Genomic DNA, 96,712 nt, shown 5'->3' with positions numbered 1-96,712 from the left:
CTTCGCGAACAAATCCTGCGGATCACGACCAGCCAGAAGCTGGTCCAGCATGGCCTTGTCGATCGCCATATCGATGGTCCTTCCTATCCATCTCTATGGCCTCGCGCACAAAATATCTGACAGTCCCGACGCCGGCCAAGAACTGCGGTCAATTTGACCAGAGTCTGAAAAAGGCGGGCAGCGTGTCTCTCGCTACCCGCCCTCATGGTTATGCCGCCTGTCGATCCCCCTCCTCATCGGGAGTGAGTTCTTCGTCCGTTGCGCACGCCGGGTCGTCATCCTGATCCGCAGCATCTGCCAGCAGCGGTGCAACCTTCTCCCATCGCTCGGCCGTGCCGACCCCTCCGCGATTGGTGTACGTCGATGGGGGGGAACTCATCCAGCGCGGCACCCAGCGCTCATGCTTGGCCCGCCCGTTGGCCCCGGTCAGGCAGTCTCGCACGATCTGCCGGTGAACCTTCGCGGTCGCATCGGCATTGCCCAACGCAACCTCGTCACCCGCCACGTCCATAAGCACATGGGCCATGACGTCCCGATCCCGGATGAGGTCGAGCAGAACATCGTCTGCTTCCCAGACCGACGCCATCTCGATCTCCATCTGCTTGCCCAGAAGTTCGATCAATGCCGATCCCGGTTCAAGCGTCTCGCCCATGACGATGGCGAGGATGCCCATCACGAGCGCGTCGTCGAGGTCGCGCAGGCGCAGATAGATGGCGACGATGTCGCGGTCATAGCTGTGCCCGGTGACGGTTGCGGTGTCTGGATCGAACCCGAGCAGGCCAAGCGCGATGCGCCGCTCCTTGTCGAACGCCGCCTCCGACATGCTGTTCTCGACGCTCTCCGTAATCGCATCGGTTGCGCCGCGCTGAGACGCGACATCGACCCGCCACAGCGAACTGCCGGCAATGGCGTGGGCGACCATGAGGCGCAGGGCGATGCTGGGTTCGGTCGCAATCTTCGCCCGCGCAGCAGCATGACGGTGAAGGTCGATATAGCTGGTCAGCGGTGCAGACAATTCGGGACGAACCGGCTTCTCGATGGCCTCGCCCTTGGCCAGCCTGCGCGCCTCCTTTGCGGTCACATAGCCCTCATGAAAGGTCACGTCGCCGCCATGGCCGGTCGCGATATAGACCCGGCCACCCTTGGCCTTGGAACAGCGCTCGTGCTCCCAATGATGGAACGTCTCGCCGCGCGGCAGGATCACAACTTCCTGCCACCCCGCCTCGCGATAGGCGTCGGCGCGGTCCTCGATGGCCTTGTCCTGCGCCAACCAGAACATGTCCGGGTCGGCGAAGTAGCTGTCCTCGCCAAACAGGTCCGCAACGACCAGACCGCTATAGTCGGCCATGTCGAACAGGGCCTTCCCGGTCGCAATGGTGTCGCCGCCCAGCAGCCAGGACTTGAGATGATGACCCATCGGCGGGCGGGCACTCTCGTCCTCGAACAGGGCCAGCCATTCGCGTTGCCGCTGCTTTGAGGCAAGGGTCAGGTGGCGCACGGTTGCGGCGTCGATGATCTCGCGGCGATAGAGGTCGCGGATGCGGGGCAGCAAGTTGCCGAGCGCCAGCGTGCGCTTCACTTGCAAGGCGGTGAGGCCGAAGGTCAGCGAGATGTCCTCGGGCGACCGGCCTTCCCTCACAAGCCGCGTGAACGTCTCCCAGCGCGTCACTTTATGGGGGTCGAGCCGCGCGATGTTCTCGATCAGAGAGGCTTCCAGTGCGGCTGAATCGTCTCCGGCTTCCATCACCGCGCAGGGCAAGGGATCGAAGCTGCCCTGTTCCTGTGCAACGGCCAGTGCGGCATGATAACGCCGCTTGCCCGCGACGATCTCATAGGTCTCGGGCGAGCCGTTCGGACGCACGATAAGTGGCACCAATATGCCCCGTGCCCTCACCGATGGCAGGATGTTGGTGAGGTCGGGGGCCTTCTTCACACCCCGCATGTTGGCGGGCGAGACCGAGAGGCAGGCAATGTCGATATGCTTGAGTTCCATCTTCCTTACTCCTCTTGCACAAACCGGCCCCGGACGGCGGGGTGGGCGGCAAGAGCGCACCGGCAGGCCTGGTGAAGCCGCAGGCTGTACCCGCAGGGCTGCAACGAAGTGGAAGAGCCGGACCGAAGGCCGGCTTGCTGCCTGAGGCGGCAGGCCTAGAGGGAAGCGACGCGCACCCCGCTGCCGGAGGCCACGGACGCCATCGCGCCCAGCGCGATGTCCGCAGAGCGATCCTTAAGGATCGCCACGTCAGTCGATCGTCGCCTGGAGGGACGAGACGCCGCAGGTGGCTCGGTGGAGCGAAGCGGAATAGAGCGCGGTCACCCGCAAGGTGAGACGGTAATCCCCTAAGTCCCGCTGTGCCCGAATTTGGGTCGAAGAACGGTCGCACCGTCACGGAGCTGATCCAGATGATCGGACCAATGCTGCATCATCCTCACGCGCTCATCCCAATATTGCCCGCGGGCATAGGCACGGCGGATGGAATTGCCATCCGCGTGCGCGAGCTGGCGCTCGATGGCATCGGGGTTCCAGATGCCCATTTCGTTTAGCAAAGTTGCGGCCAGGGCGCGAAAGCCATGGCCGGTCATCTGATCCTGGGCATAGCCGAGCCTGCGAAGAGCGGCGTTGATTGTATTATCGGACATGGGCCGGTCGAGCGCCCGCAGGGAAGGAAACAGGAAGCTGCTATAGGCTACGTCATGTTCGATCTCGCCAATGATCTCGATGGCCTGCCGCGAGAGCGGGACCGCATGGGGGAAGCGCATCTTCATTTTGTGGGCGGGAATCGTCCAGACGCGCTTCTCCAGATCAAGCTCGCTCCATTCCGCGCAGCGTAATTCGCCGGGACGCACGAAGACATGCGGAAGCAATCGCAGGGCCGTCCGGGTGAGCCCAAAGCCGTCATAGGTTTCGATGGCCCTCAGCAGCGCCCCGGCCTCCTTGGGCGTCGTGATCGCGGCACGATGATTCGTACGCGGGGTGACCAGCGCTCCTCGCAGATCGGTGGCGATATCGCGTTCGGCGCGCGCAGTGGCGATCGCATATCGAAAGACCTGGCTGCAGGTACTTCGGATGCGGTTGGCGGTATCATAGCGTTTTGTGGCTTCGACCTTCTTCAACACGGCCAGGAGCTCATGCGCCGAAATTTCCGTGATCGGTCGTCGTCCGAGTGCGGGCAAAGTCTTGCCCACCAACCATCGCGCCTTCTTCAGCGTCATCGGCGCGACGCCTTCGCGCTCGATCTTGTCCAGCCACTCATTGGCGATCGTCTGAAAGTCGTTCTTCGCTGCGAGCGATTTTGCGATTTTGTCGAGTTTGGCCTTTTCTATCGGGTCCGTTCCCTTGGCGAGCAGGCGTCGCGCTTCCAAGAGCTGCTCCCTTGCTTCAGGAAGGGTCAGCACGGGCCAGCGCCCAAACGTGATTGTTCGCTGAACGCCTTGAAATCGGTAGTTCATGCGCCATACTCGCGATCCGCTTGGTTCGATCAGCAGATAGAGGCCGTCGCGATCGGACAGCTTGTAGGGCTTCTCACGGGGTCTTGCGCGTTGCAAAGAGGAGGCTGTAAGCCCAGATTCCTGCCGGTTTGCGCTCGCCATGATGGTATCTCCGCGAAGCGAACTTGGACCATACCATCAAATTGACCATCAAATCGGTCGGATGAGGGTGGATCGGCTCGCACCAATGCGGAGAATATAGCAGAAAAATCGGCGGAAATCAGCCATTTTCTGGACGTTTGCGGACCGCTCTGGATGCCGCTCTGGAGGCCCGAGCCGGAATCGAACCGGCGTGCAAGGATTTGCAGTCCTCTGCGTAACCACTCCGCCATCGGGCCTCGGAGCGCGGTAGGAGAGGGCGGCTAGCCCAAATCGTCCGGCGACGCAATCCGCTTTGCCCGACCGCAACCGGCAGCGGCCGTGCGCCGCCGATCCGGCGCGGAAAAGGCTTTCACTGTGCAGTGCAAAAAGACTAGAGATGCAAGCAACGCTATTTGGTGTATTGTAAGAACAATACAGTTATGTCATCAGGGACTCCATGACCGAGCAGAATTTCAGGGCCATGCGCCGTGCGATGGTGGAAAGCCAGCTGCGCACCAATGACGTGAATGATCCCGAGATCATCGAAGCCATCCTTGCCGAGCCGCGCGAGAATTACCTGCCCGAGGCCCGGCGCGACGCCGCCTATATCGATCGCGCGGTGCCGCTCGGCGCGGGTCGCGCGCTCAATCCGCCGCTCGCGACCGCCCGCCTGCTGGTCGCCGCCGCGCCCCGGCCCGGCGAGCATGTCCTGCTGATCGGCGCAGCGACCGGCTATGCCGCGGCATTGCTCGCGCGCCTCGGCTGCGACGTTGTCGCGGTTGAAGATGCCCCGGCGCTCGCCGACCATGCCAGGGCGCAGCTCAAGGATTGGGCCGGCATCACCATCGAAACCGGCCCGCTTGCCGCAGGATCGAAGAAGAAGGCGCCGTTCGACCTGCTCTTCGTCGATGGTGCTGTCGAGGATCTCTCCGATGCGCTGATCGACCAGCTCAAGGTCGATGGCCGTGCCGTCTTTGCCCGCGCCGAGCGCGGCGTCACCCGGCTGTGCATCGGCACCCGCACGGCGGGCGGTTTCGGTGCACGCGTCCTGGTGGACAGCGAAGCGGCACCCCTCCCCGGCTTCGCCAAGCCCACATCCTTCACGTTTTGACCCGGAAGCGTCTCCTGCCCATGCCCCTTCGCTCCACGCCGCGCCTCGCGATCCTCGCCGCCCTGCTTGGCGGCGTCGCCCTGCCCGTCCAGGCCGAAACGCTGCAGGAGGCGCTGGCTGCGGCCTATCGCGACAATCCGACCTTGAGCGCCGCGCGCGCCGGCCAGCGGGCGACCGACGAGACCTACAATATCCAGAAGGCCAATGGCCTGCCGGACGTCAGCCTGGGCTCGACCTTCACCGAGTTCGCGCATGACCGCCCGCTCAACCCGCTGGCGCCGAACCGCTCGCTGTCGAGCAGCCTGTCGGTCAGCGTGCCGGTCTATTCCGGCGGGCGCGTGCGCAATGGCGTTACCGGTGCCAGGAACCGCATCGAGGCGGGGCAGTTCGATCTGCGCGGCACGGAACTCACTATCTTCAGCCAGGTGGTCGCCGCCTATATGGACGTGATCCGCGGCGAATCCCTCGTGTCGCTGAGCCGCAACAACGTGCAGGTGCTCGAAGTCAATCTGCGCGCCACCAACAATCGCTTCCAGGTCGGCGACCTTACCCGCACGGACGTCGCCCAGTCCGAATCGCGCCTCGCCATCTCGCGCGGCGATCTCAAGACGGCCGAAGCCTCGCTGATCGAGGCGCGCGAGCGCTACATCCAGCTTATCGGCCATGAGCCGGTCGATCTCCAGCCGCCACCCGCGCTGCCCGGCCTCCCCGCCAATGCGGACGATGCCGTCGATGTCGCGCTGGCCAACAATCCCGATCTCGCCGCCGCTCGCAAGGTGCGCGAAGCGAGCCTCTATGACGTGCGCGTCGCCAGGGGCCAGCGCCTGCCGACGCTCTCCGCCTTCGCGACCGGCCAGCACGACACCGATTTCGCCTCGCGGGCTGGTGCGACCAATGCCGCCGATGCGGCATCGGTCGTGGTCGGCGCACGCCTCACCATGCCGCTGTATCAGGGCGGCCGCCCGGGCGCGCAGGTGCGTCAGAGCCAAGCTTTCGAGCAGCAGGCCATGGAGCGCGAGACTGCCGTTGAGCGCGATCTCATTGCCCAGACTCGCTCGCTCTATTCGAGCTGGCAGGCGAGCAATGAGGTGATCGCCTCGAGCCGCACCGCCGTGGATGCGAGCGGCCTGTCCCTGCAAGGCGTTCGCGCCGAGAACAGCGTCGGCACGCGCACCATTCTCGACATCCTCAATGCCGAGCAGGAAAGCTTCATCGCGCGCGTCCAGCTCGTCACCGCCGAGCGCAATGCCTATGTCGCGGCCTTCTCGCTACTGGCTGCCATGGGCCGCATCTCGCCGACCGATTTCGGTATCCCGGCGAGCGACATCTACGATCCCCGCTCCAACTACGACCGCGTGAAGGGCAAGTGGTTCGACTGGGACGACGACGCGGCGCCCAAGCCGATTTCGTCGCGCACGGTTGACTCGACTGCTCAAACGGCCACAGTAAAGGCTTCAGAAACCAACTGATCGCCGGGAATCGCTATGGGGGCCATGCCGAACGAGCCGTCGATGGAAGAGATTCTCTCATCCATCAAACGGATCATCGCCGAGGAAGACACGGTCAGCCAGGCTCCCCGTGCGCCCCGCCGCGCCGCTCAGGCCGTCGCGATCGAAGACGCGGATGACGCAGCGTCGCACGATCAGGTTCTGGAGCTCACCGATGCCCTGCCCGGCGATAGCGACGCCGCGCCCGCGCAAGAGGAGCCGGTCATGACCGCGCCAGCCGCCAAGCCCGAGAGCAAGCCCGCCAAGTCCGCACCGCGCGCCAAGGCCGCCGCAGCACCCGCAGCCGATACGCCGGCCACGGTAATTTCCGACGCGAGCGCCCAGGCGGCCCGCGACTCCCTGGTCAATCTCTCCAGGCTGCTGGTCCGCCCCGAGGACGGCCAGTCCAACACGCTGGAGGGTCTGGTGCGCGAAATGCTGCGCCCCATGCTCAAGGATTGGCTGGACGCCAATCTGCCCGAGCTGGTCGAGGGCATGGTCAAGCGCGAGATCGACCGGATCACCGGACGAGTATGACGGCCGGGCTGCCGCCCGAGCACGCAGTCCGGCAGCATTGAGCTCCTCATCGCCCTGCGCGTGACCCGCGCGGCGGCTTCGCCAATTCGACACATATTCCGCAAGACCGCGCCGGTGCTTTGGCTGGCGCGCCTCATCGAGAATCACTAAGGGCCACCCCATGACAGACACGCCCATGACCGAGCTTGCCAAGACATTCGATCCGGCCACCATCGAGGCCAAATGGTACCAGCATTGGGAAACGAGCGGACAGTTCCGCCCGTCGCGCCCCGACGCGCAGCCGTTCACCATCGTCAATCCGCCGCCGAACGTGACGGGCTCGCTGCACATCGGCCATGCGCTCGACAACACGCTGCAGGATATCGTGATCCGCTACGAGCGGCTGCGCGGCAAGGATGCGCTCTGGGTGGTCGGCACCGATCATGCGGGCATCGCGACGCAGATGGTCGTCGAGCGGCAGATGGAGGACCGGCAGGACAAGCGCACCAACTACACGCGCGAGCAGTTCGTCGAGAAAGTCTGGGAGTGGAAGGCCGAGAGCGGCGGCACGATCACGGGCCAGCTGCGCCGTCTCGGCTGCTCGATGGACTGGAGCCGCGAGCAGTTCACCATGGACCCGCATTTCACCCGCGCGGTCGTGAAGGTGTTCGTCGATCTCTATAATGAGGGCCTCATCTATCGCGACAAGCGGCTGGTGAACTGGGATCCCAAGCTCAAGACCGCCATCTCGGACCTCGAAGTCGAGACGCGCGAGATCAAGGGCAGCTTCTGGCACTTCCGCTATCCGCTCGCCGACGGCGTGACCTTGGACGATGGCCGTGACCATATCGTCGTCGCCACGACCCGCCCGGAAACGATGCTGGCCGACATGGCCGTGGCGGTGAACGCGGAGGACGAGCGCTACAAGTCGGTCATCGGTAAGGACATCCTCCAGCCGATCACCGGCCGCCGCTTCAAGATCGTCGCAGATGAGCATGCCGATCCGGCGCTCGGCTCGGGCGCGGTGAAGATCACGCCCGGCCATGATTTCAACGACTTCGAGGTGGGCAAGCGCGCCGGCATCAAGCCGGCCGACATGCTCAACATGTTCGATGCCGAGGCGCTGGTCGTGCAGACGGCGGATGGTCTGATCCCCGACAAATATCTCGGCCAGGACCGCTTCGTCGTGCGCCAGTGGATCGTGGACGAGATGAAGGCGCAGGGCTTCCTCGTGCCGCATGTCACGAAGGACAAGGAAGGCAACGAAACCGAGCACGACGCCGAACCGCGCACGATCCAGACGCCTTATGGCGATCGCGGCGGCGTGGTCATCGAACCCTGGCTGACCGATCAATGGTATGTCGATGCGGCGACCCTCGCCCAGCCCGCGATCGAGGCGGTGCGCTCGGGCGCGATCGAGATCGTGCCCAAGACCTGGGAAAAGACCTGGTTCAACTGGATGGAGAATATCCAGCCATGGTGCGTCTCGCGCCAGCTCTGGTGGGGGCATCGCATTCCCGCGTGGTTCGACGAGGACGGCAATATCTTCGTCGCGGAGGCCGAGGAAGAAGCTCAGGCCAAGGCCGGCAACCGGAAGCTGACACGTGACGAAGACGTCCTCGACACATGGTTCTCCTCCGCGCTCTGGCCCTTCGCCACGCTCGGCTGGCCCGAGGATGAAGCAACCGCGCCGCTGCTGGCGAAGCACTATCCCAACGATCTGCTCGTCTCCGGCTTCGACATCCTGTTCTTCTGGGATGCGCGCATGGCGATGCAGGGCATCCACTTCATGAAGGACGTTCCCTGGAAGCGGCTCTATCTGCACGGCCTCGTGCGCGCCGCAGACGGGCAGAAAATGTCCAAGTCCAAGGGCAATGTGGTCGATCCGCTCGGCCTCATCGACCAGTTCGGCGCGGATGCACTGCGCTTCTTCATGTCCGCCATGGAGAGCCAGGGCCGCGACGTGAAGATGGATGAGAAGCGCGTCGAGGGTTATCGCAACTTCGCGACCAAGCTCTGGAACGCGGTCCGCTTCGCCCAGTCCAACGGCATCGGCGCGAGCCATTCGGTTGCAGCGCCCGCCGCCGCGCTCGCAGTTAACAAGTGGATCATCGGCGAAGTCGCCGCGACCCTCGCCGAGCTGGACAAGGCAATGGCCGAGCTGCGCTTCGACGCGGCCGCGAACGCGATCTACCACTTCGTCTGGGATCAGTTCTGCGACTGGTATCTGGAGCTGATCAAGCCGGTCCTCAATCCTCCCCGGGACGGGGAGGTGGCAGGCGACGCGCCAGCGGCGGCTGACGGAGGGGGCCCCCTCCACCATCCTGCGGATGGTCCCCCTCCCCGTACCGGGGAGGATCTGGGCGCGGCCGAAACCCGCGCCGTCGCCGGCTGGGTGATCGACCAGATCCTCGTCATGCTGCACCCGTTCATGCCCTTCATCACCGAGGAGCTGTGGCATGCGCAGGGCGAGCGCGCTTATGACCTGATCGTTGCCAAATGGCCCGAGCCCGCCGCGCAGACCGATGCGCAGGCAAGCGCCGAGATCGACTGGCTGATCCGGCTGGTGAGCGAAGTACGGGCCGCGCGCGCCGAGCTCGGCGTGCCGCCGGGCGCGAAGCTCAATGCCATTGCCAATGATGCCGGCCCTGAGACGCGCGCGCGCATCGACCGGCTCGGCCAGCAGCTCGGCCGCCTCGCCCGCATCGAAAGCTGGACCTTCGATGGTACGGCAAGTGGCGGCGCCGCGCAGATCGTGGTGGACGAGGCGACCTATGTCCTCCCCCTCGAAGGTGTCATCGACATCGAGGCCGAGCGCGCGAGGTTGACAAAGTCACTTCATGCCGCGCAGAAGGAAGCCCAGTCGCTCGAAGGACGCCTCGCCAATCCGGCTTTTGTCGAGAAGGCGAAGCCCGAGGCGGTCGATAAGGCCCGTGCCGACCATGCCGAAAAAGTCGCCGAAGCGGAGCGTCTGGAGGCTGCGCTGACACGGCTTGGATAGAGTTTTGAACGAGGCCGATGAGCGAAAATCTGTCCCCTGCCCGCGATGGCGACTCGCCAAGGCGCGAGGAGGAGGCCGGGGAGACGGGCTTTAGCCCCGGCCCGCGCCACATTCGCGGCGCGCGCGACCTGACGACCGGCCCGATTTTCAATACGCTGGTCGTCTTCGCCCTGCCCACGCTCGCGGCGAACATCCTCATGTCGATGAACGGCTCGATCAATTCGATCTGGGTCGCGCATTTTCTGGGCGATGCGGCGCTGGCCGCGACCGCGAACGCGAACATCATCATGTTCCTGATGTTCTCGGTCATCTTCGGCTTCGGCATGGCGGCCAATGTCGTGGTCGGCCAGGCCTTCGGTCGCGGTGACATAGAGAGCGCGCGCTACGCCTTTGGCACGGCAGTCGGCTTCTGCCTCGGGCTGACCTTCGTCATCGCGCTCGCCGGCTTCCTGTGGTCTGAGCATATCCTCGCGACGCTCTCGACACCGCCCGAGGTCTTCCGGCTCGCCAAGGCCTATCTGCACTATACCTTCCTCGGCCTGCCGGCGGGCATGATGTTCATCATGCTCATGTCGGGCCTGCGCGGCGGCGGCGATGCGATGACGCCGCTCTACTTCATCTTCCTGTCGATGCTGCTCGACGTTTCGCTCAATCCGGTCTTCATCATCGGCATCGGCCCCGCCCCCGCCATGGGCATTGCGGGCTCGGCCTTCGCGCATGCCATCTCCAATTATCTGAGCGTCGCCGCGATGATCGCCTATATCTACTGGCGCGATCTGCCGCTGCGCCTGCGCGGCGCGGAATGGCGCTATCTGCGGCCCGATCCGGCACTGTTGAAGGTCGTCGCCGCGCGCGGCGTGCCGATGGGCATCCAGATGGTCATCATGTCGCTCTCGACGCTCGTCATCGTCGGCTTCGTCAATCGCGAAGGTACGACGACGGCTGCGGCCTTCGCGGCGGCCCAGCAGATCTGGAACTATCTCCAGATGCCCGCCATGGCCATTGGCGGCGCGGTGTCGTCGATGGCCGCGCAGAATATCGGCGCCGGCAAGTGGGACCGGGTCGAGCAGACGACGCTTGTCGCCGTCGGTTTCAGCTTGCTGATCTCCGCCGTGCTGATCGCCCTCATCACCTTGTTCGAGCGGCCGATCCTGGCGCTGTTCCTCGAAGGGGGCGGCCATGCGATCGAGATCGGCGCGCATATGATGAACATCGTCAACTGGAGCTATCTGATTTTCGCCGCGGTCATGGTCATGTTCGGCACGATGCGCGCGAACGGCGTCGTTCTGGCGCCGCTGGTCATCCTCACCGTCTCGCTCTTCTTCGTGCGGATCGGCTTCTATTATCTGAGCTATCCGGTCATCGGCGTGGATGGCCTGTGGTGGAGCTTCACGATCAGCACGCTGGTGGCGCTGATCCTCGGCTGGCTCTATTATCGCTTCAGCAACTGGCGCGAGATACGCATCAAGGTCAACGCGCCGCCCCTCGCCAGCTGACCGGGCCGATCAATCCTCGCCAAGCACTTCGCGCAGCTTCCGCGCCAGCGCAGGGATGGTGAACGGCTTCTGGATGAAGGCCACGCCATAATCGACCACGCCATTGTGGACGATCGCGTTGCGCGTATAGCCGGTCGTGTACAGCACCTTGAGGTCGGGCTGCTGGGCAAGCGCGCGATCGGCCAGCGCACGGCCCGACATGCCGGGCATCATGATGTCGGTGAAGAGCAGCGCGATATCGGGATTGTCGGCCAGCAGCGCCAGCGCCTCATTGCCGTCCGTCGCCTCGATCACGCCGTAGCCGAGCTCGATCAACGCATCGACCGACATGCGACGCACGCGCGGCTCGTCCTCCACCACCAGCACGAGTTCGTCGGCGCGACCGAGCGGCATATCATCCTGGCGGCCTCGCCGCACGGGCGCGGCTTCTCCGGCATGGCGCGGGAGATAGAGTTTGACTGTCGTCCCCTCGCCGGGCTCGGAATAGATTTTCACATGGCCCGCCGACTGCTTCACGAAGCCGAAAACCTGGCTGAGCCCCAGCCCGGTGCCGCGCCCGACGTCTTTGGTCGTGAAGAAGGGCTCGAATGCCTGCGCGACGACCTCGGGCGTCATGCCCGTGCCTGTATCGGTCACGGAAATCATGACATATTGGCCCGGCGTCACTTCGTCATGTTCGGCAGCGTAACGCTCATCGAGCTCGCAATTTGCCGTCTCGATCGTGAGCCGGCCGCCATTCGGCATCGCGTCGCGGCCGTTGACGGCGAGATTGAGCAAAGCGCTTTCGAGCTGGTCCGGATCGGCATGGACGCGCCACAGCCCGCCCGCCAGCACCGTCTCGATCTGGATCGACTCGCCCAGCGTGCGACGCAGCAGCTCGGACATGCTGCTGACCATCTTGTTCGGCTCGATCGCGCGTGGCTCGAGCGGCTGGCGCCGCGCGAAGGCCAGCAATTGCGATGTGAGCGCGGCCGCACGATCGGCGCCTTCCAGCGCATGATCGATGCTCCGCTCGACGGCTTCCCTGTCACCGCTCATCAGCCGCCGCCGCGCGATATCGAGGCTGCCGACGATGATCGCCAGCATATTGTTGAAATCATGCGCGATCCCGCCGGTGAGCTGACCGACCGCTTCCATCTTCTGGAGCTGGCGCACCTGTCCCTGCGCCGCATCGCGCGCCTCGCTCTCGACATTGAGATCGTCGAGCGCGGCCTCCAGCGTGTCGATGCGCCGCTTTGCACCGCGAACGGCGATCACCGCCAGTAGCACCGCGCCGATAACGCTGAGCGCGAGGATCGCGCGGACCAGCACCGCGCGTCGCTCGGCAAGCTGCGTGCGATAGGCGAGCAAGCGCTCTTCCTCCTGCACCATTCTGCCGATGGTGAGGCTCAACTCGCTCTGCACGCGGGCACCCCGCCCCGATCGGACCGCGTTGATCGCTGCCTCGCCGTTGCCCTCCATCATGAGCTGGATGGCCTGCTCCAGGAGCGACAGCCGCAGCTTCGCCAATCCCTCGAGTTGGCGCAGCATCTTGGCCTGTACCGGATTGTCGGCGGTCGCCGCGGTGAGATCGGACAGGACGCCGGGCAGTTGCACCACCGCGCGCCGATAGGGCGCAAGATAGTTCTCATCGCCGGTGATAAGATAGCCGCGCTGCCCCGTCTCGGCCTGCGTCACAAGCCGCCCGACATTGAAGATGTGGACCTCTACCTCCAGCGTGTGCCGCACGCTGCGCGTCGCCTGTTCCTGCGAGACCATGCTGACGAAGGCGAGCAGGACGCTGGCCGTTAGCAGGGCGAAGCCCAGAGCCAGCAGAACAACCGGTCTGCGCGATTGCCTACCCTTCTTCATGCCGCTCCTTCCGTTGGCCCGGCGCAGAAAAGGCCCAGGCCGCCAGCGGCAAACAGATCGTGCCCGATCCGGCACGCCCGTGGCAAGCAACTGTCGACAAACCGAAAATCTATGTGCAACCGCTCCCCCTTGGGGAGCGAAACACCCGAAACGAAAAGCGGTTCCCAGCTTTCGGGACAATGCTAAGGGTCGGGCGCATCGACGATCGGAGCGGGGGACAGCATGAAGAAAGCACTGGTAACGGGCGGCGCTGGCGGCATCGGCCTGGCGATCGCCAGAAAGTTCGTCGAGGAGGGCTGGCAGGTACTTACCTGCGACATCGACCAGGCCGCGCTCGACAAGGCGCTGGCGAGCGTTCCAGGCCTGCTGGGCGTGCGCTGCGACTGCTCGAAGCCTGACGAGATCGACACGCTCTTCACCGTGCTGGACCGCGCGCTTGGCGGTCTCGATTGCCTCGTCAACAATGTCGGCATCGGCGGCCCGACGCTTCCGGCGGAAGAGCTTCCCGGCGAAGAATGGCGGCGCGTGCTCGACATCAACCTGACCGGCACGTTCGAAGTCACCCGCCGCGCCATCCTGCTCCTGAAGCAAAGCGCCGGCACGATCATCAACATGTCCTCGGCCGCGGGGCGCTATGGCTATCCCAACCGCATCGCCTACTCGACGACCAAATGGGGCCTGATCGGTTTCACGAAGACCCTCGCCATGGAGCTTGGCGCCTGCGATGTGACGGCCAATGCGATCCTCCCCGGCGCAGTCGGCGGCGAGCGCTTCGACCGGGTGATCGCGGGCCGCGCAGCGATCAGCGGCCGGACGCTCGAGGAGGAAGTCCAGATCGGCCTCTCGACGCAATCGCTCAAGAAGATCGTACCGCCCGAGCATATCGCCGACCTTGCTCTGTTTCTCACTACCCCGGCGGGCCGCAACATCTCCGGCGCGGCGCTGCCGATCGACAACGATCTGCAACACGGGTGAGGCCCTTGCGCCCCTCCCTTTCAAGGGAGGGGGAAGGGGGTGGGTGTCGCGAAGCGATCATCACAACGTCGCGTCCTTCGCTCCAACCCGTCCCCTGAAGGGCTTCCGTGCCCCTTGCGCCCCATCCCGCCCTCCCTACATTTCGCTCCTGTGCGTTTCTCAAGGAGTTGAGTGAGTTGAACGGGATGAAAACGGCCATGTTGCTGGCGGCGCTGACGGCGCTGTTCATGGCCCTCGGCTTCATGATCGGCGGACCGCGCGGCGCGATGCTCGCCTTCGTAGTCGCGGCCGGGATGAACTTGTTCACTTATTGGAATGCCGACAAGATCGTCCTGCGCATGCACAATGCGCGCGAAGTGGACGCGCAGAGCGCGCCGGATTTCTACACTATGGTGCGCGACCTCGCCCGCAACGCCGGTCTGCCAATGCCGCGCGTCTACATCGTCGAGGATGACAGCCCGAACGCCTTTGCCACCGGCCGCAATCCGCAGAATGCCGCCGTCGCCGCCACCACCGGCCTGCTCGCGATGCTCAGCCGCGACGAGATCGCCGCCGTCATGGCGCACGAGCTTGGCCATGTCCGCAATCGCGATACGCTCGTCATGACCATGGTCGCGACCATCGCCGGCGCCATTTCCATGATCGCCAATTTCGGCCTGTTCTTCGGCCATGGCGAGGATCGGCCGAATCCGATCGTCGCCATTCTCGCCGTCGTCATGGCGCCCTTCGCCGCGATGATCGTACAGATGGCGATCAGCCGCACGCGCGAGTTCGGCGCGGACCGTGCCGGTGCGGAGATCAGCGGCAATCCCGGCGCACTCGCCTCGGCCCTCGCGAAAATCGCCGGTGCCGCCCAGCGTCAGCCGACCCAGGCCGCTGCGCATAATCCCGCCGCCGCACAGCTCTATATCGTGCCGACGAGCGTGTCGGAGCTGTTCTCGACGCACCCCGCGACCGAGCGCCGCATCGCCGCGCTGCAGGCCATGCAGCCCGCCGCCCCGCCGGTGCGTCGCCACGCCCGATCCGCGCTCGATCCGCTCGGCCCGCGCTGAGCGCCCGATCGTCATGGTCCACGCGCCCGACACGGAAACGATCGAGCGGCTGGCGCGGCAAGCGATCGCCGCCATGCCGCTGCTCTTTCGCCAGCATCTCGACGGCATCGCCATCCAGATCGAGGATTTCGCCGACGAGCATGTCCTTGCCGATCTCGGCATTGAGGATGCGTGGGAGCTGAGCGGCGTCTATCATGGCCGCGCGCTCACCGAGCAGAGCGTCTGGTCCTCCGGCGACCTGCCGCCCGTGATCAAGCTCTATCGCCGCCCGCTGCTCGACGAATGGGTCGAAACCGGCGTCCCGCTCGATGCGCTTATCATGCACGTCATCGTCCATGAGGTGGGTCACCATTTCGGCTTCTCGGATGACGACATGCACGCCATCGAGGAAGAGATGGGCCGCCAGGGCTGACCGGTCCCGTCGCGCCGCAAGGCTGGAAATCCACTGCCCGGCTGGATAGAGCGGCCGCATGGAACTCACCTTCGTCAAGCGCAACGGCAAGACCGACGACCTGACGATCGTCCGCGGCGACGGTGTGCCGGAAACGATCGCTTGCCCCAAGCAGGGCATCATCCCGCACGACATGGTGCATTATGCGGTGGAAAGCGTGCTCGCCCATCGCGGCTTCCTGTCGCTCGTGGCGGATGGCGCGACGGCGACTTTCGCCGTTGCGGGCGGCGACAGCGAAGAAGCCATCGAGCGCCTCGTCGAGACATTTCAGGCCGAGATGTGGGGTGGCCGTGTAGCCACGGCGGACCTTCTCGCGACCTACGAGCATGCCTGTGCCGCCCGCAACCATGGCGTCGCGCCGATTTCGACAGACGATATCGACGCCATTCGCAGCCGCCTCGATGAGCTAACGGCCCAGTGGACGGCGCTGCCCCTGAACGAAGCGCTCAGCGTCCGCTTCTGAGCGGCGCCCGCCGTCGCCCGGTCGCGCGGAGAGTCCCGTATTTCTGCCAAAAAACTAGCCCGCGCGGCATGCCGGGCGGGCTAGAAAGTGGAAGATCTCCAGGTCATTCGACCAAGAGCCCTTCGGGTCGCGATGCGGCCTTAGCCGAAGCGCGGATTGATTTATTGGACATAAGCGACATTCATCGACGGCAAATGCCGATCGGTTCGGGCGGTACAGGCGACGTCATCCTGACCGGCGCCACGCGAAGCCCTATTTTGAAGCGGTGCATCGATAACTGTCCGCCTGCAATGGGTCACCGCCGGGCTTGAGCACAGCACGCTGAGGGTAGGCACATAGCAGTCCGGTGCGAAGAGCCTGGTCCTGCGGCTGGCCCGGCAGAGGCATTTGTCGCGCGACGACTTGCTCGGGCGCTCGCCCGTCCTCGACCCAGGCGTGCAGCGCTGCGGTGAGACTCGTCGCGGGATCGTCCTGACCTGGCTCCGGCCCGTTCTGGCCAAATTCGCTCGGCCCCGCCCCGGCGGCGCAATGATGCATGCCAGGCGCCAGGAAGGTCCGCACGAATGAGGCGGCGCGATCCGCGCCCATCTTGCTCGCGACGTCATCCTGATAAGCGATCGTCCCCTGCGCGGGAATGGCCGCGTCGGACCAGCCGTGCCAGAGGATCAATTTGCCGCCCCGCGCGGCGAAGCGGGAAAGATCGGGATCCGTCGCATTCAATGTGCCCGCAAGACCTGCGTGCAGCGCGTCGAAGTCCTTCCCGAAGTCAAAACCCGCCACATCGGACTGTGGGGCTCCCACCACATATTTGATGAAATTGCTGCCGAAGGCATTCTGGATGCTCGTGCCGGGAGACGGTCCGAAAATCCACAAATCCCATCCCGCCGAACCGGGGACGAACTCGCCTCCGGGGGGGAAGCCGAAATAGATCTGCTCACCCTTCGGGTTATGGGGTCCCCGATAGACGGCACGCAGCGCCTCGAGCTGCGGGTCCGTCAGGCAGGCATCCGTCTCCGCGCCCGTGCATCGCAGAACAACCGGATCGAAGCGGCACATGTTCGGGTTTGAAACGAGCCCATCGACAACACCATCGAGCTTGTCGCATTGCCCCAGAACGGCCTGAGCGAGCGCCGGCGCCTTGGCCGCGGAGATCGAGGCTCCTGCCCTCGACAGCCATTGGGCGTTCCAAACGAAGCCAGTGAAGAGCCTCGTCCAGTTATAAGCCGGCGCGCCGGCGATGATGCCGTCATAATCATCGGGAAAGCGCTGAGCTTCCATCAGTCCCTGGCGCCCGCCATTTGAGCACGAGACGAAGTAGGACTTCCTGGGAGCTGATCCATAATAGGCTTTTGCAAGCGCCTTTCCGGCGACAGCTGTGCCATGCACTGCTCGCCAGCCGAAATCGACGACCTTCTCCGGGTGGTCCAGCGCCCAGCTGGCATCCGTCACCCCGCCGCTATGGCCCGTGTCGCTCGCCGCGACGGCGAGCCCGCTCTGCAATGCCGACTCCATGCCGGAATATGGGATCGTGCCGGCATATCCGCCATTACCCACGCCGTGAAAGCGGCCGTTCCAATCTTCCGGCAACCAGACTTCGAACGCGATGTGGGAATCGGCGGAGGGACGCAGCACGCCCCGGACCCGGCAGAAGGCCGGCAAGTTCACCTTTCGCGCAGGTCCCATGTCCGGCGGAAGGTCGAAGGAGCCGGCCGCCTGCAATGTTGCTGACGTGATCTCGGCATCGGCCAGGGCTGTCGCCACCAAATCACTGCAACTGCGCGCCTGAGCCGGCGACGACATCAGCAAGCCAATCGCCAGCGCGCCGCCACAAGACGTCAGAACCCCTCCTCGCATCGATCAATCTCCACATTTTTCAGGCCAGGCATGAAAGTCGCCAACGCATAGCCGATCAATCAGACGCCGACTTGGACGGAAACGAGCAGGCGTTGACCTGTAACGTGAAGCCCGGTCAGCCTGGAGGCGGAATATGTCTGTTTCCCAATGCTCCGCCGGCCCGCCAAACATATTTGGTCGGCGCGATGACTTTCTGCAAAGTGGATCAACCCCGGCGAACCGGCCTGCTGTTCACGGCACGATCATGAGCCTTGCCCGACCGCTGGCATCGCGCTCGGCGACCATCCTCCGCCCAGCGCGCGGAAAGACGCGACAGCGCCTCGGCTCGCCGCAGCACGCGCCTCTATGGCGCTGTCGCGCGTTTCGAGCAGCCTCCGGTCGGCATCCAGGACCTCTATCAGGCTGACGGCGCCACCCTTATAGGCCGCGAGCGACGCTTGCTGGGCGCGAAGCAGGGACTCTTCGCCCTGCTTGAGCACCAATGCGCGAGCTTCTTGCTGGACCAATGTCGAAAAGGCGTTTTCCACATCCTGCGATGCGCGCAGAACAACCTGACGATAGGCGGCCAGAGCCTCCGCGGAGCGGCCACGCGCCGCCTTGATCTCCGCATCCACGCGCCCAAAATCGAAAAGCCTCCAGCGTAGCCCCAGGAAGCCGCTCGCCTGGGTCGCATTGCCCGAGAACAGGCTTCCTGCAGATGTGGTGGCCGTTCCGAGGAGGCCCGTGAGGGAAAATTTCGGATAATATTCCGACATGGTGACGCCGATCTGCGCGTTCGTGGCCGCCAGCTTACGCTCGGCGGCAATGATGTCGGGGCGCCTGCGCAGCAATTCGACCGGACCGCCCGCGGTCGAGATCGCCGGCGGTGCGGGAATGGCTGATCCCGCCGCGAGTTCAGGACGCATCGTTCCGGGTTGGGTGCCGATCAGCACATCGAGCGCGAACATCGCCATGTCGATCTGGTTCTGCAACGCGGGCAAGGCACTGCGCATCTGCGCCAACGCCCCCTCCGCCTGCCTGAGCTGCAATTCGGCGGCAACGCCCTTGCTGAATTGCAGCGCCACCAGGTCCCTCAGCTGCTGCTGGGTTTCGGTTTGTGCCTTGGCGATCTCGAATCGGGCCTGCAGCGTACGCAGCTGGATATAAGTGTCAGCGACCTGGGCCGCCACGGCCAGTCTGGCGGCCACAGCGCCTGCGGCCGAGGCCTGCCATTCCGCCCTTGCCGCGTCGCGGGCCGCGTCCCGCCCGCCGAATAGATCCAGTTCCCAGCTCGCCCCGAGGTCGAGCTGAAAAAGGTCGGTGGATCGCTCAAATTGTGGGAAAGCACTGCCGATCCGACCGATCGGCGTCTCAAGTGATTGATAGGCTTCTCCAGCTTGTCCGCTTAGCTGACCGGACGGCAGCAGGGCGGCATTGGCCCCCTTAAGGGCAGCACGAGCCTGGGACACCCTGGCGATGGCCTGCTGGAGATCAAGATTCTCGGCCAGCGCCCGCTCCACGAGGCTCGTGAGGAGCGGGTCATCGAAAGACCGCCACCAGTCAACGAGGTCGGCGCTCGGCATGTTCGGAGATCGCGCCTCGACCATAGCACCGGACACAAAGGTCGAAGGTGTTGTCAGCGCTGGCCTCGTGTAGCGAGGGCCCACCGAACAACCGGCCATCAACAATGCGAAAAGCGTAAGCGGTGCGGCGGTTTGCAGACGCATGGTCAAGGGTTCCGTTCATTCACATATTTGAGTGACCAATAATCATAACAGTCACTATTTGTCAATCCTGCGATAGGCCGCTATATGACCGATATGAAAGAACCAGTTCCCTCCACCACCGCTCGCGGCCCGGCCGAACACGCGGTTCGCGATCAGATCGTTGAAGCTGCAAACGAATGCTTCGCGCGCTACGGCTATGCAAAGACGACCGTTGCGGATCTCGCGCGCGAGATCGGTTTCTCCAAAGCCTATATTTACCGCTTTTTCGAATCCAAACAGGCAATAGGCGAAGCAATCTGTAGCTCACGTCTTGAAAAAATCATTGCGGAAACCCGGTTAGCCATCGACGAAGGGGGCAGTTCTGCCGAACAGTTTCGAAGGATGTTCAAGAGTTTAACGACATTGAGCGTCGAACTATTTTTCCAGGACCGGAAAATTTACGACATCGCCGCGCATTCGGCTTCGGAACAATGGAACTCTTCAACAGCTTACAAAGAAGCCCTCAAGGCGATGCTCCTGGAGATCGTCCGGAATGGGCGGGAAAGTGGCGAATTTGAGCGCAAAACTCCAATTGACGAGGCTTGCAGGGCCATCTTTTACGCAATGATGCCGTTTATCGATCCGCTTCATCTGGAACGGAATCTCGACCTTCTTCCAGACGCTCCGGTGGAGGTCGCGAACCTCATTCTGCGAAGCCTCGCCCCCTGATTTGCATGTGACGTATTGACAATTTGGTCACAAGGAAACAGATGATCCTTCAAAGTTGGAGGATCACACCGTGTCGAGTCGTCGTTACAAGTTCGGGCGTGCAGCCCTGGCGCTCTGCCTTCCCCTGGCCGCTTGCCAGAACCCAGACGTCGATCCGCGCACGAAGGCGCCGCTTGTCCGGGTGCTCACACCCGCAAGCCTGAGCCTGACCAACCGTGAGTTTACGGGAGTCATCGCGGCCCGGGTCCAAAGCGATCTCGGCTTCCGTGTGGGGGGCAAGATTCTGGAGCGGCTCGTTAGCGCCGGCGACAGCGTCCGTCGGGGGCAGCCGCTTATGCGGATTGATCAGACCGATTTGTCGCTGGCCACTCGCGCGACGGTCGGCACGGCCGAAGCCGCACGGGCACGAGCCCTGCAGACGGCTGCAGACGAAAGGCGGCTCCGCGACCTGGTCGGCGCGGGCGCCGTGTCAGCGTCCGCCTATGACCAGGCCAAGGCGGCGGCAGATGCAGCGCGCGCTCAACTGTCTGCGGCCGAAGCTCAGGCAAATGTGGCGCGCAATCAGCAGCATTATGCTCTGCTGATCGCGGATGCCGACGGTGTTGTCGTCGAGACCCTGGCCGAACCGGGTCAAGTCGTGAGCGCTGGTCAGATCGTCGTTCGCGTTGCCCGTTCGGGGCCGCGAGAAGCGCTGGTCCAGTTGCCGGAGAACCTGCGCCCCGCGCTCGGATCCGCCGCACATGCGCGGACCTATGGAGGTTCGACCGGCAGCGCCAAGCTCCGCCAGCTTTCGGACGCCGCCAACCCCGCTTCGCGGACCTTCGAAGCGCGCTACGTCCTGAGCGGCGCTGCCGCCCAAGCGCCTTTGGGATCCACGGTTACTCTTGCTCTGACCCTGCCAGGCGATCGTGCCGCAACGCAGGTGCCGCTCGGTGCAATCCGTGATGTCGGCAAGGGGCCAGGCGTTTGGGTGGTCGGGAGCGGCGCTCAACCGAAAGTCACGTGGCGCCCGGTTGGAATTTCAGCGCTGGGCGAGGAAACCGCGACGATCACCGGCGGGTTGAACCCTCGTGATCGTATCGTGGCGATGGGCGCGCATATGCTGCACGAAGGCCAGGCCGTCCGGGTGGCCGCGCCATGAGTGGCTCGTCGAAGGAAACCGGGCGCTTCAATCTATCCGCGCTCTCCGTTCGCGAGAGGTCCGTAACCCTGTTCTTCCTGATTGCGATCATCCTGGCCGGAACGTTCGCTTTCCTGAAACTTGGCCGGGCGGAAGACCCGAACTTCACCGTCAAGGTGATGACCATCGTCACAGCCTGGCCAGGCGCAACCGCGCAGGAGATGCAGGATCAGGTCGCGGAACCGCTTGAGAAGCGCCTTCAGGAGTTGCGCTGGTACGATCGCAGTGACACATTCACACGGCCGGGACTTGCCTTCACCACCCTGACATTGCGGGACCAGACGCCGCCGCCCGAAGTGCCGGAACAATTCTATCAGGCGCGCAAGAAGATGTCGGATGAAGCGCGCAATCTCCCCCGCGGCGTTGTCGGGCCGTTTCTGGACGACGAATATGGGGACGTCAGCTTCGCTCTTTTCGCGCTCAAGGCCAAGGGCGAGCCGCAGCGCAACCTCGCACGCGAAGCCGAGCGCCTGCGGCAACGGCTGCTGCATGTCCCCGGAGTGGACAAGATCAAGATTCTGGGCGAGCGGCCCGAGCGCATCTACGTTGAATTTGCGCAAGAACGGCTGACCACGCTCGGCGTTTCTCCGCGCGCGATCTTCGAGGCGCTTGCCAGGCAGAATCTCATCACGCCGGCAGGCTCGATCGAGACCAAGGCGCAGCAGGTCGTCGTGCGCCTCGACGGCGCATTCGACGACTTGTCGAAGATCCGTGACCTGCCGATCATCGTGAACGGCAATACCCAGCGCCTCTCGGAGATCGCGAAGGTGGATCGCGGCTATGAGGACCCCGCCTCGTTCCTGATCCGTAGCGAGGGCGAACCTGCACTGCTGCTCAACATCGTCATGCGTGAAGGCTGGAATGGCCTCGACCTGGGCAAAGCGATGAATGCCGAGATCGACAAGATCCGTGACGAACTCCCGCTGGGCATGACGCTGAGCGGCGTGACCGACCAGTCGGTCAACATCAGCGAGGCCGTCGACCAGTTCATGCACACGTTCCTGGAGGCGCTGGCGATCGTGATGATCGTCAGCCTCGTCAGCCTGGGCTGGCGTGTCGGGATCGTGGTCGCCGCCGCTGTGCCACTGACGCTTGCCGTCGTCCTGGTCATCATGTGGGCGACAGACCGCGTGTTCGATCGCATCACGCTCGGCGCCCTCATTCTCGCACTGGGGCTGCTGGTCGATGATGCGATCATCGCCATCGAGATGATGGTGGTGAAAATGGAGGAGGGCTACGACCGCATCCGCGCATCGGCCTATGCGTGGAGCCATACCGCGGCGCCTATGCTCGCGGGCACTCTCGTCACCGTCATAGGCCTGATGCCGGTCGGTTTCGCGCAATCGACGGCCGGTGAATATGCCGGCAACATCTTCTGGGTCGTCGGCTTCGCGCTGATCGCTTCCTGGTTCGTGGCGGTCATCTTCACGCCCTATATGGGCGTGAAGATGCTGCCGGCGATCAAGCCTGTCGAGGGCGGCCACGCGGCAATTTACCAGACCCCACGCTACGAACGGGTTCGCGCGTTCATCGCCTGGGCCGTGCGGCGCAAGAAGCTGGTGGCCTGGGCTACACTCGGCGCATTTCTGATCGCCGGGGTCGGCATGGGCCCGGTCAAGAAGCAATTCTTCCCGACATCCGACCGGCCTGAGCTCCTGGTCGAAGTACAGATGCCCAAAGGCACCGCGATAGGTCGTACGAGCGAGGCCGCGCGAGAAGTGGAAACCTGGCTGCGCAAGCAGGCTGAGTCCAGAATCGTCACGACCTATGTGGGTCAGGGCGCTCCGCGCTTCTATATGCCGCTCTCCCCTGAACTGCCCGATCCCTCCTTCGCCAAGATCGTCGTGCGGACTGATGAAGAAGCCGATCGCGACGCGCTGAAACTGCGTCTGCGGCAAGCCGTATCGGAAGGTCTCGCGCCTGCCGCGCGTGTTCGCGCGACCCAGCTCGTGTTCGGCCCGCCGTCACCTTTCCCCGTCGCCTTCCGCGTCAACGGTCCCGATCTCGCAGTCGTCCGCGGCATCGCCGACCGTGTCGAGAAGGTGATGCAGGCCGATCCCATGATGCGGACCGTCAACACCGATTGGGGCGAGCGCGCACCTGCGCTCCGCTTCGTTCTCGACCAGAACCGTTTGCGCGCAATGGGCCTCACCTCGAGCGACGTCGCCGAGCAGCTGCAGTTCCTTCTGAGCGGAGTCACGGTCAGTCAGGCACGGGAGGATATCCGGACCGTCGATATCGTCGTCCGGTCCGCCGGCACGAGCCGGCTCGATCCCGCTCGCATTGGAGACTACACGCTCACCGGGGGGAATGGCGAGCGTGTTCCCGTCAGTCAGATTGGCAGACTCGAGGTACGGATGGAGGAGCCGATCCTTCAGCGCCGCGACCGCGTGCCCACGATTACCGTACGCGGCGATATCGCCGATGGCCTGCAGCCGCCCGACGTCTCGACGGCCATGCTGGAGAAGCTGCAGCCGATCATCCAGAGCCTGCCGACCGGCTATCGCATCGATATGGGCGGCTCGATCGAGGAGGCAAGCAAGGCCAATGCGGCGCTTGCCCCGATCTTTCCCATCATGATCGTCCTGATGATGGTCGTCATCATCCTGCAGGTCCGCAGCCTGTCGGCCATGGCAATCGTCCTGCTGACCGCGCCGCTGGGCCTCATCGGCGTCGTTCCGACCCTGCTGCTGACCGGACAGCCCTTCGGCTTCAATGCGATCCTGGGCCTCATTGCGCTTGCGGGAATATTGATGCGCAACACGCTCATCCTCATCGGGCAGATCCACGACAATATAGCGGACGGGTTGGACCCATATACCGCGGTGGTGGAGGCGACAGTCCAGCGTTCGCGCCCCGTCATCCTGACGGCATTGGCCGCGGTGCTGGCATTCGTTCCTCTCATCAGTTCGGTCTTCTGGGGCTCGATGGCGATCACGCTCATCGGCGGCACGCTCGGCGGCACGATTTTGACGCTGGTGTTTCTCCCGGCGCTTTATGCTCTCTGGTTCCGCATCGTGCCGCCCGGTGGCGTCGAAGGGACTGGCGAGCAACGGGGCGAGCAACGGCCGGTCCCCGAGGCTTCCTCGTGATGACCGGAAATGATGCAGCGGCAGGCCCCGCTATCGACTCGCCGTCGTCGGCGACGCGCAGAATGTCGGTCGCAATCGAACAGGAGGCATTTTCATGCCTATGCTGACGAGCCTCTCCAGAGCGCGGGAAAAGGCCAGGACTTTCATGCGGATCCTCGCTTACATTGCCGACTGTGACCCGGCCGAAGAGCAGCGGCGCTGGCTCCTGGCGCTGGAGCAACGCCTGAGAACTCTTGAAGACGGCGTTCAGTCAGGTTCCGGCGGACGGCGCGACAGAGTGTCGGGCCGTTGAAGGAGCAAGAGCCTTCAAATGGCGCACTGGCTGTGGTCGAGGACATCCTCGCCGTTAAATGGACGCTTCCCGTCATGCGGGTTCTTGCCGATGGTCCCGTTCGCTTCAGCGGCATCCGGTTGGCACTCCCGGCGGTCTCGGCGAATGTTCTCACGGCGCGACTCCGGGCGCTCGAAGAGGCGGGGATTGTCCGACGGTGGATGCTGCCCCCGCCGGCGGCCTGTCAGGTCTATGGCCTTTCCGAGCGCGGCCAGGCTGCGCGTCCCATCCTTCGCGCCGTCGCGCGATGGGCATCGCTCCTTCAGGAAGACCGAGGGCTGCCCGGAACGTTCCCGGTCAAGGGGGCGTAATCGCGCGCATCGCCCTTCCCTCACAGTCGTTCCATTCGGTTTCCCGATCCCAGGAGGAAATGACCATGCAGAAGGCCGTCTCGATTACAGGTGCCTCGTCCGTCATCGGCGAGGCGCTCGCCTCGGTGTGCAGCCTCCCGATGCGATGCCGCCTTTGGGACATTATCGCTCGAAAATAAGATTTCGGCCGACGACTTGCGTTTCTGACATATAAGTGTACCGATCAGTCGTAAATTGCATTGAGGGAACTGCCATGATCTTCACGCTGAAGGTGAACGGCCTGGACCGGCAGGTCGATGTCGATGAGGACACGCCTCTGCTTTGGGTTCTCCGGGACGATCTTGAACTCACCGGCACGAAGTTCGGCTGCGGCGTGGCGATGTGCGGGGCATGCACCGTCCATGTGAACGATCAGCCGATGCGTTCCTGCGCCTTGCCCGTGAGTGCTGTTCAAGGCGACATTACGACCATCGAGGCAGTCGCCGGTCCGGAGGCCAAGGCCGTTCAGGCGGCCTGGGTCGCGCATGACGTGCCACAATGCGGCTATTGCCAGTCCGGCCAGATCATGACCGCGGTCGCCCTGCTGCGCGAGCAGCCCAAACCGAGCGACCGCGATATCGATCTCGCCATGAACGGCAATATTTGCCGTTGCGCGACGTATCTGCGCATCCGGTCCGCTATCCATGACGCGGCCAAGTCGCTGGAGAAAGGCGCATGAACGCGCCGCTCTCCCGCCGCGCGATCCTGCAGGGCGGCGGCGCGCTCGTCATCGGCTTCCTCATGCCGATGGGCATCGGCCGGCTCGCCGCGCAGGCGCCGGCGGCGAATGGGCCGCCTCCCGTTGATCCCAACGCCTTCATCCGCATCGCGCCGGACAGCACGGTGACGGTGTTGGTCAAGCACATCGAATTCGGCCAGGGCCCGTTCACCGGCCTCGCCACCCTGGTCGCCGACGAGATGGATGCCGACTGGGCGCAGATGCGCGCCGAACATGCGCCCGGCGACCAGAAGGTCTATGCTAATCTCTTCATGGGCATGCAGGGCACCGGCGGCTCGACCGCCATGGCCAACAGCTACCTCCAGATGCGCAAGGCCGGGGCGCTGGCCCGCTGGATGCTCGTTCAGGCGGCCGCGAAGAGCTGGGGCGTTAAGCCCGAGCAGATCACGATCAAGGCCGGCGTCATATCGGGGCCGGGCGGCAAGCAGGGCAAGTTCGGCGAGTTCATCGAGACTGCGAGGACGCTGACCCCGCCCCAGGATGTCCCGCTCAAGGATGCCGGCAAGTTCGAGTTCATCGGGAAAGATCGCTCGGTCGGCCGCGTGGACAGCCTCGACAAGACAACCGGCAAAGCGGATTTCTCCATCGACCAGTGGACCCCCGGTACGCTGACCGTCGTCGTCGCCCATTCGCCGCGCTTCGGCGGCGCCGTCGCGAGCTTCGACGCAAGCAAGGCGCTGGCTGTCAGCGGCGTCGTCGCCGTGAAGCAGATCCCGTCCGGCGTCGCGGTGTTCGCGACGGGCACATGGCCAGCGATCAAGGGGCGCAAGGCACTGACGATCAAATGGGATGACAGCAAGGCCGAGGCGCGCGGCACCGCCCAGATGGCGCAGGCCTATCTCGCCAAGGCGAAGGAGCCGGGCATCCAGGCCAAGGCGACCGGCGACATCGAGAAGGCGCTTGCGACACCCGGCGCGACGCTCGTCGAGGCGGACTATGTCTTCCCCTATCTCGCCCATGCGCCCATGGAGCCGCTCGGTGGCTATATAGAGTGGGACGGCAAGACCGCGTTGGCGCGCTTCGGCTCCCAGTTTCCGAGCTTCGACCAGCCGGCGATTGCCGGAGTGCTGGGGATCCCACCCGAGCAGGTAAAGGTCGAGCCGGTGCTCGCCGGCGGCAGCTTCGGCAGGCGCGCGACGGGCGACGCGCATCTTGCCGTCGAGCTTGCCGAATGTGTCAAGGCGATCGGCCCGGGCAAGAAGGTCCGCCTGACCTGGACCCGCGAGGATGATATCCATGGTGGCTATTACCGGCCGCTGATGGTCCATCGCATGCGCGGCGCGGTGAAGGACGGCAAGATCATCGCCTGGTCGGACACGATCGTAGGCCAGTCCTTCGCGGTCGGCGGGCCGATGGAGAAGATGATGATCAGGAACGGCGTCGATGCCACCATGGTCGAAGGGTCAAGCGAGCCGCCTTACAAGCTCCCGGCCTTCCGCTGCGCCGCGACGATCGAGCAATCGCCCGTGACGACGCTCTGGTGGCGCTCGGTGGGGCATACGCATACCGGCTATGCGGTCGAGACCTTTGTCGATCGATTGCTGGAGGCCGCCGGCAAGGATCCGGTCGCCGGGCGGCTGGAACTGATGACGGATCAACCCCGCGCGGCCGCCGTGCTCAAGGCGGTGGCGGAGCTTGCCAAATGGGGCGAGCCGGTTCCCGCCGGGCGGGGCCGGGGTGTTGCCGTCGTCGAGAGCTTCAACAGCTTCGTTGCCGAGATCGCCGAAGTGTCGATCGGCGAGGATGGCGAGCCGAAAGTGCATAAGGTCTGGGCAGCGGTCGATTGTGGTATCGCGGTCAATCCCGATATCGTGCGCGCACAGGTCGAAGGCGGTATCGGCTACGCGGTCGGCCATATTCTCTACGGCGAAGTGCCGCTGGAGGCGGGCAAGCCGACGGTTTCCAATTTCAACAATTACAGGTCGCTGCGAATCATGGAAATGCCCGAGGTCGAAGTGACGATCCTGCCGTCGAGCGCGCCGCCGACCGGGATCGGGGAGCCGGGCGTGCCGCCCTGCGGCCCGGCCATCGCCAACGCGCTGGCCAGGCTCGGCCGCGAGCGCCCCACGATCTTGCCGATGGTGAAGTCGGCATGAGCGCGCGCATCCTTGGCCCGCTCGCCGCTGCCGGTCTGGTCGCGGCCTTCGCCATGCACGGCGCGACCGCGCGGCAGGTGCCGGCACCAGTCGCTCCGGCTAAACCGGCGATGGCGACCTCGCTCAAAAAGGCGTCCGATTTCGCGGGGATCGCCGACCCCAAGGCACGCTCGCTGGCGCTCTTCTCCGAAGTCGGGAAAGTGCTCCAGCATCCGCGCTGCCTCAATTGCCACCCCGCGACGGAGCGCCCGACGCAGACGGACGCGATGACGCCGCATATGCCGCTCGTGGTGCGCGCCGAGGGGATGGGCGCGCCGGGGCTGCACTGCTTCACTTGCCATCATGAGAAGAATTACGACCCGGCCAATGTGCCCGGCAATTCCAAGTGGATGCTCGCACCGGCCGAGATGGCCTGGCAGGGCAGGACGCTCGGCCAGATCTGCGCGCAGCTCAAGGACAAGGAGCGCAATGGCGGCAAGACCATGGCCGAGATGGAAGAGCATATGGCGAAGGACGAGCTGGTCGGCTGGGGTTGGCACCCCGGCGGCAACCGCACGCCGGTTCCCGGGACGCAGATGCAGTTCGGCGAGCTGTTCACGGCCTGGGTACAAAGCGGGGCACATTGCCCCGCTTAACCTGTTGTCGCTCCAGCCACGCATCTGAGGGCGCGGCTTCAGGCTGAAGCGTTCCGCCTCACACCGCCGAGCCCCTCACTCGCCGAGCCAATGCCTCAGCATATGATTGGCGACGGCCACTGATGACGGCGGCAGGAAGGCCGCATTCTCATCCTCGGCCAGCGCCGCGCGCACCTCGTCGCGGCTCACCCAGATCGCCTCCGCAATCTCCTGCTCGTCGAGCGTGAGCGCGTCGCCCAGCGCTTGCGCGACGCAGGCGATCATGAGCTGCGAGGGGAACGGCCAGGGCTGGCTGAACAGATAATCGACGCGCCCGCAGCGCACGCCGCATTCCTCCCAGACTTCGCGCCGCACGGCTTCCTCGATCGTCTCGCCCGGCTCGACGAAGCCCGCCAGCGCCGAGAAGCGCCGGGGAGGGAAGCGCGCATTGCGGGCGATCAGCACCTTGCCCTCATATTCCGCCAGCATGATGACGACGGGATCGGTGCGCGGAAAATGCTCGGCGCTGCAGGTGCCGCACTGGCGCGACCAGCCCGCCTTGACCGGATGAGTCTGCGCGCCGCAGCGGGCGCAATATTGGTGCCGGTCATGCCAGTCGACCAGGCTGCGCGCACCGCCATAGAGCGCGGCTTCGTCCAGGTTCAGCTCCGCAATGACTTGCCAGACCTTGGGCGGAAAGGTCGGCGGTTCGTCGGTCTTGACGACAATCAGCGAGACGAACAGCGGCGATCCATCCTCGCGCAGTCCCAGCAGCGCATGATCGGAGAGCATGGCGCCGGGCGGGATCGGCGCGGTCGCGAGTATCCCGTCGCGCGGCGGCACGGGGTCCAGCCCTTCGAGCAGCAGGAGGCGCGCGCGCGAATCGGCCCAGGCAAGCGCCAGCCGGTCGGGATTGACGCGGAGCTGGTCGGCCCGATCGATCTTGTTGCCCGCGAAGGTGATCGCGCGCTCCTGCAGCACGGCAGTCTCACTCATTGATCCCGTCCTCTCCTCTTGGCGCCATCGCAGCCCGCGCGACCCGTGCGAAGACCGTCGGCAACCCGGCCTCGGCAATCCGCTCGCGAGGCCACCATTGGCCTGGCCCGAGCGCCTTGGCAATCTCGAGCGGATCGCCCGGTCTATCGAGCCGCATCCGCGCAATCGACAGCTCCAGCGCGAAATGCGTGAAGACGTGGCGCACCGGCTCGTTGAGCAGCAGCCAGTCGCCGGCCAGCGGCAGGCCCGTCTCTCCGCCCGTTTCCGTCCAGTCGCTGCCCGGCACCCCCAGCATGCCACCGAGCAATCCCTTGTCGGGCCGGCGCACGAGCCAGACCGCGCCATCGGCTTCCACCCACCAGGCGACGCCGCGCCGTGTCGGCTTCGCCTTTTTGGGGGCTTTCACGGGATAGCGCTCCGCCTCCCCGGCGATACGCGCGGCGCATCGCGCCGAGAGCGGACAAGTGAGACAGGCTGGCCGCGTCGGCGTGCAGATGGTCGCGCCCAGATCCATCATCGCCTGCGCGAAGTCGCCGGCATGCGCGTCCGGCGTGATGCTGTCGGTGAGTGCGCGCAGCTCCGGCTTGGCCGCCGGCATCGGCGTCTCGACCGCGAACAGGCGGCTCACGACCCGCTCGACATTGCCGTCCACCACCACCGCACGCTGGCCGAAGGCGATCGCCGCAATGGCGGCCGCGGTATAAGCCCCGATCCCCGGCAGCGCCCGCAGTGCCGCCTCGTCCGATGGGAAGAGCCCGCCAAGCTCGCCCGCCACCTTGCGCGCACAGGCCAGCAGGTTGCGCGCCCGTGCATAATAGCCAAGCCCTGCCCAGGCGGCCATGAGATCGCCATCCTGGGCAGCGGCCAGCGCCTCGACAGTCGGCCAGCGGGCCAGAAAGCGATGATAATAGGGAATGACCGCCGCGACCGTCGTCTGCTGCAGCATGATCTCGCTCAGCCACACGCGATAGGGATCAGGGAGCGCCGCGCCCGGCGGGCTGCGCCACGGCAAGGTGCGGGCACGCACCCGATAATGCGCCAGAAGGGCATCGGCGATGCTGCGTTCTGCTGCCATTAATCCATCGACGGGCATGGTGCCCTATGGCATGGACCGGGGCATGACAGAACCCACGCAGAGCGAGAAACCGCGCGCCCGGAAAAAGGCCGCCGCAGCGCCCGCGCCCGAGCGTCCGCGCGTCGGCTCCGCGCGCGCGATCGCGGATCTGATGCCCGATATCGGCCGCGCTGCGTTCCGCAAATTCGGCTTCATCCAGTCGAGCGTCGTGACGCGCTGGGCGGAGATTGTCGGCCAGCGTTATGCCGCCCTCACCGCGCCCGAGTCGATCCGCTTCCCGGCCGGCCGCCGCGCCGGTGGCACCTTGCAATTGACCGTCGCCAGCGGCCACGCACCGATGGTCCAGCACATCATCCCGGAGATCATCGAGCGGGTGAACCGCTTCTTCGGCTATGAGGCCGTGTCGCGCATCGCCATGAAGCAGGGCCAGGTCGTGCCGAGCGAGCCGGTCCGCCGTCCGCCCCCGGCCATGCTGCGCCCGATCCCCGAGGAACTGGGTCAGGGCCTGCGTGAAGTGAGCGATCCGGAACTGCGCACGGTCCTGGAGTCGATGGCGCGTGGCCTCGGCAATCCCCAGCGCCTGCCGAAGATCAGCTAGAAAGAAAGTCGAGAGCGATGCTGCCCCGCTTATTGTCCCTTCTCGCCGTTGGCGCGCTGGTCGTTGCGCCTGCGATCGCCCAGACGCCCAAGCCGCACCCGGCCGCCGCACGACCCGCCGCCGCGACCGACTGGACGCGCACCGTCACGCTCGGCGCGAACGGGGCCTATATTCTCGGCAATCCCAATGCTCGCACCAGGCTCGTCGAATATATGAGCTACACCTGCCCGCATTGCTCCCATTTCGCGGCGGAAGGCATGGCCAGCCTCAAGAAGGACTGGATCCGGCGCGGCCTCGTCAGCCTCGAGGTCCGCAATTTCGTCCGCGATCCGTTCGATCTTACTGCCGCCCTGCTCGCGCGCTGCGGCGGCGCCACCCGCTTCATCGCCAATCACGAAGCGTTGTTCGCGAATTTCGATCCGTGGATGAACGTCGCGCAGAGCTACAATGGCGCCGAGTCGGCCGACAAGGTCGCGCAGATGGCCGATATTGCCGACAAGACCGGCCTCTTCGCCCTGCTCGCCAAGCGCGGCCTCACGCCCGCTGCACAGCGCCAGTGCCTCGCCGACAAGCAGGCCATGAGCGATGTCCTCGGCCTCACAGCAAATGCCTGGGACATCAAGGAATTCAGCGGCACGCCCTTCTTCGTCATGAACGGCAAGGCGCTCGAACATGTGCATGATTGGGCGACGCTGCGCCCCCTCCTGCCGCCATTGCCCCGCTCCGGCAACTGAGCTAGACCTGCTCGTCCGGTTCCTTTCTTGCCCCATTTGATGAGGCCATCTGTCCCATGAAATCCATCGCCTTCGCCCCCCTCGCCGCTGCGTTGATCGCTCTGGCTGCCTGCGGCCAGCAGGAAAGCGCCGGCAATAGCGGCAGCGCGAGCGCGGTTGCCGCCAAGGCGCCGCCCGCCGGCACGACCTGGGCGCAGAAAGTCTCCCTGACACCGGACGGCGGCCTGCTCATGGGCAATCCCGACGCGCCCATCAAGGTCCTGGAATTTGGTTCCTACACCTGCTCGCACTGCAAGGATTTCTCGGCGGAAAGCCATGAGCCGATCGAAGCCAAATATGTGAACACGGGCAAGGTCAGCTTCGAATATCGCAACTTCATCCGCGATCCGCTGGATATGACCGTGGCCCTGCTCGCGCGCTGTGCCGGCCCCGAGGCGTTCTTCCCGCTGCACACCCAGCTGTTCGCGAACTTCGAGACCATGATCAAGACGATCCAGGGCGCCGGCGAAGGCGCGTATCAGGCAGCAATGACGGCGGCGCCGAACGAACGCTTCGTCAAGCTGGCGGAGATGGCCGGGCTGATCGAGTTCACCAAGCAGCGGGGACTCCCCGAGGCGAAGGCGCGCCAGTGCCTGGCGGATTCGGCCAATGCCGAAGCACTTGCCAAGGGTGTCGAAAAGGCCAACGCCGACTATCAGATCACCGGCACGCCGACCCTGATCCTTAATGGCTCGGTGCTGGAAAATGTCGCGAGCTGGCCGCTGCTGGAAGAGCGCCTAAAGGGCGCTGGCGCCTGATTGGCTGACGGGGGCGCGACACTCTCAGCAGATCGGTCGGGCCACGGCCCGCGCAAGGCGCGCGGCTGACTCATGTCCATGGAGATCCGCCGCCTCAAGCTGACCGGCTTCAAGAGCTTCGTCGAGCCGACCGAGCTGCGGATCGAGCCGGGCCTGACCGGCATCGTCGGCCCCAATGGCTGCGGCAAGTCCAACCTTCTGGAAGCGATCCGCTGGGTGATGGGCGAGTCCAGCCCCAAGTCGATGCGCGGCGGCGGCATGGACGACGTGATCTTCGCCGGCACCGCGACGCGGCCCGCGCGGGACTTCGCCGAGGTTAGCCTCCTCGCGCTGCAACCGGCAGGCGCCGTCATTCCGGCCATCGAGCTGGGTGCTGACGGCGAGATGGAAGTCGTCCGTCGCATCGAGCGGGGCGCGGGCAGCGCCTATCGCGCCAACGGGCGGGACGTGCGCGCCAAGGATGTCGCCCTCGTCTTCGCCGATGCCGCCACCGGCCCGCACAGCCCGGCGCTGGTGAGCCAGGGCAAGATCGCCGCCGTCATCGCCGCGAAGCCGGCCGAGCGCCGCGCCATGCTGGAAGAGGCTGCGGGCATTGCCGGCCTGCATGTCCGCCGCAAGGATGCCGAGCAGAAGCTCAAGGCGAGTTCGATGAACCTCGCCCGGCTCGACGACATCCTCGCCGAGATGGACGTGCGCGCCGGGGCACTGCGCCGCCAGGCCCGCGCCGCCGAGCGCTACACCGATCTGAGCGAGAAGATCGTGCTCGCCGAGGGCCGTGCCTTCTTCGCCCGCCATCGCGAAGCCGCCGAAGCCGCCGATCGCGCCGCCCGCGACGCCGAGGCGGCCGAGGCTTTGGTCCGCATCGCGCAGGAAGCCCAGCTCGGCGCCGCCGCTCATGCGCAGCAAGCCGTCGAGACGCTCGCCCGCACCCGATCCGCCGCCAACAGCGCGCGCGAGGCCGCTGCCGAAGCCCGGTTCAAGCTGGAGCGCCTCACCTCCGAGCGCGACGGACTGGTGCGCCGCATCGCCGAGCTCGAAAGCCAGCTCGCCCGCATGGCCGAGGATCAGGCCCGCGAAGGCGCGCTCGCGCTCGATGCGGTCAATGCGATCGAGAAGTTGCAGGACGAAGAAGCGACGCTTTCCGCGCGCGTCAAGGACGCGAAGGCCACCCTGCCCGCGCTCGTCACAAGGCTTGCCGAGGCCGAGCGTGCCAGCCGCGATACCGAGGTGTCGCTGGCGCAGGCCATGGCCCGCCTTGCCGGCGAACAAGCCGAGCGCCGGGTCGCCGAGGCCGGCCTCGCCAGCGCGAAGCAGAAGCTCGCCCGTGCCACCGCAGAGGTCGATCGCGTCACCCAGGCGCTGGCGCAATTGCCCGACCCCGCGCCGCTCGCCGAGCGTCAGCTTGCCGGAGAGGCTGCCAAGGCCGAGGCCATCGCCGCCCGCACCACCGCCGAAGCGCGCATCGCCGCCGCCGCGATCGCGCGCGACACGCAGACCGAAGCCGTTGCCGCCCAGCAACGCGCCCTCGCCGCCGCCAAAGCCACCGCCGCCGCGCTCGACAGCGAAGCCAGGGCGCTCGCCAGCGGCCTCGAAAGCCTCGGCGACGGCTATCGCGCGATCGATCAGATCCGCGTCGAGCCCGGCTATGAGCGCGCCCTCGCCGCCGCCCTTGGCGACGATCTTCACGCCGGTATCGGCGAAAAAGGCGCAGCCCGCTGGGTCGGCGCGCAAATCATGGCGCTCGATCCTCCGCTGCCCGACGGCTGCGGGCCACTCGCGGCCTATGTGAAAGCGCCGAAAGCCCTTGCGCGCCGCCTCGCCCAGATCTGTGTCGCGCAAACCGACGGCAAGCAGGCCCTCCATGTCGGCCAGCGCCTCGTCACGCTCGACGGGCGCATGCGCCGCTGGGACGGCTTCGTCGCCGAACAGGGCGGCGCAGCGGCTGCCGAGCGCCTGATTCGCCTCAACCGCCTGGAAGCCATCGCCAAGGAGCGCCCCGGCATACTCGCCGCCGTGAGCGAAGCCGGCGACGCGCTTGCTGTCGCCGAAAACGCTCTGCGCGACGCCAATGCCGAGGAGCGCGCCGCTCGCAGCGCCGCCGGCAATGCCGAGGATGCCCTTCGCGCCGCCGAGCGCACACTGGCCGAGGTCGCGACGGTGATCGAGCGTGCTGCCGGCCGCCGCGCCGATCTGGATCGCCGGGCCGCCGAGACCGCCGCCGATCTCGCCGCCGCGCAGCAGGAGCAGACGAGCGCGCAGGCCGCCTACGACGCGCTGCCCAAAAGCGACGAGACCGCCGCCGAAGTCGATCTGTTCAAGACCGCCGCCGAGCATTGCCGCGCCGCCATCGGCCAGGTGCAGACCGAACAGGCAATGATCAATCGCGCCGTCGCGTCCGATGAAGATCGCATCAAGGCCGTGCGCGCCGAGGTTTCGGGCTGGAAGGCGCGTGCCGGCGACGCCGCCCGCCGCATATCCGAGATGAAGGGCCGCAGCGAAGCGCTGACCGACGATCTCGCCGGCCTGCGCGAGCGGCCCGACCGGCTATCGGCCGAACTCGATACCCTCGCCGTCACCGCGCGCGAAGGCGCCGAGCGTGCCGAACAGGCGCGCACGGCCGAAGCCGCCGCCGAGACCGGCCTCGCGACTACCGAAAAGTCGCTCGCCACCGCCAACGAGGCGCTCTCCGTCGCACGCGAGGCGCGCGCAGGGGCCCTCGCTCATGCCGATCATGCCGTCGCCCGCCGAAAGGATATCGGCCAGGCCTGCGGCGAGCGCTTCTCCTGCCCGCCGCCCGTGCTGCCGATAAAGCTCGGCTTCCCGGTCGAGGAGGTGCGCGCCGCGGAGGAAGAGCAGGCCCAGCACGACAAGCTGGTGCTGGATCGCGAGCGGCTCGGCCCGGTCAATCTCGTCGCCGCCACCGAGCTCGCCGAGCTGGAAGAGACGCAGGCGAAGAGCCGCGCCGAAAGCGAAGAGCTCACCACCGCGATCAATCAGTTGCGCGGCTCGATCGGCCATCTGAACCGCGAAGGCCGCCAGCGCCTCCTCGCCGCGTTCGAGGCCGTGAACGGCCATTTCCAGCGCCTCTTCACGACGCTCTTCGAAGGCGGCCAGGCGCATCTCGAACTGATCGAGAGCGATGACCCGCTCGAGGCCGGCCTCGAGATCATGGCCCAGCCGCCGGGCAAGCGCCTGACCACGCTCACCCTGCTTTCGGGCGGTGAGCAGGCGCTGACCGCCGTCGCGCTCATCTTCGGGCTCTTCCTCACGAACCCCGCGCCGATCTGCGTGCTGGACGAGGTCGATGCCCCGCTCGACGATGCCAATATCGAGCGCTTCTGCGGCCTGCTCGATCGCATGGTGCAGGACACCGCGACGCGCTATCTGATCGTCACCCACAATGCGGTCACGATGAGCCGCATGCACCGCCTGTTCGGCGTCACCATGATCGAACAGGGCGTCAGCCGCCTTGTATCGGTGGATCTGCAGGCAGCGGAGGAACTGCTGGCAGCGGAGTGACGATCTTAAAGCCGCTCCCCTGAACGAGAGAGCCGGTTGCTGATCCTCACCTGAAGCCTCCGCTTCCGGCCCAACGAAAAAAGGCAGCGCTTGCGCGCTGCCCTTCTTCGCACACCCCCGTGAGAAGCTTCAGTTGGCGGCCTTGCTGATGTCGACCTTTTCCACCCATTCCGGATAGAAGGTCGGCTCGCGTGTCGACCAGCCGGCGGCGGTCGCCGCCGCTTCACTGATCGACTGGAGCAGCGCCCGGCGGCGCTCGGGATGCAGGTGCGGCAGGCTGGCGGCGGCGCAGAAGGCGCCGGGCAGCCAAGGCCGCGCGTGGGCACCGATCAGGCGCTCGTAGAGGAACCGGTAGGCCGAGAAGCTGCTGAGCCGGTTCTGGCCAAGATCGAAGGCGGAGACGGTGACGAGCGGCGCCATGAACGGCTCGATCTGGTCGAGACCGCTATCGTCCGGCACGCGCACCTTGATTTCGTCGAGGCGGCCATAGATGCGGGTCTGCGCGCGGATGCTCGCTTCTTCGACCACGTCGCGGCCCCAGGTTTCCATGGCATCGCCGCGATGGAAGGCGACATCGAGCGAACGGCGGATATAGCGCTGCGTCGCTGAGGGAAACGATGCGAATTCGCGCAATTCCGCGAGGGTTACTGCCCCGTCCGTCGGCTTGCTCTGCTGACCCATACCCGCCTCCATAAAATCTGTGGCAGTTCGGACTATGCGCCTAAGTTGGTTACCGACTGCTTAAGCGTCCGTTGTGCCGCATTCAGCATGGAATCAGATTATCTTGTGCGCCGCAACAGGAAAATTAACTTTTCTGCGTCGAGATGAAACAGCTCGACACACAGAGCATTGAAAACCGGCGATTTTAATGGGAGCCTGGCGCACTTCAGCCTCGCGACGCTCATGACGCACCGCGCAAAGACGAGAAAAATCAAGGCGCCGGAAACGATCGCCTGCCCTCGGAGAGAATGCGTGGAAGCACCCTGTCACGCAATATCAATGCGACGAAATAGTGAATCGCCCACAATATATTGTGGAGACTCGGAACAGCGTATGGCGCGGCACTCCTTGCGGAAGCGCCGCGCCTTCCTGTTCAGGCGAAGGCGACCGCCGTGCGGCGGCGGCGCAGCGCCGTGCCCGCGATACCGAAGCCGCCGAGCATCAGCGCCCAGGTCGCGGGCTCCGGCACGGCCCCGCGCACGGGCTCGACGACCACATTGTCGAGGCCGACGCCAAGATTGCTGGAACTTGTCAGCAGGCTGCTGAACAGGCCCACCGTCATCGGGCTGCCCGTGCCGAGAAAGTCCCAGGACACACGCTCCCAGTCCGAGCCGGCCGATTTCAGGCTCAGCGTGTTGGTGAAGCTCTGCGCGAAGACGCCGTTGATGAACAGATCGACCGTCACGTCGCCGAACGGACCACTGCCGCCGACGAAGAACGCACCGATATCGAAGCTCGCCCGATAGAGCGTGCCGGCACTGGTCGCGAAGCCATTGCTGACGAGGCCGCCGCCCCGCCCGACATTGCCGGTGAGATCGACAAACTGCGCACCATCTGAGGCGACGACGCCCAGGCCGCCGAATGCCGCATTGTCGGTGGGCTGCACCTGCGTGCCCGGCGCACTGCCGGCCTGTGCGGCGACGGTCCAGCCGGTGACGAATGTGCTGTCGGGATTGAGAAAGACCATGGAGGAAATATCCGGCGCCTCGAAGCTGCCGTTCGTCAGCAGATTGGCTGCCTGCCCCTGCACCGAAACCATCGCCAACGCGCCAGCACTCACCGCGCCGAGCCAATTCTTCCGAGACATCGCTATCTTTCCCCATCGCCCGGCGACATTGCCGGCCGAGGGGACCTAGCATGCGGCCCTGACGCCGCTCCAATGACAATATCCGTTAGGTTTGGCGGGCGTCGTCACCGGCGGTCCCGCGCCGGGACTCAGCCCGCCTCGACCGGCACGATCTTCGGCATGGTCTTGAACAGCTCGCCGAACGGATCGTCGCCTTCCGGCGGCGCCGGCAGTTCGCGGACGGTCGCGCGGCGCATGTCGCGGCGCTCGTCCCAGTTGAACTGGCCGCCGCGATGGAACACCGCGAGATTGTCCCAGATCACCATGTCGCCGACTGCATAGTCGACACTGATCTGATACTTCTCCTGCGTCGCATGCGCATTGAGATAGTCGATGAGCTCGCGGCTCTCTTCCCAGCCCCAGCCGACCACGCGATAGCAATGCGCGCCGGCATAGATCATGTTGCGGCCGGAGCCCTTGTGCGGGCTGACCAGCTTGTGGACCGGGCGGTGGCGCTCCTCGATCATCTCGCGGGTGATGTCCGCGCCGCCCTGCTTGCGCGACCAAAGCAGGCTATGCTCGCATTCCAGGTCGGCGATCTTGTCCTTCACGTCCTGCGGCAGGTCGTCATAGGCCGAGCGCGCATCGCAGAACTCGGTCGGCCCGCCCGAGGCCGGCACCTCGACCGCGCGCAGCATCGAATAGCTGGTGCGCAGGTCCATGAACGAGGAGTCCGTGTGCCAGATCTGGTCGCCCTTGCGATAGGTCATCGCCGAGGGGCTGCGGTTGATCTCGCCGTCTGCGGTCAGGTTGCCGGCGTTGAACAGGAAGATGCGCGGATGCCCGTCGCGCGGTGGCAGGCTCTCGAGATGGCCGAAATTGCGCGCGAAGGCGATCTGGCCCTCATCATCCAGCCCGGTGTTGCGGTAGACGGTGACGCCCCATTTGTCCTGCTGCGCGATCAGTTCCCTGATCGTCGCGTCATCGAGCGGCTTGCTGATGTCCACGCCCGAAATCTCCGCACCGAAGCGGGGTGTAATGGGGGTGGCGGTAATCGTCATCGGTCTCACTCTCCTATCAGGATAGGTAAATTGCAATGCATAGTTGAATTTGTCAAGTGAAGATGAAGGCCGCGTTGCCATGTTCCCCTCCGTGCAACGGACGCCGGCCGTCAGCCCGCGCGCCGGCCATTGCGCCGGATCGCGCCTCTATGTAATATTTATCATGTTTAGTATATAGGCAAGCAGGCGCATGCCCGTTCCGTCACGAAACGGTCCGGACGGGCGCCATCGCGCCCGTCACGCTCAATGATATTGCGTGTGGCCCTCGGCATCGACCGGATTGCGATCATTCTCCGAGCACTGGAACTCGATCAGCAATCCGTAGCGGTCGCGGCGATAGCGCACCGTGCGCGTGAACGGCTCCTCGAGCGCCTCGGGATCCTCCATCGTCATCTCGTTGATGAGCAGATCGGGATCGTCGGGCGAGAGGCGGATGCGCTCGGTGATGCGCAGCTTGGGCGAATGGGTCATGCCGTTCTGCAGCGGCAGCATGTCGTTCACGAACAGGGTCACGGCGACCAGCGTGTCGCCTTCCCAATGGCCGACGCTGTCGCCCATATAGCTGGGGTCTGGGTCGTCCAGATGCTTGCGCCCGTCGGTCCAGATCTTGCGCGTCTGCATCCAGGCTTCCTGGTTGATGGTGACGCGCCCCGGCGTGAACAGGAATTCGAAGGGATATTGGCCGATCTGCATGATGCCCGGCATGCCCGGTGGGCTGCAATTGGAGCGGTTGCGCTTCTCCACGCCGTTATTGGCCGCGATTTCCTTGCGCCACGCCTCATAGGCTTCCTTGTACTTGCCCTTGAGCTTGGGCAGCGCCGGCGGCGGGCCGGATGGCTGCGCGCCCGGTGGCCGATCGAACAGCGCGAACCAGATGCCGCCCCAGTCGGGCAGCGCGTCCAGCGCGGCATTGTTGCCCTTGGGGAAGGGCGCACCGGTTCCTTCGGCGAGCCCCTCGGGCGGCGGCGACGTGGTCGGCGCCCCGATTTGCGCCGACACCGGCATCGCGACGAGCACGGCAAGCCCGACCATTGACGTCCACGACCAACGAATTGCCACGTCCCCTCCCTGGATTGTTCTGCCGGGATGATGACGAACGATTGTTGACGAATCAAGATAATTGTCAGGTTTCGAAGCGTGGCCCCGGCCTGGTTCGGGCAATGATTTCACGCTGCGCGCGACAATGGCTTCGCGTCAGCCTGCGGTTTCGTCCGGCACGGTCGCGCCCAGCCGCGACAGCGCGGCGGCGATCTGGTTCGGCCCATAGGGCTTGGTGACGACCGGCACATCGTGGAACCGCGTCGTGCCGAGGCCGCTGCCATAGCCGGTGACGAACAGAAACGGTGTGCCCCTCTCTGCCAGCATCTCGGCGATGCTCTCGCTGTTCTCGATGCCGAGATTATAGTCGAGCAGGGCGAAGTCCGGATTTTCCCGCCGGATGATGTCGATCGCCGCCGGCACGTTGGACGCCATCAGCACGCGCTCGGCGCCCATGCTCATCAGCGCATCTTCGGCATCGAGCGCGATGATCATCGAATCCTCGACCAGCATCGCGGTCTTGCCCGCGAGCATCCTCGTCATCTTGTCGGTCGGCGTCAGATAGCTCTCCCGTCCCTCGTCCTCCTGCGCCACGCCCGCGACATGGCGCGAGGGAATGCAGAAATGCGCCTCGACGCCTCCCAGTCTGTAATGAACCTCCGCGTCGCCGCCCAGATCGTGCGGCAGCGTCCGCTCGATCACCGTCGAGCCGAAGCCGCGCCGCTCGGGCGGCGTGACCGGCGGCCCGCCGATCTCGCGCCAGTCGATCATCAGGCTGCCGTCTTCGTCCTGATGCCAGCCGATCACCACCCGGCCATTGTCCGACAAGGCGCCATATTTGAGCGCATTGGTCATCAACTCGTGCATGACGAGCGCGAGACAGGTGAAAGCCGGCGGGTGAAGCAGCACGTTCGGCCCCTCCATCGACAGGTTCGCCCGCTTGGCGCCGAGGAAGGCACCGGCCTCGACATCGATCAGGTCGCGCAGCTTCGCCGGTCCCCAGCGGTCGCGCGTCACCTGGTCGTGTGCCAGCGCCAGCGCCTGCACGCGGGTCTCCAGATTGCCGACGAAGCTCTCGATCGTCTGCGCGCCATCGCGCGTCTGCGAGATAAGGCCGCGGATCAGCGAGAGAATATTGCGCACCCGGTGGTTCAGCTCGGCGATCAGCAATTCCTGCCGCTCATGCGCTTTCTGGCGTTCCAGGCCCGCTTCGTCGGAGAGGCGGATCAGCACTTCCAGCATCGCCACGCGCAGCGCTTCGGCCACGCGCCGCTCGGATCGCGTGAACGGCGTGCTGCGGCCCTTCACGAGCTGCGACCAGATCTCGAAGCTCTTGCGCGGTGTCAGGCGGGCGCCATGCGGGCCGAGCTCGACTGCCTTCTCCGGATTGCCTGCCCAGCGCACCGCGCGCATCTGCTCACTGCGAAACAGCACCACATAGTCGCGCGGCCGGCGCGAAAGCGGAATGGCGATCATGCCCGCCGCCACATCGGCGAACTCGCCCGCCTCGGACACCAGGCTGGAAATCGAGTCCGTCGCAAACACCTGGCTCGCCGCGCCCCGATTCAGCGCCGAGACGATCGCGCGAAACTGGTCCGGCGCCGGGGTCAGCCCGTGGAAATGCGTGACGCCGCTTAGATAGACCGCCACGCCGTCAGCCGGGATCGTGTCGAAGATGATCTCGCCGATCCACTGCGCATTCTGCAGCAGGTCATTGTCGCGCGCGATCGTCGCCATCAGCCGGTCGGTCGTCGCGCGAGCACGGCCTTCATATTCCGCCGTCTCGCTGCGTTCGCGGCTCTCCAGCATCAGCGAGAACATCTGGCCGAACAGTTCGGACGCGGTGCGCGTCGCGAGGCTGGTCAGCCGCGGCGAATAATGATGGCATGCGAACAGGCCCCAGAGCTTCCCATCGACGATGATCGAGATGGAGAGCGAGGCCGAGACGCCCATGTTGCGCAGATATTCGATATGGATCGGCGAGACCGCGCGCAGCACGGAGAGCGACTGGTCGAGCGGCAGGCCCTTGGGATCGAGCTGCGGCACCAGCGGCACCGGGTTCGCGTTCACGTCCGCGATGATGCGGAAGATGTTGCGCACATAGAGCTGGCGCGCCTGTGCCGGAATGTCGGAGGCGGGATAATGCAGGCCCAGGAAGCTGTCGACGCCGGGCGTCAGTGCTTCCGCCACCACTTCGCCCGAGCCTTCATTGTCGAAGCGATAGACCATCACCCGGTCGAAGCCGGTGATCGCCTTCACCTGCCGCGCGCTCTCGCGGATGAAGGCGGCGAGCGTGTCGGCCTGGCCGAGCCGCGAGACAAGGGTGCGCACCAACCCTGCCGCCTCGATCGCGTCCTCGGTCGCATATTCGCACTCGATGATGATGGTCTCGGCGGAGAAATGCACGGCGACGTCGAACGGCGGCCGCCCTTCCATCAGCGTTTGCGCGAACAGCCTCTCGACCGCATCGGGTCCGCGCAGCATGACCAGGCGGTTGCGAATATTGTGCAGCGCCTGCGGCAGGAAAAGATCGGCAAGCGGCTCTCCCAGCAAATCGGCGGGCGTCTTTCCGGTGAACGTCTCGACATTGGCCGAGACGCGCGAGATCAGCCAGTCGCTGCCCACGGTCACCAGGAAACCGAATGGCTGGATGTTGCCGAGGATGTGGATCGGCTCGCGGTCGCAATTGTTGAGATCGACTTTGAAGTCGAGATCTTCCGGTGTCATCGGGCCGTCATAAGCTGCGCCGCATGGGCATAAAGCCCGAATGTGCGCTCGGCGCTCGCAAAGGCCTCAGCCTCCCAGCGTTCGCCGCCCTGCTCGGCCTTCTCTTCCATCGCCCGCAGCAGCGATTGCCAGCCGCCCGGGCCATGCCTGGCGGAAAGATAGGCGCGCGGCAGACCCTCGCCGATCGAGCGCGACAGCATGAGGCCGCCCAGCCGCGATCCCTCGATCACATAGGCCGCGCCCCAGCGCGCCGCCGGATCGCGCGGCCAGCTCAGCGGCTCGAACGGCGGGAAAGTCAGGCCGAGCGCCGCCAGATCCTCATACAGCGCAACCTTCCGCCCGCTCCAGCCGGGGATCAGCCGCCCGACGTCCGCCCAGTCCTCGACCGGCACCAGCGCCATGGCATGCGCCGTGAGGAACTTGCCGTACGAGGCAGCGTCGGCAAGATCGAACTGGCCGAACAGCGCATCGACCTTGTCATGACAGGCGCGCGTCGCCGCGCGAAGTCGAGCATGAAAGCCCTTGCGCCCGGTCGTTTCGCGGCCATCGGGTGTCAGAGCAGGAGCAACGAATGTCATGATGCGGCCCGTGCCGCAGAGGTCCGGAGGCTGAAGAAACCGTCAATCGACCCACAGGACGCTTTCGCCCTCGCATGCATTGCCATGACCATCCATTCACCCCCAGCCAGACGATAACGCGCGCTGCGGGAACTGGTTCCTGCCGCCCGCACCGCACGACCGACACCGGCCGCACCATGCTGCTGACACCATGCTGTCAGCATCTCCGGCCCCGAATTCGCTTCCCTCTACCGAATCGCACGCGCCGCTCCTATCTTCCCCTCTGGCACATCCTCCAGAACGAAGATAGAACACGCGGCATGAGTCTCAGTACCCTTTCCGTGCGCGGCGCGCGCGAGCATAACCTCAAGGGGATCGACGTCGATCTGCCGCGGGACAAGCTGATCGTCATCACCGGCCTGTCCGGCTCGGGCAAGTCGAGCCTCGCCTTCGACACCATCTATGCCGAGGGGCAGCGGCGCTATGTGGAGTCGCTCTCCGCTTATGCGCGCCAGTTTCTGGAGATGATGCAGAAGCCGGATGTCGAGCATATCGACGGCCTCTCGCCTGCCATCTCGATCGAGCAGAAGACGACCAGCCGCAACCCGCGCTCGACCGTCGCGACCGTCACCGAGATCTACGATTATATGCGCCTGCTCTGGGCGCGCGTCGGCATCCCCTATTCCCCCGCGACCGGCGAGCCGATCGCCGCGCAGACCGTCAGCCAGATGGTCGACCGCACGCTGGCCCTGCCCGAGGGCACGCGGCTCTATCTGCTCGCTCCGGTCGTGCGTGGCCGCAAGGGCGAGTATCGCAAGGAGCTCGCCGAGTGGCAGAAGGCCGGCTTCACGCGCGTGCGCATCGACGGCGAGTTCTACCCGATCGAGGAAGCCCCCGCGCTCGACAAGAAGTACAAGCATGACATCGAGGTGGTGGTCGACCGCATCGTGGTGCGTGCGGACATGCAGCAGCGCCTTGCCGAGAGCTTCGAGCAGGCGCTCAAGCTCGCCGAGGGCCTCGCTTATGTCGATCTCGCCGAGGGCACTGTCCCCGGCCGCGAAGATGAAGCCGCATCCGGCGGCGCGATGAAGAATGCCGGCATCCCCGCCAATCGCATCATCTTCTCGGAGAAATTCGCCTGCCCGGTCAGCGGCTTCACCATCCCCGAGATCGAGCCGCGCCTCTTCTCGTTCAACGCGCCCCAGGGCGCCTGCCCGGCCTGCGACGGCCTCGGCGAGAAGCTGGAGTTCGACGAGCAGCTGGTCGTCCCCAATGAGGCGCTCAGCCTCAAGAAGGGCGCGATCGTCCCCTGGGCCAAGTCCAATCCGCCCTCGCCTTATTACATGCAGGTGCTCGCCTCCCTCGCCAGGGAGTTCGGCTTCAGCCTCGAGACGCCGTGGAACGAGCTGCCCGGCGAGGTGCGCCTCATCATCCTGCACGGCACCGGCGGCAAGCCCGTCACGCTCACCTTCCAGGACGGCCGCAAGACCTACAGCGTCAACAAGGCGTTCGAGGGCGTCATCGGCAATCTCAATCGCCGCATGCTGCAGACCGACAGCGCCTGGATGCGCGAGGAGCTCAGCAAGTTCCAGACTGCCCAGCCCTGCGAGACCTGCCACGGCGCCCGCCTCAAGCCGGAGGCGCTGGCGGTCAAGGTCGCCATGGCGGACATCTCCACGCCCACCCGCATGTCGGTGGTGGATTGCCTCGCCTTCTTCACCGCGCTGCCGGATAAGCTGACCGACCAGCAGAACCTGATCGCCAAGGCCATCCTCAAGGAGATCGTCGAGCGGCTCGGCTTCCTCAACAATGTCGGCCTCGATTATCTCAATCTCGATCGCACCAGCGGCACCCTCTCGGGCGGCGAGTCCCAGCGCATCCGCCTCGCCAGCCAGATCGGCTCGGGCCTCTCCGGCGTGCTCTATGTGCTGGACGAGCCGAGCATCGGCCTCCACCAGCGCGACAACGACATGCTGCTCGTCACGCTGAAAAGGCTCCGCGATCTCGGCAACACCGTCATCGTCGTCGAGCATGACGAGGACGCGATCCGCGCCGCCGATCATATCGTGGACATGGGGCCGGGCGCCGGCGTCCATGGCGGCGAGATCGTCGCGCAGGGCAATCTCGACGATATCCTCGCCTCGCACGGCTCGCTCACCGCCGATTATCTGAACGGCACCCGCGAGATCGAGATCCGCGCCAAGCGCCGCAAGGGATCGGGCAAGAAGCTCACCGTCCACAATGCCCGCGCGAACAATCTGAAGGGCGTCACCGCGTCCATCCCGCTCGGCACCTTCACCTGCATCACCGGCGTCTCCGGCTCGGGCAAGTCGTCCTTCACGATCGACACGCTCTATGCCGCCTCCGCGCGCACCCTGAACGGCGCCCGCGTCATCGCCGGCGCGCATGACAAGGTCGAGGGGCTGCAGCATCTCGACAAGGTGATCGACATCGATCAGTCGCCGATCGGCCGCACGCCCCGCTCCAACCCCGCGACCTATACCGGCGCCTTCACCAACATCCGCGACTGGTTCGCCGGCCTGCCCGAGTCCGAGGCCCGCGGCTACAAGCCCGGCCGCTTCAGCTTCAATGTGAAGGGCGGCCGCTGCGAGGTCTGCTCGGGCGACGGCCTCATCAAGATCGAGATGCACTTCCTGCCGGACGTCTACGTCACCTGCGAGGAGTGCCACGGCAAGCGCTACAATCGCGAAACCCTCGAAGTGAAGTTCAAGGGCCACAGCATCGCGGACGTGCTGGACATGACCGTCGAGGACGCGGTCGAGTTCTTCAAGGCCGTGCCGCCCATCCGCGAGAAGATGGCCATGCTCGCCGAAGTGGGCCTGGGCTATGTCAAGGTCGGCCAGCAGGCGACGACGCTCTCCGGCGGCGAGGCCCAGCGCGTCAAGCTCGCCAAGGAACTCTCACGCCGCGCCACCGGCAACACGCTCTACATTCTCGACGAGCCCACCACCGGCCTCCATTTCGAGGATGTCCGCAAACTGCTCGAAGTGCTCCACGCGCTGGTCGAGCAGGGCAACAGCGTCGTGGTGATCGAGCATAATCTCGACGTCATCAAGACCGCGGACTGGATCATCGACCTCGGCCCCGAAGGCGGCGTCAAGGGCGGCGAGATCGTCGCGGTGGGAACGCCGGAAGAGGTGGTAAAGGAGAAGCGGAGCTACACCGGGCACTATCTGGCGCCGTTGCTGGCGAAGGGTAAGGCGGACAAGGTGGCGGCGGAGTGAACGCTGGAATCTGAAGGTCTAGACAACAAGTTTTCTAAATTTTCCTATGCGATTTTTGCGACTACTGGCATGTTTTCCGAGACCGTCGATGACATTGCATGTGCGGCTGATCTAGGTGGATATTTAATTCCACCATAGATCAGCGAACGAGTTCGGCGAACCTTTCAGTTATGCACAAGGTTTACTGGATGCGAGCGGCGGCGCATGACGGAACCAGCAGCAACGAGCCCTATAACCATAGTCAACCAACTTTCTGGCTCCGGAACAGGGCTGCCGACACTTGGCATTTCTACTCCACTAATGCGCACACCGAACTGTATCACGGAGGATGGCGTCCACGCCCAGCCACTATATATCGACTTGACAGCATAGGATTCTAGGGGGGCTGGAATTACGTCATTCAAGTAATTCATGCCGTCACTTGAAAACGCAATCCAATAGGTACCGGCGCTTAAATTCAAATTAATTCCATCGACACCTTGCCAAAATCCGGCAGGCTTGATCGGATCGTGGGGCAATGTTTCAAAGTTAAAACTGGATATTATTGTCGAATCGTCAAATATATTTCGATATATAGACACACTTGCATTACTACGAGTGCCGCCCATAAATGTTTCTAAGGAAGTTATTTTAGAATTATTATCTAAAACAAAACGTGCTGCAAGACTTTGCCACGTATTGAGACTCCAACCTTGGGGAGCGGGGCTTCCTGGTCCGGTATCTATCAAATAAGCCGCTTGGACCGGCATCGCGAACATGACCGATGAGGCCGCCAAGATACAACTTGTCCACTTCCAAAATTTCATAGAACCCCCGATGATCGCTAACCGCGTTTCTATTTCGCGGCAGGCGCTCGCAGCAAGAGACAATATTGCTGCGTCTCAAACTGAGACAGGGGCATGATCGAGCGGCGAGAACACAGCCACGAGAAATGATCGATGTATTAGGTCCGCGGCCCACCACTTTGCACGCATTGTTGCACTACCAGCCTAATCGAAAGCTGCGACCACAACATTGGTGTAGGCCCATCTCCACAAAAGGGGCAAAATCCCGATCGCTATGAATGCAGCGCGACCCTATCCATGATGCATCGCGTCGATCACTGTATTGATCGTTTTCCGCACCGTGATTCCTCGCGCCCGTGAGGCCCATCTCGACCGCCTCGCGCTTGGTCTGCGCGCCGCTGGCTTTTATGGCTTCGCTCATCAGAGCGTCATCGATCACGATATTGGTAGTGGCACCGATTGCCTTGCTCCGCCCGCCTCCTGCTCGCCCTTCACCCCGACGCCGATCTCGATTATCTTGAACGGCGCATCCGCGAAGAAAGCTTGGGCGACTATGGCGTCGAAGACCTCAAAAGCTGAGCCGTACCAGCCGGTCATCGACATGGCCGAACTCGGCGCGCGCATCGCCCTCCGCCGCGCCGAACTCGGCATCACCGACGCCGACATCCCACGCAATACCGAGAGCAAGGAGGCATTGCTCAAGGCTATCAAAGACGCCGGCGGGGACTGGTGAAGAGGCCGCGAAAAAGCGCTGTCCTACGTCCCGAAAAGCTTGGCATCTGGTGAGTCCCCCAAGCGCTACCGGAGGACGCCATGACGAACCGCACCACCCTTTCCGCCTCAAGCCATGTCGCCCCTGCACGCCCGCCCCGGAGAACGGAACGGCCGTCGCAAAACATGCGCGATAGTGTGACCCTGGTGTGACCTTCATGCAAACTTCGGTGTGAACTTCCGCGATGGCCGTTCAGGCGTGTACATCGGTGTAAACATCGCGATCATCCCCCGCTCCGGCGCGGATCGGAAGGCCGCCCTTCCCCTGCAACAATCCCGCCCCATATCGGGCATCCCTCAAGCGAACAGGAGTGTCCCCACATGACCACGCGCACTGCATCCGCCAAATATGAAGGCATGGGCAAGGACGGCAAAGGCCGCATCACCACCCAGTCCGGCGTGCTGTCCGAGCAGGGCTATGGCTTCGGCACCCGCTTCGGCGATGAGCCGGGCACCAATCCGGAAGAGCTGATCGCCGCCGCGCATGCCGCCTGTTTCACCATGGCGCTCTCTTTCGCGCTGGAGCGCGCGGGCTTCAAGGACGGCACGCTGGAGACCAAGGCCGCGGTCAAGCTGGAGCAGTCGGACGGCGGCTTCACGATCACCCGCTCGGACCTGACCCTGGAGGCCACTGTCCCCGGCATCAGCCCGGACCAGTTCGCCGAGATCGCCGCGGGCGCCAAGGCCAATTGCCCGGTCTCGAAGCTGCTCAATGCCGAGATCAGCCTGGAACACAAGCTGCACTGAAAAGGTCCTCCCCGAGCTTGCTCGGGGAGGGGGACCGCGCCGCCTGCGGCGTGGTGGAGGGGAATTCGGCGTCGCGCCATTGCCCCTCCACCGCTTCGCGGTCCCCCTCCCCAAGACGAGCTTGGGGAGGAACAAGCGGTCGCCCCGCACGTTTGGGAACAAGCAGGACAGGAAACCAGAAAGGCACGAGCCATGAAGACCCCCGCTTTCCCCCGAACCGCGCTGATCGCCGTCGCGGCCGCCTCGCTCCCTCTCGCCGCCTGCGTCGGCGGAGACGAGGGGCCGGGCTACGCCTCGGACCGCGGCGATTATGTGCTGACCAGCAACGACACCGTCTATCGCGACAATGACGGCCGCTATTACTGCCAGAAGCCGGACGGCACCAAGGGCCTCATCATCGGCGGCCTCGCGGGCGGCGTGCTGGGCAACATCATCGCGCCCAATGGCAGCAAGACGCTCGGCACGATCATCGGCGCAGCGGGCGGAGCGATCGCCGGCCGGGCCATCGAGCGCGGCGAGGTGCGCTGCCGCTGAGCGTCACGTCCGCCGGATGCGACAAACCGTTGCGATCCGGCGGAACCGCGCGCCTCGCCGCACGTTGGGAGAACGAACACTCGGCTGGATCGACATTTGGTTCAGGCCGAGGCGAAAATGGTGGTTTCGTGCGACCCGGAGCGCAGCGTACTTACGGTACGTGAGCACCGGAAGCACGCGGAACCACCATTTGCAGGCCGGCATGGGCCAAATGGCGGTCCAGCCGAAAGGAGGCAGAAATGCTCAGGACTTTTCTGGTCGGCGCCGTCGCCGCTTTCGTCGGCAACCGGCTCATCAAGGCGAATGCCGAAGGCAGGCTGGATGGCCTCAAGGCCCAGGTGAAGGATGGCGCGGACCGGCTCCGCAAGCGCCTCTCCGAGCATCAGGATGCGCTGATCACGCCCGCGCCTGCCGCGGCCCGATCGCTCCCTCCGCCGCCGCAGGCCAGCCGCCGCGCCCGCAAGAGCGCCGACCCGTTCGAGGTGTCGAAGCCGGCCAAGGCGCACCCCTGGCCGGTCGATCCCAAGGCCATGCCCAGCGAGGGCTGAGCGCGGCCGGCACGCGCGGCTCGCCCCTATCTGCGCTCGATCAGCTGCCCGAGGCCATGGCCCCGGCCGTTCTCCAATTCGTTCGCTTCCAGCGCGTCGCGGATCCGGCAGATCTCGTCGTCGGTCAGATGCTCGATCCCGATATACTCGTTGCGCGCATTCTCGACCGCGCGGATCAGCTCGTCGAGCTTCACCTGCATCGCGCTCGCGTCGCGGTTCTGCGCGTTCTGAATGAGGAAGACCATCAGGAACGTGACGATCGTCGTGCCCGTGTTGATGACCAGCTGCCAGGTGTCCGACCAGCCGAAGACCGGCCCGCTCACCACCCAGATGACGATGATCATCACCGCGAGGATGAACGTCAGCGGCTGCCCCGCCCATGTCGCCATGCAGCTCGAAATGCTGCTGAAGATGCGGTCCATATGTCTCCCTCGGCTCGTGGGCCCTGATCGCGCGGGGATGCGCCGCGCGGCGGGGCAGGTCAATCCGCACGGCCATTCTGGCGCCGTTCATCGAGCGGCGCTATAGCGCGCGCCATGCCCATCCTGCCCCGCGCCGCCCACGTTCTGAGCTTCGCGCTCGCCCTCGCCCTGCTCTCCGCCTGCGCCACGCCCGAGGCGCAGCTGCGCACCGGTCTCGTCAATGCCGGCCTCAGCAAGCCGATGGCGACCTGCATGGCTCGGCCCATGGCGCAGGAGCTGAGCCTCAACCAGCTGCTCAAGCTGCGCTCGCTCTCGAAGCTGCCCGAGACCGACCTGCGCAAGACCAGCTACGAGCAGTTCCTGCGCCGCATCCGCGCGCTGCAGGATCCCGAGATCATGAAGGTCACCGCCTCGGCCGCTCTGGGCTGCGCGCTCGGCTGATTTTGCAACTTCGCAGAACCGTTCCGCGCCGCGCTGCGCTATGGGCGCGGCCATCATAGTCATGCTCTCTGCTTGAAAGGCTCAGCCCAGCCATGAACATTCACGAATATCAGGCCAAGGAACTGCTCGCGAAGTTCGGCGCGCCCGTCCCTGCCGGCCACGCCGCGCTGACCGTCGCCGAGGCCGTCGAAGCCGCGAAGAAGCTGCCCGGGCCGCTCTATGTCGTGAAGGCGCAGATCCATGCCGGCGGCCGTGGCAAGGGCAAGTTCAAGGAGCTCGGCCCCGATGCGAAGGGCGGCGTCCGCCTCGCCAGGACGCTCGAGGAAGTCGAGGCTGCCGCGAAGGACATGCTCGGCAACACGCTGGTGACGATCCAGACCGGCCCCGCCGGCAAGCAGGTGAACCGCCTCTATGTGACCGATGGCGTTGACATCGAAAAAGAATTCTACCTCGCCCTCCTCGTCGATCGCGCCACCGGCCGCATCGCCATCGTCGCCTCGACCGAAGGCGGCATGGACATCGAGACGGTCGCGCATGACACGCCCGAGAAAATCCACACCATCACCGTCGATCCCGCGACCGGTATCCAGCCGCATCATGGCCGCCGTGTCGCTGCCGCGCTCGGCCTCTCGGGCGATCTCGCCAAGCAGGCCGCCAAGGTAACCGGCGCGCTCTACAAGGCGTTTCTCGGCACCGATGCCAGCCAGATCGAGATCAATCCGCTCGCCATCGCCGGCGGCCAGATCCAGGTGCTGGACGCCAAGGTCGGCTTCGACGGCAATGCCCTGTTCCGTCACCCGGACCTCATGGAACTGCGCGACGAGACCGAGGAAGACCCGGCCGAGCTGGAAGCGAGCAAGTATGACCTCGCCTACATCAAGCTCGACGGCGACATCGGCTGCATGGTCAACGGCGCCGGCCTCGCCATGGCGACGATGGACATCATCAAGCTCAATGGCATGTTCCCGGCCAACTTCCTCGACGTCGGTGGCGGCGCCTCGAAGGAGAAGGTGACGGCGGCGTTCAAGATCATCCTGTCGGATCCGGCAGTGAAGGGCATCCTCGTCAACATCTTCGGCGGCATCATGCGCTGTGACATCATTGCCGAGGGCATCGTCGCGGCCGCCAAGGAAGTGAACCTCGCGGTTCCCCTCGTCGTCCGTCTCGAAGGCACGAACGTCCAGCAGGGCAAGGACATCCTCGCCAGCTCCGGCCTCGCCATCGTACCGGCCGACGATCTCGGCGATGCCGCCAAGAAGATCGTGGCAGAGGTCAAGAAGGTCGGTTGATGACCGGCCCGGCAGAGGGCCGCTGTCGCTGCGGCAAGCTGCGTTTCCGGGTGACCGGAGCACCCTTGTTCACTGCAGCCTGCCACTGCCGGGGTTGCCAGCGCATGTCGGCGAGCGCTTTCTCGCTGACGAGTTGCTATCTCTCGGCCGCATTCGAGGTGATCGAGGGCGCGGCGGTGATCGGCGGCTTGCACGGCGCACCCAAGCATCATTTCTGCAGCTACTGCATGAGCTGGGTCTATACTCGCCCGGAAGGAATGGCGGAAATCGTCAATGTTCGCACTACGCTGCTGGACACCCCGCCATGCGAGCCGCCGTTTCTGGAAACCTACACGAGCGAAGCCTTGCCTTGGGCCAGGACCGGTGCCACCCACAGCTTCGAGACGTTTCCGCCGATGGAACGCTTCCAGCCATTGATGGCGGAATATGCCCAGCGGCATTTCAATTGACGTTGACGTGAACGTCAATTAGCAACGCGCCCGATCTAGAAGGAGAGCGCCATGAAAGTCCTGGTCCCCGTGAAGCGGGTGCTCGACTATAATCTCAAGCCGCGCGTGAAGGCGGACGGGTCGGGTGTCGACCTCGCCAACGTCAAGCTCAGCATGAACCCGTTCGACGAGATCGCGGTCGAGGAAGCCATTCGCCTCAAGGAAAAGGGCGTCGCGTCCGAAGTGATCGCCGTGTCCGTTGGCGAAGCCAAGTCGCAGGAGACGCTGCGCACCGCGCTCGCCATGGGCGCCGATCGCGCGATCCTGGTGACGCATGACGGCGTCGCAGAGCCGCTCGCGGTGGCCAAGCTGCTGAAGGCCATTGCCGACGAGGAACAGCCGGGGCTGGTGATCCTCGGCAAGCAGGCGATCGACGACGACAGCAACCAGACGGGCCAGATGCTCGCTGCCCTGCTCGGCTGGGCACAGGGCACGTTCGCGTCGAAGGTCGAAGTCGCCGGCGAGACCGTCAATGTGACGCGCGAAGTCGATGGCGGCTTGGAGACGGTCGCGCTGAAGCTCCCCGCGATCGTCACGACGGACTTGCGCCTCAACGAGCCCCGTTATGCCTCCCTGCCCAACATCATGAAGGCGAAGACCAAGCCGCTCGCGAACAAGACGCCCGGCGACTATGGCGTCGACATGACCCCGCGCCACACGACGCTCAACGTCACCGAGCCGCCCAAGCGGCAGGCGGGCATCAAGGTCGCCAGCGTCGATGAGCTGGTCGCGAAACTCAAGGCGCTGGGAGTGGCCGCATGAAGACGCTGGTTCTGGTCGAGCATGACAATGCGAGCGTCAAGGATGCGACACTCCACACCGTGACCGCCGCCGCCAGGCTGGGCGAAGTGCATCTCCTCGTCGCCGGCAAGGGCTGCGCGGGAGCCGCAGCCGAGGCTGCGAAAATCGCCGGCGTCGCCAAGGTGCATGTCGCGGACGATGCGAGCCTGGAGCATCAGCTGCCGGAGAATGTCGCACCGCTGATCGTTGGCCTTATGGCCGATCACGACGCCTTCCTCGCGCCCGCCACGACGAACGGCAAGAACATCGCGCCGCGCGTCGCCGCTTTGCTCGATGTCATGCAGATCTCGGACATCATCGGCGTCGAGGGGCCGGACAGCTTCATCCGACCGATCTATGCGGGCAATGCCATCGCCAAGGTGCAGACCAGCGACAAGAAGCTGGTCATCACCGTGCGCGGCACCGCGTTCGACAAGGCAGCGGCCGAGGGCGGCTCCGCAGCGGTCGAAGCCGTCGGCGGCAGCAATGACGCCGGCATCGCGAGCTTCGTCTCCGCTGAGATCGCGGCCTCCGAGCGTCCCGAGCTCACCAGCGCGCGCGTCATCGTCTCGGGCGGGCGCGGCGTGGGCAGCGGCGAGAATTACCACAAGATCATCGATCCGCTGGCCGACAAGCTCGGCGCCGCCACCGGCGCCAGCCGCGCGGCGGTCGACGCGGGTTTCGTCCCCAACGACTATCAGGTCGGCCAGACCGGCAAGATCGTCGCGCCGGACGTCTATATCGCGGTCGGCATCTCCGGCGCGATCCAGCATCTCGCCGGCATGAAGGACAGCAAGACCATCATCGCCATCAACAAGGACGAGGACGCGCCGATCTTCCAGGTCGCCGATATCGGCCTGGTCGGTGATCTGTTCAGCATCGTCCCGGAGCTGACCGAAAAGCTCTGACACGCACGATCTCTCGCCGGAGGGCAAGGCCCATGCAGTATACGCGACTTGGCAAGACCGGCCTTCAGGTCTCGCGCCTGTGCCTTGGCTGCATGACCTTCGGCGAGCCGCTGCGCGGGCCGCATGAGTGGACGCTCGACGAGGAGAAGACGCGGCCGATCCTCGTCAAGGCGATCGAGAGCGGCATCAATTTCTTCGACACGGCCAACATGTATTCGGACGGCTCGTCCGAGGAGATCGTCGGCAAGCTGCTGCAGGAGCTGGCGCCGCGCGACGAGCTGGTGATCGCCACCAAGGTCTATGGCCGCATGCGCCCCGGTCCCAATGGCGCCGGGCTCAGCCGCAAGGCGATCCTGCACGAGATCGACCAGAGCCTGAAGCGGCTCGGCACCGACTATGTGGACCTCTACCAGATCCACCGTCTGGACCGCGAAACGCCGATGGAGGAAATACTCGAGGCGCTGCACGATGTCGTGAAGGCCGGCAAGGCGCGCTACATCGGCGCGTCCTCGCTCTACGCGTGGGAATTCGCGACCATGCTGCACCTCGCCGACAAGCATGGCTGGACGCGCTTCGTCTCGATGCAGAATTATGTGAACCTCATCTACCGCGAGGAGGAACGCGAGATGCTGCCGCTCTGCGCGGCCGAGGGGATCGGCGTGATGCCCTGGAGCCCGCTGGCGCGCGGCAAGCTCACGCGCGACTGGGACGAGACGACCTTCCGCTCGGAGAACGATGCGTTCGGCAAGATGCTCTATGGCAATGCAGGCGAAGCCGACCGCGCCGTGGTCGAGGCGGTGGCCGCCGTCGCCGCCGAGCGCGGCGTGCCTCGCGCGCAGGTCGCCATGGCCTGGCTGCTCGGCAAGTCGGCGATCACGTCACCAATTATCGGCGCGTCCAAGGCGAGCCACCTCGACGATGCGGTGGCGGCGTTGGATCTCGAATTGACGGCCGACGAGATCGCGCGACTTGAGGCGCCTTATGTGCCGCACCCGGTGACGGGCATCAGCTAGCGCATAGTCGCCCCTCAATAGCCCAGCCGCACCGCACGCTCATAAGCCCGCCCGAACGGCTTCAGCGCCTGCCACACCAGCAGGATCGTGATCGGCCCGAGCAGTGCCGAGCAGAGCGCCAGCGAATATTTGAGATCCTGCGGGTCACCGAACAGATAGTCGGTAAACAAGGCCACGATCAGCGGGCCGACGGCCAGCGAGATGACGTGCGTGCTGAACTGGTAGATCGAGCTCACCGTCGCGCGCATGCGGTTGGGCGTGATGATCTGCATCGAACCGACGCCCGGCCCGGTGCCGATAGAGGACAGGAACATGCCGACCCCGCTGAACGCCAGCACCAGCCAGGGATTGGGCATCAGCGGCGTGATGATCGCGATCGGCACGGCGGCGATCAGCGCATAGAAGACGATGCGCAGATTGGCGTCGGGCGTGCCGCGATTCATCCACCATTCGGAGATCTTGCCGCCGGTAATGAGCGCAATGGGCGAGATGATCATCGTCATGGTGCCCACGATGATGCCGACTTCGGCCAGCGACCAGCCGAACTCGCGATAATAGAGCGTCGGCATCCACTGACTGGCGCCGATACCCATCAGCATCTTCATGCAGAGACCGCCGATGATGCCGAGATAGACGCGCCAATTGTCGCCCATGAAGCTCGCGACTTCGCGCACCGGCACGACCCTGGTCTCGCCCTTGATCGAACCGCGACGGCCCGGCTCCTTGGTGGTGAGCACGACCAGCGCCCAGATGAGACCTGGCGCGCCGACGATCACGAACGCCCATTGCCAGGGTCGCATATGCCCGCCACCCGGCAGCGAGACCTGCGGCAGATGCTCGACGAAGGCCAGCACGGTGCCGCCGAGGAACAAGGCAAGGCCGCTGCCGACAGTCGCGCCGATGGCGAGCGTACCCGTGCCGAAGGCGACCTTCTCGCGCGGGAAGCTGTCGGCCATGATCGACCAGGTCGCGGGGCCATAGCCCGACTCCCCCGCGCCGATGCCGAAGCGCGCGAGCATCATCTGGAAATAGCTCTGCGCGACACCGCACAGGCACGTCGCGATACTCCAGAAAGCGATGCACATCGCCACCAGATTGCGCCGGTTGCCACGATCGGCATAGCGCGCGAGCGGAATGCCCGCGAAGGCATAGGGCAGCGCGAAGGCGGCACCCAGCAGCAGCGCGGCCTGCGTGTCGTTGATTCCGAAATCCGCTTTCACCGGCTCGATCATCAGGCCGAGGATCTGGCGGTCGAGCACGGTGAACATCACGACGATCGTCAGCACGAACAGCGAATAATAAGCGGAGCGCCGGCTCGGCAGCACATAATCCTCGACCGGCGGCTTGCCGTCACACGTCATGTCGATCGTGCCCGCCATGTGTCTCCTTTCGGCGCCATCGGCGCGATCACAATTCGAGCATCTGCCGCGCCTCGGCTGGTGTGGCCGGTTCCGCGCCGAAAATATCCAGCTGCTTCACCGCCAGTTCCACGAGCTGGGCATTGTCGCGGACCAGCTCGCCGCGGCGAATATAGACATTGTCCTCCATGCCGACGCGCACCTGCCCACCCAGCAGATAGGAGGCAGCGAGGATCGGAAATTCCATGCGGCTGATGCCGAAGGCGGACCAGATCGCGTTCGAGGGCACCAGCGACTTCATATAGGCCAGCGTCTCGACCGAGGCGTCGCAGCCCCATTTGACCCCGCAGACGATCTGGAAGAACGGCTTGCCCGGCAGCACGCCTTCCTCGATCAGCGCTTTGGCGATGTGGATGTCGCCGCTGTCGAACACTTCCAGCTCCGGCTTCACGCCCGCCGCGACGATCACTTCCGCCATCTTACGGACATTGCCCGGCGTGTTGACGACGATCTGGCCGTTGCTGCTGTTCATCGTGTTGAAGTCGAGCGAGCAGATGTCGGGCTTGAGCGCCGCGATATGCTCGACGCGCTTGAGCGGATGCGCCAAGGTCGTGTTCGGCCCGGCGAGACGCGGCTCGTCCTCGGACGGCACGAACCGCCCGCCTTCGCCGGTCGTCAGGTTGATCAGCACGTCGCTGCCCGAATCCCGGATGCGGTCGACCACTTCCTTGTAGAGATCGAGCCGCATCGATCCGCGCGCCGTTTCCGGATCGCGCACATGGATATGCGCGATCGCCGCGCCCGCCTTTGCCGCGCCGATCGCCGCCTCGGCAATCTGCCGGGGAGTCACGGGAATTCCCGGATGCTGCTCGGGCCTGGTCTGATTGCCGGTTACCGCGCAGGATATGATCGTCTTGCCAGTCATAGCCAGTGGTCCTCCCCAATGTGCAAGCATGCCGACCACTGTCCGTCGAACTTATGGTCGATCCGTCCCGCCGGCTTGCTCATACCGGAAATATGACGGATGCTATTTGGTATTGTCGAATCAACTTTCGGTAGCTCGAAACTCATCAGAACGGCCGGCGCCCGGCCGCCCATTCGATGCCGCGCTGGATCAACGTCTTGTAGACCGGCATGTCCCATGGCCCGCGATGATCCGGCTGATCCGGATATTCCGGGCGCGGCTTGTCATAGGGCCGGTTGGCATGGCCGAGCGCGAGATAGAGAATGCCGCCATCGCCGACCTTGCGCTTGTACATCATCGGCCGGTCCTCGACCTCGAATGTCATGTTGCCGAAGGCCTCGCCGCCCCAGCGGGTGTGCAGCAGCGTCTCGATGTCGCCGGTCACATTCTCCATGCAATAGAGTTCGTCATCGACGTCGAAGCTCTCAATGTCTTCGAGCAACGGATCGGTCGGCTTCGTCACATTGACATGGAAGGTCTGATAGGGCGGGTGCGAGAGAAAGCGCGTGCCGAGGATCTTCGGCAGCACCTGGTTTCCCGCCACCGAATTGGTCGAGTGCAGCGCGAACCAGCGCCCGCCCCGCTCCAGATAGCGCCGCAGCGCAGCGCTCGCCCTATCCGAGACGAGGATCTGCGAGGTGTAGGTGACGAGCATGTCGCACCCCAGGATCGCCGCGCTGTCCTCATAGTCGTTGTAGCAATCCGCCTTGATCCCATAGGCATCGTACATCGCCTGGTTCAGCCGGATGCGGAAGAAATCATAGTCGTGATTGCGGTTCGGGCTGCCGGTGATGAGATTGGCGATCAGCGGTCTGGACATGCGGTCCCCTCCTGACTGAGCGAAACCCGGCATCGCACCGAGAGAGGCTGCGGCCGATACCAGCGAAAGGCAGGCATCCCGGCGATCGAGCGTGAACAGCCCGCGCCTCACTGCATCCCCGTGCTCCTGCGAAGGCAGGAGCCCAAGACTCAACGGCAGTACCTGGCCGCCCTGGGCTCCTGCCTTCGCAGGAGCACCAGGTCGTCGAGCCTCAGCCAACCCGCGCGAACTTCTGGATCTGGTGATTGGTGGTCTCCTCCATCGGCATGCGCTTGGTGCGACCGCCGAAGGTACCGGAAACCTCGCTCACATACAGGTTGCCGCGACTGTCGATCGCCACGCCATGCGGCGCGATGAAATTGCCCGGCGCCGAACGGTTCGCGCTGTCGTCGCCCCAGCGGGCGAGAACCTTGCCATCCGGGCGATAGACGCTGACGCGGCCCGGCTGGTCATTATCCTTGGGACCGTAGCGGAACGAGATCTGGCCCGGCTCGACCGGACGCCACAGCTCGGTCACGTAGATGAGGCCATCCTTGTCCACGGCGGCATGGGTTGGCCGCAGCACGTCGGTCCACTCGTAGAGGAACTTGCCGCTGCGGCTGAAGAACTGCAGGCGATCGTTCTCGCGGTCACAGACGATAACATTCTCGTCATTGTCGAGCGCGATGCCGTGCGGCAGATGAAACTGGCCGGGGCCCGTGCCGACGCCGCCCCAGCTGTTGAGCAGCTTCCCGTCCTTGTCGAAATGGTGGATGCGCGCATTGCCGTAACCGTCGCATACGAAGAGGTCGCCATTGGCCGCGACCGCCGTGTTGCAGACGCCGTTAAACGGGCCGGCATCGCGCACGACCGTCTCGTTATGGCCGAATTCATAGGGGCCGCGATGCGAGAGATAACCCGTGTCCGACTTGACGCCCGGCGTGCCGAGCATCTGCTTCTGGTTGCCCTCGAGGTCGAACACGCGGATCACGTGATCGGCATTGTCGGTGCAGTAGCAATTGTCATGGCGAATGGTGATGCCGTGGGCATTGTTGAAGACGCCATCGCCCCATTTGTCGATATATTTGCCGTCCTCATGATAGACCATGACGCGGTCGCCGCGGCGGGTGTGGAGATAGACGCGGTCCTGGGAATCGCAGGCGACGGCGGCCACGTCCTCGTGGGAAAATTCATCGCCGACCGGGCATTTTTCCCAGTCCGGAACCAGCTCGAAACGCACCGACTCGATCGCCATCACATCCTCCCGTTTCCATATTTGCCCCTGCCTCGGAAATCGCGAGGAGCGCGTCATCCAGGACAGTTGCATGCAGGGACGGAACGCGCAGTCCCGCACCGGCACTCTCTCATGCCTAGCGCGGCATGTCCTTTCTAGATGCGGTGCGGATCGAAAACCCGCCATCGCGGACGCGCTCAGAAGCTGTAGCTCACGAACATTCCGCACACCGATCCCGAACGTCCACGTGATCGTAAAGCGAATATTATATTAGCCTATAATTCTATTTGCCGCCGCCGATAAAAGGTGCAAGAGCCAAGCGGCACTGCGCGAAGACGCAAAGATGATGGGGAGGACAAACATGGCCGATCTCGAAACCCGCGCGGTGATTGAGGCGATCACCGGCGCATGGCGCACACGGGCCATCTATGAAGGCGTGCGCACCGGCCTGCTTGATGCGCTGGGCGACACGCCGGCCTCCTCCGCCGCGCTCGCCGCCCCGCTCGGCCTCGACGCGCCCACCGTGCTGCGCATCCTGCGCGCCCTCGCCGTGCTGAACCTGTGCGAACAGGTCGCCGCCGATGCCTTCGTGGCAACGCCCGCCGGCCGCGTGCTGCGTAGCGACGCGCCGAACGGCCTGCGCGGCATGGCCATGCTCTGGGGCGACCGCATCTGGCGCTCGCTCGAAACGCTGGGCGACACGCTGCGCACCGGCGAGCCGGGCTGGGGCAATGGCAATTTCGGCGCGATCCACGGTGATCCCGCCGCATCGGACGTGTTCAACCGCGCCATGGCCGAGCAGTCCGTGCCGATCGCGCGCGCCCTCGTCACGGCCTGCGACTTCACATCGTTCCGCACGGTCGCGGATATCGGCGGCGGCTATGGCGCCGTGCTGATCGAAGTGCTGCGCGCCTATCCGCATCTCACCGGATTCGTGCAGGATCTGGCCCTCATCAGTGCCGGGGCAGAGCGCTATCTGGCGGAGGGCGGCGTCGCCGATCGCGCGGAATTCCGCGGCGGCGACTTCTTCGGCGACGTCGCGCGCGGCGCCGATTGCTTGATACTCAAGTATATCCTCCACGACTGGCCAGACGACGACTGCCCCCGCATCCTCGCCCGTTGCCGCGAAGCGCTCGCGCCCGGCGCGACGCTCATCGTCCTCGAGCGCATCCTGCCCGAGCGCGTCGACGCCGGCGACGAACCGGTCGTGCGCACCGATCTCGTCATGATGCCGATCAGCGGCAAGGAACGCACCGAAGCCGAATTTCGCAGCATGCTCGCCGCCAGCGGCTTCACGGTCTGGGCGGTCAAGCCGCTGGTCGATGGCTGCTGGGCGATAGAGGCCAAGTCGGTTTGATCCCTGCCTTTCGTCATTTCCACGTTTGCGGGAATGACGGAGAACGAAACGGCGCAACAAGCACCCCCGCCCCAACACGAATGCGCATTTACATCCGCGCCCGCAGCAGCTTACTCTCCCCCACAAGGCCGGACGCCACAGAGCGGACCGGTTCCCTGTGGAGGGGCTGACATGCAGTACGCCGTCTGGTTCGTGCGTCTTGTCTTCGTGGCGTGGATGGTTCCCGCCGGCCTCAATCATTTCGTCCCGCTCTTCCCGCAGCCGCTCGGCAACCAGCCGCTCAGCCGCGAACTCTTCCTCGCCCTGATCGACAGTCGCCTGTTCACCCTGGTGAAGGCGGTCGAGTTGTTCGCCGGGCTGTGCGCACTCACCGGCTTCTATGTACCGCTCGCCCTGCTCATGTGCATGCCGGTCGCTGTCTGCGTCTGGTACTGGGACGTGCCGCTGCAAGGCTGGGACTCACTCTCGGCCATCTATGGCTGGGCGGTGCTCGGCTTCACCTGCCTCATGTGCCTCACCTACATCCGCAGCTATCTGCCGATGCTGGCCCCGCTCGCCAGGCCGCGTTCGCTCGGCTCCTCGCAGACGCCGCTCGTCGGCCATATCGTCCTCGCCGCGCGGATCATCTTCGGTGCCTGGCTGCTGGCCAACGGCATCAGCCATTTCGTGACGCCCTTGCTCGCCATGCCCGCCGGGCATATGCCGCTCGCCGTCCAGCTCATGACCGCGCTGCACAACAGTGACCTGATCGACGTCGTGATGGCGATCCAGCTCGTCACCGGCGCGTTGATCCTCGCCGGCCTGTTCCTGCCGCTCGCGCTGTGCGTGGTGATGCCGATCTCGGTCTGCGCCGCCTACTGGTCCGTGATCCTCGAGCGCGAGCCGCTCGGCGCGCTGCTCGGCCTTGCCGCCGTTGGTCTCAACGCGCTGCTGATGGTCGCCTGCCTCGAGCATTATCGCGGCGTGCTCGTGCGCCGCCCGCTGGCACTCGGCGAAACGGAGGCACGCGCATGAGATATGAGAGCCTGTTCGTCGACGCCGGCGGCCGCACCTCGCGCGGCCCGTTCATCGGCGCGCTGATCCCGCTGCTGCTGGCGGGCGCCTTCTATCATCTCTGGGTCTTCGGAAAGCCGGGCCAGTTCGCCGGGCTGGTGCTGTTCTTCCCGGCCTTCGTCCTGCATGCCCGCCGCCTGCACGACATGGGCCGCTCCGCCTGGCCGCTTGCCTTGCCCGTCGCCGCGGTCGCGGCGGCGGCGTGGTTCCATATCCTGAGGCCGGAAGAAGCCGCGGTAGGCCGTCCGGCCATCTATGCCGCGATCGCGCTCTGCGCAGTCTTCACGCTCTGGGGTCTGATCGGCGCGGGAGAGTCAGGGGCCAATCGCTACGGCGAGCCTGTGGGCTGACTGCCGTCAGCGACTTGCCCCGCCGCAATCAGGGAACGCTCGCGACCCCCTCGGCCTGCTCCGGATAAGTCCGTAATATCGCTTTGGCCAGATCGGCGGAGATCGCCCTGTCCTGTCCTGCCGCGCGGACCGTCAAAGCCGCGCCGTGCCAGATGACAGCATCCTCACCGCGCTTCTTGATGCGGATTTCAAGGCGGGTCTGCTGCAGCGGGACCGTCCGGACCTTGGCGGTGGGCAGCATGACGGTCACGCCACCACCGACCTGTGAGGAAGAGCCGCCGGGCGCAATCTCCGACCCCGCAACCGACACCTTGGCGGTCGTCGTGCCGACGTCCGTGCGTGTGAGGCTGAGTTCGGCGACGAAACGAGCGTGCCCGGGCCCCTTGATCGTCGTGAAGCCCTTCTCGGCGAGCGTGCTGTCAACGTCATCGACGAACGTCGACAGGGACGCGCGAAGCGAGGGATCGATCGGCATTGGGTCGACGGAGATGGTTCCAAGCGTCTGAGCGTCCGCCGCACGCGCAAGCCCGAGTGCGCCTGCAAACAGGAGCAAAGCCGCTGCCGCCGAATTGCCGAGCCATTTCCGCATGTCTTTTCCCATTCTCTCAGGAACTGCGCGCACCTCCCGAAACAGTCAGCCCCTAGTTCGCCGCCCCACCGCCCTGCTTAACCAGCCAAAGCTTGCCGGGCGCATCCACTTGGATGCTGGCGAGCGCTTCCGCATAGTTGGCCTGTTCGACTTCCGGCAGACCCGTGAGGTCTTGATTGACCACCGCCACGGAGATGTCACTGGCATAGAGCCGATTGAAGAGCAGGTCATAGAACCAATCCCACCCTGAAATGCCACTCTCCCCCAGAAATACCGTGTCGGTAAAACGCGCGAACAGTTGCTCCTTGGTACGCACGGATCCATCCACCACCACCGTATATTGCTCCACGGTGCAGCGCCCCTACTTCCCCGCCCCCTCAAACAACTTCCGCAAAAACACCGTCTCCACCTCGCGGCGCAGGTCGTTATTGTGCTTCTTCTGGAAGCCGTGACCTTCGTCGGCGAAGAGCACATACCAGGTCTCGTTGCCGCCGCTGCGCAGCTTCGCGACGACCTGATCGGACTCGGACTGCGGCACGCGCGGGTCGTTGGCACCCTGCATCACCAGCATCGGCTTGGTGATCTTGCCGATATTCGCCATCGGCGAGATCTTCGCGAACACCGCCTGCATCTTCGGATCGCGCTCGTCGCCATATTCGGCGCGGCGATTGTCGCGGCGATAGGCCTCGGTATTCTGCAGGAACGAGGTCCAGTCGCTGATGCCATAGCGCTCCACGCCGCCAACCAGCTTCGCCGAATAATGCGTCATGACCGCGAGGCTCATATAGCCGCCATAGGACTGGCCGTAGACCGCGACACGCTGCGCATCGAGGCCGGGCTGCGTGCCGATCCAGTCGATCAGCGCGCCGATGTCCTTCACCGAATCCTCGCGCTTCTCGGCATTGTCCAGGTTGAGGTAGCGCTTGCCATAGCCATCGCTTCCCCGAACATTCGGCAGGATCACGGTCGCCTTCAGCGTATCCGCGAAATATTGCGCGCCATAGTTCCAGATCGGCCGAGTCTGGGATTCCGGGCCGCCATGAATGTCTATGATCACCGGCGTGCGCACGTCAGCCGCCACACCCTTCGGCCGATAGACGAAGGCGGGCACGGAGAGGCCATCGAACGACTTGAAGCGGATCAGCTGCGGCTCGGCGAGATTGGCCGGGTCGAGCTCGCCCAGCTCGGACGTCGTCCAGCGCTTCAGCCCGCCCGCTGCCATGTCCCAGCTCCAGACGTCGCCGGCCGAGGTCGCGGAGGTGAGGCCGATCGCCAGCTTGCCGCCGTCGCGCGAGAATTTGAGGCCGGTCAGCACGCCCTTGGGCAGCTCGGGCTGCGGCAGCGCGCGGTGCGTCACACGATCCTGCACGACCACGCGCGAAAAGCCGTCCTCGTTGATCGCATAGGCCAGCAGCCGGCCGTCATCGCTGAGGTCGTAGGTCTCCACGTCCCAGGTGAGGCCGGGGGTCAGCACCGTCTGGGCACCGGTCGCGAGGTCGATCTCGACGAGCTGGCGCGTGTCGCTGCCACGATCCGAGATGGCGATGATCCGCTTGCCGTCGGGCAAGTAGCGCACGTCCTGATAGACCGCCATCTCCGCCTTGGGCGCGATGCGTGTCGCCTTGCCGCTCTTGAGATCGAGCTCGAAGAGCTGGTCTTCGCGATTGGAGAGGCCGCGCACGAAGATGAGCCGCGCCTTGTCCGCGGTGATGTCGGACGGGCTGATCGAGCCGTCCGACTGATAGATCGCCTTCGGCGCGCCGCCCGCCGCCATATCGAGCGAGAGTAGGCTGTAGGCAGCCGATCCCTTGGTCGCACGTGACCAGACCAGCATCGCGCCGTCGCTGCTGAACACGGGCGAGAGGTTGCGTGTGCCGGCCTCGGTGAGCTGCGTCGCCGTGCCGGTCAGTCCGCGCAGGTAGAGCTGGAACCACTCGTCGCCGCCATTGTCGCGGATCGCGAGGAAGCGACTCGTGCCCGGCACGACCAGCGCCCCGGCGATCGGCTCGGACCCGAACGTGATCTGCCGGCGCGCGGCGCCGGGCGCGGCGACATGATGCACCTGCTGCGTCGCGGCGAAGCGCGTCGTGATCAGCATTGACCCGTCGGGCAGCCAGCCCTCGAAATCGGCCGAGCGGCTGTTCTGATAACGCTGCACCGCCTCGCTCACCTCGGCCGGGATCGCCGGCACGTTCTGCAAGGTGGCTGTGCCGATCTGCCGGGTGGCGACGGTCTGGGCGGCGGTCTGGGCAGCGAGGGGAGCGCACAGCGCGGCGGCAAGTGTCGATGAGACGAGGAGAATTTTCAGCATGATGCTTGTTTGCCGAGCCGGGGTGGCCGGCGTCAAGGTCTAGCCTCTAGCCCTCTCCCGCTTTCGCGGGAGAGGGCTAGTGACCTAACCTGCCGTCCAACCCCCATCGACACTAATATTCGTCCCCGTAATCTGCGCTGCCGCATCCGAGCACAGGAACATCGCGATCTCCGCGACCTGCTCGGCCGTCACGAACTGCTTGGTCGGCTGCCCGGCGAGCAGCACGTCATTAATCACCTGCTCCCGCGTCATGCCGCGCGCCTTCATCGTGTCGGGGATCTGGTTCTCGACCAGAGGCGTCCAGACATAGCCCGGCGAGATACAATTGGCGGTGACGCCGAAGGTCGCCAGCTCCAGCGCGATCGTCTTGGTGAAGCCGGCGAGGCCATGCTTGGCCGTCACATAGGCGGTCTTGAACGGCGAGGCGACGAGACTGTGCGCGGACGCGGTCTGGATGATCCGGCCCCATTTCTTCTTCTTCATATAAGGCACGGCGAGCCGCGTCGTATGGAAGGCGGAGTTGAGGTTGAGCGCGATGATGAGGTTCCACTTGTCGACCGGAAATTCCTCGACCGGCGCGACATGCTGCATGCCCGCATTGTTGATGAGGATATCGACGCCACCGAACGTCGCGGCGGCTTCCGCCATCATCGCCTCGATCTGATCGACCTTGGTCAGATCATGCCCCGAATAGATCGTCTTGCCGCCGCTCGCGGCTTCCAGCGCCTGACGCTCGGTCTCGATCGCCACGGCATCACCAAAACCGTTGATGACCAGATTCACGCCCTGCGCCGCCAGCGCCTTGGCATAAGCCAGCCCGATGCCCGAGGTGGAGCCCGTCACCAACGCGGTCTTGCCTGTCAAACTCATGCCTGCTTCTCCTTGATCTGCCCGCCGGGCACGATGTCGAACGTCGCGCTCTTGCCGCTGACGATGTTTTGCGCAAGCAGCTGGTTGCCCCGCCCGATCACGGCCGAGACGGACTCGCGCCCCTGCCCCCAATGATCGAGCATCGTCGCACGCGAAAACTCGAAGTCGCGCGCGCCGCTTTCCCAGGCGCGGGTCCGGTAGATCAGATGGACGATGTTGACCGAGGACTCCTCGACCATCGCCGCCAACTCCATCGCCTCGGCCGTGGCGGCGAGATCGTCCGGCAGCTTGTCCAGCAGCGCGCGGATCGCATGATGCTCGCGCCGCTCGCGCAGATAGAGATCGGTCACCTGCCGCGTTCGGCTCGAATAGCGGATGTCTTTCTCGCGCGACCAGACTTCGGTCATCTCGCGCGGCAGCGGGCCTTCGGCGGGGAAGAGATCGACCTGGAAGATCAACAGGTCGCGGCTCTGATGATCGAGCACATGCGAGAGCGGCGTGTTGGAGACGAGGCCGCCGTCCCAATAATGCCGCCCGTCAATCTCCACCGGCGGCAGGCCCGGCGGCAGCGCGCCCGAGGCCATGACGTGCCGCGCGTCGATCCGCCCGCGCCATTTGGGGTCGTGATTGTCGAAATAGGCGAAATTGCCGTTCTCAATGTCGACCGCGCCGACCGAGAAGCGCGTCGGCCCGTAATTGACGCGCTCCCAGTCGACCAACTCGTCCAGTGTCGCGCGCAGCGGCGTCGTGTCATAATAGCCGAGCGCTGCCGGCGATCCGGCGGGTGCCAGCCAGCTGGGCAGCATGTTCGGCCGGAAGAAGCCCGGAATGCCCCAGAGTGTAACGGCGGACGCCGCCAGCAGATGCGCCGCCTCCCGAATATCGTGCTGGTCCGGCAGGCAATAATTGGGCAGGCCGCCGCTCACCGTGTTCCAGAACTGCGCGAGCCGCTCCGCCCAGAGCTCGGGCGGATTGCCGGCGATGAGCGCGGCGTTGATCGCGCCGATCGAAATCCCAGCGACCCAGTCGATCTCGATATCGAGCTCGGTCAGCCGCTCGATCACGCCCGCCTGATAGGAACCGAGCGCGCCGCCGCCCTGCAGGACCAGCGCGACCTCGTCCGGCAGCGGCATGGGCGCATTGCCCCTGCGCGCAGCTTTCGTCTGCTTGGGCATATCCATGGTGCGCTGCAATATCGCATTTGCGCGAGAGACGCCACTCCCGCACTTGTCGCAAATGGTCGCGAAGCCGCGCTGCCCCCGCCACCTTTCCCGGATCGAACACGGCCAGACGCCCCTTCCCATGCCGGGAACCAATGCTTAGGCTCCGCGTCCACGAGAGAGCGAAAAAGGACTAGCCCATGCGCCTCGACGACGAGCAGGAAAGCAGCAATTACGAGATCCAGCGCGGCGGCGGGGGCTTGCCCGGTTTCGGCGGCGGTGGCGGCGGCGGGATGATCGGCATGCTGCTGCCATTGATCGGCAGCAAATTCGGCTGCACCGGCGTCGTCATCGCGCTCGCGGTGCTCGCCTTCCTCAATTTCAGCGGCGGCGGCCTCATGACCGGCGGCTCGCCGGTCGCGCCGCCGGCCGAGCAGGGCCAGCCCGCCCCCGGCGCGCAGGGCGACCTGACCCAGGTGCAGAGCTTCTCTCTCAAGGTGCTGGGCACGACCGAGCGCGTCTGGGGCGAGGTTTTCCGCGAGCATGGCCAGCAATATCAGCCGACAGTACTTTCCTTCTATGCGCAGTCCGGCCGTTCCGGCTGCGGCGCGGCGCAATCGGCTATGGGCCCGTTCTACTGCCCGCTCGACAAGAAGATCTACCTCGACACCGACTTCTTCAACGAGCTGCGCCAGCGCTTCGGCGCGCCCGGCGACTTCGCCCAGGCCTATGTGATCGCGCACGAGGTCGGCCATCACATCCAGAATCTGGAAGGCACGCTGGGTCAGGTGAACCAGGCGCAGCGTTCGGCCGGTACGGCGGAGGCCAATGCGATGCAGGTGAAGGTCGAGCTGCAGGCGGATTGCTATGCCGGCGTCTGGGGCAAGCGCACCGGCCTCATGGAAGCAGGCGACATGGAGGAAGGGCTGAAGGCGGCCGAGGCGATCGGCGACGACACGCTCCAGCGCCAGGCGGGCCAGCGGCCGATGCCGGACAGCTTCACCCATGGCTCCAACGAGCAGCGCATGGCCTGGCTGCGGCGCGGGCTGCAGACCGGCGACCCGGCTTCCTGCGATACCTTCGCGCAGGGGCGCTGAGCCAAGGGCGAGTCGCGCGACGATCCGGCGCCCCAATTCTGACATCGTTGTCAATGCGCGATTCGCGCCCGGCACCCACAGTCCTTGCACGCCCTTTTTAGGGTGACGCTACGTCAAGGCTGGGCGTTTTGTGGCAGAAACGTCGCAATGCGAGCAAAATTCTACCTTGTTCGGTGAACGTCCGGGCGCAGGCACGATGCGTTCGCGCTCGCGAGAGAAAATCGATCCCAGCTGCTCAATTTGCATGCAAAAATGCGCATAGATATTTTTATCTCTTATTTTCAATAAGATAAGTCATGCATGTCATTTTTGCATGGCAAAATATCATTTTCGCACTTGCAGCAAAATAAGGCTGTGCTATTTAGAAACTGCCTTTCAGGCATCCTCTCCTAAGACTCAAAGGGCTGACCTCTCCGAGGTCGGCCCTTTTTTTTCGTCCCAAATTGCATTAGCAGGTCGCGTCCCGCACGCATTTACAAGAATTATCGGAGAGGAAGCCGCCGGAAAGACCGGCAAGCGTCGCGCGACATGCGGAGGATCGAGCGCCCGAGGGCTGCTCTCCTCCGCATTCGTTTTTGTGCTTCAGAAATTCGTCGCCCGGCTTGCAGGAGCGCAATCGGATTGCCCGAGTTTGCCCTGGAGCGCAGCACGTCAAATCGGAGCCGCCCCTCCCGTTCGGGCTGAGCCAAGTCGAAGCCTTCCTGCTGAGCGGAGGCGAAGCATGCCTCGACGTCGCGCAAGGCGAACGGGCCTGATCTGGAGCGCGATGCTCTAGCGGCTGAACTTCGCGACGCGCGGCAACTGCCGCAGATATTGCGGCAGCGCGGCGCTGTTGCCGCTGACCGGCTTGCGCGCCGCCTGCGGATCGATTTGCTGATCGAAGGCGAAGCCGATGCGATCACCGCGCACCCAGGTCACACGTCCCGAAACCTCGCCGACGCCGCGCAGATCGACGACCAGCCGGTCGCCGTCGCGAAAGCTGCTTTCGCAATCTGCCATCAGCCCGGTCTCGGAGAGATTGCGCACGCGCGCCTTTCCGAGCGGACGCCCGGACTCATCGGAAATCGTGGTCAGCAGGAACAGACTGTCTCGTTTGGCGCCGCGCTTCGCGGCGCCGTCGGAGGGGTCGTCGTGCAGGACCGGCGTGGGATCGGATTCTGCCATGCGTCATCGCATGCCATGGCTTTGGTAGAGAAATGTTTAACGGCGCGCCGAGCCGTTGAGACGTGGACGCGTTCCCCTTGTCGTCATCCCAGCGGAGTCGAACACGGGCGAAGCCCAACCTGAAATCTCCTCCGGCAGCAGCGCCACATCGCCCGAGACCCCGGCTTTCGCTGGGGCGACTTGGAATAGTGGGGGAGGGAAGCGCACGGTGCCGCCATTTGCAGCCCGGCATGCGCCAAATGGCTCAGTCGTCGCGGGAGACCTTTTCCTGCCGCTCATGCCGCTCCTGCGCCTCGACGGTCATCGTGGCGATCGGGCGGGCCTCCAGGCGACCCAGCGAGATCGGCTCGCCGGTAACTTCGCAATAGCCATATTCGCCATCGTCGATGCGGCGCAGGGCCGAGTCGATCTTGGAGATGAGCTTGCGCTGGCGGTCGCGGGTGCGCAGTTCGATCGACCAGTCGGTCTCGCTCGAGGCGCGATCGTTGAGATCCGGCTCGCGCAACGGCTCGCTTTGCAGCGTCGCCAGCGTGCCTTCCGCTTCCGCGAGAATCTGCTTCTTCCAGTCGAGCAGCCGGCGCCGGAAATATTCCAGCTGCAGCGGCCCCATGAATTCCTCGTCGGCGGACGGGCGATAGCCTTCCGGCAACTCTATGCCTGAGCGTTTCGAACCGGACCCGTTCTTCTCCGGCGAACCTGCAAGGGAGGCCATCAACTTCTCCGCATTCTTCAAGCGCACCCTGTGTCGGGTGTCTCTGGCGCGGGCCTATAAAGCGCTGCCAACTATCGGACAAGCTTTGTTTCCTCTGCCTTGAACCATTGCTGAACATCGGCCCGAGTCCCGACCTCGGAATGTCGATCAAAGTAAATAAATTAACCATCCCGATTAAGACTTCGTCCCTATGGGAAACATTAACTGTATATATTTGTAAATTCGATGGTTAAATTCAGACAACACATGTGAAAACGAAGTTAATCCTGTTGCAGTTAACGTTTTATTTTGCGTTGTAAGCAATAGCGATCACAGGCTGCCGGGGACTTCAGCCACGATCATAGTGTCGGAAGAGTGGGCAAACATGTCTGTAAGAATGGCCTTGGCAAAACTTTGCGCTTGCGCATGCGGCGGCGCGATCATTGGCGGTGGAGCGCTCCAGCTCGCCGATCAATCGCGCCCCCCTGTGGTCAATCAGGTCAAGCGCCAGCCGATCAAGATGGTCAAGACGGCCCACCGCAAGCCGGTGAAGACGACCCGCAAGGTCGTGAAGACCGTGACGACCAAGACGGCGCCGACCGTCGTCACCGTGCGCACGCAGGCAGCGCCGATCCCGATCGAGCGCCCGATGGGTGAGATGCCCAGCATGTCCGGCGGCAGCGGCGGCCCGATCCTCGTTGCCGGCGGCAGCGGCGGCTGGGGCGGCGGCGGCGGCTTCTTCGGCGGATTCTTCGGCGGTGGCGGCAGCGGCGGCGGCACGGTCGTCGTCTCCTCGACCAGCACCGGCGGCTCCACCTCGACCAGCGGCGGCTCGACCTCGACCGGCGGCAGTTCGACCTCGACGGGCGGCAGCTCCACTTCGACCAGTGGCGGCTCCACCTCCACGAGCGGCGGCTCCACCAGCACCTCGACCGGCGGCATCAGCTCGACATCGACCTCGTCGACGGGCGGCTCGTCCACCTCGTCGTCTTCGTCCTCCTCGTCGAGCAGCAGCTCCTCGTCGAGCTCCAGCTCGTCTTCCAGCGGCGGTTCCACGGGCGGCAAGCCGCACAAGCCGCCGCATCACAGCAGCAGCGGGTCTTCGGGTTCCAGCGGGTCGTCGGGCTCCTCTGGCTCCAGCGGTTCGTCCGGTTCCTCGGGATCGTCGAGCTCCTCGTCGAGCAGTTCCTCCTCATCGAGCTCGTCCAGCAGCTCGTCGTCGGGCTCCTCGGGTTCGAGCGGTTCGACGGGATCGACCGGCTCCACGGGGTCGAGCGGCTCCTCATCGACGTCCAGCTCGACCTCTTCCTCGACGTCCAGCTCGACATCGTCCTCGACCAGCTCTTCGACCAGCAGCGGCTCGTCCGGCTCCAGCGGCTGCAGCACCAGCGGCTGCACCGACGTTCCGGCCCCGCCCGTCATGCTGCTGTTCGGTGGTGCCGCGGCTGCGGTCTTCGCCGGCCGCCAGTGGATGATCCGCCGCCGTCGCGAAGACGAGACGCAGGACGACGATCAGAACAAGGCAGCCTGATTCCGCGGGGGATCGGCGCTACAAAGTGTGGGAGGCGCGGGGCGTCCGGAAACGGGCGCCCCGCCTGCTTATGCGGGCGCGGTCCCATCGCCTCTTTCGACGCCATCCCCAGCGCGCGCCCTCTTTCGTCATCCCAGCGGAGTCGAAGACGGGCGAAGCCCAACCTGGGATCTCTTCCGATGGCAGCGTACCGTCGCCCGAGACTCCGGCGTCGGCTGGGGTGACGAACATGTGCGCAGCCTCCACAAATCCCCCAACATCCCCCGTCCCGCACCTGCGCGCTTGATCGCGTCCCGGCGCCGGGGCATAGGCACCGCCATGCACGACATCCGCCTCATTCGCGACAATCCGGCCGGCTTCGATGCCGGTCTCGCCCGCCGCGGCCTGGAGCCGCTGAGCGCCGACATTGCTGCGCAGGATGCGCAGTGGCGCTCGGTCGCGACGGAGCTTCAGGAAGGCCTTGCCCGCCGCAACGAAGCGAGCAAGGCGATCGGCGCGGCCATGGGCAAGGGCGACACGGCCACAGCCGAAGCGCTGAAGGCCGAAGTCGCGGCGCTCAAGACCCGCATGCCGGAGCTTGAGGCACAGGAAAAGGCGCTGGCCGAGGCCGTGCAGACCCGCCTCGCTGCCATTCCCAATCTCCCCGCCGCCGACGTGCCCGAGGGGCCGGACGAGACCGCCAATGTCGAGGAGCATCGCTGGGGCACGCCGCGCCGGTTCAATTTCGAGCCGCAGGACCATGCCGATTTCGGCCCGTCGCTCGGCCTCGATTTCGAGGCCGCCGCCGCCATGTCCGGCGCACGCTTCGCCGCCCTGCGCGGCCAGATGGCCCGCCTGCACCGCGCCCTCGCGCAGTTCATGCTGGACACGCAGAGCGGCTCGAACGGCTATACCGAGGTCAATCCGCCGCTGCTGGTGCGCGATGATGCGGTCTACGGCACCGGCCAGCTCCCCAAGTTCGCCGAAGACCTGTTCCGCACGACGACCGGCCACTGGCTGATCCCGACTGCCGAAGTTAGCCTTACCAATCTGGTTCGCGAACAGATATTGACCGAAGCCGATCTGCCGATCCGCTTCACTGCACTGACGCCCTGCTTCCGCTCGGAAGCCGGAGCAGCAGGACGCGATACGCGCGGCTATATCCGCCAGCATCAGTTCGAGAAGGTGGAGCTCGTCGCCATCTGCACGCCCGAGCAGGCGATCGACGAACACGCCCATATGGTACAATCCGCGCAAGGCATCCTGGAAGCGCTGGAATTGCCCTATCGCCGCGTGCTGCTCTGCTCGGGCGACATGGGCTTTTCCGCGACCAAGACCTTCGATCTCGAAGTCTGGTTGCCGAGCCAGGGCGTCTATCGCGAGATCAGTTCCATCTCGACCTGCGGCGAGTTCCAGGCCCGCCGCATGAACGCGCGCTACCGCCCCGAGGGCGAGAAGGGCACGCGCTTCGTCCACACGCTCAACGGCTCCGGCCTCGCCGTCGGCCGCACGCTCGTCGCCGTGCTGGAGAATTACCAGAATGAAGATGGCAGCGTGACCGTACCCGCGGTGCTTGTCCCCTATATGGGCGGCATCACGAAGCTGGCGCCCCAAGCATGAAGACCTCCCCTCCTCTTCAGAGGAAGGGTTAGGGGGTGGTGGCGATGCGCAGCATCGCTCGCGAAGCGATCATTCGCACCGTTGCAACACCACCCCAACCCCTCCTCTGAAGAGGAGGGGCTAGCTAGAAACGGAGACAGGCCCGATGCGCATCCTCCTCACCAATGACGACGGCATCCACGCGCCCGGCCTTGTCGTGCTGGAGAATATCGCGCGCGCTTTCTCGGACGATATCTGGATCGTCGCGCCCATGGAGGAACAGTCGGGCGCCGGGCACAGCCTTACCCTCGCCCGCCCGCTGCGCCTGCGCCAGCATGGCGAGAAGCATTACAGCGTCTCGGGCACGCCGACCGACGCGGTGATGATGGCGATCGGCCATCTCATGCGCGACCAGCGGCCGGATCTCATTCTCTCCGGCGTCAATCGCGGCGCCAATCTCGGCGAGGACGTGACCTATTCCGGCACCGTCTCCGCCGCGATGGAAGGCGCCATTTCCGGCGTGCGCTCGATCGCGCTGAGCCAGGTCTATGCACAGGAGGGCCTTGGCGACGCGATCCCGTTCGAGGCGGCCGAGCAGTGGGGCGCGCGCGTCGTCCGCGCCCTGCTCGATCACCCCGAAACCGCCAGGACGCTCATCAACGTCAATTTCCCGGCGCTCCCGGCCAGCGCCGTCAAGGGCATGAAGGTCGCGCGCCAGGGCTTCCACGACGTCTATCGCACAAGCATCGTGGGCGGCACCGACCCGCGCGGCTACGATTATTTCTGGTTCGGCCTCAACCACACCGACTCCGTGCCCGCCGACACCGATCTCGCCGCCGTGGCGGATGGCTATATCTCGATCACGCCATTGCACTTCGATCTGACGCATGATGCTTCACTGGCAGCGCTGGAGCAGGCGTTTCCGCAAGGGTGACCGCTTGACCCTCTCACGCGGGCCAGAGAGGGCTATTCGCGCAGGCGCCCGCAATCCCTCTGTCCTACAGCCTCAGCGCCATGTCATATGAGTCGCTTCCCCTCGGTACAGGCCCGGCACGATGCACCGACAGTACTTCGTCAAATCACAAAATCCTGACATAGCGAGATTATCTGACGAAATCGTCGCAACCTCTCACGCGCTTGGCCGAATTTTAAAATTCGTCCGACCCCCGAACTTTCCGAACCTTCGGAACATAATTGCGCGCGCGCGATCCTATTCTCGCCGCCGCTTGCCCGCCCCGTCCGCCGCTGGCACAAGCGCCTGATGTTCGAGCGTGACGATCCCCGCGCGCCGCCCCACGCCTTCCTCCGGCGCCGCTCGGCCCTGCCGATGTGGGCGGACCTCGCCTGGCGCGTCGCGCTCATCCTCGCGCTCGTCGCGGCCGTCCTCATCGTCCACTGGATCGAGCGCGAGGGCCTCAAGGACAATCTCGACGGGCATATCAGCTTCATCGATGTCCTCTATTTCACCACCGTCACCGTCACGACCGTCGGCTATGGCGACATCGTGCCGGTCAGCGATGCGACGCGGCTGTTCGAGACTTTCTTCGTCACGCCGATCCGCATCTTCGTCTGGCTCGTGTTCCTCGGCACGGCCTATCATTTCGTGTTCCGCAATGTTTGGCACAGGTGGCGTATGTCCCGCATCCAGAAGAGTTTGACCGGCCATGTCGTCGTCGCCGGCTTCGGCACGAGCGGCGCGGAAGCCGTCCGCGAGCTGATCGCGCGCGACATCGATCCGGCCAGGATCGTCGTGATCGAACGCAGCGAAGAGGCGCTCCAGCTGGCCGAGGCGCAAGGCTGCAACGTGCTGAAGGGCGACGCGACCCGCGACCAGACCCTCACCGACGTCCGCATCGCGCAGGCCTGCGCGATCATCGTCTCGGCCGGGCGGGACGATACCTCGATCCTCATCACCCTGACCGCCCGCCATCTCGCGCCGGGCGTGCCGATCAGCGTCGTCGTGCGCGCCAGCGACAATGAGGACCTGGCGCGGCAGGCCGGCGCCACCACCGTCATCAATCCCGCGAGCTTCGCCGGCCTGCTGCTCGCCGGCTCCTGCCAGGGCGAGCATCTGGCCGACTATATGGCCGATCTCGCGGCGACCGGCGGCCGCGTGAAGCTGCACGAGCGCCCGGTGATGCCGGCCGAGGTCGGCAAGCCGCTCAGCGCCATCGAGCCGGGCCTTGCCCTGCGCATTTACCGCGACGGGCGGCCGATCGGCTATTGGGAGGAGGGCGCCCGGGCGCTGCAACCGGGCGACGTCCTCATCGAGATCGTGCCGGGCAACGCCTGACGCAGCCCCTTTCCTTCGGCCCCATTCCGGGGCAGGCTGTGCGCAAGCCGGAACCGACGAACGGGTGCGGGACGGTCAGGAGAGGGAGATCGGCCTTGCGCCTTCATCGCATGTTCGGCGGGCTGACGCTCGCCCTGCTGGCAGCCTGCACATCTAGCAGCGACAAGGACCACAGCGGCGACTGGACCAGCTACGGCCGCGATGCCGCCGAGGCTCGCTCGAGCCCTCTGACCCAGATCACCCCGGCCAATGTGGCGCAACTCAAGCCCGCCTGGTTCGCCGACCTCTCGCACATCGCCACCCGCGCATTCGAAGCGACGCCGCTGGTGATTGACGGCGTCTTGTACGTCTCGACCGGCTGGAGCCACGCCCTCGCCTATGACGCGCGCACCGGCAAGGAGCTGTGGCACTATGACCCGAAGGTCGACAAGGCGATGGGCGGCAAGGGCTGCTGCGGCCCGGCCAGTCGAGGCCTTGCTTATGCGGACGGCCGCGTCTTCCTCGCCGCCTTCGATGGCCGCCTGATCGCGCTCGACGCGAAGACCGGCCAGCCCGCCTGGTCCGTCCAGACGCTCGATCCCTCCGGCGACCATACCGTCACCGGCGCGCCGCGCGCTTTCGGCGGGCTGGTGCTGATCGGCAATGGCGGCGCCGAGCTCGGCGTGCGCGGCTATGTCTCGGCCTATGACCAGAAGACCGGCAAGCTCGTCTGGCGCTTCTACACCGTCCCGCCCAAGCCCGGCACGAAGGACGGCGCGGCGTCGGACGCGGTCCTCGCCAAGGTTGCGGATGGCTGGTCTGGCGAGTGGTGGCGCCTCGGCGGCGGCGGCACCGTGTGGGACAGCATCGCCTATGACCCCGCGCTCGATCTCGTCTATATCGGCGTCGGCAATGGCGGCCCGTGGAGCCGCAAGCTGCGCAGCGACGGCAAGGGCGACAATCTCTTCCTCTCGTCCATCGTCGCGCTGAAGGCGAAGACGGGCGAGCATGTCTGGCACTTCCAGACCACGCCCGGCGACGAATGGGACTATACAGCCACCCAGTCAATCATCCTCGCCGATCTCGAGATCGACGGGAAACCGCGCAAGGTGCTGATGCAGGCGCCCAAGAATGGCTTCTTCTACATGCTCGATCGCGCGACCGGCCAGTTCCTCTCGGGCACGCCCTATGTGACCGTCACCTGGGCCAAGGGGCTCGACCCCAAGACCGGCCGGCCGATCGAAAATCCCGGCATCCGCTGGAGCGAGAACGGCCAGACGTCCAATCAGCAGCCCGGTGCGCTCGGTGGCCATAACTGGCACTCGATGAGCTACAGCGCGAAGACCGGCCTTGCCTATATTCCGGGCATCGAGGCGGGCTTCGGCTATGTCCCCGCCGGGCCGGACTACAAGCTCCAACCCAGCACGCCCAATATGGGCATCGACCCGATCGCGACCTCCCTGCCTGACGATCTCGCGATCATCGAAGGGGCCAAGAAGGCGCTGCATGGCGAGTTGATCGCCTGGGACCCGATCAAGCGCAAGGCCGCCTGGCGCGTGCGCCTGCCGGTCGCGTGGAACGGCGGCACGTTGGTGACGGACGGCGGTCTCGTCTTCCAGGGCACGGCGAAGGGCGATCTCGTCGCTTACGACGCGGCCAGCGGCAAGGCGCTCTGGTCGCACCCGCTAGGCGCCGGCATCGTCGCCGCGCCGATGACCTACAGCGTGGGCGGCGAGCAATATGTCGCGGTCACCGTCGGCTGGGGCGGCGGCATGCCGCAAGTCGTGGGCGGGCTCACCTCGGATGCCGCTGCGACCGGGATCAACCGGCTCGTCGTGCTGAAGCTGGGCGGCAAGACTACCCTCCCCGCCCCGCCCGTCCGCAACGCCGCGCTCGCGCCGCCACCCGCCACGGGCAGCGCCGCGACCGTCGACGCCGGACGGCAGATCTACGCGCGACGCTGCTATTTCTGCCATGGCTCGGCCGCTGTCAGCGGCGGCGAAGTGCCCGATCTGCGCTACAGCGCCAGCCTCTCGGACGCAGCACCATTCCGCGCAATCGTCCGCGAAGGCGCGCTCGCCATGAACGGCATGCCGAGCTTCCAAAAGGTGCTGAGCGACGCCGATGTCGAGGCGATCCGCGCCTACATCGTCCTGCGCGCCAATCAGGACAAGGCGGGTGTAGGGCAGTGAGGAAAGCTCAAAACTGTCCCAACGGTGCTCCTGCGAAGGCCGGAGCCCAGGGCGGCAAGACACCTCGATTGGGCCCTGGGCTCCTGCCTTCGCAGGAACACACTCATCATCAGACCAGCCAAGGCCTCGCGGGATCGGACCGAGGCAGATGCGCGCGGACGGCCTCCTCATTGACCTCGCAGCCCCAGCCGGGCCGCTCATCGAGGATCAGGCTGCTGTCCTCCAGCACCAGCGAGGCATCCACCAGATCGCCATGCCAGCGCACGTCGTCCGGCTCCATCTCCATGATGCGCAAATTGGGCGCGAGCGCCGCAAATGCCGCCGCCTGGCGGTCCCCCAGCCGCCCGTAGCAATTGTGGACGGCCACGTTGAACCCGAAGGCATCGGCCAGCGCCGCGATCCGCAGCGAGGAATAGACGCCGTTCCACATCGGATCGATCAGCACCATGTCGCAGGCCCGCGCTTCCAGCCAAGGCCGATACTGGACCAGCCCGTGCAGCGATTCGAGCGAGGCGACCGGCGTCACCAGACCGCCGCGCACATCGGCAAGTGCCGCCGGCACATCGGTGTCGATCTCCATCCAGGCGAGCCCGAGATGATCGAGCGCGCCGGCCACGCGCCGCATGCCCTCGCCACGCAGCGAGAAATTGAGGTCGAGCATGATCTCCATGTCCGGCCCCGCGCCATCGCGCAGCGCCTCGAGCTGTGTGATGACGCTGTTGAGCGGATAGCCCCGCCCTGCCCCCGCCAGATCGAGATCGGGCGTCGCGCGGATGCCGGTATTGGCCATCGTCCCGCCCTTGGGGCCGAAGATCACCGGATTGGTCTTGAGCGCCTTGAAGCCCTTGGCGCGGATCTCTTCGCCCAGCGCCTTATAGTCGTCCAGCCCACGCACCGGCGGCGAACCCGCATCCCGCTCGAACGCATCGGGGATCGTCGCGCGGAACAGCCCGGCATGCGACCAGTAGACCGGGATGCGCTCGCGCACCGGCCCGCCCAGCAGCCGCCACGCCGGCACGCCCGCCGCCTTGGCCGCGACGTCGATACAGGCATTCTCGACCGCGGCGACGGCCTGACAGCCGACCCCGCCCGGCGCGAGCTTCAAGGTCGCGTGCAGCACGGCGGCGATGGATGCGAAAGCGCGCGGATCGCGGCCGACCGCCGCTACCGAGACCGCCTGAAGCACAGGCGTCAGGCCCGGATTCCAGACCGTCTCGTTGAACTCCGACCAGCCGGTCAGCCCTTCATCCGTGGAGAGCTTGAGGTAGGAGATCGTCCGCCAGCCGCCATCGGCATGCAGAAGCTCGATCCTGGTTATGCGCATGACTGTCTCCCTCTCCTTCCCCCAACTTTCGCTGGGATGACGCCGGACGGCAAGTTGCGACCGGCGCGCCTTTCACATTGCCTCTGTCCTACAGCCAATCGCGCAGGCATCGTCGCGGCATGATCGGTTCAAGCCTCTTCCCGTCACTCTCCGTGCCCGGAAAACCGGCCAACCGCCGCGGCTGCAGCCTGATCCTGCATCCAACCAAACATGCGCGACAGTGTGACCCTGGTGTAACCTTTGGCAGTTCTACGTCCCTCCTCAACCTGTCCCGCATCCGCCATCTGGCGTTTTCGCCGCAACGCTCCTATATGCGCGCGCAATCATGGCATTGAAGATTCCCGACGCCCCGAAGGTGGGCATGGTGTCGCTCGGCTGCCCGAAGGCGCTGGTCGATTCCGAACGTATCCTGACCAAGCTCAGGAGCGATGGCTATGCGCTGTCTCCGGACTATGAAGGCGCGGACGTCGTGCTGGTCAACACCTGCGGCTTCCTCGATAGCGCCAAGGAGGAAAGCCTCGAAGCCATCGGCGAGGCGATCGCCGAAAATGGCCGCGTCATCGTCACCGGCTGCATGGGCAATGAGGCCGAGCTGATCCGCGCCCGCTTCCCGCAGGTGCTCGCCGTCACCGGCGCGCATCAATATGAAGACGTGGTCCACGCCGTGCACGAGGCCGCGCCGCCCGTGCCCAATGCCTTTGTCGATCTCGTGCCGGAGGGCGGGCTCAAGCTGACGCCGCGCCATTATGGCTATGTGAAGATCAGCGAAGGCTGCAACCACAGCTGCTCCTTCTGCATCATTCCCTCATTGCGCGGGAAGCTTGCCAGCCGTCGCATCGACGCCGTGCTGCGCGAGGCGGAAAAGCTGGTCGCCGCCGGCACCAAGGAGCTGCTCATCATCAGCCAGGACACGTCGGCCTATGGCGTCGATGTGCGGCATGAGGAGCGCGTCTGGAAAGGCGAAACGATCCGCACGCATATGACGGATCTGGCGCGCGCGCTCGGCGGCCTGCGCACGCCGCAGGGCGAGACGCCGTGGGTGCGCCTGCATTATGTCTATCCCTATCCGCATGTCGATCAGGTCATCCCGCTGATGGCCGACGGGCTGCTGACGCCTTATCTCGACATCCCCTTCCAGCATGCCGCGCCGAATGTGCTGCGCAGCATGAAGCGCCCGGCCAACGAGGCCAAGGTGCTGGAAAGATTGGCAAGCTGGCGCAGCATTTGCCCGGACATCACGATCCGCTCGTCGTTCGTCGTCGGCTTCCCCGGCGAGACCGAGGCCGACTTCCAGTATCTGCTCGACTGGCTGGACGAAGCCCAGCTGGACCGCGTCGGCGCCTTCCGCTTCGAGCCGGTCGAAGGCGCGCAGGCCAATGACCTGCCCAACCCGGTGGCCCCTGAGGTGACGGAAGAGCGCTTCCAGCGGATCATGCAGAAATGCGCCGAGATCAGCGCCGCAAAGCTTGCTGCGAAGATCGGCCGGACCATGCCCGTCATCATCGACGAGGTCGGCGATCCGGACGAGGACGGCAGCGTCGGCGCGACCGCGCGCTCACAGGCCGACGCGCCCGAGATCGACGGCAATGTCTTCCTGCGCGACATCGATCCCGCGCTCGCGCCGGGCGCGATCATCGAAGCGGTGATCGAGGACGCGGACGAGCACGACCTGTTCGGCGTGCCGGCCTAGCCGCCGAACGCTCCCGCATAGGGCGGTTTCACCGCCTTGCGGATGGCCGAGTCAACTGGCAGGTCGATCTCGTAAATGCCCTCGGCATAAGGACCGGCCTCATGGGGCATGATGACGATGCGCAACGTATCGAGCGCCTTGCCCCTGAGCGAGACCGGCAGGATGGTCTGCTTCGCGATGTCGACGCATTGGACGAAATCGGGCAGCTCGTCCGGATCGTCCGCTTTCACTGGCGCGCCCCGGCGCTCACCGCGCTCCTCGTCCAGCGCCTCGCAGAAGCGGTCCTTGATGCCCGCCGTCAGCGCCGGCAGGTCGAAGATCGCGCCGGTCGCGAGCCGCTGCTTCTTCGCCTTGTCCCAGAACAGCGCCGTGACGATGGGCATGCCGTGCGCGCCGCCGGTGTAGCTGTATCCGTCGCTCTGCATGACAAGCAGGCTCGGCAGGTCCGCGGCGACATGCCAGTCCTCCGAATAGCTGTAGCCGTTGAAGACATAATCGTCCTTCTTGGCGCTCGCCTGTTCGTTGCGCCCGCCATCGACGGTCTTCTTCTTGAGGCTCTCCGCGTTGCCGGCGAGCCAGCCGTCCAGCTCCGGGATCGCGGCAGCCTGCGTGGGCCAGCTATAGCGGAACTCGATCTTGTCCTCTTCGTAGCTCACCACCTTGTTGCCCGCGGGCGCTCCGGTCGCTTCCGGCACGGGCGTCGCCATGTTCGCGACATTGGCGGCTGGCGCAACCGCATTCGGCGCGTCGGGCGCCTTGTCCGCCCCGCCTCCGCAGGCAGAGAGCAACAGCGTGGCGGACAGGCTGAGGCCGGCAACGGACAAAAGGCGCATGGTCTGTCTCCTCTCCACGCAGAACACCGCACCTTAGCGCATGCGCACCGGCTTGCCGAGCCGGGAACGGAGGACTAAGCCCGGTCGCATGACGGACCCAGCCGATCTCGTGCGCCCGGATGCGGGCCAAAGCGCCCATTCCATCCATCTCGTCGACGCAGCCGGCTATGACGACTGGCTCACCACCCAGCCCGAGCGCCACCGCGCCGCACTCGCCGCGCAAGGCTTCAAGCCGAGCGCGTCGGCCCATGCCATCCTTCCGGGCGAGAAGCCAGAGGACTGGGCGGTGCTGGCCGGCGTCGCCAAGGCGGACGCGCTCACCAACTGGTGCCTCGCGCGGCTGGCTGAGACCTTGCCCGAGGGCAGCTATCGCCTCGCGAACGGCGAGCCCGGCGCCGCCATCCTGGGCTGGATGACCGCGCAGTATCGCTTCGAGCGGTACAAGGAGAAGAAGAGCGAGAAAGGTCCGCGCATCCTTCTCACCAGCCAGCCTGGGGCGATCGACGGCGCGGCCGCGGTGGCCCGCGCGACGGCGCTGGTGCGCGACATGGTCAATGTGCCGACCGCCGATATGGGGCCGGACCAGATCGAGGCGCTTGCGAAGCAGAGCGCCGAGCGTCACGAGGCGGCAATGACGGTGACGCGCGGCGACGCGCTGGAAACCGGCTATCCAATGATCCACGCCGTGGGCCGCGCAGCCGACCGCGCCAATCAGCCGCGCCTGATCGAACTACTCTGGGGCCGTGAGGACAATCCGCGCATCGCCATCGTGGGCAAGGGCATCACCTTCGACACGGGCGGGCTCGACATCAAGCCGGGTTCGGCCATGCGCCTCATGAAGAAGGACATGGGCGGCTCGGCGCATGCGCTGGCGCTGGCCGATCTCGTGATGGGAGCCAACCTGCCGGTGCGGCTGCACCTGCTGCTGCCGGTCGCCGAGAATGCGATCAGCGGCAATGCCTTCCGCCCCGGCGACGTGCTGCGCAGCCGCAAGGGCCTGACCGTCGAGATCGGCAATACCGATGCGGAAGGCCGGCTGGTGCTGGGCGACGCGCTGACCAAGGCGGGCGAGGATGCGCCGGAGCTCATCATCGACTTCGCGACGCTGACCGGCGCCGCGCGCGTGGCGCTCGGCCCCGATCTGCCGGCCATGTTCACCAATGACGAGGCACTGGCGGCCGACCTGCTCGCCAGCGGCGTCCAGGTCGACGACCAGATGTGGCGCCTGCCGCTCTGGGAGCCTTATAACGACCTCTTCAAGAGCGACATCGCCGATCTCTCGAACAGCGGCGAGAGCGCCTATGCCGGGTCGATCACGGCCGCTCTGTTCCTCCAGCGCTTCGTCCCGAACAAGACGCCCTGGGCGCATTTCGATACCTTCGCCTGGCGCCCGACCGCCAAGCCCGGCCGCGCCAAGGGCGGCGAGGCCTATGGACTGCGCGCGGCCTTTGCGATGCTGCAGGGACGCTATGGGCGCTAGGAAGATCATCCTAGCTGTCCTCATCGCAATCTCCAGCGCGCAGAGCGGTCTTGCCCAAACCCCACCACCTGCCCCTGCCGAGTCGGTCGAGACCAAAGACCGCTTGTCGCCGGATATAATGGAAGATCTCGTCCGCGCGCCAGTAACGCTGGCGAGCGACGGCAAGTTCGCACAGGCTAGGGCAGCACTCGAGCGACAACTTGAGGCGACAGATGATGGTCTCGCGCGTGCCGATTTGCTCACATCTTTCGGTGTAGAGCTTTACAATGCTCATCTCGCAATGGCTCACTTCGAAGATCAGGGGTCTCTTGCAAACGCCCTAGCCCAAGAATCCCTCGTTTATCTCCACCGCAGCATCGCGGGCTATGAGAAGGTCTTTGGTCGGCGTCACCCGCTGGTCGCGCTCGCGCTTCACAGTTATGCCGATGCGCTTGAAGAACTATCCAAAGAGCCTCCCCCTGAAGTCGTCGAGTATCTGAAACAAGCCTATCAGATACGGCTGGAAACGCTTGGGCCGAACAATGACGAGACCGTAGCAAACGGATTCTCGCTTCTGCGGCGTGGTGTACCGGCTGCATCGACAGACCCGAAAGAATTCGATGCTCTTCTGGCACGCGCCGCGCAGGATTTCGAAGTTGCCAAGGGGCCAAAGCGTTCAGAATTCCTTCCGCGCTTCCTCTCGGCCTATACAAGCGCGGCCGTGCGCTACCTCCTCGCAGGGCAACGCAAGGAAGCATTCCGGCTACGAATATTCGCACTCGAAAGCATCGCAGGACAGCTGGATGAGAGTCCGGAACTCTGTTTGTCCGTGGTAGTCGATAATAGCGAGTGGGCAGACGCCGCTCGCCAAGTTGGCTTGAGCGCCCGAGAGACCGAAACCAACCTCGATCCCATAACGGCGGCGCTGTTGTCGCAATGCGCCATCCCTTGACCTCTTAACCCCTTTTGGCGCAGGGGCCTTCGATGCACGGAACAGCGGCATCTCCCACCGCGCGCAGGCGCGTCACGCTGGACGGGGTTTCCCGCGGCTATGACGCGCGCGTGCGCGCGATCCGGGCGGACCTCGCCGACGTCGCGCTCGCCGACTACTATTTCGCCCCGCATTATGCGGCGCCGGTGCCGCGCCAGTGTATCGCAGCCTCGACCATGGTGCGCAGCGCGCCCGGCGCGGACGCGGGCGCGGTCAGCGAATTGCTGCATGGCGAGGCCTTCCACATGCTCGACGCGCGCAGCGGCTGGGCCTGGGGCTATTGCGGGCATGATCATTATGTCGGCTATGTGCCGATGGACGCGCTCGGCGAGCCGGGCAAGGCAAGCCATATCACGACCGTGCCGGCGCCGGTCTTCGCGGCGGCAGATTTCAAGGCTCCCGTCCTGGCGTTGCTGCCCGCCAATGCGCGCGTGAACGGCGAGATAGAGGGCGACTATCTCGCGACCGGTGAGGGCTTCATCCATCTGCGGCATGTCCGCGCGCTCGACACGGTCGAGAGCGACTGGGTGTCGGTCGCCGAGCGCGCGCTGGGCCGGCCCTATGTCTGGGCGGCACGCGGCGGTCTTGGCTATGATTGCTCGGGCCTGTTGCAGACGGCCTTTGCCGCCTGTGGGATTGCCGCGCCGCGCGACACCGATCAGCAGGCGCAGGAGGTCGGCGCACCGCTGCCCGACACGGCGGAACTCCGACGAGGCGACATGGTCTTCTTTCCCGGCCATGTCGGCTTCATGGTGGACGGCACGCGCCTGATCCACGCCACAGCCGACGCCATGGCCGTCACGATCGAGCCGCTTGCCGATGTTATCGCGCGGTTCCAGGACAGGCACGAGCAGCCGGTAACGGACCGGCGCAGGATTTAGAACAATGACCAAGATTTTCATCGATGGCGCGGCTGGCACGACAGGTATCCAGATCCGCGAGCGGCTCGACGGCCGGACCGAATTCGATCTCATCACGCTGGACGATGCCCAGCGCAAGGACGACGCCGCGCGCGCCGGGGCGATCAATGCCGCGGATATCGTACTGCTCTGCCTGCCGGACGAGGCGGCGAAGCAGTCGGTCGCGATGATCGCCAACGAGACGACGCGCGTCGTCGATGCCTCGACCGCGCATCGCGTGGCGCCGGGCTGGGTCTATGGCCTGCCGGAAATCTCGGGCCGCGAGACAGTCGCGCGGGCACGCTTCGTCAGCAATCCGGGCTGCTATTCGACCGGCTTCATCGCCTTGGTCGCGCCGCTGGTGCAGGCCGGGCTGATCCCGGTCGATGCGCGCCTCTCCTGCTATGCGGCGTCAGGCTATTCGGGCGGCGGCAAGTCGATGATCGCCGATTATGAGGGCGCGGCCGGCGCCCCGAGCGCGTTCGCGACCTACGGCCTGACGCTTGGCCACAAGCATGTGCCGGAGATGAAGGAGCGCTGCGGCCTTCTCCACCGGCCGATCTTCGCGCCCACGGTCGTCCCGGTCTATTCGGGCATGATCGTCGAGATCCCGCTTCACCTCGCCACCTTGCCCGTGGGCGCGGATGCCGCCCGGATGCGCACGGCGCTGGCCGACCATTATGCCGGATCGCCGATCATCTCCGTCCCTACGAGCTACGACGCGGCGACGCTGCCGATCGAGCTTCTGAAGGACAAGGACGTCATGCAGCTCTTCGTCTTTGGCGATAGGGGCGGCGAGCAGGTGCGTCTGGTCGCCGTGCTCGACAATCTCGGCAAGGGCGCGTCCGGCGCGGCGGTGCAGAACCTCAATCTGATGTCCGGGCTACCCGAGACGACAGGCCTGCGCCTCTGATCTCCAGCCGGTGACATTGCGATTTGGCGCGGAGACCTTATCTCTGCGCCAAACCCGCATTGTTGAAAGGACGATCCGATGAAGGCGACCGCGACGCTGGCCGGCGGCTGTTTCTGGTGTACCGAGGCTGTCTATCAGAGCCTCAACGGCGTGATCGGCATCGAGAGCGGCTATATTGGCGGCACCAAGGCCAATCCGACCTATGAGGAAGTCTGCACGGGCACGACGGGCCATGCCGAGGCCATCCGCATCACTTATGATCCGGAGGTGATCGGCTATGCCGACCTGCTCGACATCTTCTTCGCGACGCATGATCCGACGACGCTCAATCGCCAGGGCAACGACGTGGGCACGCAATATCGCTCCGCCATCTTCCCGCATGACGAGGAGCAGCGCGCCGAAGCCGTGACCGGCATCGAGCGGGCACAGGCCGACTGGTCCGACCCGATCGTCACGGCGATCGAGCCGCTGGGTGTCTGGTATCCGGCCGAGGATTATCACCAGCAATATTGGGACCGGGTCGGCACCCGCAATCCCTATTGCATGGCTGTCATCCCGCCCAAGCTGCAGAAGCTGCGCAAGGGCTTTGCCGACCGGCTGCGCGCCGACGCCTGATTTCGGCAGGTTTTCGTTGTTTCCGTGATTTCCGGGCCGGCAGGTGATCCACCTGCCGCGAAATCCCTCCAGCGGCCGCATCGTTCATTGCTCGGCCACATTTTCCTTCTAGCGTGCCGTCAAACTCGCCTGGAGGAGGCCGACCGATGAAGACCCTGACTGCCGTTGCGCTCTGCGCCGTCGTGTCGCTGACGCTGCCCGGCTGCGTTGCGCGCACGGCCTATAATGTCGTGCGTGCGCCGATCAACGCGACCTCCAAGGCGGTCGACTGGGCGACGACGAGCGGCGATGAGGCCGACCGAGCCCGGGGCCGCGTGCTTCGCAAGAAGTGCGCGGAGCGCTGGGATGACTATTACTGCACCGACGACTGACGCCGCCGGGCGCCTGTTCCCTCCCGTCAGTGGATGGCCGAGCGGCCCGACGCGGTAAGCGGGCGACGTTCGTCCGGCAGCGCCGCAAGCGCGGGCGCCGTCTCGCGCGCGGGCGACTGTGTGAGCGCCGTGCGCCACACGACCCGCTCGCGCACCGGGCTGGAACGCCGCATCGCCATGGCCGCCATCGCCGGAGCACAGAAGAACTGCACGCCAAGGCCTGCGAGACCAAGGAACGAGAGCAAAGCCATGCCCTCTCCGATCAGGGGGGCCGCCAGCAGGAGGCCGACCGCGAGGACCATGCAGGCCGATCCCGCGATCGTCTCCGCCATGGTCGAGGCGAAGGGTGATTCATCGGAGAGGCCAGCGAATTTCGGCGTGCGCCGCCAGGCGAGCGGACGCTTCGAGAGGCCGGCAATGCCCGCAACCAGCACGACATAGACGAGCGAGGCGCGGGCGATTTCGCCCCGGATCATGTCCTCGGTGTCGCGACAACCGGAGAGGCGATAACGATGCACGGTGCGCACGCACCAGGTCGCCGCGCCGATCAGCAGCAGCATGCCCGCGACAGGCGGCACCGTGATCGGCTTCATCGCGCCCGTCGCCAGGGCCGCGATCATCGAGGCGAGACCCATGACGCCTAGCGCGAGGCCGGCGAGCGTCTGCAACGGCGCAAGGCAGCGGACCACCTCCAGCAGCTTCGTCCAACCCGGCATGGCCGGCGCGAAGGGCGAAGGCAGGAACAGCCGCCAGTGGCGGCGCAGTTGCTGCACCGGGCCTGCCGTCCACCGGAAGCGCTGCTTCTTGTAGTCGTCGAACGTCTCGGGAATGAGCCCGCGCCCGAAGGTCTCGCCGAAATAATAGCCGCGATAGCCCGCCGCGCGGATGCGCACGGAGACTTCGCTGTCTTCGGTGAGGCACCATTCCGCCCAGCCGCCCGCCTTGCGCAGCGCCTCGGTGCGGATGAGGCACATGGTGCCGATCGTGAAGGCGCCACCATATTCGCTGACGCCCGGATAATCGACCTTGTTGCAGGGCATATATTCCCAGTAGCAGGCGGTCAGATAGCTGCTCGCCTGATAGGCGCGATAGTCGTGCGGCGTCTGGATGTAGCCGATCTCGGGATCCGCGAAATAAGGCAGCAGGCGCGACAGGAAATCGGGCCGCGCGTAATAGTCGGCATCGATCACGCCGATGATGTCCGCGTCGCTCGCCATTTGGCCGTCGAGCAGATAATTGAGCGCGCCGGCCTTCGCGCCCTCCAGCGGGGCGACATGGAAGAAGCGGAAGCATTCGCGGCCCATGCGCGCGTTGAGCGTGCGGCAATGCGCCTCGAGCGGGCGCCAGAGACGCTCGTCCTGCGTGTTGTTGTCGCAGACCAGCACTTCGAAATTGTCGTGATCGAGCGCGGCGAGGCGGTTCATCGTGCCCATCACGATCTCGGGCGGCTCGGCATAGCAGGGCAGCTGGAGCGACACCTTGAAGCGGCGGGCAGGCGCCGTGTTCGTCGCCGGCTCGAAGGGCTGGCGCCAGCGCTCGTGCGTCACCACGGCCTCGCGCGCGAAACCGGCGATCTGGGCGATGGCGAAAAGGGGAACGGAAAGAGCAAAGCCGGCGAGCGCCGCGATCTCGAGTGAACGGGGCAGCCCCGCTTCCTGCAGGAAAAGCCAGGTCCAGAGGCCCCCGATGAAGAAACCCGCCACCGCGCTCGTCATCCAGAGAATGCCCGGCATGCTCAGGCGATGGACAACATAGCGCGCCAGCGCCGCACCACAGAGACACAGCAGAAAGGCCGGGAGCGCAGGCACAAGCTCACCCGTCGTCAGCCAGGCCAGCAGCAGGGCGCCCGAGCATCCGCCGATCAGCTCCGCCCCTTCCTCCGACACCGGCCGCGCAGGGCGGTGTGGCGCGGCCAGCGCGCGCAATGTCAGCAAGGCGGACAGCAGTGCGAGAAACGCAATGAAAACGATGGATGGATCGAGGTCGACTCTCGAAAGGCCCAGCAATGCGACGTCCTTTATTCTTTTGGCTCCACGCGATCGTTTCGATTGCTGCGAAGCACAACCCGAAGAAAAAGCGCACTAGCGACGAGGCCCCGCTCACCAACAGGGGAGCGATGAAGCGTGCTCCTGCCGCCCCGTCCCGAGCACGCGGCTCAGGGCTGAAATCCTGCGGTTCCGCGAAGAGTTGCACCATCAAACGTGAAAAATGCCGCTATCCCGGCTAGTTGTGCGCTGCTTACGACCGGCGTCACGCAAGGCGGTCTCATGCTGCGGCGCGGCGCAACCTGTCGTTGATCGCGATGCCGATATCGCGCTCGGGAATGGGCGCAACGGTGATTCCGGAAAAGGAGCTGGCATCCGCTTCGTGCAGGGTCGCGAAAAGATTGGCGGCCGCCTCCACCAGATCACCGGTGGCGCTCAGATTGCGCTGGCAGGGCCCCGGGCCGAAGCCGATGTGAAAGCGCCCCTCGACCGGCACGTCGGCATTGAGGGTCAGCGGCTTGGACGGGGCATAGTGGCTTTCGAGCTGGCCGGGCGCCGTGATGCCTTCAGCCTGGCGTGGATCTACGACCGGCAGACCGATCGCCGCTTCGATCATCGCCGGCGTGATCGGGCCGGGGCGCAGCAAGGTGATCGCTGCCGCATCAGGCCGAACGATTGTGGATTCAACGCCGTCGCTGGTTGGGCCGGCATCGAGGATGAACGGGATGCGTCCGCCGAGGCTCGCCAGCACATGGGAAGCGCGGGTGGGGCTGATGCCGCCCGAGGCGTTGGCGGAAGGCGCGGCAAGCGGCACGCCGGCGGCGGCAATGAGCGAGCGCATCGCGGGGTGCGACGGCAACCGCACCGCCAGGGTCGGCAGGCCGGCACTTGCCAGCTCCGCCACCGGGCAATCGGGCAGCCGCGGTAGCACCATCGTCAGAGCGCCTGGCCAGAAGGCCCTCGCCAGCGTTTCCGCAGCGGACGAAAAAGCCACGAGCCGCCGTGCCATTTCCAGATCGGCGACATGGACGATCAGCGGATTGAACGAGGGGCGCCCTTTCGCGGCATAGATGCGCGCCACGGCGGTCTCCTTCGTCGCATCGGCGGCGAGGCCATAGACGGTCTCGGTCGGCACGGCGACCGGCTCGCCCGCACGGATCAGCGTCGCGGCCTCGATCAGCGACGCGCCGTCATAGGCTCTGATCTGAGTCTCGATCGTCCGGGCGCGATGCGGCATGTCGGGCCTATAGCGGCGCTGTGTGACAGGATGAAGCCCTGAACGAGACCCTTTGCCGCTGACAGCGAATCAGCGTTGTTTGTTGTTCGCGATTTCCGAGCCGCCAGATGATTCCATCTGGCTCGAAATCACTCTAGAGAGACGCGCCATGACCAACGAGACCACAGACACGGCGCTGGCCCGCATCGCCGCCGCCCTCGACCGGATCGCGCCGCCTGCTCCGGCCCCGGCCGATCTCGAGGCGCATCCGGCCTATCGCTGGGACGGCAAGGCGATCGCGCCGGTCGATGCCTTCGAGCCGGTCGACTATGCGCTGCTGGCCGGGATCGATGCGCAGAAGGAAGCCTGCCTCGAAAACAGCCGCCGCCTCGCCCGGGGCCATGCGGCGCACGACGTGCTGCTCTGGGGCGCGCGCGGCACCGGCAAATCAGCAACGGTCGCCGCCTGTGTCGGCCAGGTCCAGAAGGAGGGGCTGCCGCTCGCCATGGTCGAGGTCGCGACCGATGATCTGCGCAGCCTGGCCGGGCTTTTCTCGCTGCTGCGCACGACCAGCCGGCCGATTATACTCTATATCGACGATCTCGGCTTCGACGGCGACTTCGGCGCCGATGCGCGGGCGCTTCGCTCGCTGCTGCAGGGCAGCGCGGGCGCGCGCGGCAGCCATGTGCGGCTCTACGCCACGTCCAATCGACGCCATATCGTGCCGCGCTCCATGTCCGAGCAGGATGACCCGATCAACAAGCGCGACGTGGTCGACGACCGGCTCGCCCTCTCGGATCGCTTCGGCCTGTCGCTCGGCTTTCACGCGCTCGATCAGGACGCCTATGTCGCGATCGTCACGCGCTATGCCGAGCGCTACGGACTCTCGTTCGAACCGGCAGCGGCGATCCAGTGGGCGACGCAGCGCGGCAGCCGCTCCGGGCGGGTTGCCTGGCAATATGTGGTGGAACTGGCCGGGCGCGAGGGGCGAACACTGAACGCGAGCTGAGCCGCGATCCCAGGAGGTTCACTCTATCGGGGGCGTCGCCTCGGTCGATGTCGGCTTGCCTGCCGGATTGGTTACTCGCCAGACGATACCGCCGACATCATCGCTGACAAGAAGGGCGCCATCTTTGGCAATGACCACATCGACCGGGCGACCCTGCGCCTCGTCCTTGTCGTTGAGGAAGCCGGTCAGGACATCGACGAGCTTGCCCTGCGGCATGCCCTTGGCGTTGAAGGCGACATAGGCGACCTTGTAGCCGGCGAGCGGCTTGCGGTTCCAGCTGCCATGCAGCGCCACGAATGCGCCGTGATCGAGGGGCGCCCCAAGCGCCGAGCCCGGCGTGAAGACGAGACCGAGCGGCGCAGTATGCGCGCCAACCGCGAAGGCGGGCCGCCGCGTATATTCGCGCAAATCGTTCCGCTCCGGCTGGACGCGCTTGTCGACATAGCCACCCCAGTAGTTCCAGGGCCAGCCATAGAAGGCCGCAAACTCCACGTCGGTCAGATAGTCGGGCACCAGATCGGAGCCGAGCATGTCCCGCTCGTTGACCACGGCCCACAGCCCGCCGGTCCAGGGATTCCACGCAAGGTCGGTCGGATTGCGCAGGCCACTGGCATAGGCGTTCGACGTACCGGCCTTGGTATCGATCTCCAGCACGAGCGCGCGATAGTCCTCGCTGTCGAGACCGCGCTCGGCGATGTTGCTGTTCGATCCGATGCCTACATACAGCTTGCCGGTCGGGCTGGCCGCCAGGCTGCGGGTCCAGTGATTGTTCGGCGCATTGGCCGGCAGATTGGTCACCTTGCGGCCCGCATCGGTGATCTGCGTGATCCCTTCCTTGTAGGGGAAGGCCATCAGGCTGTCCGTATTGGCGATGTAAAGCGTCTCGCCGACCAGCGCCATGCCATAAGGCGAATTGAGGCCCTTGAGCAGCACATGCTTCTGCTCGGCGACGCCATCGCCATCCGTGTCGCGCAGCAGCGTGATGCGATTCGCCGACGCGCCACCCGCACCGGCAGCGCCGATCAGCTTGCCCATCACCCAGTCGGTGAAGCCTTCGGCCTCGCGCGGCGGACTGTTGGTCTCGGCAACCAGAATGTCGCCATTGGGCAGGACGAGCATCGAGCGCGGATGATCGAGGCCCGCTGCAAAACGCTGGACCTTCAGGCCCCGCGCCGCGACCGGCGCGGCATTGGCGGCCCAACCGACCGGATCGGCAATGCCGACCGTGGGGATGAGTTGCTTGCGCGGCGCCGTGAACTTCGGCTCACGCCCTTCCAGGTCGCTCTCCGCCAGACGCGCCGTGTCCGGTCGCGAGAAATAGAAGAAGATGCCGCCGGCCGCGATGACGAATGCCAGAACGGCCATGAGGAGATATTTTTTCATCGCGCTGATCTATGCCTCCGGAGTCGGATGCGCAACCGCGCGCCACCGGTTCGACAGAAGCGTGGTATGTCACTGTCCGGCGCAAGCTCTATAGCCATTGGTCCGCCGAGCAACTATCTCTATCAGCCCGAAAAAGCGCAAAGGCACCGCGCTTGACGGAGAGAGGCGATGTGATGGTCGGGCAGGGCAAAATACCGACGATCCCGAGGGCCGGCATCGCGGTTGTCGCCCTGCTGGGCGACGCGGTGATGACGGGCTGGACTGTCGATCTCGCCGCTCTCACCAGCCTCCTGTCCGGACCGGCAAGCACATCGATGTGTCGGTTGACGACGTGACCATGATCGCATCCCCGGGATTCGCATATCTCGCGGTGACGGCCGCCGTGGCTCTTGCGGTGGTGGCGCTGTTCATGGCCGGCTGGCTCGCAAGGCGCGAAAGACGGCAGCGCCGGCACCAACGGTTGATCGAGGCAGTCGTCGAGAACAGTCCCGCCGTCATTTACGTCAAGGACCTGGCCGGCCGATATCTAATGGTCAATCAACGCTATATCGACATTTTCAGGCTCGAGCGGGCGCAGGTGATCGGCAAGACGGACTTCGACTTTTTCCCGAACGATGTCGCGGCCGCATTCCGCGCGATGGATGAGCGAGTCGCGGTGACGGAGACCGCGCTGACCGAGGAGGAAACGGCGCCGCTCGATGATGGCCTGCACACCTATGTCTCGGTGAAGACTCCACTGCGCGACGAGGCCGGCCTGTCTTATGCGGTGTTCGGCATCTCGACCGATATCACCGAGCAGCGGCGTGCCGAGGAAGCCCTGCACGCCAGCGAGCGACGTAACCGACTCATTGTGGAGACCGCACTCGACGCGATCGTCACGATCGACCATTCGGGCAGGATCACCGAATGGAGCCCGCAGGCGGAAGCGATATTCGGTTGGCCGCCTGCCGATGCGCTCGGCCGGCTGGTTGATGAAACGATCATGCCGGAGCGCTATCGCGCCGCGCACAAAATGGGCCTGGAACGCTATCTCGCTACGGGCGAAGCAAAGGTGCTGAACAAGCGGATCGAACTGACGGCCTTGCGCCGCGATGGGCAGGAATTTCCGATCGAACTGTCGATCACGCCCATCCACGAGGGCGACGTCGTCAGCTTCTGCGCATTCGTCCGTGACATCACCGAACGGAAGGCAGTGGAGCTCAGACAGCGTGTCCTGCTCGACGAGCTCAATCATCGGGTCAAAAATAGTTTGGCGAGCGTGCAGTCGATTGCTCTGCTGAGCCGCGTGACCTCGCCAACGCTGGACCAATATTACGAGAGTCTCGACGGCCGTCTCGTTGCGCTCGCCCGTGCGCACGACCTTCTGACGCAAGGGTCCTGGGAGGGTGCATCTCTGGCCGAAATCGTGGAAGGCACACTGGCCCCCTATGATGATCCGGGACAGACCGGCACCCGTGGGATCGACGGTATCGCAATCACGCTCAGCCCCAATGCCGCGCTCACGCTCCACATGGCGTTCCACGAGCTTGCGACGAACGCCGCCAAATATGGTGCATTGTCCAGGACCGGCGGACGTGTTGACGTGCATTGGCACGAGACCGACGTGGACGGCGTGCCCGTCATCCGACTGTTTTGGCGCGAAACCGGCGGACCCGAGGTCAGCCCGACCGAGCATCGCGGTTTCGGGCTGCGGATGGTGCAGCAGGGCGTGGAACGCGAGTTGGAGGGAAAATTGGACTTGTCGTTTGACTCAGCGGGGCTCTGCTGCGCGATGTCCCTCCCCGTCTCGGCCAAGGTCATGCCGGCATGACGGCCGCGGGATCATCGCTGGCAGGTTTACGCATCCTGATCGTCGAGGACGAAACGCTGATCGCCATGATGCTGGAAACGCTTCTGGGAACTCTCGGTTGCCGGATTGCCGGATCGGCCGCGACGGTGACGCAGGCGCTTGATCGGATTGTCGCGCTGGGCCGTGATCTCGATGCCGCCGTTCTGGACGTCAATCTTGGCGGAGAGAAGGTCTATCCGGTCGCCGATGCGCTTGCCGCCAGAGCGGTTCCGTTCATGTTTGCGACGGGCTACGGTCCAAGAGGCGTCAGTGAGCGCTACCCGGACCATATGGTCATCGCCAAGCCTTATCAGTTGCCGACATTGTCCCGAGCGCTGCAATCGCTGTTCTGACCTTGGGATCCAGCGGATCGCGCGGCGGGAGCGAGGCCGAAGCGTCTTGGAAGCTCCCTCGCCGCCTTCCTGGAGTAACTTCTAACGCGGTCCCAGCCGCCAGATCGCGATCGCGACAAGCACGCCGATTCCAAGGCCGGTGAGCAGGCCGATGCTGGGCTGGCCGAGCAGGCCGCCAATGATGGTTCCGGCGATCGTCAGAAGGGCTATGGGCGCGCCGCCGCCGAGGCGCGGCCGACGGTCAGGAGGCGTGGGATCGGTCATGGCCTTGCCCTTGCCACGTCCCGCTGCGGGATGCCAGCCGTACCGATCCGGCACGGCCTGTCCCGAAACAGGAAATGGCTAAGAGCCGCTTCACCAGCTCGCGGCCGCGAAACCGCCAATCGCCGAAACTGGCACGCCGCTTGGATCATCTGATTGAAAGCCGGCGGGTGGCCTGGCAACATATAAGGGCAAGACATGCATCTCCCGATTCTCGTCGATCGTCGCAGCTACGACGATGCCGCAGCGCTGATCGAGGCCTTTGGCGATCATGCCGGAGTCGAAGCGGCGATGCGCGCGGACCAGAGCCGCGAGCGCGGCAACCACATCCATTTCTGCCACTGGCGCCAGATCGAGCGGATGCTCGTCCTGCTCTCCGTCGATCAGGCCATGGGCACCGTCCACTGAATTTCCGCCGTTGCGACCCGTTGGACGCGTCGCCGGCCCCCCTCCCGGTTTCTTCGATATAGTCCCCACTGAAGAAACCGGGAGGGTGCGGCTCCTCAGCCCTGAGCGAGTCCGGCCTTCGCCCGTTCCTCGGCGACGAGTTCCTTGCGCGAGAGCTTGCCGACGAGCGTCTTGGGCAGGCTTTCCCTCACCTCGACCGCGCAGACGCGCTCATGCTTGCCGAGCTGCGGATTGAGCCAGTCCTTGAGCGTGAGGCCGGTCCAGTCTTCCGCTTTGTCCGGCCACAGCGTCACGAACGCCTTGGGACATTCGCCGCGATAATCGTCGGGAATGCCGATCACCAATGCCTCGCGCACGGCGGGATTGCGATAGAGCACCTCTTCCACCTGGCTCGGGAAGACCTTGAAGCCGCCGACAGCGATCATGTCCTTGATGCGATCGACCACGCGCATATAGCCGTCATCGTCGATCGTACCGACGTCGCCCGTGCGCAGATAGCCGTTGATGAAGACCTCAGCATCGGCCTGCGGATTGTTCCAGTAGCCGCGCATGATCTGCGGGCCGGAAATCGCCATCTCGCCCGGCTCGCCGGGCGGCGCGCGGCGCGTGGGATCCTCGCGATCGAGCAGGATCACGCGGGTCGCGGGAAACGGCTGGCCGATCGACCCTGTCTTGCCGGGCGCTTCATAGGGATTGACCGAGACGACGCCGCTGCTCTCGGTAAGGCCATAGCCCTCGACCAGCCGAGCGCCCACGATGCTCTCGAACTTGGCCTTGAGCGGCAGCGGCAGCGGCGCGCCGCCGGAAATGCAGACGCGCAGCGAGGAGAGATCGGCGCGCGGCAAATCCGGGCAATCGAGCAGTGCCTGGAACATGGTCGGTACGCCGGGCAGCGAGGTCGCGCGCGTGCGCTTGATCGCCGCCAGCACCTGCCGGGAATCGAAGCGCGGCAACATTACGATCTCGCCGCGATTGGCGACGGTGCGATTGAGCACGGCGGTATTGGCGAACACATGGAAAAACGGCAACGCGCCCAGGATGCGGTCGGGCAGTTCGCTGTGCGGATCGATCTGGTTGACCTGCCGCGCATTCGCGGTGAGAT

The 96,712-nt window shown here is 65.2% G+C and carries 88 protein-coding genes and 1 tRNA gene (1 of these 89 running past the window's edge); 52 read left to right on the top strand and 37 right to left on the bottom strand.

Going from position 1 to position 96,712, the window contains the following annotated elements; translation table 11 throughout:
- Nucleotides 1–208: 208 nt before the first annotated feature.
- The 3 genes from KM135_RS16865 to KM135_RS16855 all read right to left on the bottom strand — a co-directional run bounded on the left by KM135_RS16865 (nucleotide 209) and on the right by KM135_RS16855 (nucleotide 3,827).
- Nucleotides 209–1,993: a ParB/RepB/Spo0J family partition protein gene (locus KM135_RS16865; protein WP_221715196.1), complete on the bottom strand. Its 1,785-nt coding sequence runs from the start codon at nucleotides 1,991–1,993 to the stop codon at nucleotides 209–211.
- Nucleotides 1,994–2,340: 347 nt separating this feature from the next.
- Nucleotides 2,341–3,591 carry a tyrosine-type recombinase/integrase gene (locus tag KM135_RS16860; protein WP_221715195.1) on the bottom strand — a complete coding sequence of 417 codons (1,251 nt, stop codon included), beginning with the start codon at nucleotides 3,589–3,591 and terminating at the stop codon, nucleotides 2,341–2,343.
- A gap of 162 nt (nucleotides 3,592–3,753) precedes the next feature.
- Nucleotides 3,754–3,827, bottom strand: a tRNA-Cys gene (locus KM135_RS16855).
- A gap of 200 nt (nucleotides 3,828–4,027) precedes the next feature.
- On the opposite strand from KM135_RS16855, the gene KM135_RS16850 reads away from it, so the two are divergent.
- From KM135_RS16850 to KM135_RS16830, 5 genes are all read left to right on the top strand, one after another.
- Entirely contained in the window at nucleotides 4,028–4,681 is a 654-nt protein-coding gene (locus KM135_RS16850; RefSeq protein ID WP_221715194.1) for a protein-L-isoaspartate O-methyltransferase family protein, read from the top strand.
- Nucleotides 4,682–4,701: 20 nt separating this feature from the next.
- On the top strand, nucleotides 4,702–6,150 hold the full coding sequence (locus KM135_RS16845) for a TolC family outer membrane protein (RefSeq protein ID WP_221715193.1): 1,449 nt from the start codon (nucleotides 4,702–4,704) through the stop codon (nucleotides 6,148–6,150).
- Nucleotides 6,151–6,174: 24 nt separating this feature from the next.
- Complete coding sequence (locus KM135_RS16840) at nucleotides 6,175–6,705, top strand: DUF2497 domain-containing protein (RefSeq protein WP_425517086.1); 531 nt, start codon at nucleotides 6,175–6,177, stop codon at nucleotides 6,703–6,705.
- Between the two features lie 175 nt (nucleotides 6,706–6,880).
- A complete protein-coding gene (locus tag KM135_RS16835; protein ID WP_221715212.1) occupies nucleotides 6,881–9,685 on the top strand; it encodes a valine--tRNA ligase in 2,805 nt (934 codons plus the stop codon).
- Between the two features lie 17 nt (nucleotides 9,686–9,702).
- Nucleotides 9,703–11,181, top strand: a complete 1,479-nt coding sequence (locus KM135_RS16830) for an MATE family efflux transporter (protein WP_221715191.1) — start codon at nucleotides 9,703–9,705, stop codon at nucleotides 11,179–11,181.
- 9 nt (nucleotides 11,182–11,190) lie between these two features.
- On the opposite strand, the gene KM135_RS16825 is transcribed toward KM135_RS16830, so the two are convergent.
- On the bottom strand, nucleotides 11,191–13,032 hold the full coding sequence (locus KM135_RS16825) for a CHASE3 domain-containing protein (protein WP_221715190.1): 1,842 nt from the start codon (nucleotides 13,030–13,032) through the stop codon (nucleotides 11,191–11,193).
- A 222-nt stretch (nucleotides 13,033–13,254) separates the two neighbouring features.
- Between KM135_RS16825 and KM135_RS16820 the strand changes: the two genes are divergently transcribed.
- The 4 genes from KM135_RS16820 to KM135_RS16805 all read left to right on the top strand — a co-directional run bounded on the left by KM135_RS16820 (nucleotide 13,255) and on the right by KM135_RS16805 (nucleotide 15,973).
- Entirely contained in the window at nucleotides 13,255–14,007 is a 753-nt protein-coding gene (locus KM135_RS16820; protein ID WP_221715189.1) for an SDR family oxidoreductase, read from the top strand.
- A 176-nt stretch (nucleotides 14,008–14,183) separates the two neighbouring features.
- Nucleotides 14,184–15,059 carry a zinc metalloprotease HtpX gene (gene htpX, locus KM135_RS16815; RefSeq protein WP_221715188.1) on the top strand — a complete coding sequence of 292 codons (876 nt, stop codon included), beginning with the start codon at nucleotides 14,184–14,186 and terminating at the stop codon, nucleotides 15,057–15,059.
- A gap of 13 nt (nucleotides 15,060–15,072) precedes the next feature.
- Nucleotides 15,073–15,471, top strand: a complete 399-nt coding sequence (locus KM135_RS16810) for a metallopeptidase family protein (RefSeq protein ID WP_221715187.1) — start codon at nucleotides 15,073–15,075, stop codon at nucleotides 15,469–15,471.
- A gap of 58 nt (nucleotides 15,472–15,529) precedes the next feature.
- Nucleotides 15,530–15,973: a spectrin repeat-containing protein gene (locus KM135_RS16805; RefSeq protein WP_221715186.1), complete on the top strand. Its 444-nt coding sequence runs from the start codon at nucleotides 15,530–15,532 to the stop codon at nucleotides 15,971–15,973.
- 252 nt (nucleotides 15,974–16,225) lie between these two features.
- On the opposite strand, the gene KM135_RS16800 is transcribed toward KM135_RS16805, so the two are convergent.
- Complete coding sequence (locus KM135_RS16800) at nucleotides 16,226–17,734, bottom strand: tannase/feruloyl esterase family alpha/beta hydrolase (protein ID WP_343228217.1); 1,509 nt, start codon at nucleotides 17,732–17,734, stop codon at nucleotides 16,226–16,228.
- 335 nt (nucleotides 17,735–18,069) lie between these two features.
- Nucleotides 18,070–19,533 (bottom strand): efflux transporter outer membrane subunit, encoded by a 1,464-nt coding sequence (locus tag KM135_RS16795; protein ID WP_221715211.1) that lies wholly within the window; start codon nucleotides 19,531–19,533, stop codon nucleotides 18,070–18,072.
- An 84-nt stretch (nucleotides 19,534–19,617) separates the two neighbouring features.
- On the opposite strand from KM135_RS16795, the gene KM135_RS16790 reads away from it, so the two are divergent.
- From KM135_RS16790 to KM135_RS16755, 8 genes are all read left to right on the top strand, one after another.
- A complete protein-coding gene (locus KM135_RS16790; protein ID WP_246606250.1) occupies nucleotides 19,618–20,241 on the top strand; it encodes a TetR/AcrR family transcriptional regulator in 624 nt (207 codons plus the stop codon).
- Nucleotides 20,242–20,311: 70 nt separating this feature from the next.
- The gene (locus tag KM135_RS16785; RefSeq protein ID WP_221715184.1) at nucleotides 20,312–21,382 is read left to right on the top strand and encodes an efflux RND transporter periplasmic adaptor subunit; all 1,071 of its coding nucleotides are present in this window, start codon (nucleotides 20,312–20,314) and stop codon (nucleotides 21,380–21,382) included.
- The gene (locus KM135_RS16780; protein ID WP_221715183.1) at nucleotides 21,379–24,513 is read left to right on the top strand and encodes an efflux RND transporter permease subunit; all 3,135 of its coding nucleotides are present in this window, start codon (nucleotides 21,379–21,381) and stop codon (nucleotides 24,511–24,513) included. Before KM135_RS16785 ends, KM135_RS16780 begins: the two co-directional genes overlap by 4 nt.
- Before the next feature lie 94 nt (nucleotides 24,514–24,607).
- A complete protein-coding gene (locus KM135_RS16775; protein ID WP_221715182.1) occupies nucleotides 24,608–24,805 on the top strand; it encodes a hypothetical protein in 198 nt (65 codons plus the stop codon).
- Nucleotides 24,806–24,837: 32 nt separating this feature from the next.
- Nucleotides 24,838–25,155 (top strand): winged helix-turn-helix transcriptional regulator, encoded by a 318-nt coding sequence (locus KM135_RS16770; protein ID WP_221715181.1) that lies wholly within the window; start codon nucleotides 24,838–24,840, stop codon nucleotides 25,153–25,155.
- A 253-nt stretch (nucleotides 25,156–25,408) separates the two neighbouring features.
- Nucleotides 25,409–25,873: a (2Fe-2S)-binding protein gene (locus tag KM135_RS16765; RefSeq protein WP_246606247.1), complete on the top strand. Its 465-nt coding sequence runs from the start codon at nucleotides 25,409–25,411 to the stop codon at nucleotides 25,871–25,873.
- The gene (locus tag KM135_RS16760) at nucleotides 25,870–28,029 is read left to right on the top strand and encodes a xanthine dehydrogenase family protein molybdopterin-binding subunit (RefSeq protein WP_221715180.1); all 2,160 of its coding nucleotides are present in this window, start codon (nucleotides 25,870–25,872) and stop codon (nucleotides 28,027–28,029) included. Before KM135_RS16765 ends, KM135_RS16760 begins: the two co-directional genes overlap by 4 nt.
- On the top strand, nucleotides 28,026–28,664 hold the full coding sequence (locus tag KM135_RS16755) for an Isoquinoline 1-oxidoreductase subunit (protein ID WP_221715179.1): 639 nt from the start codon (nucleotides 28,026–28,028) through the stop codon (nucleotides 28,662–28,664). Before KM135_RS16760 ends, KM135_RS16755 begins: the two co-directional genes overlap by 4 nt.
- A 75-nt stretch (nucleotides 28,665–28,739) precedes the next feature.
- Here the strand turns inward: KM135_RS16755 and nudC are convergent, their stop codons facing one another.
- Together nudC and mutY are read right to left on the bottom strand one after the other, a co-directional pair.
- Nucleotides 28,740–29,639, bottom strand: a complete 900-nt coding sequence (nudC, locus tag KM135_RS16750) for an NAD(+) diphosphatase (RefSeq protein ID WP_221715178.1) — start codon at nucleotides 29,637–29,639, stop codon at nucleotides 28,740–28,742.
- The gene (mutY, locus tag KM135_RS16745; RefSeq protein ID WP_221715177.1) at nucleotides 29,632–30,732 is read right to left on the bottom strand and encodes an A/G-specific adenine glycosylase; all 1,101 of its coding nucleotides are present in this window, start codon (nucleotides 30,730–30,732) and stop codon (nucleotides 29,632–29,634) included. Before mutY ends, nudC begins: the two co-directional genes overlap by 8 nt.
- A 25-nt stretch (nucleotides 30,733–30,757) precedes the next feature.
- On the opposite strand from mutY, the gene KM135_RS16740 reads away from it, so the two are divergent.
- The 4 genes from KM135_RS16740 to KM135_RS16725 all read left to right on the top strand — a co-directional run bounded on the left by KM135_RS16740 (nucleotide 30,758) and on the right by KM135_RS16725 (nucleotide 36,362).
- A complete protein-coding gene (locus KM135_RS16740) occupies nucleotides 30,758–31,312 on the top strand; it encodes a DUF721 domain-containing protein (RefSeq protein ID WP_246606245.1) in 555 nt (184 codons plus the stop codon).
- 32 nt (nucleotides 31,313–31,344) lie between these two features.
- Nucleotides 31,345–32,046, top strand: coding sequence for a DsbA family protein (locus tag KM135_RS16735; RefSeq protein ID WP_221715176.1), 702 nt, complete (start codon nucleotides 31,345–31,347; stop codon nucleotides 32,044–32,046).
- A gap of 56 nt (nucleotides 32,047–32,102) precedes the next feature.
- Nucleotides 32,103–32,843 carry a DsbA family protein gene (locus KM135_RS16730; RefSeq protein ID WP_221715175.1) on the top strand — a complete coding sequence of 247 codons (741 nt, stop codon included), beginning with the start codon at nucleotides 32,103–32,105 and terminating at the stop codon, nucleotides 32,841–32,843.
- Nucleotides 32,844–32,921: 78 nt separating this feature from the next.
- Complete coding sequence (locus tag KM135_RS16725) at nucleotides 32,922–36,362, top strand: chromosome segregation SMC family protein (RefSeq protein WP_221715207.1); 3,441 nt, start codon at nucleotides 32,922–32,924, stop codon at nucleotides 36,360–36,362.
- A gap of 129 nt (nucleotides 36,363–36,491) precedes the next feature.
- On the opposite strand, the gene KM135_RS16720 is transcribed toward KM135_RS16725, so the two are convergent.
- From KM135_RS16720 to KM135_RS16695, 6 genes are all read right to left on the bottom strand, one after another.
- Nucleotides 36,492–37,043, bottom strand: coding sequence for a hypothetical protein (locus tag KM135_RS16720; RefSeq protein WP_221715174.1), 552 nt, complete (start codon nucleotides 37,041–37,043; stop codon nucleotides 36,492–36,494).
- A gap of 412 nt (nucleotides 37,044–37,455) precedes the next feature.
- Nucleotides 37,456–38,169: a PEPxxWA-CTERM sorting domain-containing protein gene (locus tag KM135_RS16715; RefSeq protein WP_246606243.1), complete on the bottom strand. Its 714-nt coding sequence runs from the start codon at nucleotides 38,167–38,169 to the stop codon at nucleotides 37,456–37,458.
- Nucleotides 38,170–38,297: 128 nt separating this feature from the next.
- Nucleotides 38,298–39,209, bottom strand: a complete 912-nt coding sequence (locus tag KM135_RS16710; protein WP_221715173.1) for a TauD/TfdA dioxygenase family protein — start codon at nucleotides 39,207–39,209, stop codon at nucleotides 38,298–38,300.
- Nucleotides 39,210–39,452: 243 nt separating this feature from the next.
- The gene (locus tag KM135_RS16705; protein WP_221715172.1) at nucleotides 39,453–40,268 is read right to left on the bottom strand and encodes a hypothetical protein; all 816 of its coding nucleotides are present in this window, start codon (nucleotides 40,266–40,268) and stop codon (nucleotides 39,453–39,455) included.
- Between the two features lie 135 nt (nucleotides 40,269–40,403).
- Entirely contained in the window at nucleotides 40,404–42,974 is a 2,571-nt protein-coding gene (locus KM135_RS16700) for an HWE histidine kinase domain-containing protein (protein WP_221715171.1), read from the bottom strand.
- The gene (locus tag KM135_RS16695; protein WP_246606241.1) at nucleotides 42,971–43,552 is read right to left on the bottom strand and encodes a biliverdin-producing heme oxygenase; all 582 of its coding nucleotides are present in this window, start codon (nucleotides 43,550–43,552) and stop codon (nucleotides 42,971–42,973) included. The genes KM135_RS16700 and KM135_RS16695 overlap by 4 nt, the downstream gene beginning before the upstream one ends.
- 299 nt (nucleotides 43,553–43,851) lie before the next feature.
- Here KM135_RS16695 and uvrA point away from each other — a divergent pair, with 299 nt between their 5' ends.
- Nucleotides 43,852–46,776, top strand: coding sequence for an excinuclease ABC subunit UvrA (gene uvrA / locus KM135_RS16690; protein ID WP_221715170.1), 2,925 nt, complete (start codon nucleotides 43,852–43,854; stop codon nucleotides 46,774–46,776).
- A 164-nt stretch (nucleotides 46,777–46,940) separates the two neighbouring features.
- Here the strand turns inward: uvrA and KM135_RS16685 are convergent, their stop codons facing one another.
- Nucleotides 46,941–47,534, bottom strand: coding sequence for a PEP-CTERM sorting domain-containing protein (locus KM135_RS16685; RefSeq protein WP_221715169.1), 594 nt, complete (start codon nucleotides 47,532–47,534; stop codon nucleotides 46,941–46,943).
- 223 nt (nucleotides 47,535–47,757) lie between these two features.
- Nucleotides 47,758–47,982: a hypothetical protein gene (locus tag KM135_RS16680; protein WP_221715168.1), complete on the bottom strand. Its 225-nt coding sequence runs from the start codon at nucleotides 47,980–47,982 to the stop codon at nucleotides 47,758–47,760.
- Between KM135_RS16680 and KM135_RS19860 the strand changes: the two genes are divergently transcribed.
- The 4 genes from KM135_RS19860 to KM135_RS16660 all read left to right on the top strand — a co-directional run bounded on the left by KM135_RS19860 (nucleotide 47,884) and on the right by KM135_RS16660 (nucleotide 50,161).
- Entirely contained in the window at nucleotides 47,884–48,294 is a 411-nt protein-coding gene (locus KM135_RS19860; RefSeq protein ID WP_246606263.1) for a hypothetical protein, read from the top strand. The genes KM135_RS16680 and KM135_RS19860 overlap by 99 nt on opposite strands.
- Nucleotides 48,295–48,653: 359 nt before the next feature.
- Nucleotides 48,654–49,079 (top strand): OsmC family protein, encoded by a 426-nt coding sequence (locus KM135_RS16670; protein WP_221715166.1) that lies wholly within the window; start codon nucleotides 48,654–48,656, stop codon nucleotides 49,077–49,079.
- A 192-nt stretch (nucleotides 49,080–49,271) separates the two neighbouring features.
- Complete coding sequence (locus KM135_RS16665; RefSeq protein WP_221715165.1) at nucleotides 49,272–49,613, top strand: glycine zipper 2TM domain-containing protein; 342 nt, start codon at nucleotides 49,272–49,274, stop codon at nucleotides 49,611–49,613.
- Between the two features lie 239 nt (nucleotides 49,614–49,852).
- Nucleotides 49,853–50,161: a hypothetical protein gene (locus KM135_RS16660; RefSeq protein ID WP_221715164.1), complete on the top strand. Its 309-nt coding sequence runs from the start codon at nucleotides 49,853–49,855 to the stop codon at nucleotides 50,159–50,161.
- Nucleotides 50,162–50,187: 26 nt separating this feature from the next.
- Here KM135_RS16660 and KM135_RS16655 read toward each other — a convergent pair whose 3' ends face one another.
- Nucleotides 50,188–50,583 (bottom strand): low affinity iron permease family protein, encoded by a 396-nt coding sequence (locus tag KM135_RS16655; RefSeq protein WP_221715163.1) that lies wholly within the window; start codon nucleotides 50,581–50,583, stop codon nucleotides 50,188–50,190.
- A gap of 114 nt (nucleotides 50,584–50,697) precedes the next feature.
- On the opposite strand from KM135_RS16655, the gene KM135_RS16650 reads away from it, so the two are divergent.
- From KM135_RS16650 to KM135_RS16625, 6 genes are all read left to right on the top strand, one after another.
- A complete protein-coding gene (locus KM135_RS16650) occupies nucleotides 50,698–51,024 on the top strand; it encodes a hypothetical protein (RefSeq protein WP_221715162.1) in 327 nt (108 codons plus the stop codon).
- A 92-nt stretch (nucleotides 51,025–51,116) separates the two neighbouring features.
- Complete coding sequence (gene sucC, locus KM135_RS16645; RefSeq protein WP_221715161.1) at nucleotides 51,117–52,313, top strand: ADP-forming succinate--CoA ligase subunit beta; 1,197 nt, start codon at nucleotides 51,117–51,119, stop codon at nucleotides 52,311–52,313.
- The gene (locus KM135_RS16640; protein WP_221715160.1) at nucleotides 52,313–52,762 is read left to right on the top strand and encodes a GFA family protein; all 450 of its coding nucleotides are present in this window, start codon (nucleotides 52,313–52,315) and stop codon (nucleotides 52,760–52,762) included. The genes sucC and KM135_RS16640 overlap by 1 nt, the downstream gene beginning before the upstream one ends.
- Before the next feature lie 51 nt (nucleotides 52,763–52,813).
- Nucleotides 52,814–53,563 (top strand): electron transfer flavoprotein subunit beta/FixA family protein, encoded by a 750-nt coding sequence (locus KM135_RS16635; RefSeq protein ID WP_221715159.1) that lies wholly within the window; start codon nucleotides 52,814–52,816, stop codon nucleotides 53,561–53,563.
- Nucleotides 53,560–54,489, top strand: a complete 930-nt coding sequence (locus tag KM135_RS16630; protein WP_221715158.1) for an electron transfer flavoprotein subunit alpha/FixB family protein — start codon at nucleotides 53,560–53,562, stop codon at nucleotides 54,487–54,489. The genes KM135_RS16635 and KM135_RS16630 overlap by 4 nt, the downstream gene beginning before the upstream one ends.
- A gap of 32 nt (nucleotides 54,490–54,521) precedes the next feature.
- Nucleotides 54,522–55,502: an aldo/keto reductase gene (locus KM135_RS16625; protein ID WP_221715157.1), complete on the top strand. Its 981-nt coding sequence runs from the start codon at nucleotides 54,522–54,524 to the stop codon at nucleotides 55,500–55,502.
- Between the two features lie 14 nt (nucleotides 55,503–55,516).
- Here KM135_RS16625 and KM135_RS16620 read toward each other — a convergent pair whose 3' ends face one another.
- From KM135_RS16620 to KM135_RS16605, 4 genes are all read right to left on the bottom strand, one after another.
- A complete protein-coding gene (locus tag KM135_RS16620; protein WP_221715156.1) occupies nucleotides 55,517–56,881 on the bottom strand; it encodes a spinster family MFS transporter in 1,365 nt (454 codons plus the stop codon).
- 28 nt (nucleotides 56,882–56,909) lie between these two features.
- Nucleotides 56,910–57,785 (bottom strand): beta-keto acid cleavage family enzyme, encoded by an 876-nt coding sequence (locus KM135_RS16615; protein WP_221715155.1) that lies wholly within the window; start codon nucleotides 57,783–57,785, stop codon nucleotides 56,910–56,912.
- Between the two features lie 145 nt (nucleotides 57,786–57,930).
- The gene (locus KM135_RS16610; protein WP_221715154.1) at nucleotides 57,931–58,644 is read right to left on the bottom strand and encodes a ThuA domain-containing protein; all 714 of its coding nucleotides are present in this window, start codon (nucleotides 58,642–58,644) and stop codon (nucleotides 57,931–57,933) included.
- A 211-nt stretch (nucleotides 58,645–58,855) separates the two neighbouring features.
- Nucleotides 58,856–59,878 (bottom strand): peptidyl-alpha-hydroxyglycine alpha-amidating lyase family protein, encoded by a 1,023-nt coding sequence (locus KM135_RS16605; RefSeq protein WP_221715153.1) that lies wholly within the window; start codon nucleotides 59,876–59,878, stop codon nucleotides 58,856–58,858.
- Between the two features lie 340 nt (nucleotides 59,879–60,218).
- Here KM135_RS16605 and KM135_RS16600 point away from each other — a divergent pair, with 340 nt between their 5' ends.
- From KM135_RS16600 to KM135_RS16590, 3 genes are all read left to right on the top strand, one after another.
- Nucleotides 60,219–61,214, top strand: a complete 996-nt coding sequence (locus tag KM135_RS16600) for a methyltransferase (RefSeq protein ID WP_221715152.1) — start codon at nucleotides 60,219–60,221, stop codon at nucleotides 61,212–61,214.
- Nucleotides 61,215–61,385: 171 nt separating this feature from the next.
- Nucleotides 61,386–62,228 (top strand): hypothetical protein, encoded by an 843-nt coding sequence (locus KM135_RS16595; RefSeq protein WP_221715151.1) that lies wholly within the window; start codon nucleotides 61,386–61,388, stop codon nucleotides 62,226–62,228.
- Nucleotides 62,225–62,617 carry a DUF805 domain-containing protein gene (locus KM135_RS16590; RefSeq protein ID WP_221715150.1) on the top strand — a complete coding sequence of 131 codons (393 nt, stop codon included), beginning with the start codon at nucleotides 62,225–62,227 and terminating at the stop codon, nucleotides 62,615–62,617. The genes KM135_RS16595 and KM135_RS16590 overlap by 4 nt, the downstream gene beginning before the upstream one ends.
- 28 nt (nucleotides 62,618–62,645) lie before the next feature.
- Here the strand turns inward: KM135_RS16590 and KM135_RS16585 are convergent, their stop codons facing one another.
- The 5 genes from KM135_RS16585 to KM135_RS16565 all read right to left on the bottom strand — a co-directional run bounded on the left by KM135_RS16585 (nucleotide 62,646) and on the right by KM135_RS16565 (nucleotide 67,562).
- Complete coding sequence (locus tag KM135_RS16585) at nucleotides 62,646–63,092, bottom strand: hypothetical protein (protein ID WP_221715149.1); 447 nt, start codon at nucleotides 63,090–63,092, stop codon at nucleotides 62,646–62,648.
- Nucleotides 63,093–63,258: 166 nt separating this feature from the next.
- A complete protein-coding gene (locus KM135_RS16580) occupies nucleotides 63,259–63,555 on the bottom strand; it encodes a hypothetical protein (protein ID WP_221715148.1) in 297 nt (98 codons plus the stop codon).
- Nucleotides 63,556–63,567: 12 nt separating this feature from the next.
- A complete protein-coding gene (locus KM135_RS16575) occupies nucleotides 63,568–65,517 on the bottom strand; it encodes a S9 family peptidase (protein WP_221715147.1) in 1,950 nt (649 codons plus the stop codon).
- An 84-nt stretch (nucleotides 65,518–65,601) separates the two neighbouring features.
- On the bottom strand, nucleotides 65,602–66,387 hold the full coding sequence (locus KM135_RS16570; RefSeq protein WP_221715146.1) for a 3-hydroxybutyrate dehydrogenase: 786 nt from the start codon (nucleotides 66,385–66,387) through the stop codon (nucleotides 65,602–65,604).
- Nucleotides 66,384–67,562, bottom strand: a complete 1,179-nt coding sequence (locus KM135_RS16565; RefSeq protein WP_221715145.1) for a patatin-like phospholipase family protein — start codon at nucleotides 67,560–67,562, stop codon at nucleotides 66,384–66,386. Before KM135_RS16565 ends, KM135_RS16570 begins: the two co-directional genes overlap by 4 nt.
- A 185-nt stretch (nucleotides 67,563–67,747) precedes the next feature.
- Between KM135_RS16565 and ypfJ the strand changes: the two genes are divergently transcribed.
- Nucleotides 67,748–68,644 carry a KPN_02809 family neutral zinc metallopeptidase gene (ypfJ, locus tag KM135_RS16560; RefSeq protein WP_221715144.1) on the top strand — a complete coding sequence of 299 codons (897 nt, stop codon included), beginning with the start codon at nucleotides 67,748–67,750 and terminating at the stop codon, nucleotides 68,642–68,644.
- A 771-nt stretch (nucleotides 68,645–69,415) separates the two neighbouring features.
- Here the strand turns inward: ypfJ and KM135_RS16555 are convergent.
- The 4 genes from KM135_RS16555 to KM135_RS19850 all read right to left on the bottom strand — a co-directional run bounded on the left by KM135_RS16555 (nucleotide 69,416) and on the right by KM135_RS19850 (nucleotide 71,921).
- Nucleotides 69,416–69,808 carry a PilZ domain-containing protein gene (locus KM135_RS16555; protein WP_221715143.1) on the bottom strand — a complete coding sequence of 131 codons (393 nt, stop codon included), beginning with the start codon at nucleotides 69,806–69,808 and terminating at the stop codon, nucleotides 69,416–69,418.
- Between the two features lie 244 nt (nucleotides 69,809–70,052).
- A complete protein-coding gene (dksA, locus tag KM135_RS16550) occupies nucleotides 70,053–70,520 on the bottom strand; it encodes an RNA polymerase-binding protein DksA (RefSeq protein ID WP_221715142.1) in 468 nt (155 codons plus the stop codon).
- Between the two features lie 474 nt (nucleotides 70,521–70,994).
- Entirely contained in the window at nucleotides 70,995–71,555 is a 561-nt protein-coding gene (locus KM135_RS19855; protein WP_246606240.1) for a hypothetical protein, read from the bottom strand.
- A gap of 27 nt (nucleotides 71,556–71,582) precedes the next feature.
- Entirely contained in the window at nucleotides 71,583–71,921 is a 339-nt protein-coding gene (locus KM135_RS19850; RefSeq protein WP_246606239.1) for a hypothetical protein, read from the bottom strand.
- Between the two features lie 427 nt (nucleotides 71,922–72,348).
- Here KM135_RS19850 and serS point away from each other — a divergent pair, with 427 nt between their 5' ends.
- From serS to KM135_RS16525, 4 genes are all read left to right on the top strand, one after another.
- Nucleotides 72,349–73,629, top strand: coding sequence for a serine--tRNA ligase (serS, locus tag KM135_RS16540; RefSeq protein WP_221715140.1), 1,281 nt, complete (start codon nucleotides 72,349–72,351; stop codon nucleotides 73,627–73,629).
- Between the two features lie 145 nt (nucleotides 73,630–73,774).
- Entirely contained in the window at nucleotides 73,775–74,542 is a 768-nt protein-coding gene (gene surE / locus KM135_RS16535) for a 5'/3'-nucleotidase SurE (RefSeq protein ID WP_221715139.1), read from the top strand.
- A gap of 327 nt (nucleotides 74,543–74,869) precedes the next feature.
- Entirely contained in the window at nucleotides 74,870–75,901 is a 1,032-nt protein-coding gene (locus KM135_RS16530) for a potassium channel family protein (RefSeq protein WP_221715138.1), read from the top strand.
- Nucleotides 75,902–75,996: 95 nt separating this feature from the next.
- Nucleotides 75,997–78,072 (top strand): PQQ-dependent dehydrogenase, methanol/ethanol family, encoded by a 2,076-nt coding sequence (locus KM135_RS16525; protein WP_246606234.1) that lies wholly within the window; start codon nucleotides 75,997–75,999, stop codon nucleotides 78,070–78,072.
- Between the two features lie 109 nt (nucleotides 78,073–78,181).
- Here the strand turns inward: KM135_RS16525 and KM135_RS16520 are convergent, their stop codons facing one another.
- Nucleotides 78,182–79,396 carry a mandelate racemase/muconate lactonizing enzyme family protein gene (locus KM135_RS16520; RefSeq protein ID WP_221715137.1) on the bottom strand — a complete coding sequence of 405 codons (1,215 nt, stop codon included), beginning with the start codon at nucleotides 79,394–79,396 and terminating at the stop codon, nucleotides 78,182–78,184.
- Nucleotides 79,397–79,721: 325 nt separating this feature from the next.
- Between KM135_RS16520 and rimO the strand changes: the two genes are divergently transcribed.
- Entirely contained in the window at nucleotides 79,722–81,086 is a 1,365-nt protein-coding gene (rimO, locus tag KM135_RS16515; RefSeq protein WP_221715136.1) for a 30S ribosomal protein S12 methylthiotransferase RimO, read from the top strand.
- On the opposite strand, the gene KM135_RS16510 is transcribed toward rimO, so the two are convergent.
- Nucleotides 81,083–81,919 (bottom strand): DUF4163 domain-containing protein, encoded by an 837-nt coding sequence (locus KM135_RS16510; protein WP_221715135.1) that lies wholly within the window; start codon nucleotides 81,917–81,919, stop codon nucleotides 81,083–81,085. The two genes, rimO and KM135_RS16510, sit on opposite strands and share 4 nt — an antisense overlap.
- An 88-nt stretch (nucleotides 81,920–82,007) precedes the next feature.
- Between KM135_RS16510 and KM135_RS16505 the strand changes: the two genes are divergently transcribed.
- The 6 genes from KM135_RS16505 (at nucleotide 82,008) to KM135_RS16480 (ending at nucleotide 87,167) form a co-directional block, all read left to right on the top strand.
- Nucleotides 82,008–83,399 (top strand): leucyl aminopeptidase family protein, encoded by a 1,392-nt coding sequence (locus KM135_RS16505; protein WP_221715134.1) that lies wholly within the window; start codon nucleotides 82,008–82,010, stop codon nucleotides 83,397–83,399.
- A gap of 118 nt (nucleotides 83,400–83,517) precedes the next feature.
- A complete protein-coding gene (locus KM135_RS16500) occupies nucleotides 83,518–84,330 on the top strand; it encodes a tetratricopeptide repeat protein (protein ID WP_221715133.1) in 813 nt (270 codons plus the stop codon).
- A gap of 32 nt (nucleotides 84,331–84,362) precedes the next feature.
- Entirely contained in the window at nucleotides 84,363–85,250 is an 888-nt protein-coding gene (locus KM135_RS16495; RefSeq protein ID WP_221715132.1) for a C40 family peptidase, read from the top strand.
- A 4-nt stretch (nucleotides 85,251–85,254) separates the two neighbouring features.
- Nucleotides 85,255–86,181, top strand: a complete 927-nt coding sequence (gene argC, locus KM135_RS16490) for an N-acetyl-gamma-glutamyl-phosphate reductase (protein WP_221715131.1) — start codon at nucleotides 85,255–85,257, stop codon at nucleotides 86,179–86,181.
- A 78-nt stretch (nucleotides 86,182–86,259) separates the two neighbouring features.
- Complete coding sequence (gene msrA, locus KM135_RS16485; protein WP_221715130.1) at nucleotides 86,260–86,796, top strand: peptide-methionine (S)-S-oxide reductase MsrA; 537 nt, start codon at nucleotides 86,260–86,262, stop codon at nucleotides 86,794–86,796.
- A 146-nt stretch (nucleotides 86,797–86,942) separates the two neighbouring features.
- Nucleotides 86,943–87,167 (top strand): hypothetical protein, encoded by a 225-nt coding sequence (locus tag KM135_RS16480; protein WP_221715129.1) that lies wholly within the window; start codon nucleotides 86,943–86,945, stop codon nucleotides 87,165–87,167.
- A 26-nt stretch (nucleotides 87,168–87,193) separates the two neighbouring features.
- On the opposite strand, the gene KM135_RS16475 is transcribed toward KM135_RS16480, so the two are convergent.
- Nucleotides 87,194–89,101 carry a glycosyltransferase family 2 protein gene (locus KM135_RS16475; protein WP_221715128.1) on the bottom strand — a complete coding sequence of 636 codons (1,908 nt, stop codon included), beginning with the start codon at nucleotides 89,099–89,101 and terminating at the stop codon, nucleotides 87,194–87,196.
- 331 nt (nucleotides 89,102–89,432) lie between these two features.
- Nucleotides 89,433–90,389: an L-threonylcarbamoyladenylate synthase gene (locus KM135_RS16470; protein WP_221715127.1), complete on the bottom strand. Its 957-nt coding sequence runs from the start codon at nucleotides 90,387–90,389 to the stop codon at nucleotides 89,433–89,435.
- A gap of 148 nt (nucleotides 90,390–90,537) precedes the next feature.
- Between KM135_RS16470 and KM135_RS16465 the strand changes: the two genes are divergently transcribed.
- Nucleotides 90,538–91,377: an ATP-binding protein gene (locus KM135_RS16465; protein ID WP_221715126.1), complete on the top strand. Its 840-nt coding sequence runs from the start codon at nucleotides 90,538–90,540 to the stop codon at nucleotides 91,375–91,377.
- Between the two features lie 18 nt (nucleotides 91,378–91,395).
- On the opposite strand, the gene KM135_RS16460 is transcribed toward KM135_RS16465, so the two are convergent.
- The gene (locus KM135_RS16460; RefSeq protein WP_221715125.1) at nucleotides 91,396–92,760 is read right to left on the bottom strand and encodes a PQQ-dependent sugar dehydrogenase; all 1,365 of its coding nucleotides are present in this window, start codon (nucleotides 92,758–92,760) and stop codon (nucleotides 91,396–91,398) included.
- Nucleotides 92,761–92,912: 152 nt separating this feature from the next.
- Here KM135_RS16460 and KM135_RS16455 point away from each other — a divergent pair, with 152 nt between their 5' ends.
- From KM135_RS16455 to KM135_RS16445, 3 genes are read left to right on the top strand one after another with little or no spacing between them, the layout of a single operon-like run.
- Nucleotides 92,913–93,095, top strand: coding sequence for a hypothetical protein (locus KM135_RS16455; RefSeq protein WP_221715124.1), 183 nt, complete (start codon nucleotides 92,913–92,915; stop codon nucleotides 93,093–93,095).
- 2 nt (nucleotides 93,096–93,097) lie between these two features.
- Complete coding sequence (locus KM135_RS16450; protein ID WP_221715123.1) at nucleotides 93,098–94,570, top strand: sensor histidine kinase; 1,473 nt, start codon at nucleotides 93,098–93,100, stop codon at nucleotides 94,568–94,570.
- Entirely contained in the window at nucleotides 94,567–94,941 is a 375-nt protein-coding gene (locus KM135_RS16445) for a response regulator (RefSeq protein WP_221715122.1), read from the top strand. The genes KM135_RS16450 and KM135_RS16445 overlap by 4 nt, the downstream gene beginning before the upstream one ends.
- A gap of 81 nt (nucleotides 94,942–95,022) precedes the next feature.
- On the opposite strand, the gene KM135_RS16440 is transcribed toward KM135_RS16445, so the two are convergent.
- On the bottom strand, nucleotides 95,023–95,259 hold the full coding sequence (locus tag KM135_RS16440; protein WP_343228214.1) for a hypothetical protein: 237 nt from the start codon (nucleotides 95,257–95,259) through the stop codon (nucleotides 95,023–95,025).
- 141 nt (nucleotides 95,260–95,400) lie between these two features.
- On the opposite strand from KM135_RS16440, the gene KM135_RS16435 reads away from it, so the two are divergent.
- Nucleotides 95,401–95,610, top strand: a complete 210-nt coding sequence (locus KM135_RS16435) for a hypothetical protein (RefSeq protein WP_221715121.1) — start codon at nucleotides 95,401–95,403, stop codon at nucleotides 95,608–95,610.
- Between the two features lie 95 nt (nucleotides 95,611–95,705).
- On the opposite strand, the gene KM135_RS16430 is transcribed toward KM135_RS16435, so the two are convergent.
- Nucleotides 95,706–96,712: the 3' portion of a long-chain-fatty-acid--CoA ligase gene (locus KM135_RS16430; protein WP_221715120.1), read on the bottom strand. It continues 688 nt past the right edge of the window; 1,007 of the gene's 1,695 nt are visible here — the last part of the coding sequence; the start codon falls outside the window, past its right edge; its stop codon occupies nucleotides 95,706–95,708.

Origin of the sequence: Sphingobium xanthum (assembly GCF_019737615.1) — a bacterium.
Taxonomy (GTDB): domain Bacteria; phylum Pseudomonadota; class Alphaproteobacteria; order Sphingomonadales; family Sphingomonadaceae; genus Sphingobium; species Sphingobium xanthum.
The sequence above is the reverse complement of the archived record's forward strand: the minus strand, read 5'-3'. Positions and strand labels throughout refer to the sequence as shown.

What these genes read in the sequence shown, in the direction of transcription:
- KM135_RS16500 (WP_221715133.1), top strand. Translation starts at nt 83,518, where the DNA reads ATGGAAGATCTCGTCCGCGCGCCAGTAACGCTGGCGAGCGACGGCAAG.
- KM135_RS16725 (WP_221715207.1), top strand. Translation starts at nt 32,922, where the DNA reads ATGGAGATCCGCCGCCTCAAGCTGACCGGCTTCAAGAGCTTCGTCGAG.
- KM135_RS16595 (WP_221715151.1), top strand. Translation starts at nt 61,386, where the DNA reads ATGCAGTACGCCGTCTGGTTCGTGCGTCTTGTCTTCGTGGCGTGGATG.
- uvrA (WP_221715170.1), top strand. Translation starts at nt 43,852, where the DNA reads ATGAGTCTCAGTACCCTTTCCGTGCGCGGCGCGCGCGAGCATAACCTC.
- KM135_RS16755 (WP_221715179.1), top strand. Translation starts at nt 28,026, where the DNA reads ATGAGCGCGCGCATCCTTGGCCCGCTCGCCGCTGCCGGTCTGGTCGCG.
- KM135_RS16465 (WP_221715126.1), top strand. Translation starts at nt 90,538, where the DNA reads ATGACCAACGAGACCACAGACACGGCGCTGGCCCGCATCGCCGCCGCC.
- KM135_RS16760 (WP_221715180.1), top strand. Translation starts at nt 25,870, where the DNA reads ATGAACGCGCCGCTCTCCCGCCGCGCGATCCTGCAGGGCGGCGGCGCG.
- KM135_RS16680 (WP_221715168.1), bottom strand. Translation starts at nt 47,982, where the DNA reads ATGAGCGAAGCCATAAAAGCCAGCGGCGCGCAGACCAAGCGCGAGGCG.
- KM135_RS16670 (WP_221715166.1), top strand. Translation starts at nt 48,654, where the DNA reads ATGACCACGCGCACTGCATCCGCCAAATATGAAGGCATGGGCAAGGAC.
- KM135_RS16805 (WP_221715186.1), top strand. Translation starts at nt 15,530, where the DNA reads ATGGAACTCACCTTCGTCAAGCGCAACGGCAAGACCGACGACCTGACG.
- KM135_RS16505 (WP_221715134.1), top strand. Translation starts at nt 82,008, where the DNA reads ATGACGGACCCAGCCGATCTCGTGCGCCCGGATGCGGGCCAAAGCGCC.
- KM135_RS16640 (WP_221715160.1), top strand. Translation starts at nt 52,313, where the DNA reads ATGACCGGCCCGGCAGAGGGCCGCTGTCGCTGCGGCAAGCTGCGTTTC.
- rimO (WP_221715136.1), top strand. Translation starts at nt 79,722, where the DNA reads ATGGCATTGAAGATTCCCGACGCCCCGAAGGTGGGCATGGTGTCGCTC.
- ypfJ (WP_221715144.1), top strand. Translation starts at nt 67,748, where the DNA reads ATGCGCCTCGACGACGAGCAGGAAAGCAGCAATTACGAGATCCAGCGC.
- KM135_RS16510 (WP_221715135.1), bottom strand. Translation starts at nt 81,919, where the DNA reads ATGCGCCTTTTGTCCGTTGCCGGCCTCAGCCTGTCCGCCACGCTGTTG.
- KM135_RS16710 (WP_221715173.1), bottom strand. Translation starts at nt 39,209, where the DNA reads ATGACGATTACCGCCACCCCCATTACACCCCGCTTCGGTGCGGAGATT.
- KM135_RS16835 (WP_221715212.1), top strand. Translation starts at nt 6,881, where the DNA reads ATGACCGAGCTTGCCAAGACATTCGATCCGGCCACCATCGAGGCCAAA.
- KM135_RS16495 (WP_221715132.1), top strand. Translation starts at nt 84,363, where the DNA reads ATGCACGGAACAGCGGCATCTCCCACCGCGCGCAGGCGCGTCACGCTG.
- KM135_RS19850 (WP_246606239.1), bottom strand. Translation starts at nt 71,921, where the DNA reads ATGACGGGCGGGGCCGGAACGTCGGTGCAGCCGCTGGTGCTGCAGCCG.
- KM135_RS16575 (WP_221715147.1), bottom strand. Translation starts at nt 65,517, where the DNA reads ATGCTGAAAATTCTCCTCGTCTCATCGACACTTGCCGCCGCGCTGTGC.
- msrA (WP_221715130.1), top strand. Translation starts at nt 86,260, where the DNA reads ATGAAGGCGACCGCGACGCTGGCCGGCGGCTGTTTCTGGTGTACCGAG.
- KM135_RS16775 (WP_221715182.1), top strand. Translation starts at nt 24,608, where the DNA reads ATGCCTATGCTGACGAGCCTCTCCAGAGCGCGGGAAAAGGCCAGGACT.
- KM135_RS16590 (WP_221715150.1), top strand. Translation starts at nt 62,225, where the DNA reads ATGAGATATGAGAGCCTGTTCGTCGACGCCGGCGGCCGCACCTCGCGC.
- KM135_RS16610 (WP_221715154.1), bottom strand. Translation starts at nt 58,644, where the DNA reads ATGTCCAGACCGCTGATCGCCAATCTCATCACCGGCAGCCCGAACCGC.
- KM135_RS16565 (WP_221715145.1), bottom strand. Translation starts at nt 67,562, where the DNA reads ATGCCCAAGCAGACGAAAGCTGCGCGCAGGGGCAATGCGCCCATGCCG.
- KM135_RS16480 (WP_221715129.1), top strand. Translation starts at nt 86,943, where the DNA reads ATGAAGACCCTGACTGCCGTTGCGCTCTGCGCCGTCGTGTCGCTGACG.
- KM135_RS16730 (WP_221715175.1), top strand. Translation starts at nt 32,103, where the DNA reads ATGAAATCCATCGCCTTCGCCCCCCTCGCCGCTGCGTTGATCGCTCTG.
- KM135_RS16660 (WP_221715164.1), top strand. Translation starts at nt 49,853, where the DNA reads ATGCTCAGGACTTTTCTGGTCGGCGCCGTCGCCGCTTTCGTCGGCAAC.
- KM135_RS16685 (WP_221715169.1), bottom strand. Translation starts at nt 47,534, where the DNA reads ATGTTCGCGATGCCGGTCCAAGCGGCTTATTTGATAGATACCGGACCA.
- KM135_RS16435 (WP_221715121.1), top strand. Translation starts at nt 95,401, where the DNA reads ATGCATCTCCCGATTCTCGTCGATCGTCGCAGCTACGACGATGCCGCA.
- KM135_RS16860 (WP_221715195.1), bottom strand. Translation starts at nt 3,591, where the DNA reads ATGGCGAGCGCAAACCGGCAGGAATCTGGGCTTACAGCCTCCTCTTTG.
- KM135_RS16635 (WP_221715159.1), top strand. Translation starts at nt 52,814, where the DNA reads ATGAAAGTCCTGGTCCCCGTGAAGCGGGTGCTCGACTATAATCTCAAG.
- KM135_RS16825 (WP_221715190.1), bottom strand. Translation starts at nt 13,032, where the DNA reads ATGAAGAAGGGTAGGCAATCGCGCAGACCGGTTGTTCTGCTGGCTCTG.
- dksA (WP_221715142.1), bottom strand. Translation starts at nt 70,520, where the DNA reads ATGGCCTCCCTTGCAGGTTCGCCGGAGAAGAACGGGTCCGGTTCGAAA.
- KM135_RS16790 (WP_246606250.1), top strand. Translation starts at nt 19,618, where the DNA reads ATGACCGATATGAAAGAACCAGTTCCCTCCACCACCGCTCGCGGCCCG.
- KM135_RS16740 (WP_246606245.1), top strand. Translation starts at nt 30,758, where the DNA reads ATGACAGAACCCACGCAGAGCGAGAAACCGCGCGCCCGGAAAAAGGCC.
- serS (WP_221715140.1), top strand. Translation starts at nt 72,349, where the DNA reads ATGCACGACATCCGCCTCATTCGCGACAATCCGGCCGGCTTCGATGCC.
- KM135_RS16810 (WP_221715187.1), top strand. Translation starts at nt 15,073, where the DNA reads ATGGTCCACGCGCCCGACACGGAAACGATCGAGCGGCTGGCGCGGCAA.
- KM135_RS16695 (WP_246606241.1), bottom strand. Translation starts at nt 43,552, where the DNA reads ATGACATTCGTTGCTCCTGCTCTGACACCCGATGGCCGCGAAACGACC.
- KM135_RS16830 (WP_221715191.1), top strand. Translation starts at nt 9,703, where the DNA reads ATGAGCGAAAATCTGTCCCCTGCCCGCGATGGCGACTCGCCAAGGCGC.
- KM135_RS16605 (WP_221715153.1), bottom strand. Translation starts at nt 59,878, where the DNA reads ATGGCGATCGAGTCGGTGCGTTTCGAGCTGGTTCCGGACTGGGAAAAA.
- KM135_RS16715 (WP_246606243.1), bottom strand. Translation starts at nt 38,169, where the DNA reads ATGTCTCGGAAGAATTGGCTCGGCGCGGTGAGTGCTGGCGCGTTGGCG.
- KM135_RS16600 (WP_221715152.1), top strand. Translation starts at nt 60,219, where the DNA reads ATGGCCGATCTCGAAACCCGCGCGGTGATTGAGGCGATCACCGGCGCA.
- KM135_RS16840 (WP_425517086.1), top strand. Translation starts at nt 6,175, where the DNA reads ATGCCGAACGAGCCGTCGATGGAAGAGATTCTCTCATCCATCAAACGG.
- surE (WP_221715139.1), top strand. Translation starts at nt 73,775, where the DNA reads ATGCGCATCCTCCTCACCAATGACGACGGCATCCACGCGCCCGGCCTT.
- KM135_RS16445 (WP_221715122.1), top strand. Translation starts at nt 94,567, where the DNA reads ATGACGGCCGCGGGATCATCGCTGGCAGGTTTACGCATCCTGATCGTC.
- KM135_RS16700 (WP_221715171.1), bottom strand. Translation starts at nt 42,974, where the DNA reads ATGACACCGGAAGATCTCGACTTCAAAGTCGATCTCAACAATTGCGAC.
- KM135_RS16780 (WP_221715183.1), top strand. Translation starts at nt 21,379, where the DNA reads ATGAGTGGCTCGTCGAAGGAAACCGGGCGCTTCAATCTATCCGCGCTC.
- KM135_RS16630 (WP_221715158.1), top strand. Translation starts at nt 53,560, where the DNA reads ATGAAGACGCTGGTTCTGGTCGAGCATGACAATGCGAGCGTCAAGGAT.
- KM135_RS16655 (WP_221715163.1), bottom strand. Translation starts at nt 50,583, where the DNA reads ATGGACCGCATCTTCAGCAGCATTTCGAGCTGCATGGCGACATGGGCG.
- KM135_RS16820 (WP_221715189.1), top strand. Translation starts at nt 13,255, where the DNA reads ATGAAGAAAGCACTGGTAACGGGCGGCGCTGGCGGCATCGGCCTGGCG.
- KM135_RS16555 (WP_221715143.1), bottom strand. Translation starts at nt 69,808, where the DNA reads ATGGCAGAATCCGATCCCACGCCGGTCCTGCACGACGACCCCTCCGAC.
- KM135_RS16530 (WP_221715138.1), top strand. Translation starts at nt 74,870, where the DNA reads ATGTTCGAGCGTGACGATCCCCGCGCGCCGCCCCACGCCTTCCTCCGG.
- KM135_RS16845 (WP_221715193.1), top strand. Translation starts at nt 4,702, where the DNA reads ATGCCCCTTCGCTCCACGCCGCGCCTCGCGATCCTCGCCGCCCTGCTT.
- mutY (WP_221715177.1), bottom strand. Translation starts at nt 30,732, where the DNA reads ATGCCCGTCGATGGATTAATGGCAGCAGAACGCAGCATCGCCGATGCC.
- KM135_RS16665 (WP_221715165.1), top strand. Translation starts at nt 49,272, where the DNA reads ATGAAGACCCCCGCTTTCCCCCGAACCGCGCTGATCGCCGTCGCGGCC.
- KM135_RS16520 (WP_221715137.1), bottom strand. Translation starts at nt 79,396, where the DNA reads ATGCGCATAACCAGGATCGAGCTTCTGCATGCCGATGGCGGCTGGCGG.
- KM135_RS16615 (WP_221715155.1), bottom strand. Translation starts at nt 57,785, where the DNA reads ATGACTGGCAAGACGATCATATCCTGCGCGGTAACCGGCAATCAGACC.
- KM135_RS16620 (WP_221715156.1), bottom strand. Translation starts at nt 56,881, where the DNA reads ATGGCGGGCACGATCGACATGACGTGTGACGGCAAGCCGCCGGTCGAG.
- KM135_RS16470 (WP_221715127.1), bottom strand. Translation starts at nt 90,389, where the DNA reads ATGCCGCATCGCGCCCGGACGATCGAGACTCAGATCAGAGCCTATGAC.
- KM135_RS16570 (WP_221715146.1), bottom strand. Translation starts at nt 66,387, where the DNA reads ATGAGTTTGACAGGCAAGACCGCGTTGGTGACGGGCTCCACCTCGGGC.
- KM135_RS16795 (WP_221715211.1), bottom strand. Translation starts at nt 19,533, where the DNA reads ATGCGTCTGCAAACCGCCGCACCGCTTACGCTTTTCGCATTGTTGATG.
- KM135_RS16585 (WP_221715149.1), bottom strand. Translation starts at nt 63,092, where the DNA reads ATGCCGATCGATCCCTCGCTTCGCGCGTCCCTGTCGACGTTCGTCGAT.
- argC (WP_221715131.1), top strand. Translation starts at nt 85,255, where the DNA reads ATGACCAAGATTTTCATCGATGGCGCGGCTGGCACGACAGGTATCCAG.
- KM135_RS16625 (WP_221715157.1), top strand. Translation starts at nt 54,522, where the DNA reads ATGCAGTATACGCGACTTGGCAAGACCGGCCTTCAGGTCTCGCGCCTG.
- KM135_RS16460 (WP_221715125.1), bottom strand. Translation starts at nt 92,760, where the DNA reads ATGAAAAAATATCTCCTCATGGCCGTTCTGGCATTCGTCATCGCGGCC.
- KM135_RS16865 (WP_221715196.1), bottom strand. Translation starts at nt 1,993, where the DNA reads ATGGAACTCAAGCATATCGACATTGCCTGCCTCTCGGTCTCGCCCGCC.
- KM135_RS16850 (WP_221715194.1), top strand. Translation starts at nt 4,028, where the DNA reads ATGACCGAGCAGAATTTCAGGGCCATGCGCCGTGCGATGGTGGAAAGC.
- KM135_RS16720 (WP_221715174.1), bottom strand. Translation starts at nt 37,043, where the DNA reads ATGGGTCAGCAGAGCAAGCCGACGGACGGGGCAGTAACCCTCGCGGAA.
- KM135_RS16765 (WP_246606247.1), top strand. Translation starts at nt 25,409, where the DNA reads ATGATCTTCACGCTGAAGGTGAACGGCCTGGACCGGCAGGTCGATGTC.
- KM135_RS16650 (WP_221715162.1), top strand. Translation starts at nt 50,698, where the DNA reads ATGCCCATCCTGCCCCGCGCCGCCCACGTTCTGAGCTTCGCGCTCGCC.
- KM135_RS16450 (WP_221715123.1), top strand. Translation starts at nt 93,098, where the DNA reads ATGATCGCATCCCCGGGATTCGCATATCTCGCGGTGACGGCCGCCGTG.
- nudC (WP_221715178.1), bottom strand. Translation starts at nt 29,639, where the DNA reads ATGAGTGAGACTGCCGTGCTGCAGGAGCGCGCGATCACCTTCGCGGGC.
- sucC (WP_221715161.1), top strand. Translation starts at nt 51,117, where the DNA reads ATGAACATTCACGAATATCAGGCCAAGGAACTGCTCGCGAAGTTCGGC.